Annotated in this window: 103 protein-coding genes (2 of these 103 only partly in view); 74 read left to right on the plus strand and 29 right to left on the minus strand. The window is 44.1% G+C overall.

Features of this window, described 5'->3' with window-relative positions; genetic code table 11:
• The 7 genes from ACRD67_RS07910 to ACRD67_RS07940 all read left to right on the plus strand — a co-directional run.
• On the plus strand, window positions 1-578 hold the 3' portion of the coding sequence (locus ACRD67_RS07910) for an EamA family transporter (protein WP_430966564.1). The gene continues 340 nt to the left of window position 1, outside the view; the window shows 578 of its 918 coding nt (coding positions 341-918); its start codon lies off the left edge, out of view; it ends in the stop codon at window positions 576-578.
• An 88-nt stretch (window positions 579-666) separates the two neighbouring features.
• A complete protein-coding gene (locus ACRD67_RS07915; protein WP_430966566.1) occupies window positions 667-1,587 on the plus strand; it encodes a sugar phosphate isomerase/epimerase family protein in 921 nt (306 codons plus the stop codon).
• 138 nt (window positions 1,588-1,725) lie between these two features.
• The gene (locus ACRD67_RS07920) at window positions 1,726-2,040 is read left to right on the plus strand and encodes a DUF6660 family protein (protein ID WP_430966568.1); all 315 of its coding nucleotides are present in this window, start codon (window positions 1,726-1,728) and stop codon (window positions 2,038-2,040) included.
• 120 nt (window positions 2,041-2,160) lie between these two features.
• Entirely contained in the window at window positions 2,161-6,543 is a 4,383-nt protein-coding gene (locus tag ACRD67_RS07925) for a CusA/CzcA family heavy metal efflux RND transporter (protein ID WP_430966569.1), read from the plus strand.
• Between the two features lie 3 nt (window positions 6,544-6,546).
• Window positions 6,547-7,734 (plus strand): efflux RND transporter periplasmic adaptor subunit, encoded by a 1,188-nt coding sequence (locus ACRD67_RS07930; RefSeq protein ID WP_430966571.1) that lies wholly within the window; start codon window positions 6,547-6,549, stop codon window positions 7,732-7,734.
• 10 nt (window positions 7,735-7,744) lie between these two features.
• Window positions 7,745-8,158, plus strand: a complete 414-nt coding sequence (locus ACRD67_RS07935; protein ID WP_430967154.1) for a Fur family transcriptional regulator — start codon at window positions 7,745-7,747, stop codon at window positions 8,156-8,158.
• Window positions 8,159-8,200: 42 nt separating this feature from the next.
• Window positions 8,201-10,159, plus strand: coding sequence for a heavy metal translocating P-type ATPase (locus ACRD67_RS07940; RefSeq protein WP_430966573.1), 1,959 nt, complete (start codon window positions 8,201-8,203; stop codon window positions 10,157-10,159).
• 27 nt (window positions 10,160-10,186) lie between these two features.
• Here ACRD67_RS07940 and ACRD67_RS07945 read toward each other — a convergent pair whose 3' ends face one another.
• The 3 genes from ACRD67_RS07945 to ACRD67_RS07955 all read right to left on the minus strand — a co-directional run bounded on the left by ACRD67_RS07945 (window position 10,187) and on the right by ACRD67_RS07955 (window position 13,251).
• Entirely contained in the window at window positions 10,187-10,666 is a 480-nt protein-coding gene (locus tag ACRD67_RS07945) for a PEGA domain-containing protein (RefSeq protein WP_430966574.1), read from the minus strand.
• A complete protein-coding gene (locus tag ACRD67_RS07950) occupies window positions 10,667-11,059 on the minus strand; it encodes a hypothetical protein (RefSeq protein ID WP_430966576.1) in 393 nt (130 codons plus the stop codon).
• 389 nt (window positions 11,060-11,448) lie between these two features.
• Entirely contained in the window at window positions 11,449-13,251 is a 1,803-nt protein-coding gene (locus ACRD67_RS07955) for a DPP IV N-terminal domain-containing protein (protein WP_430966578.1), read from the minus strand.
• 984 nt (window positions 13,252-14,235) lie between these two features.
• Here ACRD67_RS07955 and ACRD67_RS07960 point away from each other — a divergent pair.
• The 9 genes from ACRD67_RS07960 to ACRD67_RS08000 all read left to right on the plus strand — a co-directional run bounded on the left by ACRD67_RS07960 (window position 14,236) and on the right by ACRD67_RS08000 (window position 28,868).
• Entirely contained in the window at window positions 14,236-14,991 is a 756-nt protein-coding gene (locus ACRD67_RS07960) for a LytTR family DNA-binding domain-containing protein (protein WP_430966580.1), read from the plus strand.
• A gap of 151 nt (window positions 14,992-15,142) precedes the next feature.
• Window positions 15,143-15,607, plus strand: coding sequence for a (2Fe-2S)-binding protein (locus ACRD67_RS07965; RefSeq protein ID WP_430966582.1), 465 nt, complete (start codon window positions 15,143-15,145; stop codon window positions 15,605-15,607).
• Between the two features lie 5 nt (window positions 15,608-15,612).
• Window positions 15,613-17,103 carry a CRTAC1 family protein gene (locus ACRD67_RS07970; RefSeq protein ID WP_430966584.1) on the plus strand — a complete coding sequence of 497 codons (1,491 nt, stop codon included), beginning with the start codon at window positions 15,613-15,615 and terminating at the stop codon, window positions 17,101-17,103.
• Complete coding sequence (locus ACRD67_RS07975) at window positions 17,100-19,298, plus strand: xanthine dehydrogenase family protein molybdopterin-binding subunit (protein ID WP_430966586.1); 2,199 nt, start codon at window positions 17,100-17,102, stop codon at window positions 19,296-19,298. Before ACRD67_RS07970 ends, ACRD67_RS07975 begins: the two co-directional genes overlap by 4 nt.
• A 673-nt stretch (window positions 19,299-19,971) precedes the next feature.
• The gene (locus ACRD67_RS07980; RefSeq protein ID WP_430966588.1) at window positions 19,972-21,000 is read left to right on the plus strand and encodes a rod shape-determining protein; all 1,029 of its coding nucleotides are present in this window, start codon (window positions 19,972-19,974) and stop codon (window positions 20,998-21,000) included.
• A 166-nt stretch (window positions 21,001-21,166) separates the two neighbouring features.
• A complete protein-coding gene (locus ACRD67_RS07985; protein ID WP_430966590.1) occupies window positions 21,167-22,912 on the plus strand; it encodes a S41 family peptidase in 1,746 nt (581 codons plus the stop codon).
• Between the two features lie 111 nt (window positions 22,913-23,023).
• A complete protein-coding gene (locus ACRD67_RS07990) occupies window positions 23,024-26,128 on the plus strand; it encodes a tetratricopeptide repeat protein (protein ID WP_430966592.1) in 3,105 nt (1,034 codons plus the stop codon).
• A gap of 229 nt (window positions 26,129-26,357) precedes the next feature.
• The gene (locus tag ACRD67_RS07995) at window positions 26,358-28,487 is read left to right on the plus strand and encodes a sterol desaturase family protein (protein ID WP_430966594.1); all 2,130 of its coding nucleotides are present in this window, start codon (window positions 26,358-26,360) and stop codon (window positions 28,485-28,487) included.
• Window positions 28,488-28,526: 39 nt separating this feature from the next.
• Entirely contained in the window at window positions 28,527-28,868 is a 342-nt protein-coding gene (locus ACRD67_RS08000) for a hypothetical protein (RefSeq protein WP_430966595.1), read from the plus strand.
• A gap of 217 nt (window positions 28,869-29,085) precedes the next feature.
• Here the strand turns inward: ACRD67_RS08000 and ACRD67_RS08005 are convergent, their stop codons facing one another.
• From ACRD67_RS08005 to ACRD67_RS08020, 4 genes are all read right to left on the minus strand, one after another.
• Window positions 29,086-30,057 (minus strand): ankyrin repeat domain-containing protein, encoded by a 972-nt coding sequence (locus ACRD67_RS08005; protein ID WP_430966597.1) that lies wholly within the window; start codon window positions 30,055-30,057, stop codon window positions 29,086-29,088.
• A 291-nt stretch (window positions 30,058-30,348) separates the two neighbouring features.
• A complete protein-coding gene (locus ACRD67_RS08010) occupies window positions 30,349-30,732 on the minus strand; it encodes a VOC family protein (protein WP_430966599.1) in 384 nt (127 codons plus the stop codon).
• A gap of 2 nt (window positions 30,733-30,734) precedes the next feature.
• Window positions 30,735-31,220 carry a nuclear transport factor 2 family protein gene (locus tag ACRD67_RS08015; protein WP_430966600.1) on the minus strand — a complete coding sequence of 162 codons (486 nt, stop codon included), beginning with the start codon at window positions 31,218-31,220 and terminating at the stop codon, window positions 30,735-30,737.
• A gap of 1 nt (window position 31,221) precedes the next feature.
• Window positions 31,222-32,091, minus strand: a complete 870-nt coding sequence (locus ACRD67_RS08020) for a helix-turn-helix domain-containing protein (protein ID WP_430966602.1) — start codon at window positions 32,089-32,091, stop codon at window positions 31,222-31,224.
• Between the two features lie 345 nt (window positions 32,092-32,436).
• On the opposite strand from ACRD67_RS08020, the gene ACRD67_RS08025 reads away from it, so the two are divergent.
• Genes ACRD67_RS08025 through ACRD67_RS08035 form a run of 3 tightly spaced genes read left to right on the plus strand, consistent with a single transcriptional unit; the run spans window position 32,437 to window position 36,321 of the window.
• Window positions 32,437-33,759 carry a tyrosinase family protein gene (locus ACRD67_RS08025; protein ID WP_430966603.1) on the plus strand — a complete coding sequence of 441 codons (1,323 nt, stop codon included), beginning with the start codon at window positions 32,437-32,439 and terminating at the stop codon, window positions 33,757-33,759.
• Window positions 33,760-33,779: 20 nt separating this feature from the next.
• A complete protein-coding gene (locus tag ACRD67_RS08030; RefSeq protein WP_430966604.1) occupies window positions 33,780-34,760 on the plus strand; it encodes a HEAT repeat domain-containing protein in 981 nt (326 codons plus the stop codon).
• Window positions 34,735-36,321, plus strand: coding sequence for an SCO family protein (locus ACRD67_RS08035; protein WP_430966606.1), 1,587 nt, complete (start codon window positions 34,735-34,737; stop codon window positions 36,319-36,321). Before ACRD67_RS08030 ends, ACRD67_RS08035 begins: the two co-directional genes overlap by 26 nt.
• A gap of 55 nt (window positions 36,322-36,376) precedes the next feature.
• Here the strand turns inward: ACRD67_RS08035 and ACRD67_RS08040 are convergent, their stop codons facing one another.
• Both ACRD67_RS08040 and ACRD67_RS08045 read right to left on the minus strand, forming a co-directional pair.
• A complete protein-coding gene (locus ACRD67_RS08040; RefSeq protein WP_430966608.1) occupies window positions 36,377-37,876 on the minus strand; it encodes a hypothetical protein in 1,500 nt (499 codons plus the stop codon).
• Window positions 37,877-38,026: 150 nt separating this feature from the next.
• Window positions 38,027-38,398, minus strand: a complete 372-nt coding sequence (locus tag ACRD67_RS08045; protein WP_430966610.1) for a winged helix-turn-helix transcriptional regulator — start codon at window positions 38,396-38,398, stop codon at window positions 38,027-38,029.
• 231 nt (window positions 38,399-38,629) lie between these two features.
• Here ACRD67_RS08045 and ACRD67_RS08050 point away from each other — a divergent pair, with 231 nt between their 5' ends.
• Window positions 38,630-39,571: an NADP-dependent oxidoreductase gene (locus ACRD67_RS08050; RefSeq protein ID WP_430967155.1), complete on the plus strand. Its 942-nt coding sequence runs from the start codon at window positions 38,630-38,632 to the stop codon at window positions 39,569-39,571.
• Between the two features lie 20 nt (window positions 39,572-39,591).
• The gene (locus ACRD67_RS08055; protein WP_430966612.1) at window positions 39,592-39,888 is read left to right on the plus strand and encodes a putative quinol monooxygenase; all 297 of its coding nucleotides are present in this window, start codon (window positions 39,592-39,594) and stop codon (window positions 39,886-39,888) included.
• A 60-nt stretch (window positions 39,889-39,948) separates the two neighbouring features.
• Here the strand turns inward: ACRD67_RS08055 and ACRD67_RS08060 are convergent, their stop codons facing one another.
• Window positions 39,949-40,323 carry a DUF2784 domain-containing protein gene (locus ACRD67_RS08060; protein ID WP_430966614.1) on the minus strand — a complete coding sequence of 125 codons (375 nt, stop codon included), beginning with the start codon at window positions 40,321-40,323 and terminating at the stop codon, window positions 39,949-39,951.
• A gap of 261 nt (window positions 40,324-40,584) precedes the next feature.
• On the opposite strand from ACRD67_RS08060, the gene ACRD67_RS08065 reads away from it, so the two are divergent.
• Window positions 40,585-41,793, plus strand: a complete 1,209-nt coding sequence (locus tag ACRD67_RS08065) for a patatin-like phospholipase family protein (protein WP_430966616.1) — start codon at window positions 40,585-40,587, stop codon at window positions 41,791-41,793.
• Window positions 41,794-41,929: 136 nt separating this feature from the next.
• Complete coding sequence (gene rsgA, locus ACRD67_RS08070) at window positions 41,930-42,994, plus strand: ribosome small subunit-dependent GTPase A (protein ID WP_430966617.1); 1,065 nt, start codon at window positions 41,930-41,932, stop codon at window positions 42,992-42,994.
• Between the two features lie 39 nt (window positions 42,995-43,033).
• Here the strand turns inward: rsgA and ACRD67_RS08075 are convergent, their stop codons facing one another.
• Window positions 43,034-43,420, minus strand: a complete 387-nt coding sequence (locus tag ACRD67_RS08075; protein WP_430966618.1) for a hypothetical protein — start codon at window positions 43,418-43,420, stop codon at window positions 43,034-43,036.
• Between the two features lie 450 nt (window positions 43,421-43,870).
• On the opposite strand from ACRD67_RS08075, the gene ACRD67_RS08080 reads away from it, so the two are divergent.
• Window positions 43,871-44,419 carry a hypothetical protein gene (locus ACRD67_RS08080; RefSeq protein WP_430966619.1) on the plus strand — a complete coding sequence of 183 codons (549 nt, stop codon included), beginning with the start codon at window positions 43,871-43,873 and terminating at the stop codon, window positions 44,417-44,419.
• 36 nt (window positions 44,420-44,455) lie between these two features.
• Here the strand turns inward: ACRD67_RS08080 and ACRD67_RS08085 are convergent, their stop codons facing one another.
• On the minus strand, window positions 44,456-44,893 hold the full coding sequence (locus ACRD67_RS08085) for a hypothetical protein (protein ID WP_430966620.1): 438 nt from the start codon (window positions 44,891-44,893) through the stop codon (window positions 44,456-44,458).
• A 321-nt stretch (window positions 44,894-45,214) separates the two neighbouring features.
• On the minus strand, window positions 45,215-46,057 hold the full coding sequence (locus ACRD67_RS08090; RefSeq protein ID WP_430966621.1) for a hypothetical protein: 843 nt from the start codon (window positions 46,055-46,057) through the stop codon (window positions 45,215-45,217).
• A 1,306-nt stretch (window positions 46,058-47,363) separates the two neighbouring features.
• Here ACRD67_RS08090 and ACRD67_RS08095 point away from each other — a divergent pair.
• The 7 genes from ACRD67_RS08095 (at window position 47,364) to ACRD67_RS08125 (ending at window position 51,165) form a co-directional block, all read left to right on the plus strand.
• Window positions 47,364-47,843 (plus strand): DUF695 domain-containing protein, encoded by a 480-nt coding sequence (locus tag ACRD67_RS08095; RefSeq protein ID WP_430966622.1) that lies wholly within the window; start codon window positions 47,364-47,366, stop codon window positions 47,841-47,843.
• A gap of 221 nt (window positions 47,844-48,064) precedes the next feature.
• Window positions 48,065-48,661, plus strand: coding sequence for a hypothetical protein (locus ACRD67_RS08100; RefSeq protein WP_430966623.1), 597 nt, complete (start codon window positions 48,065-48,067; stop codon window positions 48,659-48,661).
• Window positions 48,662-48,728: 67 nt separating this feature from the next.
• Complete coding sequence (locus ACRD67_RS08105) at window positions 48,729-49,094, plus strand: hypothetical protein (protein ID WP_430966624.1); 366 nt, start codon at window positions 48,729-48,731, stop codon at window positions 49,092-49,094.
• Between the two features lie 100 nt (window positions 49,095-49,194).
• Window positions 49,195-49,572, plus strand: a complete 378-nt coding sequence (locus ACRD67_RS08110) for a hypothetical protein (RefSeq protein ID WP_430966625.1) — start codon at window positions 49,195-49,197, stop codon at window positions 49,570-49,572.
• 93 nt (window positions 49,573-49,665) lie between these two features.
• Complete coding sequence (locus tag ACRD67_RS08115; RefSeq protein WP_430966626.1) at window positions 49,666-50,193, plus strand: hypothetical protein; 528 nt, start codon at window positions 49,666-49,668, stop codon at window positions 50,191-50,193.
• 73 nt (window positions 50,194-50,266) lie between these two features.
• Complete coding sequence (locus ACRD67_RS08120) at window positions 50,267-50,668, plus strand: hypothetical protein (protein WP_430966627.1); 402 nt, start codon at window positions 50,267-50,269, stop codon at window positions 50,666-50,668.
• 53 nt (window positions 50,669-50,721) lie between these two features.
• On the plus strand, window positions 50,722-51,165 hold the full coding sequence (locus ACRD67_RS08125) for an SRPBCC family protein (RefSeq protein WP_430966628.1): 444 nt from the start codon (window positions 50,722-50,724) through the stop codon (window positions 51,163-51,165).
• Window positions 51,166-51,199: 34 nt separating this feature from the next.
• On the opposite strand, the gene ACRD67_RS08130 is transcribed toward ACRD67_RS08125, so the two are convergent.
• Complete coding sequence (locus ACRD67_RS08130) at window positions 51,200-51,940, minus strand: HAD family hydrolase (protein WP_430966629.1); 741 nt, start codon at window positions 51,938-51,940, stop codon at window positions 51,200-51,202.
• A gap of 141 nt (window positions 51,941-52,081) precedes the next feature.
• Here ACRD67_RS08130 and rpiA point away from each other — a divergent pair, with 141 nt between their 5' ends.
• The 7 genes from rpiA to ACRD67_RS08165 all read left to right on the plus strand — a co-directional run bounded on the left by rpiA (window position 52,082) and on the right by ACRD67_RS08165 (window position 57,551).
• The gene (rpiA, locus tag ACRD67_RS08135) at window positions 52,082-52,762 is read left to right on the plus strand and encodes a ribose-5-phosphate isomerase RpiA (RefSeq protein WP_430966630.1); all 681 of its coding nucleotides are present in this window, start codon (window positions 52,082-52,084) and stop codon (window positions 52,760-52,762) included.
• A 149-nt stretch (window positions 52,763-52,911) separates the two neighbouring features.
• Window positions 52,912-53,409, plus strand: a complete 498-nt coding sequence (locus ACRD67_RS08140; RefSeq protein WP_430966631.1) for a hypothetical protein — start codon at window positions 52,912-52,914, stop codon at window positions 53,407-53,409.
• 125 nt (window positions 53,410-53,534) lie between these two features.
• Complete coding sequence (locus ACRD67_RS08145) at window positions 53,535-53,909, plus strand: hypothetical protein (RefSeq protein ID WP_430966632.1); 375 nt, start codon at window positions 53,535-53,537, stop codon at window positions 53,907-53,909.
• A gap of 15 nt (window positions 53,910-53,924) precedes the next feature.
• Window positions 53,925-54,476, plus strand: coding sequence for a hypothetical protein (locus tag ACRD67_RS08150; protein ID WP_430966633.1), 552 nt, complete (start codon window positions 53,925-53,927; stop codon window positions 54,474-54,476).
• A 1,135-nt stretch (window positions 54,477-55,611) separates the two neighbouring features.
• A complete protein-coding gene (locus tag ACRD67_RS08155; protein WP_430966634.1) occupies window positions 55,612-56,502 on the plus strand; it encodes an ankyrin repeat domain-containing protein in 891 nt (296 codons plus the stop codon).
• A gap of 28 nt (window positions 56,503-56,530) precedes the next feature.
• Window positions 56,531-57,052, plus strand: a complete 522-nt coding sequence (locus ACRD67_RS08160) for a GNAT family N-acetyltransferase (RefSeq protein ID WP_430966635.1) — start codon at window positions 56,531-56,533, stop codon at window positions 57,050-57,052.
• Window positions 57,053-57,140: 88 nt separating this feature from the next.
• On the plus strand, window positions 57,141-57,551 hold the full coding sequence (locus ACRD67_RS08165; protein ID WP_430966636.1) for a hypothetical protein: 411 nt from the start codon (window positions 57,141-57,143) through the stop codon (window positions 57,549-57,551).
• A gap of 32 nt (window positions 57,552-57,583) precedes the next feature.
• On the opposite strand, the gene ACRD67_RS08170 is transcribed toward ACRD67_RS08165, so the two are convergent.
• The 4 genes from ACRD67_RS08170 to speB form a co-directional block, all read right to left on the minus strand.
• Window positions 57,584-59,023, minus strand: a complete 1,440-nt coding sequence (locus ACRD67_RS08170) for a serine hydrolase domain-containing protein (RefSeq protein ID WP_430966637.1) — start codon at window positions 59,021-59,023, stop codon at window positions 57,584-57,586.
• 47 nt (window positions 59,024-59,070) lie between these two features.
• Window positions 59,071-60,669 (minus strand): ankyrin repeat domain-containing protein, encoded by a 1,599-nt coding sequence (locus ACRD67_RS08175; protein WP_430966638.1) that lies wholly within the window; start codon window positions 60,667-60,669, stop codon window positions 59,071-59,073.
• A gap of 3 nt (window positions 60,670-60,672) precedes the next feature.
• Window positions 60,673-61,035 (minus strand): BlaI/MecI/CopY family transcriptional regulator, encoded by a 363-nt coding sequence (locus ACRD67_RS08180; RefSeq protein WP_430966639.1) that lies wholly within the window; start codon window positions 61,033-61,035, stop codon window positions 60,673-60,675.
• A gap of 271 nt (window positions 61,036-61,306) precedes the next feature.
• Window positions 61,307-62,080, minus strand: a complete 774-nt coding sequence (gene speB, locus ACRD67_RS08185; protein WP_430966640.1) for an agmatinase — start codon at window positions 62,078-62,080, stop codon at window positions 61,307-61,309.
• A 701-nt stretch (window positions 62,081-62,781) separates the two neighbouring features.
• Here speB and ACRD67_RS08190 point away from each other — a divergent pair.
• A complete protein-coding gene (locus tag ACRD67_RS08190; RefSeq protein ID WP_430966641.1) occupies window positions 62,782-63,342 on the plus strand; it encodes a hypothetical protein in 561 nt (186 codons plus the stop codon).
• 547 nt (window positions 63,343-63,889) lie between these two features.
• Here ACRD67_RS08190 and ACRD67_RS08195 read toward each other — a convergent pair.
• On the minus strand, window positions 63,890-65,047 hold the full coding sequence (locus ACRD67_RS08195) for a pyridoxal phosphate-dependent aminotransferase (RefSeq protein WP_430966642.1): 1,158 nt from the start codon (window positions 65,045-65,047) through the stop codon (window positions 63,890-63,892).
• Window positions 65,048-65,119: 72 nt separating this feature from the next.
• Complete coding sequence (locus ACRD67_RS08200) at window positions 65,120-66,151, minus strand: helix-turn-helix domain-containing protein (RefSeq protein ID WP_430966643.1); 1,032 nt, start codon at window positions 66,149-66,151, stop codon at window positions 65,120-65,122.
• A 267-nt stretch (window positions 66,152-66,418) separates the two neighbouring features.
• Between ACRD67_RS08200 and ACRD67_RS08205 the strand changes: the two genes are divergently transcribed.
• From ACRD67_RS08205 to ACRD67_RS08235, 7 genes are all read left to right on the plus strand, one after another.
• The gene (locus tag ACRD67_RS08205; RefSeq protein ID WP_430966644.1) at window positions 66,419-67,471 is read left to right on the plus strand and encodes a helix-turn-helix transcriptional regulator; all 1,053 of its coding nucleotides are present in this window, start codon (window positions 66,419-66,421) and stop codon (window positions 67,469-67,471) included.
• Between the two features lie 104 nt (window positions 67,472-67,575).
• Window positions 67,576-67,941, plus strand: a complete 366-nt coding sequence (locus ACRD67_RS08210; RefSeq protein ID WP_430966645.1) for a hypothetical protein — start codon at window positions 67,576-67,578, stop codon at window positions 67,939-67,941.
• 19 nt (window positions 67,942-67,960) lie between these two features.
• Entirely contained in the window at window positions 67,961-68,314 is a 354-nt protein-coding gene (locus ACRD67_RS08215; RefSeq protein WP_430966646.1) for a hypothetical protein, read from the plus strand.
• Between the two features lie 249 nt (window positions 68,315-68,563).
• A complete protein-coding gene (locus ACRD67_RS08220) occupies window positions 68,564-68,917 on the plus strand; it encodes a hypothetical protein (protein ID WP_430966647.1) in 354 nt (117 codons plus the stop codon).
• A 36-nt stretch (window positions 68,918-68,953) separates the two neighbouring features.
• Window positions 68,954-69,418 carry a YHS domain-containing (seleno)protein gene (locus ACRD67_RS08225; protein WP_430966648.1) on the plus strand — a complete coding sequence of 155 codons (465 nt, stop codon included), beginning with the start codon at window positions 68,954-68,956 and terminating at the stop codon, window positions 69,416-69,418.
• A 92-nt stretch (window positions 69,419-69,510) separates the two neighbouring features.
• Window positions 69,511-70,641: an FAD-dependent monooxygenase gene (locus tag ACRD67_RS08230; protein WP_430966649.1), complete on the plus strand. Its 1,131-nt coding sequence runs from the start codon at window positions 69,511-69,513 to the stop codon at window positions 70,639-70,641.
• A 51-nt stretch (window positions 70,642-70,692) separates the two neighbouring features.
• Entirely contained in the window at window positions 70,693-70,875 is a 183-nt protein-coding gene (locus ACRD67_RS08235; protein ID WP_430966650.1) for a hypothetical protein, read from the plus strand.
• 68 nt (window positions 70,876-70,943) lie between these two features.
• On the opposite strand, the gene ACRD67_RS08240 is transcribed toward ACRD67_RS08235, so the two are convergent.
• A complete protein-coding gene (locus ACRD67_RS08240) occupies window positions 70,944-73,136 on the minus strand; it encodes an amino acid permease (RefSeq protein WP_430966651.1) in 2,193 nt (730 codons plus the stop codon).
• Window positions 73,137-73,387: 251 nt separating this feature from the next.
• Between ACRD67_RS08240 and ACRD67_RS08245 the strand changes: the two genes are divergently transcribed.
• The 5 genes from ACRD67_RS08245 to ACRD67_RS08265 all read left to right on the plus strand — a co-directional run bounded on the left by ACRD67_RS08245 (window position 73,388) and on the right by ACRD67_RS08265 (window position 77,772).
• On the plus strand, window positions 73,388-73,849 hold the full coding sequence (locus ACRD67_RS08245) for a cold-shock protein (RefSeq protein ID WP_430966652.1): 462 nt from the start codon (window positions 73,388-73,390) through the stop codon (window positions 73,847-73,849).
• Window positions 73,850-74,163: 314 nt separating this feature from the next.
• Window positions 74,164-75,354 carry a hypothetical protein gene (locus ACRD67_RS08250; RefSeq protein ID WP_430966653.1) on the plus strand — a complete coding sequence of 397 codons (1,191 nt, stop codon included), beginning with the start codon at window positions 74,164-74,166 and terminating at the stop codon, window positions 75,352-75,354.
• A 131-nt stretch (window positions 75,355-75,485) separates the two neighbouring features.
• Window positions 75,486-76,589 carry a bestrophin family protein gene (locus ACRD67_RS08255; RefSeq protein ID WP_430966654.1) on the plus strand — a complete coding sequence of 368 codons (1,104 nt, stop codon included), beginning with the start codon at window positions 75,486-75,488 and terminating at the stop codon, window positions 76,587-76,589.
• Window positions 76,590-76,697: 108 nt separating this feature from the next.
• Entirely contained in the window at window positions 76,698-77,168 is a 471-nt protein-coding gene (locus ACRD67_RS08260) for a GNAT family N-acetyltransferase (RefSeq protein ID WP_430966655.1), read from the plus strand.
• Window positions 77,169-77,412: 244 nt separating this feature from the next.
• A complete protein-coding gene (locus ACRD67_RS08265) occupies window positions 77,413-77,772 on the plus strand; it encodes a hypothetical protein (RefSeq protein WP_430966656.1) in 360 nt (119 codons plus the stop codon).
• 726 nt (window positions 77,773-78,498) lie between these two features.
• Here the strand turns inward: ACRD67_RS08265 and ACRD67_RS08270 are convergent.
• From ACRD67_RS08270 to ACRD67_RS08290, 5 genes are all read right to left on the minus strand, one after another.
• Entirely contained in the window at window positions 78,499-79,806 is a 1,308-nt protein-coding gene (locus ACRD67_RS08270; protein WP_430966657.1) for a dicarboxylate/amino acid:cation symporter, read from the minus strand.
• Between the two features lie 170 nt (window positions 79,807-79,976).
• A complete protein-coding gene (locus ACRD67_RS08275; protein WP_430966658.1) occupies window positions 79,977-80,615 on the minus strand; it encodes a class I SAM-dependent methyltransferase in 639 nt (212 codons plus the stop codon).
• Between the two features lie 150 nt (window positions 80,616-80,765).
• Window positions 80,766-81,545 carry a sterol desaturase family protein gene (locus ACRD67_RS08280; protein ID WP_430966659.1) on the minus strand — a complete coding sequence of 260 codons (780 nt, stop codon included), beginning with the start codon at window positions 81,543-81,545 and terminating at the stop codon, window positions 80,766-80,768.
• Window positions 81,546-81,622: 77 nt separating this feature from the next.
• Window positions 81,623-82,186: a Crp/Fnr family transcriptional regulator gene (locus tag ACRD67_RS08285; protein ID WP_430966660.1), complete on the minus strand. Its 564-nt coding sequence runs from the start codon at window positions 82,184-82,186 to the stop codon at window positions 81,623-81,625.
• A gap of 192 nt (window positions 82,187-82,378) precedes the next feature.
• The gene (locus ACRD67_RS08290; protein ID WP_430966661.1) at window positions 82,379-83,971 is read right to left on the minus strand and encodes a carboxypeptidase-like regulatory domain-containing protein; all 1,593 of its coding nucleotides are present in this window, start codon (window positions 83,969-83,971) and stop codon (window positions 82,379-82,381) included.
• A gap of 211 nt (window positions 83,972-84,182) precedes the next feature.
• Here ACRD67_RS08290 and ACRD67_RS08295 point away from each other — a divergent pair, with 211 nt between their 5' ends.
• From ACRD67_RS08295 to ACRD67_RS08325, 7 genes are all read left to right on the plus strand, one after another.
• The gene (locus ACRD67_RS08295; RefSeq protein ID WP_430966662.1) at window positions 84,183-85,283 is read left to right on the plus strand and encodes a hypothetical protein; all 1,101 of its coding nucleotides are present in this window, start codon (window positions 84,183-84,185) and stop codon (window positions 85,281-85,283) included.
• A gap of 16 nt (window positions 85,284-85,299) precedes the next feature.
• Entirely contained in the window at window positions 85,300-86,367 is a 1,068-nt protein-coding gene (locus ACRD67_RS08300; RefSeq protein ID WP_430966663.1) for a DUF2911 domain-containing protein, read from the plus strand.
• Window positions 86,368-86,785: 418 nt separating this feature from the next.
• Window positions 86,786-87,658 (plus strand): hypothetical protein, encoded by an 873-nt coding sequence (locus ACRD67_RS08305; RefSeq protein WP_430966664.1) that lies wholly within the window; start codon window positions 86,786-86,788, stop codon window positions 87,656-87,658.
• A gap of 489 nt (window positions 87,659-88,147) precedes the next feature.
• On the plus strand, window positions 88,148-88,987 hold the full coding sequence (locus ACRD67_RS08310) for a M57 family metalloprotease (RefSeq protein ID WP_430966665.1): 840 nt from the start codon (window positions 88,148-88,150) through the stop codon (window positions 88,985-88,987).
• A gap of 100 nt (window positions 88,988-89,087) precedes the next feature.
• Window positions 89,088-91,733, plus strand: a complete 2,646-nt coding sequence (locus ACRD67_RS08315; RefSeq protein WP_430966666.1) for a S8 family serine peptidase — start codon at window positions 89,088-89,090, stop codon at window positions 91,731-91,733.
• 739 nt (window positions 91,734-92,472) lie between these two features.
• Complete coding sequence (locus tag ACRD67_RS08320) at window positions 92,473-93,105, plus strand: LysE family translocator (protein ID WP_430966667.1); 633 nt, start codon at window positions 92,473-92,475, stop codon at window positions 93,103-93,105.
• A 105-nt stretch (window positions 93,106-93,210) separates the two neighbouring features.
• Window positions 93,211-94,107 (plus strand): GNAT family N-acetyltransferase, encoded by an 897-nt coding sequence (locus ACRD67_RS08325; protein WP_430966668.1) that lies wholly within the window; start codon window positions 93,211-93,213, stop codon window positions 94,105-94,107.
• A 259-nt stretch (window positions 94,108-94,366) separates the two neighbouring features.
• Here the strand turns inward: ACRD67_RS08325 and ACRD67_RS08330 are convergent, their stop codons facing one another.
• Complete coding sequence (locus ACRD67_RS08330) at window positions 94,367-95,494, minus strand: DUF8173 domain-containing protein (RefSeq protein WP_430966669.1); 1,128 nt, start codon at window positions 95,492-95,494, stop codon at window positions 94,367-94,369.
• A gap of 351 nt (window positions 95,495-95,845) precedes the next feature.
• Between ACRD67_RS08330 and ACRD67_RS08335 the strand changes: the two genes are divergently transcribed.
• The 8 genes from ACRD67_RS08335 to ACRD67_RS08370 all read left to right on the plus strand — a co-directional run bounded on the left by ACRD67_RS08335 (window position 95,846) and on the right by ACRD67_RS08370 (window position 104,673).
• On the plus strand, window positions 95,846-96,478 hold the full coding sequence (locus tag ACRD67_RS08335; RefSeq protein ID WP_430966670.1) for a DUF4386 domain-containing protein: 633 nt from the start codon (window positions 95,846-95,848) through the stop codon (window positions 96,476-96,478).
• An 85-nt stretch (window positions 96,479-96,563) separates the two neighbouring features.
• Window positions 96,564-97,460 carry a hypothetical protein gene (locus ACRD67_RS08340; RefSeq protein ID WP_430966671.1) on the plus strand — a complete coding sequence of 299 codons (897 nt, stop codon included), beginning with the start codon at window positions 96,564-96,566 and terminating at the stop codon, window positions 97,458-97,460.
• Window positions 97,461-97,649: 189 nt separating this feature from the next.
• Entirely contained in the window at window positions 97,650-98,555 is a 906-nt protein-coding gene (locus ACRD67_RS08345; protein ID WP_430966672.1) for a CPBP family intramembrane glutamic endopeptidase, read from the plus strand.
• A gap of 918 nt (window positions 98,556-99,473) precedes the next feature.
• Window positions 99,474-100,010 (plus strand): hypothetical protein, encoded by a 537-nt coding sequence (locus ACRD67_RS08350; protein WP_430966673.1) that lies wholly within the window; start codon window positions 99,474-99,476, stop codon window positions 100,008-100,010.
• A 243-nt stretch (window positions 100,011-100,253) separates the two neighbouring features.
• Window positions 100,254-101,021 (plus strand): hypothetical protein, encoded by a 768-nt coding sequence (locus ACRD67_RS08355; protein ID WP_430966674.1) that lies wholly within the window; start codon window positions 100,254-100,256, stop codon window positions 101,019-101,021.
• Between the two features lie 444 nt (window positions 101,022-101,465).
• Window positions 101,466-101,909 carry a hypothetical protein gene (locus ACRD67_RS08360; protein WP_430966675.1) on the plus strand — a complete coding sequence of 148 codons (444 nt, stop codon included), beginning with the start codon at window positions 101,466-101,468 and terminating at the stop codon, window positions 101,907-101,909.
• Window positions 101,910-102,072: 163 nt separating this feature from the next.
• Window positions 102,073-104,082, plus strand: coding sequence for a serine hydrolase (locus ACRD67_RS08365; protein WP_430966676.1), 2,010 nt, complete (start codon window positions 102,073-102,075; stop codon window positions 104,080-104,082).
• A 213-nt stretch (window positions 104,083-104,295) separates the two neighbouring features.
• Window positions 104,296-104,673: a DoxX family protein gene (locus tag ACRD67_RS08370; RefSeq protein ID WP_430966677.1), complete on the plus strand. Its 378-nt coding sequence runs from the start codon at window positions 104,296-104,298 to the stop codon at window positions 104,671-104,673.
• A 40-nt stretch (window positions 104,674-104,713) separates the two neighbouring features.
• Here the strand turns inward: ACRD67_RS08370 and ACRD67_RS08375 are convergent, their stop codons facing one another.
• Window positions 104,714-107,080, minus strand: a complete 2,367-nt coding sequence (locus ACRD67_RS08375; RefSeq protein WP_430966678.1) for a TonB-dependent receptor — start codon at window positions 107,078-107,080, stop codon at window positions 104,714-104,716.
• 216 nt (window positions 107,081-107,296) lie between these two features.
• Here ACRD67_RS08375 and ACRD67_RS08380 point away from each other — a divergent pair, with 216 nt between their 5' ends.
• From ACRD67_RS08380 to ACRD67_RS08415, 8 genes are all read left to right on the plus strand, one after another.
• A complete protein-coding gene (locus tag ACRD67_RS08380; RefSeq protein ID WP_430966679.1) occupies window positions 107,297-108,307 on the plus strand; it encodes a sensor histidine kinase in 1,011 nt (336 codons plus the stop codon).
• Window positions 108,304-109,017 carry a LytR/AlgR family response regulator transcription factor gene (locus ACRD67_RS08385; protein WP_430966680.1) on the plus strand — a complete coding sequence of 238 codons (714 nt, stop codon included), beginning with the start codon at window positions 108,304-108,306 and terminating at the stop codon, window positions 109,015-109,017. The genes ACRD67_RS08380 and ACRD67_RS08385 overlap by 4 nt, the downstream gene beginning before the upstream one ends.
• A gap of 365 nt (window positions 109,018-109,382) precedes the next feature.
• Window positions 109,383-110,111, plus strand: coding sequence for an ankyrin repeat domain-containing protein (locus ACRD67_RS08390; protein ID WP_430966681.1), 729 nt, complete (start codon window positions 109,383-109,385; stop codon window positions 110,109-110,111).
• A 213-nt stretch (window positions 110,112-110,324) separates the two neighbouring features.
• Complete coding sequence (locus ACRD67_RS08395) at window positions 110,325-111,665, plus strand: metallophosphoesterase family protein (protein ID WP_430966682.1); 1,341 nt, start codon at window positions 110,325-110,327, stop codon at window positions 111,663-111,665.
• A 250-nt stretch (window positions 111,666-111,915) separates the two neighbouring features.
• A complete protein-coding gene (locus tag ACRD67_RS08400; protein ID WP_430966683.1) occupies window positions 111,916-112,686 on the plus strand; it encodes a helix-turn-helix domain-containing protein in 771 nt (256 codons plus the stop codon).
• A gap of 62 nt (window positions 112,687-112,748) precedes the next feature.
• Entirely contained in the window at window positions 112,749-113,174 is a 426-nt protein-coding gene (locus ACRD67_RS08405) for an SRPBCC family protein (RefSeq protein ID WP_430966684.1), read from the plus strand.
• 5 nt (window positions 113,175-113,179) lie between these two features.
• Window positions 113,180-113,917, plus strand: coding sequence for a hypothetical protein (locus ACRD67_RS08410; protein WP_430966685.1), 738 nt, complete (start codon window positions 113,180-113,182; stop codon window positions 113,915-113,917).
• Window positions 113,918-114,080: 163 nt separating this feature from the next.
• Window positions 114,081-114,566 carry a hypothetical protein gene (locus tag ACRD67_RS08415; protein WP_430966686.1) on the plus strand — a complete coding sequence of 162 codons (486 nt, stop codon included), beginning with the start codon at window positions 114,081-114,083 and terminating at the stop codon, window positions 114,564-114,566.
• A 56-nt stretch (window positions 114,567-114,622) separates the two neighbouring features.
• Here the strand turns inward: ACRD67_RS08415 and ACRD67_RS08420 are convergent, their stop codons facing one another.
• A protein-coding gene (locus ACRD67_RS08420; protein WP_430966687.1) for an alpha/beta hydrolase family protein crosses the window boundary here: on the minus strand, window positions 114,623-115,343 show its 3' portion. Its footprint extends 155 nt past the window's final position; only the last 721 of its 876 coding nucleotides appear in the window; the start codon falls outside the window, past its right edge; its stop codon occupies window positions 114,623-114,625.

Raw genomic sequence — 115,343 nt, forward strand, 5'->3', positions numbered from 1 at the left:
TGATGTGGTTGCTACAGGGAAAGAAAATACAGCCCATGTCGCTCGTAGGTGTGGCCCTGGGCATCTTGGGAATGTACTTATTGATTACCCAGAAAACGGTCATGGCCCAGGAAAACTCGATTTGGGGCATTGCCATGATCTTTGCGGCCATGTTAGCTTGGGCCTATGGCAGTCTTTTTGTTGGTAAGGCCGATTTTCCCGAGAATTATTTTGTAAACACCGGATACCAGATGTTCACCGGGGGCCTCATGCTATGCCTCATGAGCAGGGCCTTTGGGGAGCCATGGAGTGATCCTTTGGCCTGGAGCGGACAAACACAATGGGCCATGGTGCTGTTGGTTATTTTTGGAAGCATTGTTGCCTTTACCTCCTTCAATTACCTGCTTAAAACGGTCTCACCGGAGAAGGTAGCCACCAATACCTACGTGAATCCCATAGTGGCCATGTTCCTGGGCTGGTATTTTTTGGATGAACCGATTAGCTTACAATCCATAATCGCTGCGGTAATTTTGCTTACGGGGGTGTATTTTATCAACAGTAAGAAAAAGGGCGCACTCTTAACGCGTTTCCGCAGATAGCAGATTGGGAAACCAACCCATCGGGGTTATAGGAAATATAAGTTACCTTTATACCTTACATTCGTTAAACGATAATGCCCTTTGCCCAATGAAAGCATCCAAAACACTTGACAGAAGACGTTTTATTCAACAATCCGGTTTACTGATGTCGGCAGCATTAGTGCCGTTTTATGGTTTTCCTATGACACGCTCCAAAAAACACAAAAAATATAAAATGGGCCTTCAGCTCTTTACGATACGGGATGCCATGGAGAAAGACCCTGTCGGCAGCCTCAAGAAAGTAAGGGCCCTGGGATATGAGGACCTGGAGATTTATGGTTATAATGGGGAAGAGGGCAGTTATTATGGCTTTAAGACGGCCGATTTCAAAAAAATACTGGAAGATCAGGAGCTAACGACCTCTAGTGGGCATTACGGTCTGCCCGCATTTTTTGACCGACCGGAAGCGGACCTTATGAGATACGTGGACCAATGCATTGAAGGCGCCCATGCCCTGGATCAGGACTATATCACCTGGCCTTGGTTGGATCCCAAGTTCAGGAATATTGAGAGCTTCAAACAACTCACAGGAAAATTGAATACTATCGGGGAACGGGTGAAGAAAGCCGGTTTGGGTTTTGCCTATCACAACCACGGGTTTGAATTTGAAGACCACAACGGGCAAATTGGCTACGACATTATTCTTAAGGAAACCGACCCTAATCTGGTAAAACTGCAGTTGGATTGGTATTGGGTGATGCATTCTTCCAAACTACGGCCGGCAGAATGGATTGTCAAAGACCCGGAACGTTTTGTAATGTGGCACATTAAGGACATGGACAAAGTAACCCGTGATTATTCCGAATTGGGCAATGGTTCCATAGATTACACGACCATTTTGCCAGAAGCTGAGCTTAGTGGTTTGGAGTACTACTACCTGGAACAAGGTGGCAATTTTGCCAAAGATTCTATGCAGAGCATAGCGGATAGCGCTGCCTATTTTAAACAGCACCTACAGAAGTATTTGTAAGCGCGTTCTTTCCCGTTGGTATTTTGATCGGTTGCAGATTTAGGACAAAAGGGCCGTTCTTGGTACCGGTACATCCCCTAGGTGAGACTTTGGTGCTTTGCAACGGGATTGCATGTAATTCTTTTTTATCTTTGTCTTGTGAAGTACATCGCCGTCATATTATCCATCTATTTTTTGGCACTCGGTATTGTACCCTGCAATGATGGGGATGAAAGCGGTAATGATACGGAACTTACCACGATTATTGGTTTCAATGGGGACCATGACCACCATGACCATGGGGATCTATGCTCGCCCTTTTGTCAATGCCATTGCTGCCACACCCATAGTGTTACCTTGGACATCGTGGTTTTTGAACCCATTCAACCCATCATTTTACAGGAACGTTTTGCCTACTTTGACAGTGTGGGCAAGGACATTCAGCTTTCCCTTTTGCATCCCCCTCAAGCATAATACATTTTTTATAAGGATACCTATGTCCTTTTTTGACCTGCATTAGGTCCAAGCTCATCCCTATGATTCCCACTTTAGGTCGGAATTGTGTTGGAAAGTTTAACCCTATTAACACGTTTTATGCTTAATACAATAATCAGGTATTCCATAACCCATAAACTGGTTATAGGTCTACTCACTTTTGCCCTAATACTAGTCGGGGTCTATTCCCTAAAACAGCTTCCTGTTGATGCGGTCCCAGACATCACGAACAATCAGGTACAGGTCATTACTACCTCGCCCACGCTGGCTGCCCAGGAGGTAGAACGGCTTATTACCTTTCCAGTGGAGATTACTATGGCCACCATTCCAAAGATTGAGGAAATCCGCTCCTTTTCGCGTTTCGGATTGTCCGTGGTGACCATTGTTTTTGAAGAAAAAGTAGATGTATACTGGGCACGGCAACAGGTCAACGAACGCTTGGCCGAGGCACAGTCCAAAATCCCCCAAGGTGTCGGCAAACCTGGGATAGCCCCGTTGACCACGGGTCTGGGGGAAATCTATCAATATGTAATCACCACAGAAGAAGGTTACGAGAAGGAATACGATGCCACGGAACTGCGTACCATACAGGATTGGGTGATTCGCAGACAGTTGTTGGGAACCCCTGGCGTGGCCGATGTCAGCAGTTTTGGAGGCTATCTTAAACAATATGAGATTGCCATTAGACCGGAACGGCTCAATGCCATGAACATTTCCATTTCAGAAATCTTCGATGCCCTGGAGGCCAACAACCAAAATACCGGTGGTGCCTATATCGAGAAAAACAACAAGGCACTGTTTATCCGTAGCGAAGGGCTGGTGGGTAGTTTGGACGATATCAGGAATATCCTTGTCCGTCAGAACCCCAATGGCATCCCTGTGCTGGTCAGTGATGTGGCCAAGGTACAGATAGGCAGTGCGGTGCGCTACGGTGCTACTACCCGTAATGGCCAGGGCGAGGTGGTCAGTGCCATAGTGATGATGCTCAAAGGAGCCAATTCCGCCGAGGTCATCAAGGATGTCAAGGAAAAAATAGCTGTTATTGGCAAAACCCTGCCCGAAGGGGTGGTAATAGAGCCTTTTTTGGATCGCACCAAACTGGTGAACAATGCCATCGGAACGGTAACCACTAATCTTGTTGAGGGAGCGCTGATCGTTATCTTCATCTTGTTGTTGCTTTTAGGGAATTGGCGTGCCGGACTCATAACGGCCTCCGTAATACCTCTGGCGCTACTGTTTGCCTTTAGTATGATGCACCTATTCGGTGTTTCCGCCAATTTGATGAGCCTCGGGGCGATCGACTTTGGTTTGATCGTGGATGGTGCCGTCATTATCGTGGAAGCCACCTTATTTCATTTAGGGGCCTTAACACTGGGTCGAAGGCTCAGTCAGGAGGAAATGAATGTGGAAGTCTTTAATGCAGCCAGTAAAATAAGAAATTCGGCCGCTTTCGGGGAAATTATTATCCTTATCGTATACCTCCCTATCCTGGCCCTGGTAGGCACGGAGGGAAAGATGTTCGGTCCAATGGCCCAAACCGTAAGTTTTGCCATCCTTGGGGCGTTTCTCCTGTCCCTGACCTATGTGCCCATGATGTCGGCCCTGGTCCTGAGCAAGAATACGGAACATAAGAAGAACATTTCGGATAGGATTATGACCTTCTTTCACCGATGTTACGATCCGCTCATCCATTGGGCCATGGGTACAAAGATTGCAATTTTAGCCGCAACTTTGGCACTCTTCGGGCTTGCCTATCTTGTATTTTCCAACTTGGGGGGCGAGTTTATCCCCACTCTGGAAGAAGGCGACTTTGCGGTGGAAACCCGGGTAATGACCGGAAGTTCCCTGAACAACACCATAAAAGCCACGACCAAGGCCGAGGCTATCATACTGGCCCAGTTTCCCGAAGTGCAGCAGGTGGTATCCAAAATAGGTTCAGGGGAAATCCCCACAGATCCCATGCCCCCCGAGGCGGCCGATCTGATGATTATACTCAAAGACCGGTCCGACTGGGTGTCGGCCTCCAATAGGGAGGAATTGGCCAATAAAATGGCAGAAGCCCTGGAGGTGATCCCCGGGGTGACCTTTGGGTTTCAACAGCCCATACAAATGCGGTTCAATGAGTTGATGACCGGCGTTCGCCAGGATGTCGCCATCAAGATCTATGGGGAAGACCTGGAACAACTTTCGGCCTATGCGAAGCAAATAGGTTCCATAGCCGGCACCGTTGATGGCGCAGCCGATGTATATGTGGAGGAAGTTACAGGCGTTCCACAAATTGTCATTGCCTATGATCGCAACCAGTTGGCGATATATGGCCTGGACATAAAATCGGTAAACAAAACAATTCAGGCGGCCTTTGCAGGGGCTTCCACAGGTTTGGTCTATGAAGGTGAAAAGCAATTTGATTTGGTAGTACGTTTGGAGGGCGGTAGCCGGACCAATCTTTCGGATGTCCAGAACATGACCGTAAATGGCAGTGGCGGACGGGAAATTCCCTTGCAACAGCTGGCAGAGGTATCCATAAAGGATGGACCCTACCAAATACAGCGCGATAACACCCGTAGACGCATTATCGTCGCGTTTAACGTCCGAAATCGGGATGTTGAAAGCGTGGTCGATGAAATACGTGGAAAGATCGAGACAACCGTGGATTTGGACCCCGGATATACCATTAGCTACGGAGGGCAGTTCGAAAACCTGGTCAAGGCGCGCAAGCGATTGGCCGTTGCCGTTCCCTTGGCCCTGCTGCTCATATTCGTCCTCTTGTATTTCACTTTTGGCTCGCTTAAACAAGGAGTGTTGATATTTACGGCCATTCCGCTTTCCGCTATTGGCGGCGTATTTGCACTGTGGCTTCGAGACCTGCCTTTTAGTATTTCGGCCGGGGTTGGTTTTATCGCCCTCTTTGGTGTGTCCGTATTGAATGGAATTGTTTTGATAGCCGAGTTTAACCGATTAAAAAACAGCGGAGTAAACTCTGTTCTAGAGCGCATTTATCAAGGCACGCGTACGCGTTTGCGGCCGGTTATTATGACCGCTTCCGTGGCTTCCCTGGGATTCTTGCCCATGGCCCTTTCCCAGACTTCGGGCGCGGAAGTGCAACGGCCCCTGGCCACTGTGGTCATTGGGGGACTTATGACAGCCACCTTCCTTACCTTGGTGGTATTGCCCATACTGTATTATTATTTTGAACAAGGAACAAAAATGAAAGTGAACAAAACCCTTGCCTTTATCGGCATAACGCTTTTAACGGGCATTTCCGGGGTGAATGCGCAAACTGCCCCACCTAAGGAATACAAGAGCTTAGAGGAGGTCATGGCGGTTGCCCTGGAGCACAATCCCGATCTTAAAGTAGCACAATTGCAGACCGAACGGTTGCAGGCCCTAAAGGGAGCCAGTATTGATGTGCCAAAGACCAATTTTGGATTGGAATACGGGCAGACCAATAGTGATTTTGACAACGATTCCCGTTTTAATGTGAGTCAGACCTTCGCCTTTCCCACGGTCTATGCCCAACAGAACCAGTTGGCAAAGGCCAGGATCAAAAGTGGGCAATTGCAGGAGGTCGTGGTACGGAACGAACTGTTTGCTCTAGTGAAATCTGCCTATTACCAACTTTGGTATTTAAAGGACAAGGAGAAATTACTTCAGCGGCAGGACAGCATTTATGAGCGCTTTGCCTATGCCGCCAATCTCAGATTCAAAACTGGGGAAAGCAATGCGTTGGAACTGGCCACTGCCAATGCAGAACTGGCCGATCTTCAGATTTTGATTCGGGAGAACATCGCCGAGATGCAAGCGGCACGGCTGCAGCTGCAAAATTTGATGAATGTGGATTTTCCAATTGCTATTTCGGTAGGAAGTTTGGAGACCATATCCCAAGTTCTTCCCAAGGAAATTAAGGATTCCACCGCTTTGGAAAGTAATCCACTGGTCGGTTTCTACGAACAGCAATTGGAGGTTGCCAGGCGTGAAAAGTCGGTTGCCGTGTCCAAGACCCTGCCCGATATTACCCTGGGCTATTTCAACCAGTCATTTAACGGTCCAGGGCAGACCATGTCTGGCGAAAACGTAGTTTTTGATTCGGGAGATAGATTTACCGGCGTCCTTTTGGGCCTGGCCATTCCGTTATGGGCAAAACCACATTCCGCCAGGATTAAAGCGGCCAAAATCCATAGTATGGAAAGTGAGGCGAGCTTGCAGGCCATTGAGAATAGGACCTTGACCCGTTTAAAGACCTTAGAAGGGGAACTGGAAAAAAGTAAAGCCAATTTGTTCGCTTACGAAATCAACGGACTTCCCCAGGCACAGGCGCTCTTGAATCAAGCACAAAGAGGCTTTTCCGCTGGTGCCATTGGGTACATAGAATATGTACAGGGCCTCAACAGAGCTTTGGGCATACAGCTGAACTATTTAGCCTTTATCAATGCATACAACCAAAAATTCATCGAAATCCAGAATCTAATCGCAATCCAATAAGCAATGAAAACGAAGATATATATTATCGGCATCCTTTCACTAGTGCTATTAGCAACTTCCTGTAAACAGGGAGCGTCCGAATCCAAAATGGAGGAGCACCAAGAGAATGAAAACCTAGTAGAACTGACCGAGGCACAGCTTGCGCAGACCGAAATCAAGGTCGGCAAGGCCGAAAAGCGAATCATTGGAAGGGAGCTTAACGTCAATGGAATGATAGACGTACCTCCCCAGGGCAATATTTCCATAACCGTGCCCTATGGCGGTTTTTTAAAGTATACCAATATGCTGCCTGGGTCCCGGCTTACCAAGGGCCAATTGATAGCCCGGGTAGAAAACCCGGATTTTATCGAATTTCAAAGGGAATACGTGGAGGCACTGGCACGGAACGAGTATCTGAAGGCCGATTTTGAGCGTCAGGAGACGCTGAGCAACGAAAACGTAAGCAGTACCAAGGTCTTTCAACGTTCCAAGCAGGAATATTTGACGAACAAGGCCAATATTCAGGCCTTAGAAAGTAAATTGAGGCTGGTGGGCCTAGATCCAAACGCAGTACGGGCTGGCAACTTTTCCGCCGTGGTCAATATCTACTCGCCCATTAACGGAGTAGTGCGTGAGGTCTATGTCAACACCGGGAAATATTTTGGTCCGCAGGATGTGCTGATGGATATCACCAATGCCGAAGACCTGCACGTGGAACTCAAGGTCTACGAGGATGATATACCCCTGATCAAAATTGGACAGCGCATTCGTTTTCGTTTAGCCAATGCACCTGAGGTATGGATGGAAGCCGAAGTGTTTTTGATCGGCCACAATGTGAGGGATGACCGCTCCATCACCATTCATGGGCACCTCAAGGAAAAAAACGAGGATTTGCTTCCCGGCATCTTTATAAATGCAAAAGTTGAAGTGGCCACGCAAGAGGTTTATGCCGTTCCCGAGGAAGCGGTAGTGCGGTTTAACGGAAATCATTATATCTTTAAGACTCTGGGGCAGCGCATGGAAGCAGGCATGAAGATGCACGATTTTGAAATGACCCCCATTACCTTGGGAACCGAGGAAGACGGTTTTGTGGGAATCGCCTTGGAGGGCGATACCGAGCAACTGGCCACTATGGATTTGGTAATCGACGACGCCTTTGTGCTTTTGGCCAAGGCAAAAAACAGTGAAGAAGAGGGTGGCCATGGCCATTGATTTAGGTGTTATGAACGAAATAGAAAAAGTACTGGAAGAAAGAAAGATACGCCCTACCGCTATGCGGTTGCTTATTTACAAGTTTATGGCGCAAAAGGAAGTGGCCATGGCGCTGACCGATATTGAAAATGCCTTTACCCAAGCGGATAGGACCACCTTGTACCGTACCCTTAAAACTTTTGAACAATATGGGGTTGTGCACCAAATAGATGATGGTACCGGGGTGGCCAAATACGCACTGTGCGAACCCGGCTGCAATTGTGAGATCGCACAGGACCTTCACTTGCACTTTCATTGCAACCATTGCCATGAGACCTCATGTTTAACGACACATAAGATACCGCAGATCAATCTGCCCGAAGGATATCTCGCAGAGGATGTAAATTTGGTAGTAACGGGAATATGCGAGAAATGTAGCGGATAAAATGCACTTCTGTTGCACGCCTTTTATCAGGATATTGGACCCATGAAAAAGAGGCAGCGTAATTTAAGGGATATCGTTCCAAAACATGGTTCTGGTGGGCATACGGACAACAACGGCCATGACCATGGCGATGCCCCGTCCAATTTTAAGACCTATTTGCCCGCCGGTTTCAGTTTTGTACTGCTGATCGTGGGAATCGCGATGGACTATGCGGATAGCGCTCCCTTTTTTGAGAACTGGGTGCGTGTGGCTTGGTATACCGTTGCGTATATTCCTGTGGGATGGCCCGTTATCAAAGCGGGCTGGAAAAGCATTACAAGGGGCCAGTTCTTTACCGAATTCCTCCTGATGTCCCTGGCCACCTTGGGTGCCTTTGCCATAGGTGAGTATCCCGAAGGTGTTGCCGTAATGCTCTTTTATACCGTAGGCGAACTGTTTCAGCATGCCGCGGTGACCCGTGCCCGTGGCAATATCAAATCCCTGTTGGACGTACGTCCCAATACGGCTCTCGTACAACGTGGAAACGATTTTGTCTCCGTACACCCGGAAGATGTCGCCGTAGGCGAAAAAGTACAGGTGCGGGTAGGGGAGAAGGTTCCGTTGGATGGCATCCTACTTTCGGAAAAAGCTTCGCTGAATACTGCTGCTATTACTGGAGAGAGCAAACCCGACACCATTGCCCAAGGAGATGCAGTTTTCGCAGGGAGCATAAATCTTGAAAAAGTAATTGAGGTAGAGGCATTTAAATCTTTCAAGGACAGCTCCATAGCTAAAATTCTTGATATGGTCCAGAACGCCACCGCGCGCAAGTCAAAAACCGAACTGTTTATACGGAAATTTGCCCGCATTTACACGCCCATTGTGGTGTTTTTGGCCGTTGGACTCACTTTCTTGCCCTATTTTTTTGTGGACGATTATGTGTTTAGGGATTGGCTCTACCGGGCGTTGATATTTCTGGTCATCTCCTGTCCCTGCGCCCTGGTGATTTCCATTCCCCTGGGGTATTTTGGGGGCTTGGGTGCAGCATCCCGAAACGGCATTCTGTTCAAGGGCGCCGCTTTCCTGGATACCATGACCAAGGTAAATACGGTGGTGATGGACAAGACGGGTACGGTTACCAAAGGGGTGTTCAAGATTAAGGAAATACGGGCGTTTAATATGGATGAAACTAGGATGATATCCTATGTGCTGGCTATGGAGGCACAATCTACCCATCCTATAGCCCAAGCCATCATGGAGTACAACCTGCAGGCCGATGCACTTGATGCTTTTGAGGTGACTGAGCTTGCAGGCAAGGGCCTAAAGGGCAAGGTAGCCGGTGAAACGGTCCTGGTGGGCAACAAGGCGCTGATGTCTTCCCATCAAATTACAGTGCCCCAGGAGACCGATGACATTGTGGAATCGATCGTCTTGGTGGCCATAGGAGGAACATTGGCTGGCTATATCACTATTGCCGATGAACTCAAGGAAGATGCGCATAAGACCATAGCACAGCTTAGGCAATTGGGAATTTCTGAAATCATCATACTTTCCGGGGATAAGGATACCATTACCCAGGAGGTAGTTAAACGCTTGGGTGTGGACTGGGCAAAAGGCGGTCTATTGCCAGGGGACAAGCTCCAGGAGGTAGAGACCTTAAAAGCAGTATCCGGTACCAAAGTGGCCTTCATTGGCGATGGTATCAACGATGCACCGGTGCTTGCTGCCAGCCATGTGGGTTTGGCCATGGGCGGTCTGGGCAGTGATGTGGCCATAGAGACCGCGGATGTGGTCATACAGACCGATCAACCTTCTAGAATTGTCCGGGCGATTAAAATTGGGCGTTCTACCCGACGTATCGTATGGCAGAACATCACCTTGGCCTTTGGCGTAAAACTGCTGGTGTTGGTCTTAGGTGCCGGCGGACTGGCCACCATGTGGGAAGCCGTTTTCGCCGATGTAGGCGTCGCCTTATTGGCCATTTTAAATGCGGTACGATTACAGCGGATGCATTGGGATTAGTCGGCCGAACTTTGTTTTGTGCTTACCTTATTTCATTTTTATAAGTTGTCCGACTTTTTCCCAACCCGGGTCTATGTCCATATTTACCATTAGATAAACATCTTTTTTTTCAGTCCTAAAAGCCGTTCCTCCGTGTGTCAGGTTTGCAGTAAGTTCTTCGGGTGTTAGTTTGTACATTGCCCCAGTAATGGGGTCGATTATTAACCCAATAATCCCACCAATTAATATATTTCCCAGGTACCACGCATTGAACTCTTTTGAAATAAGTGTTTCGTAGGGTTGATAACCGTCAAGTTTTATTAGAACTTGATATTCTTGATTTCTTTTCAAACTTCTTTCTACAGGTGTTTTTCCGACCTCCACTTCGTTGATGTAAACTGTTGCCGAACTTGGTATAGAGGCTACTTTGATTGTTTGTCTTGAGCCTGAAATAATTGTTGCACAACCCATAAACAGTAGCATAGGAAAAGTTATGAGGACTTTAAAAATATTTTTCATCTGTTTCATTTAATCTAGGGTTAATTTATATTGTGATAAAGTTGAAACATCTCCAACGTATTTGTATAGCTCTATTTTTAACCGATAACAACTGCTCCATAAATCCGGTGTTTTTTTATCAATGACCTTTGCAATATTTGCTCCGTTTTTTCTTGCCTCATTTCTTACTCTAGTCATTAGACTATTAAAACTGCAATCTGTTGAAAAGCCCGAATCTTGAAACCTTAGGTCTCCAACCTTGATAATATTATTTGGCAATTCATGGTGGACATCTAGAAGAGCAACTTTTTCTTCAACGGACAATTTTAGTTGAGGGTTAATAAGATTAGATGAAATTTTTGGTCCACAATTTGTCAATCCAACTGCCATTATCACAAACAGAATTTGAGTCATTTGTTTCATTTTTGTTTTTAGTTTGTAATGATTAATATCCAAGATTGAGTTAGTGCCATTATGTGCTCTCAAAAACGAAACTCGTGATTAAAGACTTAAAACGAAAAACCAACGTAATACTCGGGAATATTCGGTGATAGGCGGGAAAAATGAAATAATATGGTAGTACTATCTAGCACTGCCTATCTTGGATTAAAAATGGGAAGTTCCTTTTTTCAGTTGAACTTAGCGAACTTACCTACAGGAAATACCGGAATTGGTGCAATTTTAGTTTTTGGTCAAGTTCCTAAAACTTGGTGCATGCTTGTTCACTCCTTAAGGTGTTTTTTAGTGTAGGTAGGACGTGTAACATACACCTTGCTGTTCAGCATACGTGAAGGACAATAACCACCATGACATTAGAAGGTATACACCCAAATATCCTTGCTACCTTTTTGCACACTGAAGATAATGCTCTTGCCATCTACCGTCCATTTGGGCGAGGTCTCCCGATAACGGTCATTGGTCAACCGTTGCGCGGGCCCACCATCCCTGTGCATGATATAGATATCCGTGGTTTTCTCCGCATTGTTGTCCGATAAAAAAACGATCTGTTCACCATCCGGGGAGTAATTGGCGTCCCATCCGTTAACCAGCTCGTGCGCAATAGGCTCCTGACTGCCCCCGGCAACAGGCATCCTATAGATCTTGTTTTGTCCGCCCAGATTGCTGTGGAACAGAAAGTGCGCTCCATTGACCGATACATCGGTAGGTATCCCATCGGCCGGGGATTCAAAAAGCGGTTGCCGCTCACCAGTGGGCAAATTGAGCTTCCAGATGTCATAGGCATAATTGGCCACACTATCATAGGCGTAAATGATTTCTTTGTCGTACGCAGTCCAAATAAAATGGCGTACCCCTCCAAAATCGGTTACTTGCAAAGAATCGGTCCCGTCCAGGGAAGCGGTGATAATGTTATTGGTCACTATGGATCCGCCCGGACTCTGAACTAGGCCCAATCGCTTTGTGGTATGGGAAAACTGGGGACGGGTCTGTCCTTGGTAACCGGCCAAAAAGGGGCTGGTTTCCCCCGTACCCAGATGTAAGAGCATAATATTGGATTCGCTTCCCGCACCCTTGGTCACGTAAGCTATATAATTCCCTTCCGGATCTATCGCTGGGAATTCCTCGGCCTGGGCCGAGTCGGTCAATCTTCTAATATTGCCCGAAGCGATGGTTATCTGGTACAGATGGGGTTCTTCCAGATTGGCGGAATAAGCCAATTTGGTACGGTCCGGCGACCATAAGGGCCAACCCTCCTTTAATTTTTCACCGATATGTAGGTGTCTTAGGCTGTCCGACCCAAAATGGTACACATAAAGGTCGTTGAGGCCATCGCGCTTGGAAATAAAGACCACTTCCTCCCCATCTGGGGAAAAGACGGGTCCGTAATCTTCTACGATGTGGTCCGATACCCTTTTTAGACCCGTGCCTGGGAAGTTGGCCACCCATACCTCCGTCATTTCCGTGCCCCAAGTGGAATAGAAAAGGACCCCATCGCCCTTGGGCGACCAATGGGGGTACCATTCGTGACCGGCATGCTGTGTTATATTGATCAGCTCCTTCCCGTCTACGGAAATCGCAAACAGATCCTCTATTGGCCCACCCCGCTTATTATAGCCCACGTAGCGTCCATCAGGAGAAAAACCAAAATGCACCTCTCGGCCCGGTTCGTGCGTGAGTCTTGTAAATTTGGCGGTTTTCAGTTCATAGAGGTAGATATCTTCGGAACTGCCGTCATTTCCATTCAGGACAATACGCTTCCCGTCGGGCGACCATCCGGGCTTGTACAGAGCCGCCCCTTCCAACTGCACCAAGGTCCTTTGCTTTGAAGCAAGCTCATGAATGGTGATATAGGTCCTGGACTTAGCGGTAACGGTATAAGCCAGCATTTTGCCATTTGGGGACCAGGTCGGTCGGCTTTCCCGACCTTCCGATTTTGTAATTTGCAGGGGGGGCTCGTCCTCCTCGATGGACTTCAAGTAAATATCACAGTTGCCTTTTTGGCAAAAGCTAAAGGCAATACGATCTCCGTTGGGGGAAAAGGCCAGCTGTTCCTCTTCGCCCTCCATGTCGGTTAAACGCAATACCTCTCCTGCCCGGTAGGGACCGTTGCAGGCCAGCAAGATGACCATAAGCATGGGAAAGAGTGGTTTTTTCATCGGGTCAGATTACTTGGTATAGCAAGACATCTTGGTTATCAAGTACAAAAAAGCAGAAATTTTACCAGGCCGCTACGCTGTTCCGGAATCAATTTGTACGGATACATCCAAAGGGACGATTTGAATGAAGAATTACGGATGTAGAATTGGGAGTATACAGTTCAAAAGGCCCTCACCTCGGTCCTTTTCCAGGGGGGAGTGGAGACATCTCGGCATAAGTATGGGGATAAAAACCCTTTCTCACTGGGGCATAATGCTCTTTTGCTACCCTTCCGACCCCAACGCTCGCTATGCTCGGTCGGGGCCACCTTCCCTTAACAAAGGGAAGGAGCTACTGGGAACCACGAATGATGAATTCCGAATACGGAACTTAGTATTTAACACTTACAACTATCACCTGCCCGCTGCCTGAAGTTTGAGATTCTTCGCCTCGCGATGCTCCCTGCCCTCCGTAGGAGACTTCGGAAGGTGGGCGTTCTGAATCACAATACGCATTGATTTGTCATTCCGAGCCTGCGAGGAATCTTTAGTATCAGTCTACACGGGAAGAGGGAACGGGCAATAGCGAAGAGAACATAACCCATGGTCTAACACTTGGCATTAAACACCGAGTGCTACCATCCATTGTGCATAATGCAATTCATCATTCATAACTCATAATTCACACTGTCAACTGTTTCACGTTTCTCGTTTACTGCTAATTGATAATTGATTATTGTTCATTGACCACTGCCCACTGCTTACTGTTTCATGTTTCTCGGTTATTGTTCATTGATTATTGTCAACTGTCCACTGCTAACTGCCAACTGTTTACCAATAACCCCGCTTCGCTCTTCCCTAATCCCTCATTGTTAATTGGTCATTGTTAATTGTTCACTGCTGATACCTCCATCAACCCATATTGTAAATAAACGAATGCATCACTTTGATTAACTTTACGGGAAAATACAAAGAGGACCAACACATTTTTGCTACCCTTACAGGATGAAGACCAGAAATTTTATCGCCCTAACCCTGTCCATGGCCATGCTATTGGCTCTACTCATCTATTGGAGGGAATACCAGACTCGAGATCAGGTAGCGCTCTTCCACGTACTAGCGTGGCAGATTGGGATCTGGGCCCCATGGATTCTCGGCTTTAAGTTAATGGAACGTATCATTGCGAAGACCCGAAAGCTTCAATTTGGAATAGTCATCGTATTGGGTTCGGCCGTGGTCTGGGTAGTTTTGCATTATGGATGGTTTTTTTTTCTGAGCTCTACGATTAGCCCGTATCTGAACCTGCCCGGCTCCAGGTTTGGGGTATACCGCTACTTCTTTATTTTCTGGACCCTGATAGACATTGGTCTTATGTGGTTCGTTATAGATAAACTATGGAAGCTTGAACTTGAGGAAACGGCTCCACCGGTACTATTTGAACTTACAAGGGGGAACAACAAATATTTTTGCAGTCCTGCACAAATCCACTTGTTGGCGGCCGAAAACTACTATACCAGGTTATTTACCAGTGAGGGCGTTTTTGTAATGCGAAAACCCTTAAAATATTTCCATGATCTGCTTCCCACGAACGCCTTTAGGAAAATCCATAGATCTACGATCATAAATGTAAACCAGGTATCCGAACTCGCCAAGGGTAATGACCAGGGCTTGGAGGTAATTATGAAGGATGGCACAAGGCGGCGGGTCAGTAGAAGTTATGTTAAGGAAATCACCCAATTTTTTAAGGATAGGACCTATTAGCGCCGTTCGCTATCAAAATCCCGACCGTTTACTGCAACAGCTGTTTTCCACTTGCCTTATTGGCTAAGTTTGATAGTGGATTCCAAGGTTGTACATATCCTGAAAAATGTGCCTGAACCTTGCCGAACCACATTAAAATTTGAACACAGCTATGCCGTCCTACACCTTAAGGATCAATAATGTCAAGAAAACCGTTTCTACGGACCCGGATACCCCTTTGCTGTGGGTTTTACGCGACCTCCTTGACCTGACAGGGACAAAATTTGGTTGCGGAAAGGGCCTCTGCGGCGCTTGTACGGTGCAGTATAAGGGAAATCCCGTACGGTCCTGTACCTTGGCCATCAGTTCGGCCCTGGAGGGTGATATCCTCACTATTGAAGGACTCTCACCTAAGGAGGACCACCCTGTGCAACGCGCTTGGGTGGAACTTGACGTACCGCAATGTGGCTATTGCCAATCTGGTCAGATCATGGAAGCTGCGGCCTTGCTCTCCAAAAACGAAAACCTCACAGATAATGATATCAACGCTGCCATGGAAGGGCATATTTGCCGTTGTGGGACCTATTCACGTATACGCAAGGCAATTCACTTGGCAGCAGGCAAATTAGAGAAATAATGCGCATGTTGTTACTTCTTGCATTGGTCTGTACCGCTCTGAAATCCCACGGGCAGGATCCACAATTTAATCGAGCCCTATCTTTTACAGACCTTCAGGGTTCCAGAGGGGTTTCCGTGGCCGATCTTGATGGCAATGGACGCCAGGATATTGTTGTGGCCAACCAGGTAGATTCCCTAAAACTCTTGGGAAATACAATCTATTTCAATTACGACGACGGGTTTCGAAAATTGGCGATCGCTGATGGTAATGTGCATGCTTGGAGCGAATCCGTGCATACAGTAGATGTGGACAACGACCATGACCTTGATCTCTTTTTTACCACCCAATTCGGAACGCCCAATCTGTTGTATTTGAACGATGGCGCTGGAAAATTTTCCCAAGTGAAGGCTGGAGATTTGGCTACGGACCTGACCAATTCGCCCGGCGCCTGCTGGTGCGATTATGATTTGGATGGCGATATGGACGTCTTTGTGGTCAACAGGGATGGCGCGGACGACCAACTTTATATAAACAAGGGCAAGGGGATTTTTACCAAGGCAGGCAACGGCCCCTGGAAGGGGAATGAAGGCGATGGTCGATCTTGTGCCTGGGGCGATCTCAATGGGGATGGGAAGCCGGATCTTTATGTGGCGAATTTTGTAATCAATAAAAATGGGCAAGTACAGGGAAAACATCGGAACTACCTGTATATGAATTCCGTGGATGGAACCTTTGTAGAACGGCGGACGGGGGTTCTTGTGGAAGAGACGAATGCTTCCTACGGTGTTTCCTTTGTGGATTATGATTACGACCGCGATTTGGATATTTACGTGACCAATGTGTCGGTCGCCGACGAGAATGCTTTTTATGAAAACTTAGGCACCGGCACCTTCGAGAAGTTGACAAGCAGTGGAATCGCCTATGAAATCCATAGACCCTCCAAGGGACAGACTTGGGGCGACTTTAACAATGATGGTTGGTTGGATCTTTACGTTGCCAACGGAACCGAGAGCTATCCGGAGATTCAGAACTTTTTCTTTTTGGGAACGGCCGACTATGCGTTCAAACGGATTTATAATACCCTTCCCGCCATTGACGGCCATATATCCGCAGGTACCGCCTCAGGGGATTTTGACAATGACGGATCGTTGGATTTGTTTGTCTGCAATTGGGGTGGGGAGGCCGAGCCCAATGATTGCTATATGAACCTGAACCAAGGCAACCAATGGATCAAACTTCACTTACGGGGAAAGGTGTCAAACAGCTATGGCATAGGCAGTTGGATAAAGCTTACCCTGGATGATGGCAGGGTGCAGACACGATATTTTGCCAGGGAAACAGGTTATGGCAGCGAAAATGCCCCCGAGATTCATTTTGGCATAGGTCCTTCGGCCAAAATCAAGACCCTAGAGATCGAATGGCCTTCAGGCCAAAAACAATCGACCACGGAGGTAGTGCCAAACACGGTGTATGAGGCTATTGAAGGAAAAGAATTTAAACGCATTGGGATATGAAAAGTACAGTAGACAGAAGAACGTTTATAAAACTTACCACCGCAGCCAGCGGAGCTCTGCTTGTTGGGGTATACCTACAATCCTGTGAATCGGATAAACCACCGGCCATGGTGCATACCTTCTCGCCCTTGATAAAGATCGATACCGATGGGTGGGTAACCCTTATTGCAAAAAATCCCGAAATCGGTCAAGGCGTCAAAACGTCGCTTCCCATGATTTTGGCGGAAGAACTTGGGGCGGCCTGGAACAAAGTGAAGGTAGTGCAGGCCGATTATGATGAAATCTACGAGGAACAATGGGCGGGTGGCAGTTATGCCATCATCCTCAATTGGGACCTGATGCGAACTGCAGGTGCCAAGGTGCGGCAGGTGCTCATCCAGGCCGCATCAAAAAAGATGAACAAAGCGGTATCGGAACTTTCCACGGCCAATGGCGAGGTACGGCATCTGAAATCAGGGGATGCATTGCCTTTTGAAGCACTTCTGACCGAAACAACGCAGATACCCTTGCCGGAAGAGGTGGAATTTAAACCCCTTGATGCTTTTGAAATTGTGGGGAAACATGTTCCCCAGGTAGATTTGGATACCCTGGTAAACGGGGGAATGCGCTATAGTATAGATATAAAACTACCCGAAATGGTCTATGCCACCGTCCTTAAAAACCCCGTACATAATGGTGGTACTGGCACTTGGGACGATACAGCGACTAGAGCGGTAAACGGGGTAATCGATATCGTAGAATTGAATAACAAAGCCTATGGCGGAAGGCTCATCGGGCCCAACAGTCCCAATTTTGTAAACGGTATTGCGGTGGTGGCCAATACCACCTGGGCGGCCTTTAAAGGCGCGGAGAAACTCAAGGTGGTCTGGGACAATGATGGTGCCCAAAGGGAAAGTTCGGACGGCCTAATGGAACGCTTTCGCGCCCAATTGGACCATACCACTGTTGAGCGGAAGGATGGTGATATTATCCAAGCGCAACGAAAGGCGGCTTCCAATTATGAAGCGGTCTATGAAGTGCCTTTTTTAGCGCATATACCCATGGAGCCCATGAACTGTACGGTAGACTTTAGGGAAGACCTGTGTGAAGTGTGGGCCCCGACCCAAAACCCCGAGGCGCTACAGCAGGGGCTGATCAAGTTGTTCGGTCTACAGCCCGAGCAGATCAAAATACACCTCCCGCGGATAGGGGGCGGCTTTGGTAGAAGGTACTATGTGGACTATGCCATGGATACTGCCATCCTATCCAAAAAAATGGGGCGGCCCGTGAAGCTTACCTGGACTAGGGAAGAAGACATCAAACACGACTGGTACCGTCCGGCAAGTGTGCATAAAATGACAGCGTCCATGGACGGGAACGGTAAGGTATCCGGATGGCGGCACATTTTGGCCAACGCATCTCGAAAAACATCATTGGGGAGGGACGGAAGACCAGCCGGAACAGAAATTGACGAATATGAGTTCCCAGCGGGGTTCATCGCTAACCTACAGCTGGAATATGGACATGTAATAAGTGATGTACCTCTTGGACAATGGCGGGCCGTAGGCCATTCCGCTACCGCATTTGCGGTGCATAGTTTCCTGGATGAGTTGGCCTTTCTGAACAAAAGGGATCCCATAGACTATTTTCTGGAATTCCTTGGCCCAGCGAGAATGGTTCCAGTAGTAGACGAATATGCCTTTGACGCGGGCCGATTAATCGCCGTTGTGGAAAAGGTGAGACAGCTCAGTAATTGGGACTCATCCTTGCCAAAAGGTCAGGGTAGGGGCTTTGCAGCCCGTAAGGGTGCAGGATCCTTCATTGCCGAGGTGATAACCGTATCCACGGATAAAAATGGGAAAGTAAAGATCTTGGGGGTGGACGCCGTAGTCGATTGTGGTGTGGTAATTAATCCTTCCGGTGCCCGGGCACAGGTGGAAGGAGCCATCTTGGATGGGCTCAGCGCGGCGCTCTACGGGGAAATAACGGTGAAGGACGGGGCCACGGTACAATCCAATTTTCACGATTACCGATGGATGCGAATGGGCGAAATGCCCGAAATGCGTATTGAATTTATCGAAAACGATCTGCCCCCTCGAGGCCTGGGCGAACCTCCCTTGCCGCCAGCGGCACCCGCGCTGGCCAATGCCATCTTTGCGGCTACGGGCCAACGTATACGAAAGTTGCCGATAAAGAATGTAGAGCTCGGGACTTAGAAGTCAGAAGTCAGATGTCAGAGGTCAGAAGTCAGATGTCAGAGGTCAGAAGTCAGATGTCAGAGGTCAGATGTCAGAGGTCAGAAAAAAGAATGGATCACGGTTCAAAGTTCAAGATTCTGCGCTTCGTGTTGCTTCAGTACCTTCCCTTAGCCAAGGGCCCCATGCTTTTATACTGTTTCACATAGCATGATTTGAGTTGGAAGGGGGCCGGTATTGAAGCTCCCCTCCTTGAGCAAGGAGGGGAATGAATCACGCCTCTGGCGTGAGAAAGGGGAGGTCTTTTCTACCCTTCCGCCCCCGACGCTCGCGTTGCTTCGGTCGGTGCCACCTTCCCTTAACAAAGGGAAGGAGCTGTTTGGAACCACGAATGATGAACTAAGAATTTTGAACACTCAACTTAACAATTGACACTCGACTCTAACAGCTGACCATTGCTGCTTTTTACAGTCAACCGATAACTCCTTAACCCATAACTTAACACTGCCAACTGCAAACCGTTTCAGGCTTCTCATCCATTGCTAATTGTTCATTGTTTATTGTTCACTGCCCACTTATCCCCATACACGACCATTTATTACACCGACTTTCTTTTCCAATCATTTAATCGTGAACTTGGGCCCACTATTGCGCCACAGGCGCAGGTGCAAAACCAAGAACCAAACCGAATAAAATGGGTTTTTTTGATTTTTTGATCGAGGAGATCGCAATCGACCTAGGGACGGCGAATACCCTTATCATGCACATGGACAAAGTGGTTGTGGACAGTCCCTCGATCGTGGCTAGGGACCAGTTAACGGGCAAAATCATTGCCATAGGCAAGGAGGCCAATACCATGTTGGGGAAGACCCACGAAAACATTAAAACCATACGACCCTTGAAAGATGGGGTAATCGCGGACTTTGATGCTTCCGAAAAGATGATCAGCATACTCATCAGAAATATTCCTGCCCTTAAGAAAAGGTGGTTTCTCCCCGCGTTGCGTATGGTCATCTGCATTCCATCGGGCATTACAGGGGTGGAGATGCGGGCGGTCAAGGAATCCGCGGAACGCGTCAACGGTAAGGAAGTGTATCTGATCCATGAGCCTATGGCAGCGGCCATTGGTATCGGTTTGGAGGTTATGCTGCCCAAGGGGCATATGATCGTGGACATAGGCGGGGGCACAACGGAAATTGCGGTTATCGCCCTGGGCGGCATTGTCTGTGACAAATCCATTAAAATTGCCGGGGATGTTTTTTCCAACGACATTATTTATTATATGCGCAGGCAACATAACCTGTACATTGGGGAGCGTACCGCAGAAAAAATCAAAATAGACGTTGGTTCGGCAATCAAAGATCTGCAGGAGTCCCCCGATAAAAAATCGGTCCATGGCAGGGACCTATTGACCGGCAAGCCAAAACAGGTACAGGTTTGCCACAAGGAAATAGCGGAGGCCCTGGAAAAATCCATCAGTAGGGTAGAAGATGCGATTATGGAAATCCTTTCCCGGACTCCTCCCGAATTGGCTGGGGATATTTATAACACGGGCATTTACATGGCGGGCGGTGGTTCCATGCTTCGGGGTCTGGACAAAAGGGTGTCCCGCAAAACAGATCTGCCCGTCTTTATCGATGAAGACCCGCTGAGGGCGGTGATTCGCGGAACAGGTATGGCACTTAAGTATAGGGAACGCTATAAAAATGTATTGATCCGGTAACCGAAACTCGGCCCAATAGCTGCAAAACGTATTTTCCCAACATCCAACTTCAGTTTGGTGATTAAACAACAGTATGTTTGGATAATCAGGATAAAATCCTGGAACAAATCTTCCAATAGTGTAACAAAACCAGGTATGCTTCATCTTCATAGTATACCTTTTTAAAATGGCCTCTTTTTTTAAACAACTGTTCAGCCCCCCGATTTGGTTGCTATGGTCCTGTTTGATAGGTTCCAATGTAAGCATGGGTCAGGCTACAAGCACGAAATTGGAGGTGGATAATGCGTATACACTTTACACCGAGGGGAAGCTTAGGGAAGCCCTGCCATTGCTGCTTCAACTTTCGGACAAAAGTCCCTATAACGATGATTTTCACTATCTCGTTGGGGATGTCCAATACCGACTGGGAAACTTTGAGGCGGCCATAGAGGCCTTCCAGAGAAATGTTGCGCTGGAGGGTTCCACGAACGGACTAAGTTATACCTATCTGGCCTTGAGTAAGGCACACGTACAGCAGGGAAACAAAAAAGAGGCATTGGACTATTTGCTAAAGGCCTTTACCTTAAATATTGAACTGCAGGGCCGTATTATCAAAGATCCGCTTTTTGATTTCTTTCGAAATGACTCGAGATATGTAAAAACCATTACAGGCAGGACCTTGCCTAAACAACATACAAGAAACGAGGCTTGGGAGGCCGATCTGGATTATCTGAAATTGCTGATTGAGGATACCCATATAGCACCTTTTGCCCATGTTGACAGGAACAATTGGGAAACTGTTATTGCAAGGACTCGAAAGCTCATACCGTTACTGGAGGATTACGAAATTGTCTGCGAGTTTCAACGTATTGCCGCTATGGTCAACGACGGTCATACTGTGGTATATAACCCACGACTTCCTTCCCATGAAAAACTGGCTTTTCACCATTTACCCCTGATGCTCTATTATTTTGGCACGGAGCTCTATGTAAGGTCGGCTTCGGAAAAATATAAGGACCTGGTGGGCAAGCGCGTTCTAAAAATAGGGGATAGGGACATCAGGGATATTGAAGATGATCTGTGGCGCTACCACCACGGCAATGACAACCGGATGCAGTTTTATTGGCAAACACCCTGGTATTTGGTACTTCCCGAAATTTTGAAGTACTACGGTGCCACTAACTCATTGAGGAACGTTGAATTTACCCTCGGAGACGACCAAGGCGCTGAGGAAACCGTTGTGTTGCAGACCGACCAACTGCTGACAAAGCGCTATCAAAAAAGTACTGCGCCCCAATCTTGGGTGAATATGAGGGACAATGCCGGGAGAGATGTCCCGTATTATCTCCAAAATCCAGATAGCCTTTTTTGGCACACCCAGCTCCGGGACAACAACCTATTGTACCTGCAGATTAACAAAATCCGCAACAAAAAAGACCTTACCCTTGAAAGGTATATGGAACAGGTCATGGGTCAATTGGAAGAAAAGAATGCAAGGGCTTTGATCATTGATTTGCGATTAAACAATGGAGGGAATACCCGTTTGATGAAGCCTCTAATCAAATCGATTATTAAAAATGAACGTATAAACCAAAGAGGCAGCTTATTTGTCATTACCGGCCGCAATACCTTTTCGGCCGCCATGAACCTGTCCTCAGCACTCGAAAAGTGGACGAATGCCATATTTGTAGGGGAGCCCACAGGGTCTAGCCCCAACTTTGTTGGTGAGGAAAAAAACATTCGGTTACCCTATAGTCGACTTAACATCAGTATCTCCAATACGGCTTGGATAGGTGGGTTAAACTCGCTCGACACCCGAAAATGGATAGCGCCGGAACTGGGCGCGCCCTTGACCATCTGGGATTACCAACATAATATAGATCCCTGCCTGAGGGCGATTTTCGACTATCTTGCAGACCAGGATAGGGATTAGAAAATACCCAAACCTTTTCGCACTTGCAAATGGGTTAGCTTCCTTGACCATGATGTTTTATTGTTGATAATGCCTTAAATTAGCTAGGCTTTCAACAAACACCGGTATATTGTGAGGAGAAACCTATTCTTGGTGGGTGCAATAGTTTCCCTTTTCCTATCCGAAGGGCTTTGCCAGACAAAACAAATAGATAGTCTGGCCCTAGTGGTACGTTCGGCAACAGGTGAGGAACAATTAATTGCTACCAACCGTCTGGCGGAACTATATCTGGATAGGGATGCTTCCAAAACGCTTGAATTGATTGAAAACAACATCAATTCCCCAGTAATGGAACAGTTTCCCGAACCCCAGGCCACAGCGCATTATGTAAAGGGTCAGGCACTTATTATCAAAGGCAACTATGAAGCCGCTATTCAGGCTTTGGGCCATTCCATTACCATCGCCAAACGGTTGAACTATAGCTTGCTATTGGCAAAAAATCACATTGCCAAGGCCAGGGTCTATTCAAGAAAAGGACAGCATACCGAAGCGAAACAGGAATTCAAAGCGGGTTTGGAAATTCTGGAAGAACAGGGGGACGGGACCACCTTGGCCAATGCCTATTTGGAATTGGGAAAGCACGAGACGGTATTGGATAATTACGATGCCTCCATGAACCATTACAATCAGAGCCTCAGGATCTATGAAAAAGGGAACGACAAAAAGGGTATTTCGGATATTTATTACCGAATGGGCGTGCTCTATGACGATTTGAACAATGAGGAGAAGGCCCTGGAGTATTTTACAAAAGGCCGGGCGATCAAAGAGACCATCCAGGATATACGGGGACTATCAAATTCCAATTTATCCCTAGGGGTACTGCACGAGGAGAAAGGTAACTTTGAAACCGCATTGGCGTACTATCGCCAAAGTTTGGAAGGATATGAAAGTATAGGGGACAAATCCAGCATTGCCAGAATCTACAACAATATGGGTGTGGCCTATGTAGATTGGGCCAAGTACGACAGTGCCTTGATCTACCACAAAAAGTCCCTGAACATAAATTTAGACCTTAAGTCGCCCATAGGCATCATCAGGTCCTATTCCAATTTGGGGGAGACCTATCAATTTCAACAAAAATACGATGAAGCCATAAGCCATTACCTAAAGGCCAAATCCTATTGCGAACCCACCCCACAGCAATGGTCCTTGGAGTTCATCTTTGATAAATTGGGAGAAATATATCTGAGCACCAATACCTTGGACAGTGCATCAAACTATTTGGATAAGGCCTTGGAGATACGGCTTGCAAAGGACAAGTACTTTGGTCTACGCAGTACGTACAAAAATTTATCGAGCCTTGAGGAAAAACAGGGCAACTACAAAAAATCCCTTGCGTATTTTAAACGTTTTAAGATTGTTCAGGACAGTTTTCTCCAGACGCGAAAAAATAGGGAACTGGCCGAAGTCCAGGCGAAATATGATACCGAGAAACAGGAAAAGGAAATTGTAAACCTGCAACAGGAAAATGAGAATAGAACCCTTTGGCGAAATATCTTTGCGGTGGGTATACTTGTTGTCCTGGCCTTTGCCTTGCTTCTTTTTCAATTTTTAATGTACCGCAACAAAAAGAACAAGGAACTACTGATTGCAGAAGAGACCCAACGCTTGGAGCTGGAGAAATTGGATCGGTTAAAATCGCGCTTCTTTAACAACATTTCCCATGAGTTCAGAACACCGCTTACCTTAATTTTAGGGCCGCTCAACAGTATTCGAAAGCATGTGGACAGTTCATTGCAACCTACGGTAGACATTATAGAGCGCAATGGCAATCGGCTGCTAAAACTTATCAATCAACTGTTGGATCTCTCTAAGATCGAATCCGGGAAGATAACGGTGAAAACCGCGCTGATAGACGTAGTGCCGCTGTTAAAAGGTTGGGTAACGTCCTTCAATTCCTTTGCGGAAACCAAGCAAATAAAGCTGCATTTTACTTCAGAAAAAGCATCCCACTTTTTGTACGTAGATCAGGAAAAAATAGAGAAGGTTATCCTTAACCTCCTGTCCAATGCCTTTAAGTATACCTCTCCCGGGGGACAAATTTCCGTGGAAGTTCGTGAAAAAAACAAAGAAAAAAGCGAATATCTGGCCATTTCGGTCTCGGATACGGGCACCGGGATTCCCGAACAGGAACTGGAACACATTTTTGACAGATTTTACCAAGCCTCCAACGCGGATGCAGAGGACGTTACAGGTACTGGAATTGGATTGGCCTTGATAAAGGAACTGGTGGAGTTGCACAAAGGTTCTGTGAAGGTTAAAAGCGAGGTGGGAAAGGGCAGTACGTTCCAGGTATTGTTGCCATTGGGAAAAGCACATTTAAAGGAGGAGGAGATTGTTAGTATAAGCCAGGTCAAGGAAACCGTCACTAGCATAGAGGTAGCGGAAACCATTTCAGAACCCGCGATGGTGAGCAAGGTGGACCAGGAACTTCCCGTGGTTTTGATGATCGAGGACAATCAGGACCTAAGAAGTTATATTCGGGATATATTGAGCGAATCGTACATGGTACTGGAAGCTGTAAATGGCGAAGAAGGGGTGGCCATGGCCATTGAACATACCCCGGATATTGTCTTGAGCGATTTGATGATGCCCAAAATGGATGGACTTCAAGTATGTAAACTATTAAAGGAAGATATGCGCACCAGCCACATTCCTGTTATTTTACTTACCGCCAAATCGTCCAAAGAGGATAGGATAGAGGGATTAAAAAGTCTCGCAGACGATTATCTCACTAAGCCTTTTGATACCGAAGAGCTCCTTATTCGGCTAAAAAACCTGATTAAACTTCGCGAAAAGATACAGACCCATTTTGGTACCGGGGATATCTTGATGCCCAAGAAGATTCGGATGAACTCCATGGACACCGTTTTTATGGAGAAGGTAACCGAACAATTGGAAGCGGAAATCTCCAATTCCTTATTTGGAGTAGTGGAACTCGCCTATTCCGTAGGCCTTAGTCGATCGCAGTTGTTCCGAAAAATTAAGGCGATCACCAATTTTACCCCCAACGAGTTCATCCGATCTTTTAGACTTCACCGGGCTATGGATATGCTAAAGCAACAAGGTGCCACGGTTACCGAAGTAGCCTATGAGACCGGATTTCAAAACCCTTCGTATTTCTCAAAATGCTTTCAGGAGCAATTTGGCATGGCACCAAGTACGGTTTCCAAATGATATCAGTACCCGGATCTACGCCTCCGTTTTTGTAAAAAATCGCCCCATCACATTTTAACACCTTGCAACATCTCTTATAAAGGGTGCAACATTTCTTTCCTATTTTCCTATGAATTGAAAATCAATGATTTATACGCAACATCTTTTAAAGTGTATACCACATTACGGGTTGTGGCATGGAGGGTGGTCGGCCTAGGTTTGCGGTATAAATTTTTTAAAAACAAATGTTATGCCAACACCATTGGAAATTTTATTGGACCCCGTATCATTAGCCGTATTAGCGATCTATATGATACTTATGATTTGGGAAGCTCTGTTTCCCGCAAGACAGTTACCTAAAATCAAATTTTGGAAAGTTCGAGGATTAACGGCCTTTGCGTTTTTCTTTTATTTATCATCCTACCTACCTCTTTTTACCGATCCGTATTTAGAACCTTATAGGCTTTTTGACCTAACGGGTCTGGGTGCTTTAGGAGGAGGTCTGCTAGGTGTGCTGTTGTATGAATTTGGCGTTTACGTCTGGCATAGGGCCTTGCATACGTCCAATTTTCTTTGGCGCACTTTTCATCAGATGCACCACAGCGCGGAGCGCTTGGATACCTACGGGGCCTTCTATTTTAGTCCTATGGACATGATCGGATGGACCGTCCTTGGCAGTGTGTGTTTTGCCCTTTTGGTAGGGCTATCGCCACAGGCCATTACCGTAACCCTCTTGGTCACCAACTTTTTGGGGATGTTCCAGCACGCAAACATTAAAACGCCACGCTGGCTGGGCTATATCGTTCAAAGGCCGGAAAGCCATACCGTACATCATGCCAAAGGCATCCACAAACACAATTATTCCGACCTGCCGGTATTCGACATCTTGTTCGGAACCTTCCAAAACCCAAAGGACTATGAACACCCAACGGGGTTTTATTATGGGGCATCGGCCAAGGTTTTGCAGATGTTGTCCTTTAAAGACCTGAATAGGGAAAGGGAAGAAAAAAAACGGAAACACCTTGAAAAAAATAGGGTTTCAAAGGTACTTGGGCTTCTCGTATTGGTCTGTTTCGCTCTGGGATGTAGCAAAGATGATGGTATAGAGGTGGTCCCGGATTCTGTACAGGAAAACCCGGAACCGGAGTCCCAACCGGAGACCCCTACCTCATCTATTGACGAGGTAACCCCCTTACGGGGACCTAAAGGAACCCTGGTCACTATCACAGGAGCCAATTTTGGTACCGACCTTGAAAACGTGAAGGTTACTTTTAACCGCAAAGCGGCCTCAATACTGAAGTTGGAAGATACGCTGATCGAGGTTGAAGTTCCAGCAGGGGCCCTAAGTGGCAATATTCAGGTGAATACGGCCAATTCTGCGCTGCTGGCTGCGGTATTCACATATGAATTCACTACGGAAGTATCCACCCTGGCGGGCGAGGACAAGGGTTTAGCGGACGGAACCCTTACCGAGGCCAAATTTGCCAGCCCGATGGATGTGGTGATGGACTCCCAGGGCAATATGTATATAGCGGATTCGGAAAATCATAGGATCAGGCGGGTCACTCCTCAGGGCGTCGTTAGCACTTTCGCTGGGGGAACACAGGGATATAACGATGGCCCGGCGTTAACGGCCCAGTTTGATCATCCTATGGGCCTTGCCATAGACCTACAGGGCAATTTATATGTGGCCGACAACTGGAATCATAAGATTCGAAAAATAACACCGGATGGATCGGTGGGCACCATAGCTGGAATAGGGCCGGGCCTTGAGGACGGACTTACGGATAAGGCCTTGTTCAAGTTTCCCAGGGACATTGTCGTAGACGCACAGGGAACCATATATGTAGCCGATACCGGGAATCACCGTATCCGAAAGATTGTAGATACACCCGGCGATTTTCTGGTATCTACCCTAGCAGGCAGCTCAAAAGGCCATGCCGACGGTGTGGGGACCGCTGCCAAGTTCTTTAGACCCACAGGGATTGTCATGTTCGATTCCGGCCGGTTGCTGGTGGCGGATACGGAAAACCACAGGATACGGATATTGACATTGGACGGCGCCACCGGAACCTTGACGGGCAGTGATCCGGGCTTTGCGGACGGAACGCAGGAAGAGGCAAAATTTTTGTTCCCAAGTTATCTGGTCTCAGATGGAGCGGGCAGCTTTTATATCTCGGATACCTTTAATCACAAGGTCCGAAAACTAGCGCCAGACGGGACAGTGAGCACGGTGGCGGGCAATACATTTGGCCTAGTGGACGGAAAAGCGGAAAACGCCAAGTTCCATACCCCCCTGGGGCTTACCGTAGATGCCGAGGGTGCCATCTATGTTATTGACAATGGCAACCATAGAATCCGAAAGATAGAGGATAATTGATAAACAACAATGCAATGTGTATACCAATATCATTTAAGAATGACACGAAAAACGGCGAAAAAAACAAGACGTTCAACCTATGCCAAGCTTGTAAAAAAAAGAGAAAGCTATCTGGTGCATGGCCTGTTTCTGGGCATGATCCTTATCGCAGATACCCTGACCTATGTGCATTTGGAACTGCTCCTTGATGGGTATGGAACGTACAGGCGTGAACCCAAAGGTTCAGGTTTGTCCGAAGAAATGCTACTGGCAGAAAGGCTTATTTTATACGGATGGTATTTTTGGCACCTAGTAAATGCTGCGATCTTGGTGTACCTGGTGTTCAGAATCCGTAAAGAAAGAAGCTTACGCTTAAAAAAAGTTTCAAAACAGGACGTTTGATAGGAAAGAAAAGGGCTATAATCCTATTAGGTAGTTCCTTAGGGCATGTTCAGCTGATGTTGAATGTGCCCTAGCTTTTGATTCCATTATCCAATTGAACGTGAAAGGAGATGTGGTGAAATTACGATTCAGGAAAGCTGGGATTACCGAAAAAACAATAAACTACACTAGTTACTGATAGGATGGTCAGCAATACAAGCTGTTGCCCCTGCTGCATTTATTCGCCAGGTGTTGGATTATCACTCTTTTTATTTTCACCGCCCGATGGACGGATTGTTCTTTTATAACCGGCTAAAAGCGCCAAGGCTATGGCTAGCAATACCAAACCTATTTTGGTGGCATCACTCGGCTCATAATTGTTCAGCTCGGCCCTAGGGCGAAGGGAACGCACAAAGATAAAGAAGAGCACCAATACGCCCACCACTCTCCACCATACGATGGTATAACCGGTATAGACGGGTTTGGGTGGCGGGGCCAAAGTCCCTGCATCTTCCTTTCGATCTATAGTGGCCAAGTGTGTTTCCAGTTCTTGGGGAACGCTTGCACCTGCACCGGTCAGGATGTCTATGATCTCTAAACACCTTTTCCTTTTTTCGGCAAAATCTTGCCCAATCATGCTTTTCCCTTGATATTCTTCCAGTGTCCTGTAGGCAATTTGAAGCGCCGTTTCCCCCTTTTGGTTCTTTTGTTCCAACGAAGCTTGGTTTTCTATCAAAAAGGCTACCATGGCGGCCCTTTCCAACCGTACGGCCCACATAAGGGCTGTCCAGCCTGATGCTTCGTCCGACTGGTCTACATGGGCGCCCGCGTTGAGGAGCGCTTGTACAACCTCCTTGTTGTTTTTAACTGCTGCCCTCATCAGTGGGAAGTATTCATTGGTTTCCTTGGGATCCACCCCTTCCCTGAGAAGGTAATGCACCAAGGAAGAATTATCCTCTCGGATGGCCGTGTTCAGCGCCTTTAGCCCCAAAGGTCCTTTCCAATCCTTGACCTGTTCCTTGGCCTCTTGTAACTGTTTCGGATTGCCCGCCATAATCAGATAGGATAGGAAGGAAGTGCCATCTTCAAAAATATGCTCGTAGGTACCGTCCATTTCAAGCCATTCCTCGATGAGGTCCGACAATGCCTTTTGATCATTGACGGCATGGTCCAATCTTTTTTGAAATTTAGATTGCAGTTTCGTGTCCATGGACAGTTGATAATGATTTTCTAAGATAAGTAATGTTTTTTTAGTGGATTCGAATACAGCAAGGGACTACCCACACATGCCCTGAGCGTAACCAAAAAACTATTTTTTCCTTCGGTGATCAGTTAGCAAAAGCTAGTTTACTGTTGGCAGAACTCAGAATTCATAATTAATTCTTACCACCAACCATCAGCCATCAACCATATACCCATAACTCACCACAGGGAACTGCCCACTGTAAACTGTTTCAGGTTTCTCGTTTACTGCTTATTGATAATTGTTCACCACCACTGCCTACTGTTCACTGTCAAAGTACTGCATCGCACAGAGGATATTGCCTTCGGTATCCCTGAATTTGATCAACCAGCCAACCTTTGGAATTTCGGTCTTGGGCAGTAATATCTGGCCCCCGTTATCCTGAACTAGTTTAGCTACCGCATCCACATCTTTCACGCTAAAACTGCATTCAAAACCGATTACTTTTTCCTCAGTAAGCTGGTACTTACGGTCCTGTAGGGCACCTATAAGCTGCTTATTGCCCTCGGCGCCTGTGTTTATCTGTGAAAAGTCCGAAGGACCATAGGCGTTAAAGCTCCAGTTGAACACCTTCCCATAAAATGACCTGGCCCGTTCCATATCCTCGGTGAAAATTGCAAAATGACGCAGTTGATTGTCCATGTTTACTTGCCTCTTTGTTTTTTTGTTGAACTGTGGCCCACAAGAAACCTCCAGATGCCTTCTTCTTTTTGTAGTAATACCGTCATGGCTCCGTTGATTTGAAAATTGAAGCCCGATTGCATTTCCATGGCTTGCTCATACTCTGCAAAGAGCATGGCCGAGGTTCCATTGAGTATATCGACCCTTGTTTTCAGAACTTTTAGATCTGTGGTTTTCAAGGATTGTATCAATCCGTCCAGGGAAGCCACCAGGGTTTCCTTGTCCGCATATTGGATCTGTCCGTCTTCCGTCCAGTAAAACTGTGGGTCATTGGAGTAGAACGTTTTTAGCTCGTCCGTGGAAAGTGCGTTCATAGCGGTGACAAATTCCCCGAAACGCGTCGCTATTTCCTCCTTCACTTCGGCTTCATTGAAGGAAGTTCTTGGGCTCGATGTACATGCTCCCAGAACAAAAACGAGTAGGGAGGCTTTTAGTAATACCTTTTGCATATTAGATTTCAATGGTTTTTTTTATTTGATTTGGATCCCACGAAGTGGTGATCTCTGTTCGCAGCAGGTGAAGATTTCCCCGTCCGCAGGCGACAATTTTCAACTCCTTTTCAAAGGCCTTTATTTTACCGGGTGCTACTCCTAGCAATTCTTTGTACGATCGGTTCATATGGGAACTGTCCCAGAATCCGGTGTCCAAGGCTGTCTGGCCAATAGGTCTACCCTTTAGTACCAGGTTAAGCGAGTCCACTACCTTCATCCAAAGGACGAAATTCTGGATCGGTTGCCCTATTTGCTCTTTAAATAGGTGCCGCAACCTACTTTCTGATAAACAAATGTGGTCCGCAATGGCCTTGACCTTAAATTGCTTGTCCGGAGCATTGCCAATGTAGGCTATGGCACGCTTTATCCGATCATCCAAGGCTTTGGGTGGCGGCGAATCCAATAGGGTCTGTAATATAAATTGGCAACCCTTCAACAGGGTTTCACAGTCACTTTTGACCAGAAGTTCCTTAAAAAATTTGGTGCTCAGGCACGATAGTTTCGGGTGGTGCAATCCTGCGATTCCGGAACGGGATAAATAGCGATTTCCCAGTTCCTTGGCATAGTGACTATCCCTATCCAGATAGATGAACAGTTGTATGCTTCCACAGCTATCCAATTGGTGTAGGTGACCATCCCTGATAATGGCGGCAGGATACGCGGTCCAGTCAGACGTGGCGTCCTTTAGTTTAAAACACCGGTCGATATCAAAGACCAACTGCAGCGTATTGTGCAGGTGCGGATCGGTCCGAAAAGAAGTGCCCCAAAAAAGGGAGAACCCGTTCCAAACATAAAGCGCGGAGGTGTCTCCTTCATTTCCTTTGTGCATATGGCGGTCCTATAGGTTTGGACAAGTTACAAGAATACTTGATAGCGGAATTGTAAAATCTGGCTGAATTACACATTTCCAAGAACCCGAAGGGAAGTGATAAGCCGATTTATGGCCCGAAGACCTGTGGAAGCATAAAAACCATAAAACTTTTAAGGTTTTTCTATAACCGGATTTCAACAATAAACCGTAAGTTTAGTACAATTCCCCCTCAACAGATCGATTGTCCCTCTTTAGCTGACATTTCCGTCAATATAAAGTAGGTCGCTTTTATACCTGTTTTAACCAGTGTGTTATAAAACAGGGTTCTCCGTTATGCTGCAATACTAGTAAACAAACGATATTATGAGCGTAAAGATTCTAATCAATAACAATGACGATCCCAAGGCGGATTATATTACGTGGTGTCCAACGCCTTGTAAAATTACCTCCGATGAACCCAATGCCGTGGAGGTGGTGCTGAACAACAAAAATCCGAATCAAGGTGGTCAGGTCGTGTTTTTCCAAAACCAAATGACCCAACCGGCTGGGTCGCTGCAGTTTATCGTACCGCCCAATGGAAGCGTTGATTTTCATATTGCCGGTAAATTTGACGATCAAACGGGAGTAGGTTTTCCCAGTGTGGAAGACAAGGATACCATTATCGGCATTACAGAGGCAGGTACCGGAAATCTGCTCGGCGAAAAAGCCTTGATGGTCAGGGTGCGTAAAAATGCCAATACCTTGACCATAGGCGAACGGGATAGGTTTTTGGATGCGATTGTCGACTTAAATCAGGCCGGGGCCTATGTTGAACTTCAAAACATGCACCTTAGCAGCAACAGCCGGGAAATTCATGGACGGAGTTGTTTTTTACCCTGGCACCGTTCATTTTTGCTAGATTTGGAGCGAAAACTACAAGAGATAGAGCCGTCCGTTACCCTGCCGTATTGGAAGTTTGATGAACCCGCTCCCAACGTGTTTAGACGCGACTTTATGGGAGTGCCGGGAGATGCAGCAGGTACGGTCGATTTTTCGGGAGCCAACCCCATGGTAAACTGGCGGGTAGAGATTTTGGGCGTTGGGAGCAACCGGCGTATTATGCGGTCCTATTCCGGAGGAATCAATCCCGCCCTTAGTCGCGCCGCACATGTTCAGAACGATGAAGGCCAGACCTTGAACCTGGGTGATATTTTTTCTGTTTTTTCAAGGCGCGCCACTTTTTTGGACCCTGGGGGAATAGAAGGTGACCCCCACGGTAGTGCGCACGTAAGTTTTGGGGGTGAAATTAGCAGTATAGGTACAGCTCCGGCCGACCCATTATTTTTTATGTTACATTGCAATGTAGATCGTCTGTGGGCCAAATGGCAATGGGTCAACGAGCTGTTTGAACCCATAAACCCGGACGCCTACCCAAATCAAGGCGCCGGGGATCCTACGAACAATTCGGAAATCGGGATAGGAAATTTTACCGGCGATACCATGTGGCCATGGAACGGTGTTTCGGGGAACCCGCGACCAAATCATGCTCCGGGCGGCGGATTGCCCACATCACCGCTGACCAATGTTCCTGGGCCACAACCAAAAGTGGAACATATGATCGATTACCAGGGACAGCATTCAAGGGACAACAACCTTCATTTTTCCTATGAGGATGTTCCCTATACATTTGATAATACCATCGTATAAACCAATAGAGCAACAAAGACATGGCAGCGTATAAAAAAACACTAAAAGAGAATCTCGAGAAAGCAAAACAGGCTACCCAAAAGGCCATTGCTATCTTCTTTGATCCCGGAAAAAGTAAAGCCGACCGGCTTGGCGCCTTTGGGATATGCGGTACTTTTAATGCAGCAGCGGATATAAAAAGGGCATTGACCGTCTTTAGGGACCCAAACGAAGATCCTGCGATACGGGCATCGGCCCTTCAGGGATTGATCAATTATGCCACGGGAAACGAAGAATTTATAGATGAACTTATCGGTTTACTCAATACGGAGACGGCCGCCACGGAGCTAAAGGAAGCAACCTTATCGGTCTTGCATGCCAATACCTTTAGTTCCTCCCTCCTGACGACCAAAAGGCCGGATTACATGAACGCGCTGAAAAATCTAGTGGAATCCGATGCAGCCAAGAAGTTGCAGTTAAGGGCCACGGAATATTTGGCCATTGAAAAGGACGAGTATATTCAACGAAAATTACTCAGCGGATTGGAGAACCCCGAGGAGTCCTTTGTAAAACCCGAAATCGCCATCCAATTGCTTTCCTATGACCTGCATGCCGACCATTATCCGACTTTGCGCAAAATAGCGGAAGCATCCCCCAATAAAAAGGCCAGAAAGGAGGCGCTTCGCAACTTGGCGGCCGATCAGGAATCGGCCTCCTTGCTGGAGAAGATTCTAAACGACAAGGACGAAGATGAAGAAATACGGCACGTCTCCGCAGTGGGACTGCAATCCATGGAACCCGATGTACTGCAGAACAGCTTAAAGGGAATTTTAACGGACAATACGGAAAACCCCATACTTCAGGCCGCTTTGTTGAATACATTGAACTATTCGGATAACACCGAACTTATAGATGAAGATGAGGATTTCCAGGAAAAACTGGAGCACATTACACAGGAGACCCGTTCCAGGAATCTAAAAAAGACGTACAAGTCCTATGTCGCTAAAAAATCCAAAAAATAAGCTTTCACCTTCTTTGGATGGTGCACTGCACGAACAGGCTATTGCGGCATTGATCGATGACGTAAAAGCAGGACGTCAAAAGCGGGATCTTGTGGTGAACCTACTCTCCAGGAACCATGAGGTATACAAGGGTAGGGGAACCAATCAGGTGAACCGAATCAGGGGATATGCCCTGGCGGCTTTTGAGGATGTGGGCCTTCCGGAGGAAGCGCTGGTGTATGTTTGTGAGGAACTGGACAATGGCCATTCTCCCTATGTAATTGCCGCCTCGGCCAAGGCTATACGCGGTTTGGCGCAACCTGCCTCCGGTGTGGGCCTGTTTTTGACAAAGGCCCTGCGAAACGTGGGACACAAAGACGAGGCGTTGTCTTTTTCTTCCTATTATCCAGAGTGGCCCTTAAAGGATTTTACCACGGCCACCCAGGAAATTCTAAAATCCCTGGCGTGGTTGGGTGCCTATGCCAAGGAGGCCATCCCATTTTTGCAGCGCTATATCAAGGGCGAGATTATCTCCATTAACTTTGGCATCCAAAAGCAGGCCCGTGAAACTTTGACCACCATAGAGGCCGATACCAAGGCGTTGCCCAAAAGCTGCTGCGACTTTCCAAAGCGTCCGTCCAAGCATGTAGACAATAAGGATTTGGCCTGCGTAAAGGAGCTTATGCTCCAGGACCAGGACGGGAATAGTATTCCGTTCGGCGATTATTTTAATGGATCGTTCTCGGTCCTGGCCTTTTTCTATACCCGCTGCGACAATCCCAATAAATGCTCCATGACCGTAACGCGACTGGGGCAGCTACAACGCATGTTGGCAGATACAGGTTTAAGCTCGATCAAGATTGCCGCCATCACCTACGACCCGGTTTTTGACACCCCTAAACGAATCAAGGAATACAGTGCCAATAGGGGACTGGTCCATAATGCAGGGTGCAAAGTGTTTAGAACGCTGCGCGAGGAAGATCAGGAACTGTTGCAACGCCATCTGACCCTCCAGGTCAACTACATGGGATCCATTGTGAACCAGCACAGCATTGAGCTGTTCATTCTAAATAAAAAGGGCATCAAGATACGGGAGTATTCAAAAATGGAATTCGACAATACGGTTATTCTGAAAGATCTGAAGCGTAAAAGCCGAAGTTTGATCGGACCAACTGGTCTTGCCATTTCGGGCAATAATACACTTTTTCCCCTGCTCTTTCTTTTTTTTCCCAAGTGTCCGCTCTGTTGGGCCACCTACATCAGTGCCCTGGGACTTACCGGTATTTCTTGGTTGCAGTACAGTCCAAACATGATATGGGCACTTTTTCTGTTTGCCGGGATCAATCTGATATTTATGTATACCCATACAAGAAAATCAGGGAGTTATGTACCGCTTATACTGGCGTGCGCCGGATATGTTGGACTCTTTTTAGCGTTTTGGTTGGATACCCTTCCAATTTTCAAATTTGGTTTCGCCGGCCTGGTCCTATTGTCCTCCCTTTTGACCGTCCGGGCCATGGGTAGCTCCTTTCCATCACTCCGCTGGGGACAAATTATCGGAACAGCGGAAAAATATAAATAATACCGGCGGTATGTGATTTAGGCATAACCAATCCCTGAATATGGCATTGCTCCACTTACTTACTTTCCAGCATCATAAGTTGTTTGCTGTTTCCAGAATTGTTGTACATCACAAATTTTCCGTCTACATAGTTCCCCCGGTAGGGTATATATTTAGGTTTCCCCTTATTGTCCTGAATTTTTTCTCGCGTCAGGTTTCCTTCCTTGTCATACACAAAATCGTACAAAGCGGTCGACTCGAGCCAACCCTTGGATACTTTTAACCGGCCATCTTGTTTTGTGGCTAAATCTTTACCAGAATTTAACAGTACATGTAATTTGTCATCTTGTATAAATGCACTGTATGAGGGTCTGTTTGATCTTTTAAAGATGCTTCTTCCCCATATTAAGTTCCCGTTGGGGCTAAATTTTGTGATTAGGATGTCATTGTAATGATAGACTATATGGTAAGTACCTACTGTGTTGAATCCATTTTGAACATAGGTCTGGGTAATAAAAAACTCTTCGGCCACTAAAAAGGTATTCCCCTCTTCATCCATCAGAACATGATCTAAATCAAAGCTGGTAAGTTCCCTATTTTTTTTGTCTTTTGCACTATTCTGGCCGTATATGTCCTCGTAGACTTGTATGGGCAACTTGGATTTCTTTTTATCTAAAACGGTAAGGTCTTTCGAGCTTACTTTGAATTGGCTTACTCCCTTAATACCGTAGGCATTTTTTTCTGAGTAGTATCCTATTAGGTTTAGAATGTTCCCGTTGATCTGCATACTCAGGTTTTGAATGTATTCGTTTTCATGCAACTCGATTTGCTGGGTATTTACAGCATCTTCTTCCGTAATCTTACTTAAAACAAAGGAATAATTGGCCTTATCTTCTTTTTTTTCCCGTTTTCCCTTAAAGTACGCCTTACCGATACTATAAGCGTTACCTTGATTATCTACCTTCATATCGGACGACCTGAAGAACTTTTCAGGGTTGGAATAATAGTTTTTTGAATATTTTAATTTTAATGTTTTCGCATCAAAAACATGAATAAGGTAGGAATTCGAGGTTTTCTTAATGTTGTCGGTCGCGACGGCAATAAAATTTTTATCCGGGGAAATTGCAAAATTTGTTTGCCTCTTATTCTGTCCAGAAAACAACGAACCGTTTTTTGCTACCGATGTTTTAAATAATTCTACTTTTTCATGTGTATGGGTGTCAATATGGTATATGTGACAATTTACTATACGTTCTATTTTTGATGGGCTATGTACGGTGAAGATCATCACTTTATTGTCGTAAAAAAGTTCCCCTTCAAAAACCTCTTTCCTCTCCAATGTGGTATTTAATATCTTTTTTCCCTGAACCTTATCATCAAAAGTTTCGAAAACCAAATTGGCTTTAGAACTTCTTGCAATAATGGTGTGGTTATCTTCACTTGTATTCACACTAAGCACCGTTGCAGCACTAAATTGATCTTTATATTTTTGACTTTCCTTAACATTGAAATAGGAGCTTTGGGCATTTGCATTCAGAACGAATAAAAAAAGAACGAGCATTCCGGTTAGTTTCATTTACTTGGTTTTAGTTTGCTCAGTAAATATAGTAGAAACCACTCAATCACCTAAAAAATAAAATAATATTCCAAACGTTCGGATTTATGGTAGACAGGTCCTTCCCACCTGGTGGCAGTGAAGGAAGGGCATATATCTTTTGTACCACTGTTACGCTTTAAGAAACTCCCCTTTGTCTTGTGCAACGTTCATGCCCCATTCCGCGATGGAGGTCAGAACGGGGGCCAAACTTTCACCAAAGGGAGTAAGGGCGTATTCTACTTTTAGCGGTGGTTTTTTGGCGTATACCTTTCGGGAAATCAATCCATCTTTTTCCAACTGTTTTAGTTGTAGACTTAGGGTACGCTCCGTAATGGTCGATATCAGTTTTCGCAGTTCGTTATATCTTTTTTTACCATCGATTAAATAGACCAAGATCACGCTCTTCCATTTCCCGCCAATGAGTTCCATGGCGATACTTGTGGTGCAGGAAAATAGTTTGTCGTTATACCTGATGAGTCTTTTCTTGTATTTTACGTCCATGGCGTTATTTTTTATCGAACAAAAATAACACACTATAACAATGTATACAACTATACTTTTCATAGTAAAATTTTTAATATGTAAACATTTGTATATCAATAATATAGTATATTTATTTTCTTTTTTATTCATACTATCAAATTTGACCGTTATTGCATGGTGATGAAAATCGGCTTACTTTCGTCACTATACTTTTGATAGTACATTACCAACGATAAAACAAAGACGATGATGAAAGCAATCCTATTGGAAAAAACAGGTCCCATTGATAATCTGACCCACAAGGAAATTGAAAGGCCGGTAGCCAAGGACCATGAGGTACTGGTGCAGGTAAAGGCCATTGGGATCAATCCCGTGGATTACAAGGTACGGGCCAATGAAACCGTGCTCACTAGGATATATGGGGCGCTGGGTCCGGTTATTCTGGGTTGGGATATAGCAGGAACGGTGGTGGCAAAAGGAGACATGGTTGCCCAATTTGAGCTTGGTGACCAGGTTTTTGGCATGGTCAACTTTCCAGGAAGTGGAAATGCTTATGCCGAATTTGTGACGGCTCCAGAGGACCATCTGGCAAAAATACCGGCCAACACCTCCTTTGCGGAAGCAGCAGCAACCACCTTGGCGGCGTTGACCGCCCTACAGGTGTTGCAACACAGGGTAAAAAAAGGCAATCGGGTCCTTATACATGCAGGTTCGGGGGGTGTGGGGCATTTTGCCGTACAGATCGCCAAATGGCTGGGTGCCTATGTAGTGGCTACCAGTTCTGCCAAAAACAGGGACTTTGTCCTGGCCATGGGTGCCGATGAGCATATTGACTATCGGGCGCAGGCCTTTGAAGAGGTGCTGACCGACATCGATTTTGTGTTCGACATGTTCAATGGGGACATGCTATACAATTCCCTTACTGTGACGAAAGAAGGCGGATCCGTTGTCACGATATCTACACTCCAATTTTCTGAGGAAATACTGGCTTTGGCAAAAGCACGTAAGGTAAAGGTTTCCCATTTTATGGTACGGTCAAACGGCAAGGACATGAACACGCTTAAAACACTATTGGAAAGCGGGCACTTAAAGCCCCATATTTCGGCAAGCTTTGCTTTCGATGACATGGCCAAGGCCCATGAACAATTGGAAAGTGGCCGGACTGTGGGAAAAGTAGTGGTAACGGTATAATAATCTAAAACAGCAGTAAGATGAAAAACGAGCAATTGACCATAGTGGCCCAAATTTGGGCCAAAGAAGAAAAACGGGATCTGGTAAAGGCAGAACTGATAAAACTTATAGCACCTACTAGGGCAGAGGAGGGGTGCATCAACTACGATTTGCACCAGGACAACGAAAATCCCAACCTCTTTTTGTTCTTTGAAAACTGGGAGAGCCGCGAACTGTGGCAACAACATATGAACAATGCACACCTAGCGGAGTATATGAAAGCCACTGACGGGGCCGTGGCCGAGTTTACACTGAACGAGATGACCCCAATCGGCTAAATCCTGATATACTTTTATCAAGACAGCCATAGCCCAAGTGCCTCGGACAAACCCTATGGGTTATTTTCGCATACGCAGGTTTACCCAGAGGGAACACAGCAGGGCAAGAACGGCCAACCCTAGGGTAAGGGCGTTTACCAATCCGGTCTCCGGCAACCAGCCCGTTATTTTTTCTACCAGGAAGGCAATATAGCTATGGGGCATACCCTGTTCGCCCAATTGCCGGAGGACTTCATAATGCCAATCCGTTAGGAAACAATAGCCCCAGCCTTTCCACAGTCCCAGCAATCCCCAGGAACCAAAGGTTGCCAGCAGGGTGATCAGGTTCAGCTTCCGTGTTTTGGGGTACAGCCATCCGAACAGATTAAAAAGGATCAGTACCGTATGGAATACGTAAAAAAAGGCATTCGCCAAATGGAGGAGCACCTCGTTCATATCGCTCTTGCTTGTTTGGGTAAAAGATAGCCAAATTAGTGGTGTGATTTGACCTCAACTGGAGTGTCTGCTTTTGGACACTAGGGAGGAAAAACGAAAACCTTAGTTTTAATAAGGTTTTACTGTACCTCATTTCCGATCAAATACGGTACCTTTTACTTCACTAAACGCCGGACTTCCTGCCTTTTTATCGCTTCCCCCAAAGGCATATTGAAGTACCAGCAATACGGTTTGTTTTAATGTCTCAATAAAATTCTTGCGATGTACAATATTTTATCACTCGATGGGGGAGGAAGTTGGGCCATCCTGCAGATGCAGACGCTCAGGGATCGGTATGGCAATGTTGCCGGGCACGAAATACTTAAAAAATACGATCTGGTCATCGCCAACTCCGGTGGTAGTATCGTCTTGGCGGCTTTGGCCGAAAATTGGACCTTGGACGAGGCGCTTTCCCTCTTTAAGGATAAAGACAACCGGGAACGTATTTTCAGTAAGAACAGTTTTAGGGATCGCTTTTTTCCGGTAGACTATCTGCGCTTGTTCGGATTGGGTATTGGCCCCAAGTACAGTTCTACCAGGAAAAAGAACGCGTTTGAAGGCTTGTTTCGGGAAGTACATAAAAGGCAGATGTCCGAGCTGCCCGCTTTTATTGGCAGGGAATCCCTAAAAATCGTGGTTTGCACCTATGACGCGCTCAACAATCGGGCAAAATTCTTTAAATCCTACAGCTCCGATCCCAGTGATTTTGACTCCGTAAAACTGACCCAGGCCATTCACGGTTCATCGAACGCACCGGTACAGTATTTTGATTTTCCGGCACGGTTCAAGGCCAGGGAGAACGAGGTCTTTTACGAATTATGGGACGGGGCCCTGGGCGGTTTCAACAATCCGGTCCTGGCCGGAATCATTGAGGCGTACAAAACGGGGGTACCCCTGGGAGACATTAGGATCGTTTCGGTAGGTACGGGGAACAAGCTTATGTCGATCGAGGACAAAAAAACCTTTTGGAGGTGGAAGCAGATCGCCATAAAGAACCGAAGGAAAAAATGGAACCTTAACAAACTGATGCCACAGGCCAAGTTTTTCAAGGAAACCGTTCTAAATCAGGCCAAGACCATCTTGTACCAGCCACCGGACACGGCAAATTACATTGCCATGATGTTTTTAAGCGCTACGACCACTAAGTCCGTAGATGACAATTTCATTAGGTTGTCGCCCCTGATCCATAGCGACTCCAATACGCCTCCAGAGGTGATTCCACTTTTGTACAAGTTGTATGCCCTTGATATGGATCTGGCCAAAGATGAGGAGATCCATGCCCTTTTGGAGTGCTTTGAAAAATGGAAGGAGGGGAAAATCGCCAACCAGCCCATAGAGTTCAAAATCAAACGGAACAACGATGTAGTGTTCATCAAAGGGGACAAGACCTACCGGACGGCCATGGACAAATGGAAGGGTTGGGGGGTCTAGGTTGCCGCCTTGCTTTTCCTTTGTCTATTGGATATGGACCTTGGGATACCATCACGCCAAGAAAGCTCGTAAAAAATACAGGGTTTTAGGTCCCACATAGTATCTTTGCCATCCATTTTGTTATCGACAAAGCACCATGACCTATCAGGATTTAGGATATACCACAGCGCTAGAGCAGCACAGAAATGCACAAAATTTGGACGCCTTTGAAGTGGGCCGTGTGGTACTTGAACATAGGGAGCGGTATGTGGTAAAAACCCCTGAAAACGAGTTTGATGCCGAACTTATTGGCAATTTGCGCTTTACCGCGGCTAGCAGAGCCGACTTCCCAGCTGTGGGGGATTGGGTGGCCTTTTCCGAATATGACGAGGGCAAGGCCCTTATTCATGCCGTATATCCTCGGACTTCGCTTATAGAAAGACAGGCCGTGGGCAAGACCGGACAACTGCAGATCATTGCCACCAATATTGATTATGGCCTGATCGTGCAGGCCGTAGATCGCGACTTTAACCTGAACCGATTGGAAAGGTACCTGACCATTTGCAATGCCTCCAAGGTGGATCCGATTATTGTACTGAGCAAGACCGACCTGATAAACACGTCCGAATTGGAATCTATCAAAACCAAAATCAATGCTCGGGTCAAGGGGATACCGATACTAGCGGTAAGCAACCAACAATCTGGATATGATGCTTTGGAACATGCTATTGTTCCCGGAAAAACCTATTGTCTACTGGGTTCTTCGGGTGTTGGAAAATCTACCTTGCTCAACGCGCTTTCCGGCGGAGAGCGGATGAAAACAAGCGAAATAAGCGCCAGCGTAAACAAGGGAAAACATACCACCAGCCATAGGGAGCTGATCGTCCTGGACCAGGGAGGTGTTTTGATCGATAATCCGGGCATGCGCGAAGTGGGCATTACCGATGCGCCAAGCGGTCTGGAAATAACCTTTGACGGTATTCTCCAATACGCCCAAAACTGTAAATTCAAGAATTGCACCCACAGCAATGAGGCAGGTTGTGCCGTTTTGGAGGCAGTTGAAAGTGGGGAGATAGATGCCGATTCCTATACCAATTTTCTAAAAATGGAAAGGGAAAAGTCTTTTTTTGAATCGGACGTACAGGAGCGCAAAAAGAAGGACAAGGCATTGGGAAAACTGATCAAGCAGGCCGTAAAGAAAAGAAGGGACAATAAGTATTAAAGTGGGGACGGCGTACCAATACGCTTTTTAAATCGTCATTTATTGTAACTGCGAGCGCTTCTGGGATATAAAGGCTTCGATAAGGGCGAATTCCTCTTCGGAGACCCCATCATTGTTTTTTGCACGCCTGCCCAAGCCTTCCAAGTTTTCCTCCGAAAGCTGATCGTGCCATTGTTCCCTCCCATCAAGGTCAAAAATAGCAATGGCCTTGGGTTTATGTGATGCCAGGGTACTTTGATGACAGCGGCCGCAGGGTTGGATCAATGCCAGACGGGTACCTTCAGAGGCTTGCGAAAATGTGGGGGTTGCTTCGGTAAGGGGTTCCACGTTTTCTATGGGCGGCTCAATGGATTGTTCCACGGCAGGTTTGTTATGCCGTTCATTACAGGTAAACGCCAAGGTTACCAAAGCAGCGAGGCTCCACACAAACAGTATTTTTTGGACCTGAAACATAACCCCTTCTTCCCCTATAAGGTACGATTTTATTTCCTAAGGGTATGGAAATAAATGCAATGAAAAAGAAAAGCTGTTCTCGATATAGGGTTGCCCAAAAACCGTTATTTCGGGTAAAACCACTAATTAGGCCGCTTCCTGCGACATCCGTTCCCTGAACTCCTAAGGGCACCACCAAAGGGCATATTCCACTGGAAAACATCGGAAAAGAAATAAAGACCAATTTTTCTCCAAACGCTTGTTGGGCGCTCCAGGTTTAGTTGTTTATCCCTAACCTCCGCAGAAAAACAGTCGTGCTTTCCCTTAAAATAACGTCCGCGTTGGATCGCGACGCTACAAATTTGGTTATCTTGGAGCACCTACCCGATAATAGGGAGCGCCAGTTAACTTTTGAAATCATCGATCATAAAAACAATCCGCAAAATGACAACACCTCTAAACGAACACATCGTGAAACGTATCATCTTACTCGTACTCATAATCGCCTTTCAGACCAATCTGCAAGCGCAAAAGGACACCCTTGCCGTAAAGACCATAGAGGGCATTACCGATAAAATGCTGGAGCTGATATCCGGCGATGTTGGGGAAGCCAGGGACTGGGAAGAATACCGCAGCCTGTTTCTGCCCACAGCCCAAAAAATGTTCAAACAAACCAATAAACAGGGCAAGAGTAGGGTACTGGCCATGAATCTGGAACAATTTATACGCAATGTGGGACCCTTGTACAAGCGCGATGGCTTTGAGGAATACGCCATAGGCCTAACGGTAAACGAATTCAACGGCATGGCCAATGTGTTCCAGAGTTATTACAGCAAAAACCTAAAGGGCACCTATGAGAAACGGGGCATCAATAGCTATCAGCTCGTGCACTCCAACGGCCGCTGGTGGATTGCCAGCACCATGTTCACCCATGAAGCGGAAGACACGCCCTTGCCGGACAAGTACCTGTCTAAAAAGTCAGGCCAGGAATAAACGAGCATTGATCGATCTATCATCCTTCGGAGCCACTTAGAAGTAGTTAAAGAACAGCTCTACGGCATTTCCCAGGATAAAACTGCCCAAAGCCGCGAAAAAGGAGATACGCCCCAGTTGAAAGGCGTTGGAAAAGGCCAACCACAGCGCCACCAGCGCACAAATCACAAAGAGTACCATGGCATAGAACGGGACTTGGCTGGTGAACAATCCGATCAGGTTAAAAAAGGGGTCCAGCAAGGCCGTAAAAGCGAACAGGGCCAGGACAAAATTGGTTTTGGGGTGTCCGCGGAACAGGTATATTCCGGCAATCAAAAGCTCAACGCTGATGGCCATGGGTCCAAATTGGTTGTAATACGCTTTTTTGAAATAGCCGTCCAAGGTATCCGGGAACGCAATCTTGGAAAACAGGATGGCGCCCAGCACAATGGCGATCAGGACAAACAGGGTGGCAATAATCTTTCGGGTTTTCATTGGTTATAGGAATGTGTTTCTGAAAAGTAATTATTTTAATCCCTTTCACAAAATGGAATTGAGTATTCCAAAGTTCAGGTACAAGCGCAAGTTCAAGGTTTGGGATGTTGCGCTGCATTCTGAATGACAGTACGCATTGATTTGTCATTCCGAGCCTGCGAGGAATCTCCACTATCATTACCCACTGCCTACTGCACATTTCCGGCTATCAACCATCAACTAAGAACTCCTCCGAAGCCTTGGCGAAGGCGTGCCAACCATCCACTCCTCCGAAGCGTTTACGCGAAGGAGGGAATTGTTTGCAACTAATTCTGAGTTAAACTAGAACAGGTATTTTTTCTTTAGTTTTTTCAGCTTTAGTTTAACGTTACAGTTGTTATTTTCTAAGTCCGAATAGTAGGTATCCAAAAAATGGGGCATATTATCCCAACTGGAAAAACGTGGATAGTCTTTGTTTGCGTCAAAAGATTTGGAGACTTTTAATCGCCCTACAACCTCAAATTTAGTTTGGGATTTTTTGTGTAGCGATGCATGATACCAAAAAATCTGTGCTACAGGTTTAAATGCCTTGGTTATCTGTTGTTCCATAGAAAAATGCACATTAGCATTTTCAAAGTCTGTTGCGGAAGGTTTGTTTTTCGATTTAATATCAGTAAGTACTATCAAATTCAGTCCGAACTCCGTATTTTTTTCACTTTCCAGGACAAAGGCCCCACAGTAGTCCTTATCGGATAGTTGAAAAATCAAACAGTCTCCTTTTTCATATATCGCATCTCGATACCTTTTCTTTACGCGTTTTCTGACGCTCTTTTTCTCTGTTTGAATTTTAGCAAGAAACGCTGCCAATACTTTTTCTCGCTTGGTCAAATCACTTTGACCGGCATCCAGTTCCTTCCATAGGGCAATGTCTTTACCCGATTCTACGATGTTTTTTACACGGTCAAGTATTTTGGGATCCAAGGCTTTGCACTCCCATTGCGCTTTTGCAATGGTAATCCAAAAATTATTCTGCTCTTCGTATGAATTGACCAAATCCTTGTTGTCCGCAATTAACCGTTCCGTTATTTCGGTAACTTCAAGTCCTTGATTGTAAAATTCAAAAAAAGCATAGTTAATGTCTACGTAAACATCATTTGAAGAAATTCCGGTTCCCCAAGTTCCCATAGGTGTTTCTAAATGTTGGTTTAACGATAGATGCTGATTATTGTTTATGCATCCATTATACGGTATGTGCAAATTAAAGCATTTTACCTAATAAATGTTTTTTATACAATCCCACTTGAGTTAACGCTTTTTTCCTTGACCTGTTCACACACCCGCTCTTAATCGCCAAACTGTCAACTAACAACTCCTCCGAAGCGTTTACGCGAAGGAGGAAAAATATCCCCTTAAATGGGTATTTCCTGGATGAAGATCTACGCTTATTTTACAGGCTTGAACTAAAACAACCAAACCAATGGCGGACAAGGTGTTCAGTTATTCGGCAGGGTACTTGGGACAATCCAAAATAGGGTGTGGTATTTTCTTCTCAAAGCTGTTGATCATCTAGGAATAAACAAGAGCATCGGGGGAGCGCTCAGCTTTTTTCCACTTTGCGGAGAGGTCCACGCCCTTTCTTAGCCAATATATGGATTACGTTGCTATACCCTTGCCGTAGACCCTCTACCGAACAAACGCAAATCTATGAAAGGATTGCAAAAACCCTTTCTCTCTGGGGCCAAGGCCTGCCGGTTTACCAGTAGGTAGGTCAAATACCTTTTTCTATACCATTTCATTGCGACTTGGAAACATACCGACTATGTAGTATTTCCCAACTGTTTTTCTGTTTATCAAGTACAAATCGTATATCGGGCTGGTATCCGTCTGTTCCACCACAACCAATGGTAAATTCCGCCTTTTTAAACCTTAGTCCTTTATAAAAATGCACTTTTCTGGTAGTTGTTATGTGTACTGTACCAAAATTTATGTCGACGGTGTCCGGGGCCGCAACTCTATGTACAACTCGAAGCACGCCAATGGTCTTTTTCTTTTTGAGTGATAGATCGATCAGTTCTTTGGTCGAAAGAAATATATATCCATCGGATACATTTTTGTCCTTTATTCGCCTCCCATATTCATTTAATTCCACATAAGTCCATCCACTTGAAAGCAATATATCCACTCTGCTGTTCAGCTTCCACATAAATACTATCCATTGTTGTCGGTTTGATCGAGTCGTTTTGTGCTTTGGCTATCGAACTAGTTAAACTTAGAAACAGGAATGTTGTAAGAAACCTCATTGGGTGGATTTTGGTTTCCTAAAATTAAACCGATTCACAAACCCAGGAAAGGCATAATGAGTCAAGCGTGCTTTTGGATGAGCAAAGTAGGTTTTTAAACAATATGGAAGAACTGTACACCATCATTGACTATATTTTCCGATATTAGGAAATAATTATAACCAATTGTTGGTACGCATTAAAAGACCAAAATGTTTAAAAATCTATTTTCAAAAAAGGAACCCAAGAAGTATGGACCGGTTGAACCGATCTATCCCGATGAATTATTTGAAGTCAGTGAAATTTCGGATGAAAATGGCTTCTTCGGATTTTCTAATATCAATAAGGCATACGACAATTATCCGAACAAAAAATACTTCCCTTGGTGGGTTCAGGTAACTCTTGAACTTCAAGAAGTTGACGATAGAAAAATGCCACTTCAAGCAGAATCAATTCTTTTGGATGAACTGGAAGACTCCATTGAAAAGTTTATTTTAAAGAAGCACAAGACCCATTTCATAGGTCGAGTAACACAAAATGGATTTAGAGATTTAATATTTTATATTGACCTGCCTCGGTTTAATCAGGAAGAGACCAGCACCTTTTTTGATGCGATTCAGGAAAAACGCAGGGTTAACTTCAACATGGAAAAAGACCTCACTTGGGATAATGTATCTGGTCTGATACAGTGAACGTGTACTATCACCGGCTTGCTCGCTATGCTATATAAAAACGATTACATGTATGTAGAAGGGATATATGATTATTGATCATATACATATGTTACTACAACTTGAAAGAGCCAATGAAACATAGTATTCTCTTGATCCTGGTTTCTATTTTACTGAGTTGTAACTCGAAAAAGGACAACGCAAGCTCTAAAATTCGGAACGTCAATCCGAAGAAGGAAACATTGAAAAAACTCAATGGAAAAGAGATTGTGTCCGAACTGGAAAGACTGGACTTTTTTGAGCTAACTGACGTGTCTGAACTTGACGAAACAAAAACTAACTTTGAAAAATCATATACAGATCTGAATTTCTTCGAAGGTAAATTGAGAGGAGAAACGCTAGATTTTATGGATAACCGATATTACTGGGTGGATTGTGAAGAACTTTTCGAAATTGGCGGATTAACAGAATACTTGGGCCAAGTCCAAAGGACTTTTAAAAAACTCGGATTGGAATTGGAGTTTAGCAATGAAAAAAGTGAACAAGAACAGAACGGTTGGAAACATACCATTGAGCTAAACGGAAATAAATATATTGCATTCGAGGGACAATTTTCAGGTTTGGATTGGGGAATTGCTTATGTAAACTTTATAGAGATGCTTAATTCGGAATTGAGAATACAGGGCTCTAATGAGCAGTTCTATCCTATAAGCTGTGGTAATGATGGAGCCTTTGTCTTGTTGACTGTGGAACTATTTGACTTTGTAAGCAGATATTACCCGAATGATAATGATCATCCGAAGACTATGGGTGCTTGGAAAAGTATAAATGGGTTATAAAAACAACGCACATCGATTGCTGCAATTCAACCAAATCCAATTCACTAATCCGATAATTTAATAACCAATGAGTACATCCTTTATTATTTCAGCCTTAATTGCATCCTTCCTTGGGCTTGTTTATTGGAAGGTCAATACAAAGCGCGATTTTAAGGATGTCATTGAACCGTTGCTAAACAAAAAAGGGTTTACCTATGTCAGTTCAAAATACCCTGGCGTGTTTAGGGTGGGGCCTTTCAAAAAAATTGAGGTAACCATTGGTAAGCCTCAAATCAACAATGGTGCCGTGCGGTATGAAAAAACTTTTTATCGAATAGTCGACTTGAAAACAAAAAATAATAAATCCAGGCAGACCTGGGCCAAAATTGAAACTAGCTGGTTCAAGGAAACCAAGGTTGAATTTAATCCGAAGCTGTCCGAAATCAAAAAATAGTATTTCTAACAAACCCCATAACTTAGCAGGCAATTCACCTAGGATAAAAATTCTTCCTACATTTAAATTATAGCCAGGATCGTTGGTTGCAAGCTAAAAAATGACAAACACCGAACAAAATATCGAAACGCCGTTTAATGAAGATTTTTGTGCACGATTGGAATACCGAATTTGTCACGAATTGGAAAAATCGGACGACCCAAATTTAAAAGGGTTTTGGTGTGATGGAATTTCTTGGTTTCCAGATATACAATCGACTAAAAAACACCTTAATGACAAACGGAAAATCGAAACCAAAGCATGGATTGGAAAAGCGGGACAGGACGTTTATCAAGCAACAATTCATTTCGGAAAAAAGGCATTAAGCAATTATGCTAAAGGAAAAGAATTGTCCGAATGTATTCCTGGTTTGGAATCTCAAGCTGAATGGATTGAAATTGATGTTGGGAATAAAACAATAGAAATAAAACTGGATTAAAAGCCAGTAAATAACAATAGCTATGACGTTCTTTTTTTGCGGTCTTTTCCGAAAGGCAGGAATCATGGCTGAGACCTATGTGACCAGAAAAGCATGAATAAAACAATAACAAAAAAACGCATCACCTACGCCATTTATGGATTGCTATTCGTGTTTTTTGTTGGCATATGGGTATGGGAAATAAGTAAATTCAACGAGGTACTTTCCAATATGTGGGAATGGGATAAAAAATACTATTTTCCGAACATGCTCTATTCATTTAAGATTACGAACATGTTTAGTGCATCTATGCTTGCACTATCTTTTGGTATAGGTCTATTCTTTAAAAATAGGGTTGGATGGGTACTTATTACAGGGTGGTTCTATTTTGTTTGCGTTAATTTGATTAGAAATGAGATTGGTGAAAAAATAGAGGATACGGCAATGTTCTTTCAACTGCTAGTACTCTCCGTCATACCGGTTCTTTTTATCATTCTTATGAACACATTTGATGGAATTTGGGAATATCACAAAATTCAAAAAAACAACAGAATAAGGCTGAATTTAATCAGTATTGGAGTTGGATTGGTATTGGTAGGCTTGTTGCTCATCAAAAAGAAGATGCTACCACAATGGCTATAACGTTCCTTTTTAGCGGGCTTTGCTGGCAGGCAGGAATCATAGCCGAGATATCCGTTAGCAAAATAAATAAACAATGAAAAGATTTGCCATAACTTTTAGTATCATTCTCTATGCGGTGGCAGTCCCTTTTTTGGAAATCAACGGGACGCACGTGTTCAATCCGGATTGGACGCCACATGTACGAATTCATGAGGTGTGGCAGCTGATGACCAATACGGGCATTGGTGTTTTGTGCCTGTGGCTGGTCTGGTTCAAAAAAGAGACCCGTATAAGCACGCTTTTGAGCATGCTGGTTACTGGAGGATTCTTATTGGCCTATATGCTTCAGGACAGTTATGGGGGCTCTATGAAGTATTTGGATGGAAGCGAAAAGACCCTATTGGGAATTAATATTGGGGTCTTGGGATTTGGAATGGCGTTTACGCTCCTGGTATTGGCCCAGGTACTGGGAAGGACAAAAAAAACCAGCACATAAGGAACCAACTTGTAGGCAGGAATCACAACCGGACGGGTATAATCCAGAAATACATGAACAAACCCACCACTTGGAATTTTAAACATTCCATTCATACACGGGCTTCAAGAAAAACGACCTGGGAATTTTTGTCGGATATGTCCAATCAGGTCAGGATGGAACCGGGCATTGAAAATATTGAACTGGACGGTGCATTTGCCACGGGCACCAAGGGGCGGACCATAACCAAGACATCCATACAAGAATGGGAACTGACCGATGTTGTTGAAGGCAAACGGTTTACGATTACGGGCCATACAGAGAATGAGGATATGTCGCTTAGCTTTTCCTGGGAATTTAGGGATAAGGGTGCGGGAACGCGTTTAACGCAACACATAAAGGCCACCGGGCCTCAAATAGCGAACTACATGGAAACCTTTAAAGGTATGGAAGGCCATGTGCCCAAACGGATGGCCGTATTGAAGGAAGAGCTGGACGGGCTTGCAAGGGAAACTTAAAACGCCCATAAGGAATTAAAAGGGCATTTAGGTCCTAGAGAATTTTTTTCTGGCCCTCGATAAAGCCATATACCCTTGGAATTAGATCGCCCAGGCTGTCAACAATATATGCTGACGGTAGCAGGTTACAATTATGGACCGATTCCCTGGTAACACTATTGGTTACGGCAAAAACATGCATCCCCGCATGGAGACCGGCTTTTATGCCATTCACGGAATCTTCGATCACCAGACACGCTTCCGGCCTTAAACCTAGGATGGTTCTCACTTTTTCATAAATTTCTGGATGGGGCTTTCCTTTGCTGACGTCATCACGGGTAAGGATCAGGTCAAATTTCTCATAAACCCCCATAATGGAGGTAATTCTTTTGGCCTCAGGCAAATGGGACATTGTAGCCAGAACAACACGGAAATTATCCGCGTGCACCTTGTGGAAAAGTCCAAGGGTAAATGGACAAAAGTGTTTGGATAAACGCTCGGTATCCTCGAGAATAGCACGGTATATCTCCAACCGCTTCTCGATAAGTCGTTCCTGGATCACTTGTAAATTGCTTGTTTTCAAATGGTTGCCGAGCTCTGTTACAAAGTGTTGGGTCAAACCATGTACCACTTCCTTTCTTGATAGCCCTACGAACTGTCCAAAACTGTCCAACACTATTTGCTCACCGATGTCGCCTTGGGTCAACTGATTGATGGCTTGGGCATAGGAAGTCGCTTTCAGTACTTCGGTTTGGATCAGCGTTCCGTCAAGGTCAAAAATTATGGCTTTTATCATTCTAAATCATATCGCTCCATAAAGTTAAGGGATTTGAAAAGAGCCCATTGAAAAAAGCGAACCTTATTTTGTGACCAAATGATTACCCCTAACTAAAGCGGATTGGATATCTTTAAACGGGAAACAGCTATTTAAATGGGAATGGACCGCATAGAAAATGAAAAAAAACGGGTTGCCCAGGAATCGCTCACGTATGTTAAAAACGGAATGGTTGTGGGGCTTGGTTCTGGTTCTACCGCTGAACATATGATTCGGAAACTGGGGAAGAAAATTGCCACAGGCCTTACGATAACAGGAGTGGCATCATCCGAAAAAACAGCAAATTTGGCAAGGGATTTTGGTATACCCCTGACCGGCTTGGACCAGGTAACAATGTTGGACATAAACATAGACGGCGCGGATGAATTTGACCCTAATTTACAACTGATAAAAGGGGGAGGTGGGGCCTTGTTAAAAGAAAAGATCTTGGCCCATAATTCCAAGTTGAACATCATTATTGCCGATTCGAGCAAAAAAGTCGATAAATTGGGGAAGTTCAAATTGCCCATAGAAGTTATTCCCTTTGCCCATGGCAGTATTATGGCCCAATTGCATGCGCAGGCACTGAAACCTGTCCTAAGATCGGTCAATGGAATTACCTATAGGACGGACGAAAACAATTTTATTATAGACATCGATGTGCTTGCCTATGAGGACCTGGGCAAGTTAAACACAGCGCTCTTAAAAACCCCGGGCGTTGTTGAAACAGGGCTTTTTCTGGAGTCTACGGATATATTGATCGTTGGGAACGGAGAAGAAACAACCACGCTAAACAAGCGTTGATGCACTGAAGTAGTCTCAAAAAGGGAATAGAAAAATAACAAGTCAAGAAAAGGGTGATCGGGAGAAGCAATTTCACAACTGAAAATTAGAAGGATTAAAACAAATGGGTTCATTAATAAAAGTGATTGTTTAACAAATTATATCAAAAAATGTATCGAGTTTTAATTGTATTCATAATGATTTTGGTGATTTCCTGTAAGCCGGAAAAAACAGATTTGAACTACAAAATTGCCTACAAAAATGATAGGGAAGGCAACACGCTGATGGGCAGCAAGGAAGCGTTGATCAAACATATACGAGGTGGAGCCGAGATAAAAATCGGATGGGGATTTAAGGGAAAAACGCATAGTATAGAACATTTATCAGAACCTATCTGGATCGCCGTATTGGATGAAACAGAGGTCATAGCGCATTTGGATGCCCAAGTCTTGTCAAAAACAGACTGGGACAAGCTAACTGCTACGTATGCAGATAGTACATTGCTAGACCTGGAATGGCGGGTTGTACTGACCACAAAGGGAGAGTTTGATGCGATATGGTACGATAGGAACAAAGGAACGGTAACCGAGCGAAGACCCCAAAAGCATACCATAACCTGGTTTGTTAAAAGTGGTGTGGACAATAGTGAGCCCTTATTTTCGAATTGATGACAAGGCGAAAAACCTTTAATGACTAAAAATCAGAACGGCACTGCAAGCGGTCCATACATTTTAATAGGACTTTAGCAAAGTTTGAGAAACGATTATTACCAATCCAATAGGCATAATTACGGATGTCCCAAAAAGGAAAAAAAATCGATGAATGGCGAATACGCTATGCGGCTTTTAGAAAGGCGGAAAGACGAAAAACCATTTTAGCGACATGTATTGTAGTAATTGGTTTTGTGATTGCCTATTATTGGTGGACCGATGACCTAAAGTTTTTTGGAAGAAAAACGGCATATGTAAGCGGTGTGGTGACCAATGAGCGAATGGTTCATTGGGGCAGGGGCAACTATTATCAGGAGGCTACTTGCGATTATATGGTGGAAGGGAAAAAATATACAACGGATTTTGAAATCTGGAAGAACAGGCTTTTGGTGCGTGTCGGGGATTCGGTGGTGCTGAAAATTGCCCTAAGCAATCCAAAGATCTCGAGGCTACATTAAAAAAAAATTATACCAATGACCAAAAGAGATTTTTTTAGGATAATTATTAGACTATTTGCACTGTATCTTCTATTACTACTGGTATTTGACTACCTACCTCTCAACATAAGCTATTTTACGTATGAATTGTCTTTTTGGCCCTTTCTCATCTTAGGTGGTTCGGCCATTTTTATGCTATTGATGTTTCTGTTGCTGCTTAAAAAAACGGACCTCATAATTGATGTGCTAAAATTGGATAAGAGTTTTGATGATGACCGAATCGATTTTGGAAACTTGGGGAGCCTTGAAATCGTCAAGATAGCCTTGTTGTTCATCAGTGGGTTTTTAATACTGGATCATCTACCCGAATTCCTGCATTATTGCTACCTAGGTTTTAAACAGGAAATTTCGGCCACAGGGCTAAGTCCCTTTGAGGCACCAGGACTTGCCGAATTTTGGGATTATTTTAGGTGGTTCATATCAGGCGTAAATCTCATAGTTGGATACCTTATCCTTGCCAATTTGGGGCGACTGGCCAGATTGCTGATCAGGTTTACTAAAAACAGGAATAAAATGGATTTGGACTGACGTACGACAACCTATGGGCACAAGACAAAAAATAATCCTTACAGTTCCTGCATTTATCACGTGGACGTATATGCTTATGTTGTTTTTCCCAACCAATTTTCATTGGCTTGCACCAAGTATGAAAGCTTACCATGTGCAAAACATTATGGTATTTTTGCTGGGTCTCATACCTGTTATTTACCTTCTCAAAAGAATCTGGTCATACAAGCAGTTGAAACGGTCCATTAAATGGAATTGGACATGGGCTATGGTCTTAACGAGCTGGGTATCTGTTCCAATTTATGTATGGGCAATGGACAGCCTCTATATAATTAAGGAAAGCAGATAGGTACAGGAAGAATCTGCTAAAAAGTAAAATCCAACAATCAAAGACCGTTTTAAACTGGCTATAGTAATTATGAATACCCAATGATGTTAAAATACTAATTAGTTATGAAGCCTATGGATATTATCCAGAAGAGAATGTTCTTTCTTATTGTTTTGTTATTCATAGCATTCGTCTACTTGTTTGATCTTCAATATGGCATAAACAAAACGGTTGGTTGGGCTTGGGATATTTCGAACTGGGTTTTCTGGACCAATAATATTCAGTGGCTACTCTTTCTATTGGGCTACGGTCTATTGGCCCTGATCAAGGCCATTACGAACAAGGTGTATTCCATTGCTCACTTAAGCGTCATTGTCCTGACAATTGTTCTTTTGAAGGTTGGCCATGTTGAACCCCGAGTTGTTTGGTTGTTAAACTTGATATCGATAGCCATTTTCCTTTTAAACTTTGTTTGGGCATTAAAGCATCGGAACTATAACAAAAATCAATGAAATCTGACCCGTCCAGAGATGTTCGGACAATTGCTCTTTCGGGAATGCTGTCATTTGGCAAAAGATTGGACATCGATTCAATCAGCCCAATGAGCGCCAATGACGGGAAAGACATCCCTAAGAAGTATTTGAACCATTGACTCCTATGGAAAATCCGGCACAACCATGGATCCGATTCATCGAGACCTGAGATGTATGACCGTTACTAAAATTGTTAGACTGGAACACTGAAAAAAGGACACTCCCGTCTTTGACTTTATTTTCCGATATTTAGGAAGAGCAATAGTGTTCCCGGCAACCCATAATTTCTCAAAAAATGATAAAACTCCTGAAAAAATGGTTCGGACTGGAATCCAAGGACAGCGTTTCCATGCCGGCGAGCAAGAAAGCGGGCACCAGACCGCCAAGACCAACACCAAAGCCGCAGTACAACAAAGAGCTTTCCGGTCCTTTGATCAGCGCGGTTCAGAATGTCAACGTTAAGGACGTAAAACAGCTTTTGGCCAACGGAGCGGATCCGAACACCTGTGCGGGCGACCAGAAAGTGCCTGTGATAACCGTGGGCGTATTGGAAGGGGATTCGGAAAACATGGCAGAAATTGTGCGTACCTTAATTGAACATGGTGCGGATCCTGATGCTAGCTGGACCGATCTTTATCAAAAACAGACCACCGCCCTTATGATAGCGGCTGAGTCGAATTACCCTACTATTACCCAAACTTTGCTGCATTGTGGAGCCAACCCCAACCTACGGGACGGGCAAGGGAGGACAGCGTTGGAGCGCTGCTCTGGTGAGAGAATCCATTCGATGCTTTCCAGGGCCACGGTAGCGGGTAAACTTAGCTTGCCCGAGGCCATTGCCCATGCCAAGACATTCGTTGATGTTGAGCGCGACCGAATATCCCAACACTATGAACTCGCCATTACTATAGAAAAGAGTTGCGCCAACTGTGCCTTTCTGGACCGTATTGACTATAGCTGTAGGGATTTTGCGGCCATGGAAGATATAGGGCCCCAAATAGACCTGTCCAATGAGGACATAGCACAGATGTACTGTGGTAATTGGGAAGATGAAATGCTGGTTTCCTTACTGCAACGTGGTATTACCGCCCCAGGGATCAATTATCACCGTAGGCACCCGACTCTTCTGGATTCAGACGCCAAACAGATGGCATGGAAAAAATTTATAGGGCAGGACACCGTTTAATGAACCTCATTGTATAACAGTAAAAACAATGGTCGATCTGCAACCGCATCTGGAAGGTGACCTCGTCCTCCTTAGGCCTTTACGGGCAGAGGACTATCAGGCGTTGTTCGCCGTGGCTTCGGACGTATCCATTTGGGAACAACACCCTACAAAAGATAGATATACACCTGCAGGCTTCTTACCCTTCTTTGAAGAATCGCTAAATGCTTCCGGGGCCATGGTCATAGTGGATGCCACTTCTGGCGAGATTATTGGGAGCAGTCGCTTCAAAATGATAGACGAAGCGGAAAAAATCGTGGAAATCGGCTGGACCTTCCTGGCTAAGAAATATTGGGGCGGACGCTACAACAGGGCAATCAAGAAGCTTATGGTGAATCATATTTTGGAAAAGGGCGGCACGGTAGTGCTCTACGTGGATAAAACCAATATACGTTCGCAACGGGCGGTACTTAAAATAGGGGGTAGGCCAATGTTGGATACGGACTTTAAATATCATCATGCCATGCCATCCAATTTGACCTATATTGTGACCGAAATAATAAGGGATTAAGGTTTAAATACCTAGGGTACCTCCGGAGTGGTTTACTGCCCTTGGACGCAACCTTGGCGCAATCGCACATCTTAAAAAAAAACAAGCGATGAAATCCAAGTTTTTCCCAGTACTGCTAATCGGACTGCTCTTGTTGACCCTAGGCTGTAACAGCGACGATGGTACGAACCCAAATAACATAAACGGTACGTACGACGGTATTTTTACGGTCCAATACAAGAATGGGGAGGCCCACTCCAATCCCGTTACCGTCAACTTTGCCAGTGGGAAATTTTCAAGCAGCTCCGGGCCTGGAAGGTTTCCAGCAGGGGGGAGCGGCACGTTTACGGTGCAAAAATCGGTGGTATTGTTCAGTGATGAAAACTTTTGGACAGCCGAATTTGATTGGGGCCTAATTCTAAATGGAACCTATGACTATTCGATCAGAGGAGATGAGTTGGTTTTATCCAGGGACAGCAATGATGTTGGGCTGTACCGATATGAGCTGAGACGGAATTAAGGTGGATCTTTTTGATAATATACAAACACGCCTTATTTTTCCGGTGTATCGCCCTTCAAACCCTGTAACTTCCCTTCAAATCTTAAAAACGGCTGGTCGGATGTTGGGGGTTCGTTTCTAGGGCTTCTATACCGCATCGTAAACCCGGACACCTTATGCTGTGCTAGGACGATCTTCGTATATAACAGACCACGGGGGTGGGCAAGCGCATAGATATTGTCACTTTGCATGTAAATCAAAGGGTAGGTTTGCTTTTCGGGACTGTCGGGATGCAACACCAGGCGGTCCGTCTTCCCATTCAGGATAAGCAGCCCCTCAGCTATAATTTCTTCCCCTTCGGAATTAAAGGTCGTAATGGTTATTTCTGACATACCCCTGGGTTGTGGTAGCGGTTTTGCTTCCCCAAGGAAAGGTAGTGCTATCATGTGTGCCGTTTCCTCAATACTTCCAGGGCTGTAGGTGTTGGCCATAATGGCGATGACCAAGCCGTCGTCGAGAAAAATGCTTAAAATACTTCTGGCACCGCCCATAGCACCGGCATGTTCAAAGACAGGGCGGCCGTCCATGTCCCAACTGCGCCGCCATCCGATTCCAACACCGGTTTCACTGCCCGACTTCAATTGCTGACTTTTGAACATCAGGGCTACGGTGTTTGAACGTATAAAACCATTCAAATAGGCATTGCCCATTTTAACAAGGTCGATCGGCGTGGACACCATACCACCGCCGCCCCATTTGTAGCTGGGATCTTCAGGATGTTCAATTTTCTCTGGGATTCCGTCCTTTAGCCCGTACAATTCCGTCATGGTCTGTGGTGGTTGGGCCCTTAAATCAGGACCGGTATGGCGCATTTCCAAGGGTTGCAAAACGGATTTCTTTAGGTAATCCAAAAAGGGCGTTCCCCCTGCCCCTTCCACTACCGCGGACAATAGGGTATAGGCGTGTGTTGAATATTTGTATTCCGTGCCGGGTTCGGAAAGAAGGTCGTGGTGCGAAAATACCCTGAGCGATGCTTCAACGGAGTTGTAGAACTTTTTTTGAATGTTGTCCCCTGAGGAATAATGGGGCATACCGGAAAGGTGCCCTGCAAGCAATCTAGCGGTAATCGGATAGCGTTTTTGGTCATATTCCGGAATGTACTTTTGAATTGGGGCATCAAGATCCACGCGCCCCTCCTGAACCAATCGGGCCAGGGCGGTTACGGTCATCATTTTGGAAACCGAGGCGGCACGAAACTGCGTTTTGGTCGTCACCGGCCTTTTGTTTTCGAGGTCGGCGTACCCAAATCCTTCCGCATATACCATTTTTCCGTGCTGCATTATGGCTATGGAGATTCCGGGGGGCATCCATTTTTTACCGATAAGTGCTTCGCCCATGGACCGGACCAATGCTTCCCGATCCTGATCGGTTTGTTGACCAAATCCCAAGAAAAGGACCGATGACATTGCCAATAGGAGCAACCCTTTTTTCATAGGTTTACTTTTTAAGTGTTGGGAATTTAGCTATCCAAGCTGGGGTACTAGTTCTCGCTTTCGTATTTTTTCAATAAAGCTATCATGCGCTTGTTGTTCGCCATACGGGCGTGGTACATGGGATATTCATCCCCAGGGGACGAGAGGTAGGGATCGGCATTGTTTTCCAACAACAGTTTGGCAATGTCATAGTGCCCGTTTCTTGTGGCACAGATAAGGGGTGTGCCATCACCACTGACCCGTGCGTTAACATCGGCATTTTTGGAGATTAGATAAGTTACGATTTCCAAATGTCCGCCCCTGGAGGCCACCAATAGCGCTGTACCATCACCGCTCACTTTTCTGTTTACGTCAGCTCCCTTTTCCATTAAATAGATGACAAAATCAAGATGGCCATTGGCAGAAGCCGCTATCAAGGGCGATTCATCCGCACTATCGTGATATGCTACATCGGCCTTTGCGCCGACCAAGAGTTTTCCAATCTCCAGATTTCCCTTTCTGGCGGCTGCCACCAAAGGCGTGCGCGGTTCCCCATCACCCCTGTACCGACAATCGGGGTCCACCGTTTTTAGCAGTTCTTTGACCCGACTTACATTTTGGCTTTTTACCGCTCTCAGCAGTTGCTGGCAATCGCCGTCAACAACAGCCGTGTTTTCCCCATCTACCATTTGGATGATGGATTCCTCACCGTCATTTAGGGAAATGTCGTCCATGGGCATGTTCATGGATAATAGCAAGGCAAACAGGACCGGTACGATAAAGGCATATTTCCAGTTGTTGTGCGGATTTGATTTTTTTGTGCTCATCTTTAAAATTCTTTTTTTGATTAATGATTGATTGTAATTTGTGGTAATTGCCAGAGGTTTTTGTAAGGTGGCGATCTTTAGAAGATTCATCTGATAGCTTTCTTTTGGAACCGATGTTTTTGCTACCAAAAGGGCATCCGTTTGGTACTCTATGTTTTTTTCTATTTCCTTTCTGAAAAGCCAGATCAGCGGATTGAACCAAAGCAGCACTATGGCCATTTCAGAGAGCAGCAAGTCGATCGTATGCCCCTTTTGAACATGGATCTTTTCGTGGGCAATGATCTGCTCATAGGTATCGTAATCATATTTTTCCGGGTCGATAAAAATGTAGTTGAAAAAGGAACAAGGTTCCTTGATCAGGGAGGTGTTTACGATGGTACAATCGGTATCCCTTATCTTTTCCGTACTTTTTTTGATTTTGATGAATAAACTGACCATTTGGGTAATTAGGTTCAACGATAAGACAAGGACACCAAAATAATAGATCAACGAAAGCCAATAGAGCACCCCTTTTTCATGATATGCAGCATTTGGTTCCTGGGACCTAGGGGCAGCTTGCACGGTGGAAGAATTGGACTCGGTATTATGGCTTTTGGGAAGAAATTCCTGATGGGAGGTGTTGGACGAACTATGCTCCAATTGGGCTATTTTCTTCGAAATGAATCCTTGGTCCCGAACAAGTTTCGGCAAGGATACGAAGGGAAGCACAAACATTAGCACCAGGCACCCCAAGAGGTAGACACGGTTTGCGCCAAAAAAACTTTCTTTTTCCAATACGATTTTATAGAAAACCAACAGGATGATGATGACGAACGAAGCCTTTAACAATAGTGTCAGCATGATCTACGGTTTTTGGGATTCGATTATTCGCTTCAATTCCTCGATTTCGGCATTTGTCAGCTTTTCCTTTTTGGCAAAATGGGCGATCATCTTGGGAAATGAATTGCCAAAGTATTTCTTTTTTATATTCACCAGGTGCTCATCGCGATACGCTTCAAAATCAATAGCTGGACTGTATTGATGGGTGTTTCCCAGCATCTCCGATTTTAGAAATCCTTTCTTGACCAGTATTTTGACAATCGTTGCCACGGTATTGTAATGCGGTTTGGGTGCCGGGAGTTCTTCAATAATGTCGCGGATAAAAACAGTCTTTAGCCGCCAAACAATCTGCATAATCTGTTCTTCCCTGTTAGCAAGTTTATTCATAATTTCTGGATTGAACATCAAAACTACTAAATATTTAGTAGATATACTAATTTATTAGTAGGTATTCTCTTTTAGAGCTCTCCGGGCTGTGTTGAATAGGTCTTGGCCCCAAGTTTGGAGCTTAATTCTAAACGGACTATTCCAAAAACGGAAAGGAACTGATCTTACTTTGGAAGGGCTATGATGCTAGACCGTTTGAGTACGAACTGAGACGGAATTGAAAGGATTGCAAATCCAATGCGATAATATATGTTGTCCCAATAGTTGTTCTTTACATCATTTTCACCATAATCTCCTTTAGCATTTTGGCGGCCAGAAAAGCGGTCATGTTTTGGAAATCCCTGTTGGGGTTATATTCTACAATATCTGCGCCTATAACAACGGCATCAATACCCTGAATTAATGCTATAACCTGTCTTGAGGAGAGTCCGCCCGGTTCGTGATGGGAAACTCCGGGTGCAAAAGCGGGGTCAAATGCATCCATATCCAGGGAGATGTACAAGGGATTTTCAAATACAGGGATTTGGGATAGATCCAAAGCCTTCATTTGGTGGATTTCCACCCCAAATTTTTCCGCTTGTTCCGTTTGATGGGTATTTAATGTTCTGATGCCGACTTGCACGAGTCGCGTTGCCAGTTTGTTTTCCATGATCCTGGCAAAGGGGCAGGCATGGGAGTATTTATCGCCTTCATAATGATCGTATAAATCGGAATGGGCATCGATATGCAGTATATCCATCTTCGGATATTTTTCCCCCAATGCCTTGAGAATGGGAAAAGTGATGGAGTGGTCCCCGCCCAAGGTGAAAATTTTGTTGTCCGACTTAAGGTTTTCCCTGGTTATGTCTTCAATATCAAAATATTCGGAAACCTCAAAGTCGCCCTCATCCTCAAAAGCATGGGCCATGGATATGCCGTTTTCGGCAAACAGATTCATGGAACCACTGTGGAGAGCTTCCCTAATGAGTGGTGGTGCCAATTTTGGCCCTTTCTCGTAGGACGATTTTTCATCATATGGTATCCCCTGTAGTAGTATTTTTTTCATTTGTTTTTGAGTAGCGTCAACGAAGGAACATCGTTATTGACCAAGTACTGTCCCTACCAAATTAAGGCTTTTTCATCAACAGAAGAACAAGGGATTCATAACCAATGACTCGACACTACCACTACAACGCACCGCGCTTTACGCCAAGCGCCAAGCGCATCGCAACCCCTAATTCATCATTCAACAACTCATAATTCATTACCCGCAACCCAAAACTCAGCATTTGGTACCAAGAACTGTCCGCTGTTTACGGTCAAAGATTCCTCGCAGGCTCGGAATGACAAATCAATGTGTGTTGTCATTCAGAGCGGAGCGAAGAATCTCTAGTTGTATTTCCTGACCAAATAGCGGATCGATAACTGTTTATTGCCTACTGTCATCACACACCACAGCCTGTGCCTCCGCTAAAGCTACGGCGACATGTGGATGGAGTAGGCGCACCCACTACAATGCACCGCGCTAAACGCCAAGCGCCGAGCACATCACAATTCCCATTTCATCATTCCTAATTCAATAACCCATAACTCCCGACTGCGAAACGCCTCCTGCCAACTCTCACCTAGCAAAAACTCCCCACCTGTCACCATATGCGCCCACTTGTTACATGGGTTTTTCTTCCCTCTCATTTTATGCGCAGTTTTATGAACTAATTAGGGTGCGCCTGCCTGCCGCAAGGCATGGCCCCATTAAAATCACATGTTATGAACAAGTACCAAAGTACTGTGCTATGCTTCTTTTTGTTGTTCGCTGCTGTTTTTTGTACAGCTCAGGAAATCGGTTTGCATACCAATAAGGGAACACCCGTGCCTATTGAAGACAGAGCAAACGAACTGAAAATTGGCTTGGTTAAACTATTGGCCGGTCCCATTTTGGATTTGGAATATGAACGCATCGCCAATACCTATACTTCCTACGGCGGGAACATTGTTTTTAATGTTGGAGAGAATTATTTTGAATATGATTTTTCCCTAAGCCCATTTTATCGGATCTACTTTACGGAGCGGAAACAATATGGGACCAAGGGCCTTTTTATACAGGGATTTATGGGATATTATACGGGGGAAGACTACTACTATTACCATAATAGCCATCTGAAGAAGTACCACAGTTTTGGCGCAGGAGTTGGACTTGGGTGGAAGTGGGTTAACAAGCAAGGTTTTGTACTCCAGTTTTTGGTAGGAGGGGCCAGGACCATTGCAGGGGGTCGCCGGGCTCCTGAAGGGCTGTTTCAAGGGGACCTCTCCGTGGGGTATCGGTTTTGACCATCCCATGCCCGCCAATGGGACCAACCACAGCCCTTTACCTAAAGCTGGCCGAAGATTAGTGAAAAAGCGAAGAGGGATTAGCGAATAGCGAAAAGGGATTAGCGAAAAGGGTCCAATTCCGAACGCGAAACCCTTAATTCATCATTCATAACCCGTAACCCTTAACCCAAAACTCAGCATTTGATACCGAGAACTGTCCGCTGTTTACGGTCAAAGATTCCTCGCAGGCTCGGAATGACAAATCAATGTGTGTTGCCATTCAGAGCGGAGCGAAGAATCTCTAGTTGTATTTCCTGACCAAATAGCGGATCGATAAATGTTTATTGCCTACTGTATCATGCACCACAGCCTGTGCCTCCGCTAAAGCTTGTGCCTCCGCTAAAGCTACGGCGACATGCGGATGGCGACATGCGGATGGCGTAGGCGCACCCACTACAACGTACTGTGCTATACGTTAAGCGCCAAGCACAGTACAATTCCTAATTCCCAATTCATCATTCATAATTCTACGACCCAAAATCCATGGACCAATAAGCATCAGCAATCACAACCAGGCCTTCCCCTGCATTTTTTCCAGTAGGAAGTCCAGCTCCTCCTGGGTACCCATAGTAACCCTGGCCCAGTTCTTTTTTGTAGGCCATCCGCCGGCAAGCAAAATCTTGTGGGACCACATCAACTTTTTATACGCGGCAAAATCGGTTACATCGAAGTATACGAAATTTGCAGCGCTGGGTATATAGGGCAGACCAAGCTGGTCCAGCGCTTTGTAAAAATCGGTACGCGCCTGCTGGTTCAGTTCCCGCGATCGGGAAACAAAAGCTTTGTCCTTCAATGCAGCACAAGCAGCCGCCACGCTCAGGCCATTGGGCATATTCCCGGGAAATCCCATCGTAAATTTGGCCTCCAATTCCTTGATCAATTCCTTGGGCCCCAGCATAAAACCTATGCGCAGCCCGGCCATCCCATAGATCTTGGAAAAGGTACGGGTCACCAGAACGTTGGCACCATCTTTCAGCAGTGGCGCCATGGTATGCTGCCGCCAGGCATCGCGATAGTGAATGTAGGCCTCATCGATCAATACGGTGGTTTGCTTGGGCACCTCTTTGCAAAATGCTTTCAATTCGTCCGTATCGACCACCGTCCCGGTGGGGTTGTTAGGGTTACAGACGGTCACCAAGCTGGTTTTGTCTTTTATGGCTTCCCGCATAGCGGGCAGATCGATCTTAAAGGCCGAGTCCACCTCCACCGGAACCACGTCCGCTCCCAGTTTTCGGGCAAAGGAACCCACCACGTCAAAACTGGGACTGGGCACCACAAGGTGTTCCTTTTTACTACCAAAGTGGGTAGCGACCGATATGAGCGGGTCAAAGGAACCGTGCCCGAGCATTACGTTTTCGGGTTCCAGACCCTCCTGTTCTGCGATCAGATTTTTTAGTGCAAGGTAATCGTACTTATGAAAGGTCGCGTAACGGTTACTTCTAGGGATAAGCTGTGCTATCCGTTTTTTTGTGGCATCACTGGGTCCGTTAGGATTTTCATTGTAGAGCAGGCGCGTTACACCGGCTTCCGACGCCGGATCAAACCTTTTCCTTTCCTTGGTGACGGCACCAAAGGCATTAAAGCCGGTAATGCTTAGTCCGCCCATCCCGATCGATGCTGCAGCTGATTGCTTCAACCACTGTCTTCTGTTTATCGTACCCATATCTTTTTTGGGTAAATAACTCAAAAAGACAGGTCCAAGGCTATTGGATTCATGAATCCTGAAAGGAAAACACTAAATAAGCTGCCGATTGAATTTTTCGCGGTACTCGGAAGGGGTTTGATCAGTGTCCGCTTTGAACGCCACATTAAAGGTAGAGAGGTTGTTAAATCCGGAGTCTAGGGCAATGCTTATGATCTTGTTTTTTTTGTCGGTCGATTTCAACAAGGTTTTGGCCTCTTCGACCCTGTAACTATTGATATAATTCGCAAAATTCTTGTCCGAAAACCGATTGATGGTCTCCGAAACCTGTCTGGGTGAAACACCTACTGCTTTAGCAAGGGTCTGCAGACTTAGGTCGGCTTGCAAATACAGCTTCTGGTCGCGAAGCAGCTGTTCAATTTTATCAAAATATCGTTTTCCTTCTTCATAGGACAACTTGGAATTGCCATATTTCCCCAAAATGTTCAACCCCTCGATCTTTCTTTTATTGACCGATAGGTAGGCCAATAGCACTACCAACAGGGAGTAGGCTATGGGACCTGCGGTATATATGGGGAGGATGTCCATGAATATCAAGGTATAAACGACCCATATCGTGGCCAGTACCAGGGTGAGTCTTAAATACCATAACCTTACTTTCTTTCCCAACATATGCATTTTTTTATGGTGCAGGTATAGGCTAAGCCCAACATAGGTGAACGATTGGAGGAGAATAAAAACATAGCTGTACGTCCAGAAAACACTGTCCGGGGCATTGGGCAATACAGTGCAGCCCAGTACATAGACCAGCGTAGGCAGAAAGTGGATTAGATCGGCCTTTCCAAGAGTTTTGCTCACATTGGCCAGATGATGGCCATAGAGGTAGAGTAGAGGTCCCGCAGCCAGATTGGCGGCCAATCCCAGGTTTTTCACAAACAGGGGCAGCTCCACATAATTGTAAAAAATGGACTTGGTGATCCGCAGGGCCATAACGATCAAAAGCAGTCCCAGTATCCGATTTTGGATTTTTGCATTTTTCAAGAAAAGAATCCCAAAGAAGAAACTGAGCCCCAGCCCCAAGCTGGTGATAATGGAGGTGAATAGGATGTTGACCGTTGATTCCAATGCTGAAAATTTTAATGCGTTCCCGTATTAGGCCATACTAAGTTAGTAATTATGGGCATTTTTATACGACGGACTAAGGAAGAACGTCTTGGAAAACCCCGTCTCAATGAGAATCCAAAGGAAAAAGTGCAAGAAAAAGCGTTTAATGGATACGTAAGAGGGGTAGATTTTTGGTAACCTTTGCTGCAATTTTCAGGATGTGCCGACAATTTTGGGAAAACAACATGTACAGATGCGTTAATCAGGTGGGCGATACCACGGACCGACATGGAAAACACGACCGTTAAAAAGTTTAATGCCGAGGTGGATAAGGTTTATTTCATAGACCGGTATACCTTGGTGCATATTCTTAAGGGTTCCGGTGCCATACAAGTCGATTTCAAGTTCTATTCGGACTGGGATGATAAGATCATTTATTTGGAAAAAGGGCAGTACATTAAATTCCTGTCCGAGGATTTTTTGGTCCGCTTTATCACCTTTCCCGATGAAATCCTGTTCAAGTCCAAGGATGTGAGGATCCTGTTTAAACATCTGGTCTCCTTGGGTTATATAAACTATAGTGAATGCGAGGATTGCCAATCTTTTTTGGAAAAGACCGTCTTTAATGTCAATATGGATAAATTGATCGACACCTCGGTAGATCAATGGTACTGGCAGAATCCTTTCAGCGCCAATAAGGAAGAATACGAAATTATCTTTGACGTTAAGGAGGTGATTGATGATGAGTTTTCCAACCATGTCAATATTGGGCAGTTAAAGGAACACCTTATCCATTTGCATCAACATAACATCCAGGCCCTGCTAAAGGACAAGTTGGGGATATCCGTTCAAAAAATGGTTGCGGGCAAACAATTGGTGGAAAGCCAGAAAGAACTGGCCTTTACGGACAAGAGCATCCAGGAAATTGCTTATGAAAAGGGGTTTAAGGACCCTGCTTACTTCAATAGGGTCTTCAAAAACAAACTGGGTCAGACTCCTAAGGACTTCCGGAACAACTTTGATTATGGGAACAGGGATTCCTTTACCCAGAACCTCATTGAGCTTGTGCAGCTTTTTCATAAGGAAGAGCACGCCCTGGCTTTTTATGCCGATAAGATGAACATCTCCGTGAAGGCCCTCTCCAAAAAGGTCAAGGACAGGATGAACGTTACCTTAGGCCAGATGATTCGCGCCCAACTGGTGGATTCGGCCAAGACCATGCTGGGCCAGGGAGAGATTGTCAAGGAAGTGGCCTATTCCCTGGGGTTTGAAGAACCCGGCAACTTCTCCAAGTTCTTTGCGCAGCAGACTGGTGCAGCCCCCTCTACCTATAGAAGATAAAAAGTACAATTTTTTGCGTTTTTTTCATACGTAAAATCCCTCCGATCATTTTCAAATTTGCACTGTGAATGGCGATGACATGCCATGACATTAAAATTTGACAAATGAACCTTAAAACCCTGGTAGAAGATTTAGACGTACTCGTGTCCCAAGGCGCCATGGTAGATGGCGTGAAGCAATTCTTTGCCGATGATGCGGTTACCCTGGATTATAAAGGGGTACGGACCAGGAACAAAAAACAGGCCCTGGAAAAGATGCAGGCTATTGCAGATGCGGTGACCAAGGTAAATGGCATAACCCATCACAACACACTGTTGGATGGCAACGAATCTGCCTCGGAATTCACGTTCGATTTTAAGCTAAGCGGCAATAGTACCATTTATTGGCATGAGATCATACGTCGTACCTGGAACGAAAAGGGCCAGGTAATCAAGGAAGAATATTTTAACTCACATAAAACGAAAATTTAACCTTTTAAAACTTGTAATCATGAAATTTGTAACAAAAAGAATACATGCATTTTTGGACTATCCCGTTGCTGTTGCCTTAATGATCCTTCCCTTTTTATTGGGCTTGGGAGATTCAAATCCCTTGGCTTTGCAGCTCTCGGTGGCCACAGGTATTGCGGCCTTTGTTTTGACCTTATTGACAGACCATCATTTGGGAGCACTACGTGTGATTCCCTATAAAATTCATTTGTTGGTTGATTTGTTGGTAGCCGTGGTTTTTATCATTGTACCCTTTGCCTTTGCATTTCAGGGGATCGATGCGTATTACTACTGGCTAAACGGTGCTGCCGTACTTACCGTGGTGAGTTTGCACAAACCGGAATTGGCGGTGTAGGACCTGCTAAAATAAGAACGGCTTTACCAAAAAGGTGTGGATTTCCACACCTTTTTTTATTTGCAGAACCGCCAAGGACGAAAAATGGGACAAGGAGTTTAAACCCAATGGGAACCAAACCCGACAGCCAATTCACTGATTCAAAAAGTACAATTCTTTGCGCTTTTTTCATACGTAGGAACCCCCCTGTTGTGCTGAAATTTGTACTGTAATTAAAAACAATTAAAGTAAAACTTAAAAATTAAAAAAATGAACATTAAAGCAATAGTTACAGAGATGGACGGCGTAGTTTCAAAAGGAGCTATCGTAGATGCGGTCCAACAGTTTTTTGCAGAGGATGCCACTACATCCGACTACAACGGATTAGCAACGACCAACAAACAGCAGATGGTGGAAAAGATGGAAGGGTTTGCCGGAGCAATTGCCCAGGTAAACGGCATTACCCATCACAATACTATAGTGGATGGCAACGAATCCGCCTCGGAATTCACCTTTGATTTCAACATGGCGGACGGTAGTAAGATCTACTGGCACGAAGTCATCCGTAGGACCTGGAACGAGGAAGGAAAAGTGTCGCATGAAGAATATTTCAATGCACAATAATTAATTAAACGCGTATAAACAAAAACAATAGGAAAAATGAAAAATGTATTCAAAACAACAGTAATTGCACTTGCTATAATGGTAAGTACAATAGGTCTTGCACAAGATAAAAAGGCCAACAACATTGATGATAGCAAAATAGGCCTACAGGGGTACAGCCCGGTATCCTATTTGGATTTGGGCTTGGCCCAAAGGGGATCTAAGCAGTTTAAATCTACCCACAACAAAATTGCTTATTACTTTACCTCGGCGGAGCAGAAAAAAACCTTTGACAGCAATCCTGGAAAATATATGCCGCAATACGGTGGTTTTTGTGCCTTTGGGGTTTATGCAGGAGCAAAGTTCAGGGTAGATCCCACCAAATTCGTGGTGAGCAATGGAAAATACTATCTGTTCCTAAACGATGTTGAAGTGGATGCAAAACAACTGTGGATTGCCGAAAAGGAGTCCAAGCTTTTGCCTACTGCCAACAAGAACTGGAAAGGTTTGCAGACAAAATAGTGGTTCGTTTGTGATTGCTTTTTTTTAGATGCTGAGCATGCCGTCCATTGGGTCGGCATGCTTTGTGCTTTATCAACGCTGAAATAAAAATAATGTACAGCATTATCGGTGGCGGAATAGGGGGACTTACGACAGCTTTGGCCTTTGAGAAAATGGGAGTGGAATACCAGCTCTTTGAAAAGGCCGAAAGATTGCGACCCATAGGCTCCGGTATTCTGCTCACCCCAAACGCTTTGAAAGTCTTTGAATGGTTGGGAATACTCGATGATATAGTGCGCAGCGGCAGCCCCATGAAACGGATAACCCTTACGAAACCGGATCTTTCACCCTTGTTCGATTACCAACAGGACGATGTAAAGGAAAAATATGGACATTACTCCCTTTCTATCCACAGATGGGAGCTTCAACGAATACTGCTGCAGGGACTCTCAAATGAAAAAATACATCTGGGAAAATCCTTGTCCGGATTTGAGCAAGAAGACGATGGGGTAAGGATGTTATTTGAGGATGGAACGGCCACCATGACCAGTTTCTTGATCGGGGCCGATGGTATCCACTCCAGAATACGACAACGCCTTTTCCCGACAAGCGGGACAAGGTATTCGGGACAGACGTGTTGGCGCGGCATCTGCACGCTGGATCAAAATATATCGGAAGAATACCGCTACAGGGGAATAGAGATGTGGGGCGAACAGCTAAGGTTTGGAATTTCCCAAATTGAAACGGACAAATTTTACTGGTTTGCGGTCATTTTGAGTCCGCCTGATGAAAAGGACAAGGGAAGGGTAAAGGACCGATTATCTACAAGCTTCAAAAACTTCCATCCCATTGTGAAAACGTTGATCCGGGCCACGGATGAGCAGGACATCATAAGGAGTGATATTTATGAGGTTTTGACCATGACCAAATGGTACCATGAAAACATTTGCCTTCTTGGCGATGCAGCCCATGCCACAACACCAAACATGGGCCAAGGAGGGGCGCAAGCCATTGAGGACGCCTATTTTTTGACAAGGGCCATTAAAAATGGAGGACCTGGGAGTGCCTTTGCAAGGTTTCAAAAACTACGAGCAAAAAAAGTTGCAAGAATAGTTAAAAGATCGTGGATCATGGGCAAGGCGGGACATTGGAAACATTTTACCGGACTCAGAAATTTACTATTGAAAACAGCCCCACGGGCCCTATTAAAATCGGAATGGCGATCAATTTATAGCTTGGAATAAGCGCACCGTCAAGGACTATTAAAACAGATAAAATTAATATCAATCTCTATTATGAAAACTATTTTAATTGATTATCAAAGCAATGAACGGATAGGGGAGTTACAACTAAAGACCCAACCCAGGGACAGGGAATGGGTCGAGATCAATAACAAACTCTATTATATCCACCGGATCGTACATACCGAAAACGATGTCCTAAAGCTTATCGTTATGGCGGAAGATTCGCCCAGCTGAGATTTGGCCTAGGTGTGTAACATCGCTTTTATTTGAGGACACCTTCAAAAAAGAATGGGAGCTGGCCATCACGCCAAAATACTCTCATGCCCTGAATCCTTGACAAAAAGGCAGGAACTTTGGGTTTTTACGGACATTTCCTTTACAAATCCAAAGGGGAGGCCCTCGTCCATTCCAAAGATGTTCAAATCGGCAGAAGGGGCTTTGTTTACGACCGAACCGAAATCGCCAATATGGACTTCGGTCAGGGTTTGCGGCAATCGGGCGAGATTGATCAAAGAACTCAAAAATTGCTTGGCATTGTCCTCTTCCTCGGGGTCCTTGATGACCGTAATCAATCTAATCCGTGCGCCCCAATTCATTTTAAGCTTGTAGGCCACCAGAATGGAAAGATCCAAATTTCCTATATCCCAGCCCAGATCCCATTTGCTCTGCCGGTCGCTCACCCAAACATTGATCGTATTGCGCTGGCCCAATAAGGCGGTGGGATGCGACAAATACAAGAGGACACCCACTTCCAGCCTGATGGATTCCTTCATCACGGGACGTAACTCGGTTTCATAATCATCGTGATCCTGTAAATTCAAAAAGACGATGTTGGGTCTAAAAAAGGCCCCTTGGAGTGCCTGGCTGCTATAGTTTATGCCATTGGCAAATTGATCCGTATGAATCACGGAAGAGGAGGAAAAGGCGCCCTTTTCCCTGAAGGAAGCGGAAATGTCCTCCAATTCCTTGGCCAGGGTACTGGTTTCCGAAAAGGGTTCAACGCCCAATAACTTTATGGAGCCTTTGGGCTTTGCAATGTTCCGCAAGAATTCAAAAGTTCCCTTGAGGCCATTGACGTCACGAACGGGCACCATAAGATTGGCCTTCCAGGCGCGTTGTTGCATTTTTTTCATGCCCCAGGTATGCTTGGCCGCCCATTCGGCAAAGGAAACGAACAGGCCCGAACGCACATCCTCAAAGGGGGTCTCCAGGTTTTGTCGCGATAGGTACCAGTACACCATTAAAACGATCATGATAGAGATCAGACTAACGGCGGGGTTTATAATGAACATGGCAAAGACCGAGGAAACCAGTCCGAACCAGGGTACCCATCTATGGATCTTAAACACTGGTCGATAGCTGATCAATCCCAGGTTCTGCTCAATGATGACCACAATGTTGATCATGGCGTAGGTAATCAAAAAGAAGAGCGTCACCAAAGGAGCCACCGCATTTATATTTCGCAATAGGAGCGTTATAAAAATCAGGATTCCGGTGACCATCATGGCATTTCTTGGCTGCCCATTGCTGCTTTGACCCGCTAAAAAATTGGAATAGGGCAAAACCTTATGTTCGCCCATAGCAAATAGAATGCGGGATGAACCCACAATGGAAGCCAGGGCCGAAGAGAAGGTGGCACCGAGTATTCCGGCAATGATCAAAGGCCCTATATAGGCTTTTTCAACCATGATATAGTAATTGTTCAACAATTCTGTTTCCGAGGCACTTCTAGCAATCCAAAAGGCAAGGAACATATAGATGATAAAACTGACACCGATGGCCCAAAGTGTCCCCGTGGGAATACTGCGTTTGGGATGTTTCAATTCGCCAGACATGTTGGCGCCGGCCATGATACCGGTCGCAGCGGGAAAGAAGACCGCAAAAACAATCCAGAAATTGCTGCCACTGAACCCATTTTCAATGGAACCTTTAAACGATCCCCAACTTAAAGCATCATTTGTAGGGATTTCCATAGACCCCCCATAAGCGGCCACGATAATGGAAATGAGCGATAACACAATGATGCCCATGATGATATATTGGGTCTTAATGGCAAGATTTGCGCTTATATAGGCAATGGTAAAAAGCAGTGTGAAAACCGTAATATCTACCAAGAACGCATTATGATCGGGAAAGATTCCCAGCCAACCTTCCCGAAAACCAAAAATATACATGGTAACGGCCAAACCTTGTGAAATATATCTGGGAATGCCCAAGCTACCGCCAACTTCCAGACCCAACGCCTGGGAAACAATGGCATAGGCACCTCCGGCACCGATGCGGATATTTGTGGTAATGGCAGACATGGACAGGGCGGTACACAGGGTGATCAAGAAGGAAATCAGAATGATCAGCCAAGCACCCAAAAGTCCGGCATTGCCCACGACCCACCCCAAACGCAGGTACATGATTACCCCCAAAATGGTAAGGAGGGTAGGGGTAAAAACACCTCCGAAGGTTCCAAACTTTCTTGTTGTAGTGGGTTGGTTATCCATGAAAACAAACAGGCTGGTTTTGTGTAGGTAATGTACTAATTATATGGCTATCATCGGTTTTAATTTTTGCATAAACTACGTATTTGGACGGCTATGGGCGACAGGGGTAACCTTGGAGGGAGAGTAAGAAAAAGGATGGACCACAGGACATTAAATTAGAATGTTAGCCCTAACTTTTGCATTAATTTAATGTAAAGAGATATCTTTGGGGAATTATTGCAAGTATTGACCTAAACATTTTAACTGAACGAATGGCAAAATCACAACAAACATTTAATAAGAGTGAAAAAGAAAAAAAGCGTTTAAAAAAACGTGAGGAGAAGCGAAAGAAAATGGAGGCCCGCAAGGCTGCGGCAAAGGAGAGTGGAAAAAAGGGAATTGAATTCGCTTATGTAGATCATGATGGGAACTTAACGGATACGCCACCAGATCCCTCAAAAAAAATTAAAGTAGAGGCAGAGAGCATAGAAATAAGCATTCCAAAAACATTGGAGAGCGACAAAGAGGAAATTGACCCCGTCAGAAATGGAAAAGTTTCGTTTTTTGATTCTTCCAAAGGATTTGGGTTCATAATCGATGCGGAAAATCAGGAGAAATACTTTACGCATGTTAGTGGTTTAATTGATGAAATCGCCGAAAATGACAAGGTTTCCTTTGAACTGGAAAAGGGAATGAAAGGCATGAATGCCGTTAAAGTTACCTTGCTAAAATAAGCCCGATCCCTTTACCATACAGCCCAAAAAGGGGGGCAAGCGATTATTAGGTACCTATATAACCCAATAGGCTACATAATTTACACCTACTATCATTTTCTTGGACCACCCAGCTTTGGTTATAAGCTAGGAAACGTATAGGCATACCACTTAATTTTTTTTTGGAAAGTCCTGAAACTTTCAAAGGGCTTTTCGGTTTTTAAAACCCCATGTGTTTTGGACTGGATTTGGTATAAAAATCGTTCAATTTTAGACTGAGCTTTGTAACGTTGGTTTTTTTTTTAGGTCTTTATCAAAAAGACAATCCACCGATCATGAAAAAAAGAACGCTGTACCTGGTCCAAACCTTCTTTTTAGTACTCAGTTCCCTTGGTTTTTCACAAGAAACCGTTGATGCGTATTATGAGGTGATAAAGAGGGAAGGGGAGCACCCCTTACAGTTTGTTCAACAACAACTGGACACCCATGACTTGATACTATTTGATGATGCGCTGCACAACGCCGTGGAGCCTTTTGAATTTTACAAGGACCTCTTGCGTGCGGAGGAGAACCAAATAGCCTATGTTTTTCTAGAAGTTTTCGGTATCAATCACCAACCGCAGATTGATGCGTATTTGGAAAGCGCTGATAAGGATGATGGCCTGTTGTTAAAAGTATTTCAGGATGATTTTAGCGGATATGGATGGAAATATGAGACCTATTATGAACTGCTCTCCACCATTTGGGATATTAATCGCTCCAGCGATAAAAAAATAAAGGTAAGAGCTGTAGATCAGCCCATTTATTGGGAGGGGATCCATAATCGCAAGCAATACGATATCTTCTTAAAATCCCTTGTGGGCAGGGATTACTTCATGTACAAAACGATTTTGGATATGATGGCCTCCTTTAAAGAAGGAAGAAAAGGCATTTTTTTGACCAATACCCGTCACGCCTATAAGCATATAAGGAATAAAGAAGGTGCGCTCTATTGGAATACCGGGACTTTTTTTAACCAATGGCATCCGGATAAGACCTATTCCGTAAGGATCCACAATGCTACCCTTTCCATTGAACGAAAAAAGGAGGCCGACAAAAATGCCACTTCAGATGGCCTGGGGAGCTATAAATATAAATGGATCCAAATGCAAAATGGAATTTGGGACCATGCTTTTGCCGAGAACAATAACCAGCCCATTGCTTTTTCGCTGAAGGACAATGTTTTTGGCAGGGCGGCATATGTAGGGAACCATATGCTAAATGTAAAGGCAGAGCAGACCATGTACGATGCGTACGACGCCCTGATTTTCTTAAAGCCCCTGGACCAGCTGCACTTTTCCGCGAAAATTGATTTTATCTACACGGACGCCTTCAAAACGGAATTGGAGCGACGTCTTCGCATTTTACAGGAGGGCCAAATGGCCGAGTTTTTGGCAAAGAAGGAGGTGGGCTCCCTGGCCGAATATATAGCACAGATCTCCGTGGCCCAACCCAGGACAAAGAACGATCTGATCCAATTGGATTAGCGCGGATCCATAAAGAGCATGTTGGAAAATTCCCCAAGGGGGGAGCATACCACTTAAATGCGTTCCAGTTTTAGTATTCTTACTTAATTTTCCTATTTTGTATGAAAACTGAACACACACCATTTTGGCCTATGTACACAAAACGAATATTCCCGATCAAAGGGGTTATCAAATGGACCCGAAGACACATTTTTATTTTTCTCTTATTGGCCGCCGTACCCGTTTTGCTGTTTGACTTACTTCGGTGGAAATGGCTACATGTGCCATGGCTTCCCCTGGGAGTATTGGGTACGGCTGTGGCTTTTATCGTCAGTTTTAAGAACAATGCCTCCTACGACCGACTCTGGGAAGCCAGGAAAATATGGGGCGGGATCGTAAATGCTTCCCGTTCGTGGACCATCATGGTCAAGGATTTTGTTACCAACACACATTCAAAAGATACCAGGAGCGCGGAGGAACTGGAGGCTATCAAAAGGGAACTGGTGCACCGTCATGTTGCCTGGTTGACCGCTCTGCGCTACCAATTACGGCAGGACAAGCCCTGGGAAACGCATTTAAAAAATCAAAAATCCAATAGAGAGTTCCGGGCCAGCCAATACACCGTTTATGAAGATACGGTACCCATTGCTGAAGCGATTGGCCCTTATATTTCACAACAGGAGGTCGACGAGATTTTTGCCAAGGGAAATCAGGCTTCCCAGTTGTTGGGGATTCAATCAAAGCGATTGAGCGAGCTTATGAACGACGGACTTATCGAAGATTTTCGCCATATGGAAATGATGGCCATGCTCACCGAGTTCTACACCCTACAGGGAAAAAGCGAGCGAATCAAAAACTTTCCGTATCCCCGGCAGTTCGCCACCTTGAACTATGTTTTTGTCTGGATATTCATTTTGTTGGTCCCCTTTGGCATTATGGAAGGATTTGAAGTCATCGGCGATCGAATTATCGAAGATTTAACCGCGAACCCGGCCTATTTTGAGGTAACCCAAAACCTGCAGCTTTTTATTGGCAAGCACTTTGTATGGTTCTCCATTCCGTTCAGCGCCATGATCGCCTGGGTCTTTCATACCATGGAAGCCATAGGGGAGAACACCGAAAACCCCTTCGAGGGCGGGCCCAATGACGTGCCCATAACCGATATGAGCCGCGGCATTGAAATCGATATCCGGCAATTGATAGACGATACGGATATTCCAAGCGCCTATACCTGGAAAAATGACATCGTGATGTAGGGTAAAATCCATGCAGGCCGCTTTAATCTTTAATAGCAAATGTAGTTCCGGTTAGAGGAACATATTAAGATTATAGGTCCTATACGGCCACTGGGAAAAGAGGAATTGATGGTGACATTCAAAAAAGCAACATCCGATCAAGAATTTGAAATCGGAAAAGGCCTGTTTAGGGCATATGCTGAAGAACTGGGAATCGATCTGACGTTTCAGAATTTTGAGGATGAACTTCAAGATATAGCAAGGCAATATAGCGAGCCCGAAGGCAGCTTGGTAATCGCTTATTCGAACAAGAAACAACCGATCGGATGTTTTGGGATACGAAAACTGGATGAAGGAATCTGCGAGTTAAAAAGGATGTACATACATCCTGAGTTTCGCGGGCAGGGCATAGGAAATTTACTGATGAAAGAATCGATAAGGGCAGGAAACAAATTGGGATATACGAAGATACGTTTGGACACCTTGTCTACAATGCGACCCGCCATCGGATTATACAAAAGCTATGGCTTCTATGAGATTGAACCCTACCGATATAACCCAATGGAAGGAGCAATGTATTTTGAAAGAGCATTGACCTGAGGTAATCAGCACGGAAAAAAAAAGTGCTTATGCGGGTTTTCTGAAAAGAAGCCTCAATTGGGCCGAGATTTTATCGGACTAAATAGATTTCCATAGGATGATCATTCAAACCATCACATTGAAATCCCAATAACCAAGGGAAAAAATACTGCGTATTTCTAAAACAATTATTTCCCCTTGCAAGCAATTTGACGCAACCATCACGTACTTTGAAAATCCTAGTAGAAACGAACAGCTAAGAATCATGAAAAAAGTAATTTTGCTAGTATCGATGATCGTCTTGTTCTCGTCTTGCTCGGATGACGATACCAATACCGAAGTAATTGCAGAGAATGTGGTTATCTCCAATACCGAAAGTTTCACTTACAATTTAGGCGGTTTCGGAGATGAGGAAGGCGCTAGCATCCGTACGCAGGCGGGCCATTTTGAAGTCAGCGAGTTGGAACGGGATTTTAATAGCGGACAGGTCATCTATACCTACCAACCCCTTGCGGGATATGTGGGAACCGACTTCGTTGAAATTTCTGCAGCACGCGGTTCTGACGGTGCAAGTGCGAATACGGAAATTACCCTAGTGAAAATTACCTTTAACATAAGGGAGTAAACAGCTAGACCAATAGGGTAGGGGACCAAACCTCCAGCTTCCCCACCAACACCTCCTTTGTATATACAGATACGTCTCGATTTACCCACTTATCCCCATATACGCCCAGCGCTTACATTGTTTTTGAGTTTTCCATTCCAATGGGATACCTTGAATCCAACCAAGGCGATATAAAAAGGTCATGTTGAAAAGATTAAAACCCAAACAGGTATTTTACATCAGTCTGATCATATCTTCCTTCTTTTTACTCATCTGTTTTAGCCATTACTTCGTAGGATCAAAGTTTTCTAAAAATTTGATGGGTATTATAGCAGAATCATTATTTATCCCCATGACGCTAGTTGTGCTGCCTGTCGCTTTTTTCGTTTCATTAAAACACTTGACTCAGGACAAGTGGTCCCCAAAAACCTATTCCTTTTATGCTTTTGTTATTTTGTTGGTCAACCTGGTTCTGGTCTGGGGAGCTATTGTCTATACCTATATGTGATACAATAGACCGACTCCATCCGGTATTTGTCTTCTGTCTTGGCATAAGTTAGCCGTGGCCCTTCCCCTAATTTGGGGGATAATGGGAACAAAGGGAGCGTAAGCGTTGTATTCTTCCAATGTCAAAGCACCAAAACCGGCCGATTCCAAAGGGATTTCGTGTCCCTCTTGGTATGGCATCCTTCAAAAGACCAACGCCAGGGCCTATGGGTCAGGTGTTAGATCAGCCTCGACATAGTTTTAGTTTGTACTGGCCGTATTTCCATACCAGGTATTGAAAATGGCGGTAGCCGTTAAATCCCCTGTTACATTGACGGCTGTTCTAAGCATTCCCAAAATCCGGTCTATTCCAATAATAACGACAAGGCCCTCTACCGGTATGCCGCTACTTTTTAGTACCGAGGCCAGAACAATAACGCCTCCGCCCGGGATGGCGGGTGTGCCAATGGAAGCCGCTACAACGGTAACGGTGATGAGTAACACCTCAAAAACCGCCAATTCCATTCCATAGGCCTGTGCCATAAAAAGTACGGTCACGCACTGGAATAGGGCCGTTCCATCCATGTTTATGGTTGCGCCAATAGGGATTACAAAATCACTGACCTTAGAGGAAACCCCCAGCTTTTCGTCCGCAATTTTCATGGAAAGCGGCATTACGGCGGCCGAACTGGCCGTAGAAAATGCCAGTAGCTGTGCATCCTTTATTCGCAGTAAGAAGGTGAACGGATTCTCCCTCTTGAACAAGAAATAGAGCAATAGGTAAAATCCCATTAAGATCATAAGTCCCACAACCACGACCAAGATATAATATCCGAGCCCGGTAAGAATGGCAAATCCTGTCTTGGACAGCAGTGCGGCCATCAATCCAAATACGGCGTACGGAACCAGTCTCATGGCCCAACCGACCACGATCATACAGATCTTTTGCATGGCCTCCACAAACCGCATCACTGGAGTTGCGAACCGGTCTTCCAGTTGTGTGATGGCCACTCCAATAATGATGGTAAAGATGACAATGCTCAACATTTCTCCCCGTAAGATGGCTTCCAGCGGATTGACCGGAATAAGATTGGAGATGGATTCCGGGAGATTTAGGACCATAGCGCCCGATTCCTGAACCGCTTGTGGAACGTCGTTTTCCGAGAATCCACCGAGCGCGCTTACATATTTGCCAGGACGGAACAAGAACGCCATGACAACGCCAATGAAAATCGCCACCACGGTGGTAAAAACAAAATACAACAGGAGCCAAAGACCAAAAGATTTAAGGTTCCCCGAAACATTGCTCGCCAATCCGGTAATAATGGAGGCAAATATTAAGGGGATCATCACCATTTGGACAAGCTTCATGAATATTTCTCCCGGTAAGTTTAACCAACTGCCAAGCGTGGTGCTCATTTCATGGGATACCAGGCCAAAGGCCGGGTTGATCAGTATACCGACCCCCACACCAAAAAGGATTCCAAGGGTCACCTTTAACCATAAACGGCCTTTTACCAAATGGCTTAAATAGACAGAGAGGTCATTAAGTGGTTTTATGCTGATCAAAATCCAGTTTTAAATAATGGTAAATAAGCGTTTACGGCCAATGACGAAACATGCGCCACCTGCACAATAAAATTAGTCAATTAAGCCATTGATTTAACCACTTGAATTTTTTCATTGAAGCGATCCTTGGAAGAACTGATGAAAAAACAGAAAGAGTGCCATGACCTCTATTATTTTATGGCCCTTCCCCTAATTTGGGGGATAATGGGAACAAAGGGAGAGTACGAGCTGTACTCTTCCAAGGTCAAAGCACTAAAACCGGCCGATTCCAATAGGGATTTCGTGTCCCTGTTGGTATGGCATCCTTCAAAAAACCAATGCCAGGGCTTATGCATCAGGTTTTGAATTAGTCCCAACACTGTGTTCTCCCTTGCTTTGACATGTTCAATAAATACAAAAACACCTGAAGGCTTTAGGATGCGCCTTATTTGTTCCATGCATTTGACAGGATCGGACACCGTACACATAACCAGGGTGCACACCACAAAATCGACCGAATCGTCGGGTAGGTCAATGGATTCGCCCACAAGGGTTTTTATTTCAAGCGCTATCCCATATTTTCTTGCGCTTGCTCTTAAGTTTTTGTGCATATGGATATTGGGTTCTATAGCAATCAAGCTCGTTCCCTTCTTAAGGTACCGCATGTTGGCCCCGGCCCCGGGACCTATTTCCACCACGGTTTCCGGATGATCCTTAAAAAGGCTTCTTTTTGATTTTCCAAAAAGATAGTTCATGTAACCGGAAAGCATCTTGAACATCCAAGCGTTAATAGGCCCTAGAATACGGTTATTTTTAAATTCGTTGCTCATAGAATTTTGTTTTTAGTGGTTATGACGTAAGCATTTAATGATCGATGAATTTGTAATAATAAAGGATCAGACCTGCTGCGTAAGTTCTTCTTTGTTGGAGCACCATTTTATTAGGACTGCTCCAACCGAACCAAATGATTTTTATTTTTTTCATTTGTTTTCCTTTGAGGTTACATCCTTAAAGCGCAACATGTCCCATATCCTATTGGAGGCACCCAGGTAATATCCCGTTTCGTGCTCGTATGATCTGGGGTTTTTAAAAGTCCCGAACAGCATATCTATGACCGGCAGATCGGTATAGTTGTATCTATGTATGCCCCTGGCGTGATGGATGGTGTGACTCTCAGGACGCTGAATGATATAGCCTATCCATCTGGCCGTATTGATATTGGCGTGTTGAAAAATGCCAAAAAAGGTGAGCGATAGTATAATAATAGTGATCGCTTGGGGAGTTAACCCCATGACCAGGGCAAAACTGACCGACCCCACCAATGACAGTCCGATCATATCGTTTGGACTTAGCATAAAAGCACTCGGAACATCCAGCCTTTCGGAACTATGATGCATCTGGTGGGACACCCTAAATAAAAAGTCGGATTTGTGCATGCTTATATGCCAGCCATATTGCACCAGTTCAAATAAGAATATGCCCAAGATAACCTGCGCAGAAATGCTCAAACCACTTAGGTCCATTAATTGATAGGACGCAAAAAAGTCGTCCCAGAGCAAAGGGATGTAGGTGGTGAGCAGCATGTAGGCAATAAAGAATGTTAGGCCCTTGGTTTTCCAGAACCTCATTTTGGGCAATTTTCTGGCCGGGAATAGGGATTCCCAGAGAAACAAGCTTCCAAAAATGGCATAAACGATTAAGGAAATGGGGTCCAGTAAAATTTCTAAGGGAGTGGGCAATTGTGAAATAAAATGTTCCATGATTTTTAGTTTAAATAATTTCACCGCAAAAATATATGCGGCAAAAAGCCTAAACTAAAAATTGGGCTTGACCTATGTTAGGAATTCATTTTCTTCCTTATTCTACTGAGGCTTTCGGGGTGTATCCCTAGGTATTTTGCAACTTTATTAACGGGTATAAAGGAAATATAATCGGAATGTGTCCGGAACATTTCTTCATATCTTTCCTCTGCGGTCTTGGTCAAAAGATCCTTTTCCCTGTTGGATTTTCTTATATACCCCTGTTCGGTAGCAATCCTTCCAAATTTGTTTGCTTCAAGGGAATGGTCATATGCGGGCAACAGGTCTTTGCGTTTTATGACCTCCATTTCTGAATCCATCAAAGCAGTTGTTTGAACATCTGTGGGAAGCTGGTCCAAAAAGGAAGTGTAGCCACAGAACAGCTCGCCTTCAAAGAAAAAGTCTATTATCTTTTCGGTCATATAACTTTTGATCGCCATTTCAACCACACCCTTGTTCATAAAGTATAGGGAATCTTCAAGCTGTCCGTATACCGTTAAACGCGTTCCTTTCGTAACTTTTATGGTTTCCACGGAAAAGGGTAGGTCATCGTAAGCAAACGAAGTATTTAAAATAGCGTTATAGAAGTCTATAAATAACATTTTGTACAGCCCTTGAAAAACCGCTATTAAAGTACTGCTTTTTTTCTTTGTTGTAGACTATAGAAAGATTGATGAAAATCGCATTGAGCGTTTCTAAAATGGCCCGTTCCAACCCAACGCACGATGTTATTTTTAACCTGTTCCAAACACAGTGGCTCCTACGGAACCTTAAAGTTTCCCGTTACAGCCGCATTATTCCGGTACCTTCTGCAAAGGTGTATTGATCCAATAGTCGGCCGCACCCTCTGGCTGTGAAACAGGTTGATCTTCAAAAATGGGTCTGTTTTTGTCCATATAGGTCGGACTGGCGCTCCCAGTAGTTTTTCCGATAGTTAATTTTTGAACAAAAAACTCCCGAAACTGTTGGATCTCGCGATGCTTGTCCTCATTGACCAACTGCTCCCGCACTTCATCCAACACACCGCCAATGGCTGTTCTGAAAGCACTTGGTAACCTATTGGGGTCATTGTTATGTGCGGAGACCTCTTTTACCATAGTATTGAAGGTCTTGGCACCCACCTTGGGAAACAGGCGAACGGCTTTGGGATAAACGACTACCTCGTTGAATGCTATTTTATTTCCTTTAAAACTAAAATCATAGTTGGCCAGGTCACCAGCCGTATTGGGATCAATGTTCTCGTTGAACCGCACTTCAAAACACTCGCAACTGAACACCAAAACTACAGCATCCACCACAAAACCGGGAGGTTCGATCAACTGAAAGTCGTTGTGGAAGGAAATGTAATTTAAGTACATTTTTTCATCTTCCCTTTTATATTCGGTGACCACTTCAAAAAGCAATCTGTTTTTTTCACTGGAAGGGTCTTTAGCGCCTTGACCAGATGTTTCATAGACGGCATATTGCATTTTATGAATGGCGAAGTCCCGTTTTGAAATATACAGACGACCCGCTACTTGATAACCTGGTACTGATTTTGACATGCGTATGGTGTAAAGCACTTCTTCCTCGGTATAGGTATCACGCTCCTTTCGCAAGGCATGATTTTTGATCAGATTCTTTTCGAACTTATTTACAAAATCAAAGGCGTTGATGTTGTAATTGCGGATGGCGTCATGGATTCTCAAAATCGTAAACTCATTACCCCCATAGTCCGACAGGTGTGCATTGCTGATATACTTTTTGGATGCCGTATGGTCCCCGTATTTGTTATCCGCTACCGTATCGCGCTCAAAATCTGTGTTCTGGTTTTTGTAGTAGAGGCTCACGTTGGTTTCAAGGTCGTCCACGGTGTCAAAACCGGAATCGAAAACCTCCAAGATAGCTTCGTTCAGATTCAGGTAGGCACCGTCCACAAATTGGTAATCCCGATAATATCCGATGGCAGAGAAGGGGGTAACCGGATAATTCTCCCCGATCGCCTTAATGGCATTGCGAACGATTCTTCGGGCGGATAACTTCCTGCGGTTTTTCCGTTTCTCCTCCAATAACACCTCCTCCAATTGAATGATCCTGGGTGTTAACAGTATGAGGTTCAATGGGCTTTGGAACAACTGTGCCAAGGAGACCTGTCTGCTTTCATAGCCCATGCTGGAGATGATCAGCGAATCGCCCTCTGCCTCAAACCTTTTCGGGATCCTAAATCCCCCATCCTGATTGGAGATGACCCCGATGGCCTTCCCTTTGATCCGGATGGTGGCAAACACCACGGGTTCCTCCGTTTGGGCATCCAGGAGCCTGCCATGGACAAACGCGTCCTGGGCCCAAGCTGGTGTGAGCGTCAGGAAGATTCCAAGGGCGAAAAAGTAGCGGGCAAAGTAAGGCAAAGGGTCATGTTTTAATCACTTATAAGATACAAAGCCTAGGGTATATGAAACAAGTGGGCAACCCCTTTCCCTCTAAAAAAAGTAGGAGGTTCATGGTTTCTTGAAAGGCGGGCGAATGCGAGCCCTGAACCCAAATGCACCAACTTGCACCAATTTGTTTTCCCTACCAAGCAATAATGCAAGATCTTTTCGGGAGAAAAACACATTCATCATGAAAAAAACAATCCTTACAATGGCATTGCTATGCCTTGCTTCCTGGGGCAGTGCCCAGGACATTATTCCCTTGGATACCCTAAATTGGGACATACAGGCAAAATCCTATGTGCTGGAGACCTATAAGGGCCAAGAGGCCGTTTACCTGCAGGGCGGCTCCCTTAGCCTAAAGGATGGAACCTTTTTGAACGGCACCATTGAGTACGATATCTATCTAAAGGAGGTGCAGTCCTTTCCTGGGGTTTATTTTCGGGTAAACGGTGCCAATGCGGAACAGTTTTATGTGCGGCCCCACCAGTCGGGCAACCCCGATGCCAATCAGGCCATACCGCTCATCAAGGGCATTACGGCATGGCAACTCTATTTTGGGGAACGGTATTCTTTCCCCTACGAATATCATTATGACGATTGGACGCATGTAAAAGTCGTCGTTAACGGCGATAGGGCCCAGGTGTTTCTGGACCATTCGGAAACGCCCCATCTTTCTTGGCAACTCTTCCATGAGGCCAAAGCAGGCGGTATCTCCATCACCGGGGGAAATGCCCAGGGCATGCACCTGGCCAATATCAAGATCGATAAAAACAACTACGAGCTAAAGGACTTTCAACCGATGGACAGAAAGCCCATTGAGGGGCTGGTCCCGGAATGGCAACTGTCCGACAAGTTCGATGAAAAACTGCTGGATGACCCCTCCAAGGTCGATGGCCTGATCAAAGGACGTAAGTGGGGAGCAACCATTGCAGTAGAAGAAGGCACGGCGGCCAATATTTCACGGGCAGTACAGCGCTATGACGATACCGAGGGCAATACCGTTTTTGCAAAGATCGAGGTTACTGCGGCCAAAAGTGGGTTTAAACGCTTTGAATTTGGCTATAGCGATAGGGTAGTGGTGATCCTCAACGGCACTCCCATGTACAGCGGCAACAATAGATGGCGTTCCCGGGACTACCGCTATTTGGGTACGGTAGGGCTCTTTGATGCCGTGTACCTAAACCTGAAAAAAGGAAAGAACACCCTCTTGTTGGCCGTTTCGGAGGATTTTGGGGGTTGGTTGGTGACCGGGAAGTTTACGGCCCCGGAAGGTTTAAAAATTAAGTAGATATAAAATGATGAAGATGAAATTTAGGATAGTAAGTACCGTATTGTTTTTAATGGGCTGCCTTATGGGCACTGCCCAGGATATGTTGGTGGCCACCAAGGTGAGTCCCAGGGCCAGTGTGGAGCAGCGTATAGGCACTACCGATGTTACCGTGGTGTACCACAGTCCGGCTGCCAAGCAGCGGAAGATCTTTGGGGGCATCGTGCCCTATGATTTTGTGGTGGATGGGGTAGAGTACCCCTGGCGGGCCGGTTCCAACGAGAACACCACGATAACGTTTACCCATGATGTCAAGATCCAGGGCAAGCCCCTGGCCAAGGGCACCTACGGCCTCCATATTTTCGTAAAGGAAAGGGAGTGGACCTATATCTTCTCCAAGAACTCGGAAAGCTGGGGCAGTTTTAGCTATGACAAAACCGACGATGCGCTCCGCGTTACCGCCATCCCGGAAGAGAACGCTTATCAGGAGTGGCTTAGCTATGCATTTGTAACCCGGGAACCCGAACGGGCCGTATTGGAACTGCAATGGTCCACAGTAAAGTGCGGCATTGAGATCACGGTGGACGTCAACGCCCATGTGCTGACGGACCTCAAGGCCAAGGAAGAAAAAACGGTGGACGATTACATTAAGATAGCCCAGCTCACCAGGGCCCAGGACCCGGGCAATGCGGCCCAGGCCCTGCAATATGTGGAACAATCCCTAAAGTTGGGCGAAGGCTTCCGGAACCTGATGCTAAAGGCCGACCTGCTGGCCCAGATGGGCTATAAAAAGGAGAGCAAAAGCCATAGGGAGCAGGCCATACAACTTGGCAAGGGCTTCCCCTACTATTATTACTACCCCTTGAGCTTTATGCTGTTGGAGGATGATGCCCAAAAAACCTTTGACCTATTGTCCGAAATGCTCCAAAAGGAGCCGGATAATTGGATCGCCAACCTGGCCATGGGCGAGTATTACATTAAGCACAAGAACCAGGAAAGGGCCACCCATCATTTTGGCAAGGCCTATGAATTTGCCGGGGAACGCTCCAAACCCTATACGCGTTATATGTACCTCTCCAACAAACTGATTTTGGAACGGATGTAGTAGGAAGTTATCCACCGTAGCTCGTTAGAGCGGAGATGGGGGCTGAATTTGTACATATACATTACAAGCTTGCCCTTCGCAACCCTATGGATAGACGGAGCCTGTCCTCCAAAGCTATTTTTAGCGTAGGAGGGAAGGTGGGGGGGTGGTTTTCTATTGCACTTACTAGAGACTTTAAAGAATACCCATCAGTGGGTATTGATTTAGTTTATGGGGACATGTACCTTGTCAAGGTTTGTAAATACCCATTGCACGGACATGTTTACCTTATTTGAAACGCTTGTCCGACGAGGATTTTTAACAAAGAAGGACAGGAGGGGAATGTAACTCCTGCCGCCCGTTAGGAGTGTATAATCAAGATATAGGGCAATGGGTGTCAACGGGTAAAATAGTCAATGCGTAGAAGATATCTAAAAAAATGGAATTGAATGACATTTATAACCAGTTCAGCGGTTTTTGGAATAGAATCTTGCCTGTCCTAGTATTTCATTTGATTGGAATTTTTCTGCTACAACGAATTGGTAAAATAAACTTTAACATTAGAAGTGGAATAGAAGATTATATAAAAACCGATTCTTACTTAAAAAACAAAGAATTACTCGAAGAATTTAAACTTTGGTCTAAAATACCCTTCCTAATATTAATTTCGCTAATAATATATCTAGTTGTTTTTGATGATATCGCTAGAAATGTCCGTAGGATAGTTCCTAATCCGATTGACTTATCTTGGAGCAGTCAAGACCTTTTTTCTAAAGCCTACAATAGGAACCTAGCTCGGGTTGCTTTGTATACCGATAGCACAATGAATGATGTAAGTTATTCGGAAATCAACAATATCAACATATACATCAATCAACAAACCCAAATTTTGAAAAGCGAATATCCAGATTTATATTCTTCCAGAGTTGGGTGGATAGAAAAGAAAGCGAATAAATACAATGCATACTTTCACTATGGTTTTTTTTACCTTTTATTGCTTCCATTGATTTTTACAATGCATAAAGGAAGGAGAAAAATTAAGGCGATAAGTTTTTATCTTAGATTTACAATATTGTTTTTTATTACTCTGGTCTTATTGATATTCTTTAGGGTTAATTGGGAAGACAACAAAGAGAAAGAGATTGCCGCAAGAATCGGATTTATTGCAGATGTATCAGAACACAGCAGGTTTATCAATCCAAAGAGTCATCAATTTCAACTCGATAATTTAAGTGATAAAATATCTGAACACTACAAAACAAGGGACTATCATGTGTTTTGGCTAAAAAGATTATTTAATTCTAAACCTTGATGCCATAGGGTCGATACACTATATTTGACCAAATTATGTTGGACAAAGTTATATTAACTTTCCATGGAAAAGCCGAGTATTCTACCCCGGTGTCGCGAGCTCTCCACAGGCCGGTAGGCCGTCCCGCTCGTGACCTAATCCTTCATTGAATCAACATAATTTCACCTTCGCACCCAAAACATCCTTCATTTAAGTCCCAACCGCCTACATACGCTGAAGCTCGTACCACCGCCAAAGCTTGTGTCTTCACTAAAGTTTCGACGACATGAGGAAAGCGAAAATGTACCACCTATCCCCTCACAAGCCCACTTATTACATAGGTTTTTCTTTCCTGACAATTAATCCAGAGTTTTATGGTAATTAAACCGGGCTTGGGCTGCTTGCTCCTATTCTTAACAAATATTGTGCTAATGATTACATGAATATTCCGTTAACCTAGATCAACTGAAAATGAAAAGAGCTCACTTACAAAGATCAATTACCATAGTTATGGTAGTGGCGGTCCTTTCTTGTGCAAAGGATGAAGTGTCTAGCGAAGGTCATATTCCAGAAGCCTCGGAAGAAGTACTCGACAAAATCCGCAATTTGGGTTACAGCACTGAGAATGTAAAAATCATTAATACCCAAGAAAATGGGATTGGGTATGTAGTCGAGGGGGATTTTATCTTGCACGAAAGGGATTTAAACCTTGATCCAGAAGAGGGTGTGACCCTGAGAATTGCGGAAGTTGAACAGTATCGAACCACTCTGATACCAAACTTCCGTAGAAGGTCCCGTCGAGGAAATAGCCATACTACCCTTGATGTTGCGGTTGATGATGCCTTACCTGTCGCTTATTATAATGCGACAAGGAGAGTCGCAACCAGATACAACAGCCTTGGGCTAAGCTTTAGGTTAAATGTATTCCTTTTGAGTCAACGTCAACGGAGAACGGTGGAGATTACCGTTCGAGAGGGTAGTGCATTCGCTGCAGCAGGCCCTCCTTTTGAAAGAACAGTGGGTAGAAGAACCACTATTGTGCCGTATAATGAGGTACTGGTAAACCCAACAGCAATTAACTCAAACAACCAGAACCATCTAACAACCATCATAGCACATGAGATAGGCCATTGTATTGGATTTCGGCACACGGATTTTATGAATAGATCATTTAGCGATTGTCGAATTACCGGCAATGAAGGCCAAGGTGCAGCCGGTGCCATTCCCATTCCAGGAACCCCTACGGACCCAGAGGCACGATCCTGGATGTTGGCGTGCATAGGGGCTAACGAAAATAGACCTTTCACAAACAATGATGTGGTTGCCCTTAGGTTCCTTCACAGTTTATAGATAATCCTATAGCAATGTGAGGTTGTCCATTTTTTGAGCGACCCCTAGTTTTGATATTCGACCCAATCGGCATTCTTTTAGATTCAAAACTGTGGGTGTAATGTTTATAAACAAAATCGTTTCAAGGTTTTTGGTTGGGAACGGTCTCTTACTGTTGTTGTTCCTTTTATCTCCCATTAGTTCAATAGGGCAGTCGACTTCTAATGAGCCTAAAATTTCATTAAGCACACAGATTGAACTTCAGAAACCAAATAAAATCTTAAGCGTTAGGATACTTACCACGAACAAACCCTTGCTAAGCAGTTGGTGTTCGTTTAATGCGTTTCAACATAAAATGATTATGGAGATTTCCCAAAACGAGGCGGTGTACGAAGCAAACGTTTTGAGTTCAAAAGTACTGGAACTTGTCAAATTACCCTTTGTGATTTATGTGGACAGGTCCACTATGCCCAAACAAGTGGAAACCCCTCTTTTGGGGCATGACCTATCCCTAAACAAGGTTTCGTTGCTCCACTCAAATTATCCCAATTATCTTGGAGATGGCATAGTTATTTCGATAAAGGAAGGATTGTTGGATGTTGACGATGTTGATTTTAAAGGTAGGGTGCTTTATGATTACTTTCCTAGTAACCCTATTTTTTCAAGACACGCTACGGAAATGGCCACAATAGCGGCTGGTGCGGGCAACACCTCTCCTGATTTTAGAGGTGTTGCTTGGGGGACGATGTTATTACCTTCGATATCGGATGAATTAACACCAGACGATGAAGAATTTCTTAAGCGAAATCGTGTTTCTGTACAAAACCACTCATATGGCGTCGGTGTTGAGAACTATTATGGGATTGAGGCCTATCTTTACGATCTACAGACTTATAAGGATAAAAACCTAATTCATGTCTTTTCCTCTGGCAACAAGGGCAAGATGACGTCGGTCATCGGAAACTACCAAAAAATACAAGGCTTTTCCAATATAACAGGTCAGTTCAAAACGTCCAAAAATACCATTTGCGTGGGTGCCTCCAATGCTCTTGGAGAAATCTGGGAATTCAGTTCAAAAGGCCCCACCAATGACGGACGGATAAAACCGGAGGTGGTAGCCTATGGTGCCAACGGAAGTTCCGAATCTGCCGCACTTGTTACAGGTTTGGCGGCAGTGCTACAGCAAGCTCACTTGGAACTATATGGTAAAATGCCCAATACTTCGTTGATTAAGGCTGCCGTTGTAAATAGTGCGGATAGCGACACCTATGAATTGACCCATAGATCAGGGTTTGGAAATGTCGATGCAGTAGGGTCCTTGGATGCTATACTTGGTAGATCATTCTTCGAAGACATTATTAGTTCCGGAACTGTGAAAGAGCATAGAATAGTAGTACCTGCAACAACAAAAAAAATTAATATTACCCTAGCATGGAATGATCCTCCCACCAACATGGGGAGCTCTTCAATGCTGGTGAACGATCTAGATCTGGCACTTGAACATAAAGAAGGAGGAAAAATATGGCACCCATGGGTATTGAGTACTTATCCCCATTTGGATTCATTGAATTTACGGCCTACAAGAAAGAGAGACAATCTAAATAATGTTGAAAAGATTTCCGTTAACCGGCCTATGGCCGGCGAATACATTATTCACATAAACCCATTTCTGCTAATGAATAGTGAAGATCAAGAGTATAGTGTGGTGTACGAGTATGAAACGGAAGACGAGTGGATATTTCCCCCCGAACACGAAAAATTGGAATCAGGCGCAGATTACTATCTGCGCTGGGATTTAAAGGATTCTGTCCAGACCTTTGGGGTTCTCCAGTGGTTAGATTTTGGAGATCCAAAAAAAAAATGGGTGAACATTGCAAACAAGGTTGATCCGAACTTAGGGTACTTTTTGTGGCAAACCCCTGAAAAAAGTGCAACAGGAAAACTTAGACTAATTGGTGGAAAAGTAGACATTGAATCCCCAGTTTTTATGGTCTCAGGTTTCCAAGACTTCAATTTGGAATATCATTGTAATACCAGGTCATTGATTTCTTGGCATTCGGAGCCGGGTGCAAAAGGCTATAAGGTATATGCCGTAGATAAGAAATATATGGAGGTTATAGGCACTACAGCGGATACCGTATTTAATATTGCTCATGAAGAGAACCACCGATTGGTTGTGGCTGTAGCTCCAATAATCAATGGCGAGGAAACGAAAAGAACAAGGAGCAAGAACATTTCCAAGGACCACGGTTGTTACATTAACGACTTCTTTCTAGAAAAGCCGTTTTCAGATAAATCCGAATTCACCCTAATTCTTAATAGCCATATGGGAGTGGATTCTGTATCGTTGGAAAGACTGAATGGGGGGAGCTTTGAACCAATTTCGAAGTTAAGCGATATAGACAGGCACGAATATAGCTTTACGGATCCAACCCCCAATGATGGAACCAATACCTATAGGGCAAAGGTAGTAAGTCAGGATGGCACCGAATACTATAGTAAGCTGTTGGATTTTTTATTCTTAGGCAAAAATATGATGATACTATCACCTGTCCCTGCTTGTCAGGGCGAAAAAATTCAACTCTATAGCACAAGCGAAGATTGCTTATTGATAGAAGTGTTCTCTTTATCAGGTAAATTACTTGTACGTACCTATCAAAATGGTTTGATTAGACAGATAGACACCTCAAGATTATATCCAGGGCTATACATTGTCAGTATTTCTGGGAGTGACTTTAAGATTACAAAAAAAATTGTTGTCATTTGAAGGATAATTACCCTACATGCCAATACCAAGTTTTACTATATTTACTTTAGGCAAACAACAGAAGGCACTGCCACCCACTCAGTCTATGGCACATGAGGTGTGATGGTGACTACATATGGCGCTAAGGCACATGACACATGTAAAGCCCATTGTACCTAATTTTGGGAATTCACAAACTGATGATTTCAGACCTAATGTTCTTTAATCTTGAATTCTAACTAATTTATGAAAGCAAAATATTTAGTTTACCTGGTAATAATTAGCTTCATTCTTAGAATCGGAATGAACTTAGTAATGCCATTACTACTCCTTAATTTAAAGATAGAACCAATAACTTTAGGATTAATTGGCGGAATTATTAACGTGTTAATTTTTCTGTCTGTTGCGGGTTTGCTAATTAAGATTTTTAGATATCATAACAAAGTTGATTTTTTGAACAAATAATTTACCATTCAATCAAATTCCAAGAAAGGTGGATGTGAAAAGCCAGCCGTCAGAACAAGGCTCATCACCAGCCATAATTGGACCATTACGGATGGCGGTCCCGCAAGAAGGAAGTAATCAATTTTCCAACGATCATGTATTGCAAGCAGGGGAGGCCTTACATTTTTCTATAGGGGTCGTCTAAACCGGCAAATCTAAAAGTATTAAATTTAGCCAAAAATAGAACGGTCATATGGGGTTTGCTGTGTAACCATTGGTTACGCAACTGCTTGAAAAATAATACTCAAAATTATACATGATTCCATTTAACGATTTATTACTGTTTGGATTGGCTGCATTAATTATGGTTCTTTCTCCTGGACCGAATATGATTTATCTGATTTCAAGGTCGTTATCACAAGGAAAAAAAGCTGGAATTATCTCCCTTTTAGGGGTAATGTGTGGTTTTTTATTTCATATCCTAATGGTTTCTTTTGGACTTACGGCAATATTTTTTGCAATCCCTTATGCCTTTGTAGTAGTGAAATTTCTTGGAGTGGCGTATTTATTGTATTTGGCGTATACTACCGTTACATCAAAAAACAAAATTTTTGATGCTGACCAAAATCTAAAATCGGACAAACCTCTTAAACTTTTTAATATTGGGCTTTTAACAAATATTCTGAATCCAAAAATGGCGGTGTTTTACCTTTCATTTTTCCCCCAATTTATAAAACCCGAATATGGTTCCATTTTGGGACAAAGTTTTCAACTCGGAATAATACAAATAACAATAAGTTTTTCGGTCAACTTTTTGATCGTTATATCTGCTGCCAAGATGGCGAGTTGGTTTTCAAAAAAACCTATTTGGTTGAGAATTCAAAAATGGTTTATGGCTTCGGTATTAACGGGACTTGCTGTGAAAATGGCATTGACTAAAACAAAATAAACCGTTGCACAACACAGTGTATCAAACCTAACTATAAGTACTGACCAGCGAAGTCTATATTTATTTACGAAGACCACCAAATTTTTGGAAAAGATGGGTTACCAAATGAAAAATGTACTACTGCACAACATCCCTTATAGTTTTATCAGCGACTTTAAGCACAACAAAGACCTAAGAACAAGTTTTAATGAGTTAACGGAGGTTACCTTTGGTTTTACCCTTGAAGAATGGTACTTGGACGGTTACTGGGGAGCGCAATATATTCCGTATGCCTTGTTACATGGGAATAAGGTGATATCCAATGTTTCAGTGACCATAATCGAATTTTTAGTTGGGGAAGAAAAAAAGGTAGGCATTCAAATCGGTACCGTGATGACCGATAAAGCCTACCGAAACCGAGGTCTTAGCAAGTTTCTTATGGAGCAGGTACTGGAAGAATGGAAAAAAAGGCAGGGCTTTATCTATCTCTTTGCCAATGACCGTGTGCTGGACTTCTATCCTAAATTTAATTTTGAGAAAGTAGCTGAATACAGCTATTCAAAAACAGTCCATTCAAATAGCGACAGCGCATCGGTGAAGAAACTTAATATGGATGATGCCAAAGACAAAGCGTTTCTTGTAGAAACTATGAAGATGGCACCCCCAATAGCGAAGATATCCATGCGCGATAATGTGCCTTTACTAATGTTTTATTGTTTGTGGATCAAAAAAAGCAATATTTACTATATAGATGAACTGGAAGCCATAGTTATTGCCGACTTTGATGGCGATACCCTGTATTTAAACGATGTGTTTTCCAGGGGGTATGTTCATTTAAACGATGTAGTTCGGGTCATGTCGGGCAACGATGTGAAGCGGGTGGTATTGGGGTTTACACCCTTGGACGAAACGGATTATGATAAAAGCTTGATAAAGGAAGAAGACACGCTGTTTATCCTAAAGGACAAGGTTGATGATTTCAAAGACCAGCATTGGATGTTCCCAGTTTTATCCCATGCCTGAACCGAAATCCTTAATGTTCAATAGTCTCTTAAAACGAACCTTTCTGAAGTCGCAATGCCCGGAATCATCCGCAATGGTTTGTGAACGAACCAGGTCAACGCCATATTCGTGTGTCACAACGCTCACCATTGAGAAGCCTATTCTATAAGGTGATGTCAAAATCGTTATGTGACTTTGCCCTATTGAGCTCTTTCTTCAAAATATTTTTGAATCGTGTTGCGCTTATATAATGATCGTCTAACAATGGGCCATCATGATCTTAATTTTTAACCCGTTGTTTTTTAGCATGAAGTACCTTTAAAGTCAGTGCGCCATACGTAATTGATAGTATAACTACAGAAAGCAATATCCCGGCAAAGGGAATGATGGTGAGCAAACGCAATAGGACAGCGCACAATAATGCCAAGAATGTAACACTCCAAAAGCCCCAACGCTTTTCCTTCTTATGTTTGTAATAATACACCAGCATCAAAGCAGCGATTAAATGACCAAACAGAAGACTAAAAATGAATACGGTGGTCATGAAGAGGCCTAGAGGGATACCAATGATCATTAGCAAAGCAAGGATAATCAGTAATGGAATACCTATGAGATAAATCAATCCAAAGCCAAAGCTCTTTAACAAGTTGTGTTCCAAACCTTCAACAGCATTTGAAAATGCGTTTTTAAAGAGCGCGTGCAACACTAGAATAACTAGAAATGCAGATAGGATGTAGTACATCCATAATGCAAAGGACGCTGTCCCAAAGCTAGTTAAGGACAATTGGGATTTATCTTCACCAAAATCTTCATTGAATTGCGCTTCCGTATTGACCAGGGCGTCTTTAAAATCCAATTCTCCCTCGCTATTCCAGTACTGAACTTCCTGGTAAAATTTAGCATTTGACCCGATGGTAATGGCTTCCCCTATTATTTTTGAGGTTTCTTTTACGGTTCCATCAATGAGAACATCGGCTCCTTTAACCTCAAGTTTTCCCATTACGTCGCCATATATTTCAATATTTCCGGCAAAACAATCAAGGTTCCCGTGTATTACGGCGTTTTTGGTAAGAATGACTTCTCCACCAAAAACAACCAAGTCATCACCTATTTCTGAGTCAATGGTTACCCTTCCTACCGCTACGCGCACATCATCCGCTACATAGCTGTTGAGAAGTAATTCGCCTCCAGCGGCCGTTAAGTCTCCATTAATACTGTCATTCACCATAAGATTTCCTCCAGCTATGACCAAGTCCCCCTGTATAGCGGCATTTACCCTGATGGTTTCTCCTGCACGATACGTATCATCTTGTTGTGCCTTATCGATTAAGATAGCACCTTCATTCCCTGCTTGGCCAAAAGAAACCATTGAACAGAGTGCAATAAGCAAAATAGTTATAGTTTTCATTAGTGTTATGTTTTTAGTCTAACACGGAAGCTACTATCTATCAGCTATTTAAAAAATGATTTAAATCATCAAACACTTTTTTGGGATGGGTCAGCGAAATTGAATATACCTTTTGCAAGATATACGGGAACCATACTGACCTTCCAAACCCGTTTCACAATGTAGCCTTCCCATGGGACTTTAAAAATCCCCATCAATAATCCATCTACCCTGGATAAGGTCATTGACTATATATCACTATATTAGTTCATAACGATATCCAATTGCTTCATGGCATGATATCAAAACCGGAAATGAAAGGAAAAGTAACAGATATTTATTGATGGCGTACCTGAACAGAAAGGATGACATATGAAAAATTATATCCTCAATCTATCAACGAGCAAAGCGGCAATGGTTGTAGGAGTTGCGTTTATAATTTCGGTTGTCATCGTAACCATAGTCGATGATTTTCTCTTGGCCAATTTTGTGGTGCCTGGGGATACGGAAGCATTGGCCCATGATATTGAGGCGAACAGGAGGGTGTTTTATTTTGCTGTTGTTGGCTATCTACTCGTACTTGCGCTCGACGCTACCATTGGTCTCGCGCTTTATGTAGTGCTTAAGCCCGCGGACAAGATGCTTGCTTCGCTTACCTCTGTTCTCAGGCTACTATACGCTTTTACTTTGATAATTGGATTGTTTGCGTTAGTATTTCAAAGTATCGATGTTTACGGCTATGCATCCCTAAAACTTGTTGGATATCTATTTTTTGCCTTACATATCCTTGTACTTGGTTATTCGGTTTTCAAGTCGGGATATATCCCGAAAAGTCTTGGCGTATTATTGATATTTGCCTCGTTTACCTACATTGTTTTTTTCGTAGATACTAATCTACCTAAAACCATTATGCTGAGTACTATGTTGATCATGGCCATTGGCGAACTTGCACTGAGTATCTGGTTGATTGTAAAACGAAATGGACTACCTGAGCCTAATGGATAAAAAGAAAACATTATATAAACGCATTTAAAAACGGAAGGCTATACTAGACCGTTGTGTGTAATTTTGAACCACCCATAAATACAGCATGAAACTATCAAAGAAGAATTATATCAAAGCGAGGGACTTTATACTGACCAATGCGAGAATGATAGAAAGACGCTTGTTTCAATTTCATTTTGAAAATGATGGTCCCGAAGGGGTTTTTCATGCAGTTTATGCCTACCGAAATGCTGATGGCGGTTTTGGTCATGGGATGGAACCGGATACCGCATCCCCTGAAAGTCAACCGCTTTTTAGCATCATGGCGCTTGAAACATTGGACGAAGTTGGCTATCTCACAAAAGACATCATTTTAGATGATTTTATGCCTTATTTTGAAAGCATAACGACCGATAAAGGCGGTATCCCATGGATGTTACGTCCCAAAAACGATTATCCTTGTGAAGCGCATTTTAAAAGCGTTAAAGAATGGGCTGCTTTGAGCACCACTGCCCCTTTGTTGGGAATGCTGGAGAAATACAGGATTGAGATTCCGTGGATGCAAAAAGCAGAGCAGTTTGTGTGGGGAGAAATTGAACGAATTAAAGAGAAGCATGTGTTTTGCTATCTGTGTGTGCCAAGGAAGCTACAATTTTTGCAGTACACTAAAAGTAAAGACAAGGCAGGAAAAGCGCTCAACGATCTAAAAAAATGGATATTGGCCGACGGCGTACTCTGCAAGGATAAATCGGATGAGGGCTGGGGACTGTATGAAAAACCGCATAGTCTGAGTTATGCACCTTCACCTGAGAGTATCTTATATCCAATATTTACCAAAGAAATGATCAGTGCCGACCTAAATGAGTTGATCGATCGTCAAAAGAACGATGGGGGATGGCACACTTGGTATGGACTTAGCCCTGGGATGAAATTGGAATGGGCCGGAATACAGACCCTGTGGACCTTGAAAACGCTGAGGAATTACGATAGCATCGAAAAGTAAATAAAAACTACGCACAGCAATGGCTATATTTCATCATGCCGTGGCGTGAAGAAATTTTAGCCAAGACCGTTGTAACGCATTAAATAGGGTTTTGAAGTCAAAACCAATCTTCATATTACCATTATATTTTTCAAATGCGATGTAACCCGATACAGAAAAGAAACGTCTCAAGTAGTATAACCCATCCCAATGAAATTTATAAAATCTGTTATTTGGAACAGTAATGAAAAAAGAATAAGGGCCTTCTTTCGAATTCTCTCACTGATTTTTCTTGCCGGTATTTTTGCCGCCATGATTTCTTGGATCTCGAATGATTTTAACGAGTTGTTGGAAAAATCCATTATGAATTTCCTGATTATGCTAGCCATACTACTATCCATATATCTGGTTGGAAAGTATATCGATAGGCGAAATTGGGCCGATTTCGGTATTTCTGTGATTCCCTTGAAACAATTCATCTATGGCTCCTTGTTCGGCTCTTTTTTGGAGGTTACTATCTTTTTGATCCAATATTTTCTTGGTTGGTTAACTATTGATGAAATAAAATTTAACAAATTCTCTTCCTTTCCTTTTTTAGTCGTCCTTATGGGCCAAGTTTTTAGGTATTTATGCGGTAGTGTTTTTGAAGAAGCCTTTAGTCGTGGCTATTTGTTATTGAACATAGCCGAAGGACTTAAGGGGAAAATTAATAACACCCAAGCCGTAATTATAGCCTACATACTGACTTCCTCAATTTTCGGACTGTTGCACCTGGCCAATGAAAATGCATCATGGCTATCTTCGCTGAACTTGATCCTGATTGGATTCCTTTTGGGTTGGACGGTGATAAAAACTGGAAAATTACATTTTGCTATAGGGCTACATGCATTTTGGAACATATTTCAAAACAATATATTTGGATTTGCCAATAGCGGTAAAAAATCGATAGTATCAATTTACACATTTGAAAATTCAGGAAGTACTTTGTGGACTGGTGGGGAATTTGGTATTGAAGGAGGTTTACTATGTACAATTACCGTTTTACTTGCTCTGATACTACTGTCCTATCCTGAAATTGTGGGGAATAGAAGGCTAGATCAGAAAGTCTTAAAATAATGGATTATTCCATGAAGCAACCTATGGATTCGAAATATCTTTACTAAGTTTGGCCACTTGAAGAACATCACTTAAATTAAAAACGTTTTATACCACCGTGTATAATTAATTGCTGTGGAATTTCCTCAGGGTCCACCTGCCAGTCGGGCAGGTCAGAATTGCTAACGCCATTGCTTAACCGAAAATCACTAACTTAAAACCCGTAACCGATGGTTATACGAGATTGTTGTAGCACATTATGAACGCTAAATCGAAAATACTAGCATTTCTTCTTTTAAATCTTACATGGTCATTTGTCTATTCACAAGACGATACGGCTTCCGACCGAATACGTAAAATTAAAAAAGAGCGACTTCAAAGTTCATATGAAACATGGAATGATTGCTATATAAACGGACTGTTGGACACTCGAGACATTGAAGATTCCATACATGGATTTTCCATTGTTGTCCCTAGGGGACATCATCTGAAAATTTATAAGAAAGACCATTTTAGGATTATGAGGTTCTATCCTGACATAGAAAAGAGTAAGTCTGACATTGTCATGGAGATTTGGTTTAATACGAAAAAACCAATCGATGCAGAAGCTTCATTCGATCAAGCAATCGGGTTCTGCCTGGATAACAAATTTGGGTTGCGAATAGGAACTCAAGAAATTGCGGAGACTCTTTCATATTGGATAGAATCTTATAATAAGGAAGCCACTGACGGTAGGTTTTGGGAAGTGTCCTTCCATATCCAAAACCCAAAGTCAAGAAATACCATTATAATTAAACAAAAATCAAATAAAAAAAGACGTTATTCCCAAGACTTTTGCTTGTATGGATCTATGATAAAGCAATTAAAATGGTTATAAGGTGTTGCAACAACAATCATAAAAGGCAGGCTGGTTCATCACGCCAAAGGGGTGACAAAATCATGGCTGAGACCATTGACACACAAATGAATAGAAGTCTATTAGTAATAGTAATCATTTCCCTAATATCATGTGGGCGTGATAAAAAACAAGCAAATGCATCAACGGCGGAAAAAGAAATAGAGCCTTTCGAATTGACCGTGACCAATTTTGATTATTCTTTGGCCTATGGGATAGCTTATAGAATAACCCACAAAGATTTACGGATTATTTTTAAGGGTGAGTTAGAAGGCGAAAAGGATACCACACTATATGAATCACGGCTTAAAAAATCAGCGCCATTAAAGAATGTGGGCAAGATTGAATTTGATAAATTGAACGACAGATATTTAAATCCTTGTATCGCGGATGGTTCACAAATTAATGTTCGTTTTCAAAAAGGTGAAAATATAAAGTCAGTTCATTTGAGTAATTATTATCAAGAAGACATCGGCAAGGTAATTTACCTTATAAATCAACTTGTGCCCAGCAAGTATCAAATCCATTATGATAAAAAAGAACTACACGAAGACCTTAAAAAATGTCAGTTAATGGAATAAAAAACAGATGTGTTAGCAACAGTTAGAAGCGGGAGGCAGGTCCTTGACACCAAAGGCGTGACGAAATCAAAGCTGAACAGGCGCCTATAATTTGAACCACCCATAAATACAGCATGAAACTATCAAAGAAGAATTATATCAAAGCGAGGGACTTTATACTGACCAATGCGAGAATGATAGAAAGACGCTTGTTTCAATTTCATTTTGAAAATGATGGTCCCGAAGGGGTTTTTCATGCAGTTTATGCCTACCGAAATGCTGATGGCGGTTTTGGTCATGGGATGGAACCGGATACAGCATCCCCTGAAAGTCAACCGCTTTTTAGCATCATGGCGCTTGAAACATTGGACGAAGTTGGCTTATCTCACAAAAGACATCATTTTAGATGATTTTATGCCTTATTTTGAAAGCATAACCACTGATAAAGGTGGTATCCCATGGATGTTTCGCCCGAAAAGCGATTATCCTTGTGAAGCACATTTTAAAACCGTTAAGGAATGGGCCGCTTTGAGCACAACTGCGCCTTTGTTGGGAATGCTAGAGAAATACAGGATTGAGATTCCTTGGATGCAAAAAGCAGAGCAGTTTGTGTGGGGAGAAATTGAACGAATTAAAGAAAAGCACGTTTTTTGCCATCTGTGTGTGCCAAGGCGATTACAGTTTTTGCAGTACACCAAAAGCAAGGATAAGGCGGGAAAAGCGCTCAACGATCTAAAGAAATGGATATTGGCCGACGGCGTACTCTGCAAGGATAAATCGGATGAGGGCTGGGGGCTATACGGAAAACCGCATAGCTTGAGTTATGCCCCATCACCTGAGAGTATCCTATATCCAATATTTTCTAAAGAAATGATCAGTGCCGACCTAAATGAGTTGATCAATCGTCAAAAGAGCGATGGCGGATGGCACACTTGGTATGGACTTAGTGAAGGAATGAAATTGGAATGGGCTGGCATACAGACCTTATGGACGTTGAAAACGCTGAAAAATCATTATAAGATCGAAAAGTAAATAAAAACTACACACAGCAATGGCTATATTTCATCACCGCAGGGGCGTGACGTAACCGTAACCGAGACTGTTGTAACGCATTTTAAAATGAGAATCAAATCGGGTTTGGAGGACAGAAATAAAAGGAAATGACACCACGTTGGACATATATTCGAGCTTTTTCGATAAGTACAACAATGGCGGAAATCAAGTTTGGGTTTCAAATGAAGTCAAAACGGAATTCACTGAGTATTTTTCTGTCAGAAAATCTATGTATCTTTACCAAGTGTAGTCTGCGGCTGAAAATCCTACGGAGTTCCAAGGCCACAACAAATCATAGCCTAGACCGTTAGCAATAGTACTAAAACGAAAGACAACTATTTGATTACAAAATAAATTTAGAAGTAACCATTTTAAGTTGTAAAGACTATAAAGACAGTATCTTAATTAAAAAATGAAAGTAACATGAAAAAGCAAACAATTTATTTATTGTTATTCACATTGGTCACTTTTACAATCTCTTGTTCAAATGATGACGATACTGATGTTACTCCTGAAAATTTAAACAATGTAACTGATTGTGAAATAGCAATTGAACCAAATCTTTTAATCTCAATATGTGTAGATGGAGCTGATTTTGCCTTACCAGATGAAGTTATAAAATTTGTATCAACCTTTTATTCCAAAAATGACACTCCTTCCAATGCTCAATTTTTATGGACCGTAGAATCTGGCAGTATGGAAATCATAGATGTGGAAAATACCGTCGATGGGCTGATCGCAAAGTCAATTGCCACAATTAAATTCAATTCTGACTACTCAGGGAATGGGGTCATCAGTGCCAATGCTGAAAATGATAGGGGAAGTGGATATGCCCAACATAGTGTTGAATTGGCATCTACGCAATAATATAGCACAACACCCTATTTAATTTATTGCTAGTTCTAGCCTATGTAGCCGATTTTCACCTAACAAACCATATAAAAACCATTAGCGGCAAGCACCAAACTAGAGAGAGTGTAACAATCCTTTAGCAATCGAATCTTTAAAGCGTAACCTAAACGCTTTAAAGATGATGACAACGAAATACCTACCCCTTTATTTACTCTTATGGCTGTTATTATTGAGCAATGCGTTGAAAGCCAACAACGGCTCGATCGCCTATATTTACCCCATTTCAAATATAACCATAGACGGTAATCTCGATGACTGGCCCACAGAAATTCATCGCAACGCGATGCAACATATCCATTATGGAAACGGCATCGAGGGGCCGGAGGATGCTTTGGCATTCTGGCGGGGAGGTTACCATGCGCAATCGGGTCATTTGTACATTGCTGTAACCATGGTGGACAATGATTACGTAAAAACCCCTGACAATAGCCACTTCGCTAGCCATGATTTTCAAGTCTTGTATCTTGACCCGAGACATAGCCCTGAAGGGTCAGGAGTAATTGCCTATGAAATAGACGAACACCACCGAAAAATAGTGGAACAGGAAGGGCTTCACTTTTATCCGCAGGTTAAAAATGCCAACTTTGAACAAGTTCAATTGGCTATCGCAAAGAAAAATAATCTAATTACGTACGAATGGAAAATTCAGGTCTCAGGTACGTTAAGCGCCGGTAGAGTAATCGGGTTCGACTATGCAGTCTTTGATAAAGACACTGATGAAGAACATGTCATGATCACTTGGGGCCCAACTGAAGGAAATAAGTTCATGAACTCTAATTTGATTGGTGATCTGGTACTGTCGGAAGCCAATGATGCTAGCGGGATGGTGCAGGGAGCATTGAAATGGGAAGGCGAAGCCGGAGACCAATGGCCAGGAACGGTTAAGTTTAGTAATACGGAAAGACCTGACGTATTTTTTGATGTGAGCGTCGATTCATTGGGTCAGTATGACTTAAAGTTACCCGCTGGCTCCTATGCAATGACCATACCCCCCAGTTGGCAAATGAACAAATGGTTTGATATCGATTTAGTAAAGCATAGTGGTCGTGTTTCCGATATTACAGTATCCAAAAACCAAGCACTGCTAGTAGATACCATTACGATCGCCCTGGTTCCCAAACCAAAACTGATTCCTGGGAAGGGGATATTGCACTCGCCATTTACTTCTACATCCATTAAGGAATTGGACCAATTTGTAGACAGGTACAGGGAGCATTATAATATCCCTGCCGTATCGCTTGCCATAGTCAAGGATGGTGCCCTGGTGTATCACCGTAGTTATGGCGTAGAGAACAATATAACCAAAAAACCGCTTAGGGATGAGGCCGTTTTTGAAGCAGCTTCCATTACCAAATTGATATTTGCCTACCTGATGAATCTCCTGGTTCAGCGTACGGAATTTGACCTTGACAAACCATTATATGAAACCTTAGCATTTCCTGAATTGGAAGAATATCCTGAATATGCGCTAATGACTGGTAGACATGTACTGACACATGTGAGCGGGCTGCCGAACTGGGGAACCAGAATAATCAACAAACCGGGAACTACTTATGGATATTCCGGTGAAGGTTTTGAATACCTAAAAAGGGTACTTGCAGGAGGTAGCTCTAATGAATGGCCACAAATCATTCAATCCCATCTGGAAAAAGAAGTCCTAAAGCCTCTAGGGATGACCAACACCTATTTTATGTGCAACGACAAACTCCCAAATCTTAAAGTAGCTGGCCACTTTGATGGAATTCCGAATATGTTTGATTGTCCCGATGGCCCTGGTATGGCATTTAGTATGCATACAGAGGCAAAGGATTTTATACCCTTTGCTCTCGCATTGTTAAATCGAGAAGGATTGACAGAAGAACAGGCCGAAAAAATGTTTCGTTTCCATACTTTGGAAGGCCAAGAGAACTGGATGAATGGTTATAAGTCTGGATACGGGCTAGGCGTTGCATTACGCGACTCTCCTTTTGGATTGGTATTTGGACACGGGGGAAATAATGGGGATTTTCGTTGTATGTTTGAGATGTACGATGATTTAAGAACAGGGTATATCGTATTTACAAACGCCAATACTGCTGGCCCACTGCTATTCGATCTAAAGAATTTTTTGGTCGAGGGTAGCAAGTAATCCGCATAGAAAAATCCTTTTTCCGGTCTTTTTGATATCACGAACAGGTAGCAATTAAGTCATTAAAAAAGAAAAAACCTGCCGACAATAGGGTATACGCAATTAAAAACTGATGGACAACAGTGACCCTTAGGGCACATTCTCTCAACCATGGAACGAACATTATTTTATACCTTATGGGCTAATTAAGGATCAACTTTAAAAACTAAAACCATGAAAAAGAAAATCCTATTCGTTTTAAGTGTATTATTTGGCTTAATGTTCATCAATTCTGGATTGAATAAATTCCTAAACTTCATGCCCATGCCTGAAGATATGCCTGAGAGCTTAGCACGACTAATAGCGGCATTGACAGAAATTGGTTGGTTACTACCCTTGGTTGGTGGAGTTGAGGTTGTAGCAGGATTGCTTTTTATAATCCCTAAATACCGTGCGCTAGGAGCCGTTATGATGTTTCCAATTATGGTTGGAATAATGTTGACCCATACCATCACAGATACCTCAGGTTTGCCGGTAGCTGCTGCACTTTTTGCAATTAACCTTTGGGTAATTTATGAAAATAGGGAGAAATATATGCCGATGGTTCAGTAAATACGATATGGGAAGAAACGCTATAGAAGTTCTCCAATTTTCACCTTCTCCTTCCTCCGGAATACTGCATGGCTTCACCTTTACCGAACCCATAGCTGAAACCAAAGGATACAAAACGGGCACGAAAGCTTCGGTTGAACACTTCAAAATCGTTCTGTACGATTTGGTTTTCCCGAATTCGGGATGCAAAGGCATCCCGGACACTTAAGTTGAGTACTGCCTTACCTTTAAGTATCTTCTTTCTCAGCCCCAAATCCAAAAAGACCACATCATTTATCTCACCTTGTACAGTTTGGTAAGCTGAGCGGTAGTTTCCGGTAGTCTCAAAATCAATGTCCCAAGGTATTTTAATTTTGGTCAGCAGTTTTGATGACCACCGATTGGCGCTGAAATCGAAAACGGTATCTTCAAAACTACCCTGACGGGAAAAGGTGTTGTAATTGAAATCAACGTTAAAGGTCAGCCAATTGGCCGGACTGTACTTCGTATTGAATTCTACCCCCCAAGCATTATTTGTTCCAATATTTTCTGGTCGGGTGATGTTCACATTATCTTCAAAAAACGAAATTCGTTCAATGATATCAGTGGTATATCGGTGATAGACACCCAGGTTTAACGGTGTCTTGCCCACAAAGAAAATACCTGTGACCTCATAAGAATCGGTAAACTCAGGAAGTAGATTAGGATTGCCCTGTCTGATGTTGAAATTGTTTCGGATGTTAAAGAATGGATTCAAGTCCCAAAGTCTTGGACGGTAAATTCTCCGCGAATAACCTGCCTGCATGGAAACCTTTTCAGAAAATTTGTACGATGTGTGGGCACTGGGAAAAAGATTGGTATAGTTTTGATCATTTGCCTCATTCGTATTTACCAATAAAGTCCCAACCTCGGTATTTTCCAATCGCATGCCCGCTTTCAAACCCCATTTTTCACCTTCGTAGGCTGCAGTTCCATAAACACCCAATACGTTCTGGTCAAATTCAAAGATGTTGGTTAGCCCTGGGTCCGTGACAAACTCCCCATTTTCAAGATTTTGCACCTCAAAATCATTGCTCACATCATTGAGAATGTACTGTGCCCCGGTTTCAACGGAAAATTCATCCGAAAAAGGTTTGGTATAATCCAGTTTGAAGGTAAAAACAGATTCTTTGAAATCGGTGCGGGTGTTCTGTTCGGCATCACGATCTTCCCCTGAAATTGTGGTATCCAAGAATTCAGAGCTTTGGTCCTTTCCGAAGAAATTGCCCAGTGCACTGAACAGTAGGTCATGGTCTTCATCATCTTCAAAATCTTTTTTATACTGCAATTCGTATTGGAATTTAGGGTTTCGAGCTTCGGTAACCTCGGTGCGTTCCCAGGCTGAAGTTTCGTTTCCCGTCCCGTCCAAGGCAGCAAAATTGGTGGTCGATGGCTGGTCTTCAATCTCCAAAGCAAAATTCCCCGAAAGCGTAAGTACGCTCGTCGGACTAAAATAATAGTCCGTTCCCAGAATGAAGTTATAAAATTCTTCGTTCCTGAATTCTTCGCCTTCGGATAGAATCGTATTGCCTGTGGTCAGATCGGTATTTCGTACGGTAATCTCATTGGGCAATTCGCGATAGCCCGCTCCCAGCTGGGCAAACAGGTTGAATTTTTCGGTCCTTCGGTTAAGACTTACCCCTATGCTGTGGTTATTGGGGGCACCGGTATTCACCGAAATGGAACCATTGAGCCCTTTTTGCTCCTCCTTCTTTATGACAATGTTGATGATGCCCGAAGTGCCCTCTGCATCATACTTTGCGGAAGGATTGGTAATTACCTCGACCCTGTCGATCATATCAGCGGTAATAGTGCCAAGTGCATTGTTCTCATCACTGGTCAATATGGACGGTTTTCCATTGATCAAGACTTGTACCCCTTGGCTGCCCCTAAGACTGATTTGCCCCTCGATATTCACGTTGACCGACGGAACATTGTTCAATACCTCAAGGGCACTGGCACCTGTAGTACTCAAATCCTTGCCTACATTGAATACCCGCTTGTCTAGTTTGAAGACGGTCTGTGAAATTTCACCTTCCACCACTACCTCTTCAAGTTGCTGGGCATCTTCCGAAATTTCAATGGTGCCCAAATCGATTTTTGGGCGTTCCGTAGTCGGTGCTTGCAAAACCTTCTTTTTAAAACCGATAAAACTGATTTCGATATAATAGTTGCTTGCATTGGTTTCCAACGAAAAAGTGCCATCCTCCAAAGTGGTGGTTCCATCAATGGCTTGTTTGGTCTCATTGTCGGCGACCAAGACGGTTGCGTAGGCTATGGGTTGGCCGGAAGATTTTTCCACCACCTTACCTGTAAATGTGGTGCGCTTCTGTTGTGCATAGCCTAGGGTCCCAAAAAGAAATAGAAACAGTAGTAACACGTATTTCATAACCAATCCCATATTCCTTTAATTTTAATCCAAATCTCCGATAAAAGGAAGGGAATTGAAATTATTTCCCGTGAACGACATAGCTTTCACTCCAATCAACAAGGATTTCTACCACCACACTGGGAATTGTCGTTTAAGGCCCAAAAGCGGTCGTTGACGACATTTATTTTCTTTTGCTACCTTGTGGGGGTACCTTTAGCGCAGTATACCTTAACCATGTCAATATCTAAAAGAGAACTTGCCTTTCAAGTGGTGCTTCTTATCCTGGTATTCCTGTTCTATTCATTTGACAGGGAGAATCCGGGATTTCGTGCGCATCAATTGGCCTTCTTCAGTACCTATGTCATTGCGTCGGCCATTATAGGGTATTGGCTGATGCCAAGTTTTCTGTACAGAAGGAAATATTGGCAATTTTTTGGCTTTGTATTCTTGGTCGTTGCCGTGGTCATTTTATTGGAAGAACTGTTGCTTGAGCAAATTTTCTTTGCGGGCACCAGAAGGGCCAAGTCATTTCCGGGTGTAATTTTCTCCCTCTTGGGGGTGCTTCCCGTGATTACCATTCTTTCGGGGTTCAAGTTTGGATGGGATGCCCTGCAAAAACAAGAACAGATAGAAGTCTTGAAAAGTACGGTTAAAGAAAGTGAGCTTCAATTTTTGAGGTCACAGATCAATCCACACTTTTTGTTCAACAATCTCAATAATCTGTATTCATACGCGCTTGATAGCTCGCCCAAAACCCCCGAAATTATTTTAGAGCTCAGCGGACTGTTGCGGTATATGCTCTATGAGTGCAAAGAAAAGTTTGTGCCACTTCAAAAAGAAATTGAGCAATTGCATAACTTTATAAAGTTGAGCAAATTACAAATTGAAAATAGGGGCAAGGTTCATTTTGATGCGCATGATATTGAAGCAGGATACAAGATCGCCCCGCTGATATTGATCGTCTTTATAGAAAATGCTTTTAAGCACAGCCAAGCAGGACAGACCGAGAATATCAAGATCGACATTAAGCTTCACATGAAGAACGATACATTGCATTTTGATTGTGCCAATAACTATGAACCTACTCAGGGGCTTGACACGGTGGACGCTGGAATCGGGCTCAAAAACGTACAAAAGCGTTTGCAACTCCTTTATCCAAACAGACACCATCTCCAAATACAGGAAGATGAGAACAGTTACAAGGTCAACTTATCGATAGCATTACGTAAAATGAACGGCTCATGAACTGTATCATTGTTGAAGACCAGCCTCCCGCCCAGCGTATCCTCAAGAAATATATTGAAGATACGGGTTCTTTAGAACTAAAAGGCATTTTTTCTGATGCATTACAGGCCATGGAATACCTTAAGACCGAATCCGTCGACCTGCTTTTTCTTGACATCCACTTACCTGTACTTTCTGGGATCGATTTTTTAAAAACTATGCCTAATCCGCCCAGTGTCATCCTAACTACGGCCTTCTCGGATTACGCTTTGGAAAGTTATGAATTCAACGTCGTCGATTATTTGTTAAAACCTTTTTCCTTTCAGCGGTTTGTTAAGGCTATCGCCAAGGTATCGGAAAGAAAAAAAAATGGGCCGCAAGATAAACATGGGGGAGATTCGGTGCCATCAAAAAAGGAAATCTACATCAAGTCCGGTTATGAGCATATTAAAATCAACCTTGACGATATACAGCACATAACGGCAGATTCCGATTATACCGAAATCGTGACCGAGGACAAAAAACACCTATCGCAGGAGCCACTCCGCTTCTGGTCGGAGACGTTGCCAAGCAAGCAGTTTCATCGCATCCATAAGTCGCATATCCTCAATGAAAAGCGCATTGAAAAAATTGTGGGCAACCAAGTTTACCTTTTCGGAGGCACCAAACTGCCCATTGGCAGGGCCTATAAAGAGGAATTTATGCGGGTCATTTTAGATAAAAAGGCCTGAAAAAACGAAGGAAAGAAGATGTTAAGCAAGGAGTTTTTGGCCTTTTTAAGAGATAGCTTTCCGGGTTTCGCCCTTCCACACTGAAGTCACGGAACACCAAATAGGAACCTGCCCTCCGTAGTGCAATGTAGGGGGAGAGGGTTGTGAATTTCACTACCAAAGACATACCGTGTCCCATAAAAAAGATCAGGAACAGAAAGCCCAGGGAAGAAATCTTGCTTTTTTCTTTATCGGTCCCATAAACCGGCCTTCTTTGGGGACACCAAATAATGATTGAAAAAATGGTAGATTTATATTGTTCGCAGGATGGGTATGTGATCATGGATTGTATGTGCCACTAGTGTTCAACGATAAAAAAGCAAAAAATGGAACCTTCAAAAATACTAGAACTGATTGGTCGCGGAAGAACGGATTACATTGTTGAATTAATGAAAATACCGAAGTGGATGGAGATGCTCAAAAAAGGGGAGGTAAAACCGCTTCAATGGCTGGTCTACTATAATGATGTAACCGGATTGAGAGCGGTAGTCGAGAATGGGGGAACTTTGGAGAGTATAAATATTGATGACGAACTGGGAAATGCTGCATTTTTTGGACATTGGAAAGTTTGCGATTTTCTAATCAATCAAGGAGCGAATGTGAATTGCCAGGTCGACAAAACAAATGAAACCCCGCTTCATAATTCATTGGCCAAAGCGGGTAGACCCTATTATTTTTATGTGGTTAGATTATTGGTTGAAAAAGGGGCAAACCTTAATGCAAAGACCATTCCAGGCATGCAAACAGGGGCGTTCATGCGGGATGTGCGTACAAAAGGGGAAACACCACTTCACAGAGCTGCTGCTTATGCCGACGAACAAACCATTTCCTTCTTGATTGAGAACGGAGCTGATAAACAGGCAAAAGATGCCAATGGAGATTCGCCTTTAAGTTGGGCAAGTCAACATCTTAGGCCAGGAAAGATCTTAGCTTTGTTGACCTATGGCAAATACCGGGTATCCGAAGGGCATAAGAGGATAAATATTAGCGACCATGGACACGGTTGGGGAAACGCAATGGACTGGAATTTGATTGGGGATTATTTGCCTGAATAGAAAATTAAAATACCGAGCACAACAAAACCCTTTATAAAAGCAGGAGTCCGGTTCTTTAATACCAACGTTTAACAGAATAACAACGCAACAGTATCCTTGCCCTTATTATTTGTAAGAAAATACATATTTCTTCATATTTATCCGTATATTTAGGTACTTCCCCCACCATTCCAATAGTGGAACAACATCTTTACACCTAAATCCTAAATTCAAATGTCACAGCCATTCCAACAAGCACTTCAGGAGAAGCAACAACTAGTGTACGATGCCCTGCAAAGCGGAGCACAAATAGAGCTCCACATTTGGAGCATGCTCAAGGCCTCAGAAGACCAGCTCATTCAGCTGATGAATACCCCCACGCCACCGGGTCCGGATGCCAAAGGGGATATTGAATTTGGCTGGGCCCTGTACTTCCTCAACAACAGCGATCTCATTTCCGAATCGCTCCGCGAAAAACTGAGGAAAGCCGGGATGCCCACATCAGATATCAATGACAAGGAATGGTCCCGTTGGTGGGAGATCTGGCAAGGGAAAGGGGTGCTGCTCGGTGATGGCTCGCTGGTCTCCACAGCTACCTGCGCCGTAATGGATCCAGGATGGTCCTTGGCGCTGATCGGCTATCTTCTGGTAGCGTTAAATATAAATCCGCCTCGGCCTTTGGCGCACAATCCGGCTACCTTGAACATAGATCCGGATAGCCAACCTTCATTAAAAATAGCCTTGTTCGGCGATTGGGGCAGCGGAAAGTACAAGGACGGGAATTTACCACATAGCCCCTCACAGCTGGTCATGCAACAGATTACCAAGGCCAAACCGGATATTATGATCCATCTGGGCGATGTGTATTACGCGGGCCTGGGCTATGAGGAGCAATGGAATTTATTGGATTGCTGGGAGTCCGCTGCCTTGGGGAACTTTACCCTGAATTCCAATCACGAGATGTACGACGGGGCCAAGGGCCTGTACCATACCGCCCTTGCCTCCCCAATTTTTGAAAAGCAGCAGGGTACTACCTATTTTTCCATCACTTATGGCGATTGGGTGGTATTGGGGCTGGACTCGGCCTACAACGCCACCAGCATGTACATGGATGGTGCGATCAATGATCCCTATCAGCCCGGCCCGGACGGATTTATCGCCAAGCAGTCCAAAGACAAGAAGGTAATTGTACTTACCCATCACAACCCCATGGACGTACAGGGAAGACAGACCAATACCCTGTGGACCGATGTGGTTACCCATTCCTTAAACGGAAAACATCCGGAGGTCTGGTACTGGGGGCATATCCACAACGCGGTGGTCTATTCCGATTCTGCGCCAAGCGGTGCCACAAAGGCCCGATGCCTGGGGCATGGCGGCATACCCTTTGGCCATGCACAATGGTTGGTAAATGCGCCTCATGTGGACTATTACGCCAACACGCCCCTGGAAAAGCCTGTGCCCCGTAACGAACTACGGGTCAAAAACGGCTTTGCCATCCTGGAGATAAAGGATGGGGAGCTTACGGAAACCTGGTACGATCAGGATGGCAAGGTGGCTTGGTCTACTGCTTAACTGCCGTAATACATGGTTAATATCCTTTACTGGTCCGACATGGATTCCTGAATCAACTGGGGAAGAATTTTAAACAGATATTTTACATTATATTGGAGCTATTGATACAGTACAGATAAAGGATATATGTCCTTTAGCCAATTGTTGTGAAATATAAAGAATGATACTCGAGCACAAAAGAATGGACCTATTTGGGAAGCTGTTATTTGAAACAATTGTTCTCAAGCCCCCATTTAAAAAACCGAATCCCATGCCTGATGAAGCCTGTTTTCTTTATGTAATGGAGGGTACCTATGATTCTACCTCAGAAAATGAACAGCTTAGGATTAATGCCAAAGAGGCGGTATTGATGAAATGTGGAAATTATTGGTCGGACATGGTTCCAACTCCAGATACTAATAAATACCAAGCCGTGGCGGTGCATTTTTTTCCTGAGGTGTTATTGAAAATCTATGAAAATAAATTACCTGAGTTTCTTAAAAAGCAGGATGCTGCAGGAGTAATTGGTATGGCTAAGCTCCATCAAGATCAACTCATTGCCAAATACATTGATTCCTTGTTATTTTATTTTGAAAACCCAGAGGTTGTTGACGAAGAAATTCTGGTTTTGAAGCTGAAAGAAATTATATTATTGCTCAGTAAAACGAAAAATGCGCCTGAGATTAAAACAATATTGTCCAACCTTTTTCAGCCCAACTCCTATACACTGAGGGATATTGTTGATGCGCACGTATATTCATCAGTTACCATTGCAAAATTGGCGAGTCTTGCAGCAATGAGCCGCTCTACATTTAAGCGTGAATTCCAAAAAGCATACGGACAATCACCAGCTACCTACTTTCGCAATAAAAAAATTGAAATGGCACTTGAATTATTGGCTAAAACCGACTTGAGAGCAACTGAAATAGCTTACGAGTGCGGTTTTTCGAGTGTAGCTCATTTTTCAAGAATCTTCAAACAAAAAAAGGGTCTTCCCCCAACAATCTACAAGCTGAACCATTTTGGCAAATCATTGAACTAGCTGGGCAAATAACTATTTTCTAAGTTTAGCACATTTGTCTTCATCATTAAAACTTAAAACTCATGAAGACAATCGAAGAAAAAATCTCAAAAAATTTAGATGTTACCCCTGATAAAGCATGGGAAGTAATCGGTGCAATTGGAGGAGTGGACAGATGGTTTAGTTCGCTAATTAAAACTTGTAGCGTAGCAAATGGTAAACGTTTTTGTCAAACAATAGATGGTACCGATCTGGTTGAGGACATTTTGGAGGTAAACCATGAAACCAAAACCTTTCGTTTTGCCATCCCGCAACAAACCATGTTACCCGTTGAAGATATCGTAGAAACAATGACCGTTCGAAATGACGGTAATGGAAAGAGCATCGTGGATTGGTCTGCTTCCTTTAAAGCGACACCCGAAAACGGTGAAATAGCAAAAGAAGCATTCAAAAACCTTTGGAACACGGGCTTACAGGAAATGGAAACATATATCAATCAAAATCTATAATAACCATGAAATCATTGGTAATGGGTGTAATGGTAGCACTACTAACCTCATGTTCAACAAATGAAGAAAAAGTAGAATCCAATACAAAGCAAAAGATGAATAATCAAGAAATAATTAACGTGGCACTATTCTACCTGAAAGATGGACAAGAAAATAAATTTGAAAAACTAAGATCAAGGGGCAATGTATTGCTAGAAAAATATGGAGCCCGGATTGAAAGGGTAATAAAACCTACAACAGTAGCACAAGGAGATCTGGAACTTCCTGATGAAATCCATTTTGCCGTATATCCAAACATGGAAGCATTGGAAGCGTTTAACAAGGACCCAGAATTTCTAGCACTTAAAGCAGAGGTCGTAGCTCCGTCCGTAGAAAAAATGTATGGTTTTGTCACTAATAAAACAGCCTTTGAATTTACACGGGAAATAGGGGACAATAACAAAACGTATGGTGTGGCTTTGGTCTATTTTAAAGCAGGTAAAAAGTACGAAGACCAGTTTGCTGAATATCACGATGAGGCATGTGCTATAATTCCTGAATTTGGCACCCACTTTGAAAGATTCCTCTTCCCTATTGAAACGAAAGGAGAACTGGCACAACCCAGTGAGATCCATCGTTTTTATTTCGATTCAAAAGAAGGTATGCAACAAATGGTAACCGATGAACGGATGCTGAAATTATTTCCCAAACGAGATGAATCACTGAGCAAGCTGATCTTTATTCTTGGAGAAGCTATTCAGTAATGTCACTACGTTTCACAATAGTGTATAAAAGCAATAGTGGTGGAGAGGTTCTGGAAACTCTTTAGCAATTCAGTAACTTAGTAATGGTTTAAAAGTATAGTGCTTTTATACCAACCGTTAGCTCCAACTGAATTGCTGCGCCTAATTAGAACTAAGAGACCAGATGGAACTTTTAAAGGAATATTTTACACCATGGATAATATCCAATAGTATTGCCCTTTTATTTCTAGTGGCATCCATTCGAAAACCTAAATTAGCACGCTTCTTATTTGTGCTGTTATTTTCCTGGGCGTGTTGGATCAACTACACCACATCCCATGGCAGTCCAGGAGTTTATTTGGAGTATGCCACTTTTACGCCTTTCCACCTATACAAAGCGTTCATAAAAGGTTGGTTCAAGGAAAATGTTACCTTGATGGTCACGGCTATTTCCTTTGGACAGGCGTTGATAGCCTTAGGTATGATGCTCAGTGGTAGGTGGGTACGTCTTGCTTGTATGGGTGCCATCATCTTTTTTCTGGCCATTTCACCACTCGGTGTTGGCTCTGGATTCCCCGCACCACTTATTTCGATTGTAACGGTTTATTTTATCCTGAAAAAAGATGATTTAAATTACCTATGGAGTAAAAAAGGACACGCTAAATTTTAACGGCAATGGGAGCAAACAAGGGATTACATATTTTTTAATGGGCGGACGTGGAGACATTAGTTGGTCAAATGACGCTTTACAAAAGCGATCACGTCCTCTTCGTATTGTTTAAGCGCTTCCTCACTCGCGCCTTGATAGGCCGTAAAGGCAATCTTATCGCCCCGCTTTACCGTCACTTTTTCCAACGGCCCCTCAAATAACAAATGCCCGGCGTTTTCATAAAAGATAAATTGGATCGGGTGCCCTTTTTCCTTTTGGGCGTTTAGCCAGGTTTCCAAGGATATGGGGGAGGAGGGATAGGTCCTTGTCCATACATAATCGGTGTCCGATTTTCCGGCCCAGGTGTCCAGCTTGCCAAAGGGGACGATGGTGGGAATACGGAGGTCGCCAAGCTCATATCCGGTAGCTGCCGGAGCTTCAGAGATTATGCCCCTTATGGGATACTCCGCTAGTTTGCTCCCAGCGTATAATATGGTGCGCCCCCCATTGGAGCCACCATAAAAAAAGATATTTCGATCGTCCCATCGATCATTGCTGGCCGCATAGGCCACCGCGCCCTTAAAAACGTTCCAGATAAGGTTCTGCTTCCCGTTGTTGGTCACCCTGCGGGTCACAAACTCCCAATCCAACCCGTTCATCTCGTAGGCATCAAAGGAAAGGGTGGCAAAGCCGTTGCGGCGGAACATTTCCACCCGGGCACGATCATCGTCGCGATAACCCGCACCGCCATGCGCGTAGACTACAATGGGCGCCTTCTTTCCTTTGGGTGTCCAGATC

The sequence above is a fragment of the Eudoraea algarum genome (assembly GCF_050589645.1).
In the GTDB taxonomy this organism is placed as follows: domain Bacteria; phylum Bacteroidota; class Bacteroidia; order Flavobacteriales; family Flavobacteriaceae; genus JBNGOQ01.

Excerpts from the sequence above, each read along its gene's own strand:
- ACRD67_RS07955 (WP_430966578.1), bottom strand. The coding sequence starts at position 13,251 with ATGAAAAAACCACTCTTTCCCATGCTTATGGTCATCTTGCTGGCCTGC.
- ACRD67_RS08025 (WP_430966603.1), top strand. The coding sequence starts at position 32,437 with ATGAGCGTAAAGATTCTAATCAATAACAATGACGATCCCAAGGCGGAT.
- ACRD67_RS07980 (WP_430966588.1), top strand. The coding sequence starts at position 19,972 with ATGGGTTTTTTTGATTTTTTGATCGAGGAGATCGCAATCGACCTAGGG.
- rsgA (WP_430966617.1), top strand. The coding sequence starts at position 41,930 with ATGACCTATCAGGATTTAGGATATACCACAGCGCTAGAGCAGCACAGA.
- ACRD67_RS08410 (WP_430966685.1), top strand. The coding sequence starts at position 113,180 with ATGAAATCATTGGTAATGGGTGTAATGGTAGCACTACTAACCTCATGT.
- ACRD67_RS07965 (WP_430966582.1), top strand. The coding sequence starts at position 15,143 with ATGCCGTCCTACACCTTAAGGATCAATAATGTCAAGAAAACCGTTTCT.
- ACRD67_RS07945 (WP_430966574.1), bottom strand. The coding sequence starts at position 10,666 with ATGAAACAGATGAAAAATATTTTTAAAGTCCTCATAACTTTTCCTATG.
- ACRD67_RS08385 (WP_430966680.1), top strand. The coding sequence starts at position 108,304 with ATGAACTGTATCATTGTTGAAGACCAGCCTCCCGCCCAGCGTATCCTC.
- ACRD67_RS08160 (WP_430966635.1), top strand. The coding sequence starts at position 56,531 with ATGGTCGATCTGCAACCGCATCTGGAAGGTGACCTCGTCCTCCTTAGG.
- ACRD67_RS07985 (WP_430966590.1), top strand. The coding sequence starts at position 21,167 with ATGGCCTCTTTTTTTAAACAACTGTTCAGCCCCCCGATTTGGTTGCTA.
- ACRD67_RS08360 (WP_430966675.1), top strand. The coding sequence starts at position 101,466 with ATGAAAAAGCAAACAATTTATTTATTGTTATTCACATTGGTCACTTTT.
- ACRD67_RS08055 (WP_430966612.1), top strand. The coding sequence starts at position 39,592 with ATGAAAAACGAGCAATTGACCATAGTGGCCCAAATTTGGGCCAAAGAA.
- ACRD67_RS08370 (WP_430966677.1), top strand. The coding sequence starts at position 104,296 with ATGAAAAAGAAAATCCTATTCGTTTTAAGTGTATTATTTGGCTTAATG.
- ACRD67_RS07930 (WP_430966571.1), top strand. The coding sequence starts at position 6,547 with ATGAAAACGAAGATATATATTATCGGCATCCTTTCACTAGTGCTATTA.
- ACRD67_RS08150 (WP_430966633.1), top strand. The coding sequence starts at position 53,925 with ATGACCAAAAGAGATTTTTTTAGGATAATTATTAGACTATTTGCACTG.
- ACRD67_RS08125 (WP_430966628.1), top strand. The coding sequence starts at position 50,722 with ATGAACAAACCCACCACTTGGAATTTTAAACATTCCATTCATACACGG.
- ACRD67_RS08050 (WP_430967155.1), top strand. The coding sequence starts at position 38,630 with ATGAAAGCAATCCTATTGGAAAAAACAGGTCCCATTGATAATCTGACC.
- ACRD67_RS08080 (WP_430966619.1), top strand. The coding sequence starts at position 43,871 with ATGACAACACCTCTAAACGAACACATCGTGAAACGTATCATCTTACTC.
- ACRD67_RS08085 (WP_430966620.1), bottom strand. The coding sequence starts at position 44,893 with ATGAAAACCCGAAAGATTATTGCCACCCTGTTTGTCCTGATCGCCATT.
- ACRD67_RS08110 (WP_430966625.1), top strand. The coding sequence starts at position 49,195 with ATGACAAACACCGAACAAAATATCGAAACGCCGTTTAATGAAGATTTT.
- ACRD67_RS07950 (WP_430966576.1), bottom strand. The coding sequence starts at position 11,059 with ATGAAACAAATGACTCAAATTCTGTTTGTGATAATGGCAGTTGGATTG.
- speB (WP_430966640.1), bottom strand. The coding sequence starts at position 62,080 with ATGAAAAAAATACTACTACAGGGGATACCATATGATGAAAAATCGTCC.
- ACRD67_RS08350 (WP_430966673.1), top strand. The coding sequence starts at position 99,474 with ATGGCTGAGACCATTGACACACAAATGAATAGAAGTCTATTAGTAATA.
- rpiA (WP_430966630.1), top strand. The coding sequence starts at position 52,082 with ATGGACCGCATAGAAAATGAAAAAAAACGGGTTGCCCAGGAATCGCTC.
- ACRD67_RS08120 (WP_430966627.1), top strand. The coding sequence starts at position 50,267 with ATGAAAAGATTTGCCATAACTTTTAGTATCATTCTCTATGCGGTGGCA.
- ACRD67_RS08195 (WP_430966642.1), bottom strand. The coding sequence starts at position 65,047 with ATGGGTACGATAAACAGAAGACAGTGGTTGAAGCAATCAGCTGCAGCA.
- ACRD67_RS08235 (WP_430966650.1), top strand. The coding sequence starts at position 70,693 with ATGAAAACTATTTTAATTGATTATCAAAGCAATGAACGGATAGGGGAG.
- ACRD67_RS08240 (WP_430966651.1), bottom strand. The coding sequence starts at position 73,136 with ATGGATAACCAACCCACTACAACAAGAAAGTTTGGAACCTTCGGAGGT.
- ACRD67_RS08170 (WP_430966637.1), bottom strand. The coding sequence starts at position 59,023 with ATGAAAAAAGGGTTGCTCCTATTGGCAATGTCATCGGTCCTTTTCTTG.
- ACRD67_RS08325 (WP_430966668.1), top strand. The coding sequence starts at position 93,211 with ATGAAAAATGTACTACTGCACAACATCCCTTATAGTTTTATCAGCGAC.
- ACRD67_RS08015 (WP_430966600.1), bottom strand. The coding sequence starts at position 31,220 with ATGCAAAAGGTATTACTAAAAGCCTCCCTACTCGTTTTTGTTCTGGGA.
- ACRD67_RS08090 (WP_430966621.1), bottom strand. The coding sequence starts at position 46,057 with ATGGGAACTTGGGGAACCGGAATTTCTTCAAATGATGTTTACGTAGAC.
- ACRD67_RS08400 (WP_430966683.1), top strand. The coding sequence starts at position 111,916 with ATGCCTGATGAAGCCTGTTTTCTTTATGTAATGGAGGGTACCTATGAT.
- ACRD67_RS08095 (WP_430966622.1), top strand. The coding sequence starts at position 47,364 with ATGTTTAAAAATCTATTTTCAAAAAAGGAACCCAAGAAGTATGGACCG.
- ACRD67_RS08215 (WP_430966646.1), top strand. The coding sequence starts at position 67,961 with ATGAAATTTGTAACAAAAAGAATACATGCATTTTTGGACTATCCCGTT.
- ACRD67_RS08300 (WP_430966663.1), top strand. The coding sequence starts at position 85,300 with ATGAAATTTAGGATAGTAAGTACCGTATTGTTTTTAATGGGCTGCCTT.
- ACRD67_RS08115 (WP_430966626.1), top strand. The coding sequence starts at position 49,666 with ATGAATAAAACAATAACAAAAAAACGCATCACCTACGCCATTTATGGA.
- ACRD67_RS07915 (WP_430966566.1), top strand. The coding sequence starts at position 667 with ATGAAAGCATCCAAAACACTTGACAGAAGACGTTTTATTCAACAATCC.
- ACRD67_RS08005 (WP_430966597.1), bottom strand. The coding sequence starts at position 30,057 with ATGGACACGAAACTGCAATCTAAATTTCAAAAAAGATTGGACCATGCC.
- ACRD67_RS08265 (WP_430966656.1), top strand. The coding sequence starts at position 77,413 with ATGAAAAAAGTAATTTTGCTAGTATCGATGATCGTCTTGTTCTCGTCT.
- ACRD67_RS08205 (WP_430966644.1), top strand. The coding sequence starts at position 66,419 with ATGGAAAACACGACCGTTAAAAAGTTTAATGCCGAGGTGGATAAGGTT.
- ACRD67_RS08305 (WP_430966664.1), top strand. The coding sequence starts at position 86,786 with ATGGAATTGAATGACATTTATAACCAGTTCAGCGGTTTTTGGAATAGA.
- ACRD67_RS08145 (WP_430966632.1), top strand. The coding sequence starts at position 53,535 with ATGTCCCAAAAAGGAAAAAAAATCGATGAATGGCGAATACGCTATGCG.
- ACRD67_RS08030 (WP_430966604.1), top strand. The coding sequence starts at position 33,780 with ATGGCAGCGTATAAAAAAACACTAAAAGAGAATCTCGAGAAAGCAAAA.
- ACRD67_RS08155 (WP_430966634.1), top strand. The coding sequence starts at position 55,612 with ATGATAAAACTCCTGAAAAAATGGTTCGGACTGGAATCCAAGGACAGC.
- ACRD67_RS08380 (WP_430966679.1), top strand. The coding sequence starts at position 107,297 with ATGTCAATATCTAAAAGAGAACTTGCCTTTCAAGTGGTGCTTCTTATC.
- ACRD67_RS08250 (WP_430966653.1), top strand. The coding sequence starts at position 74,164 with ATGAAAAAAAGAACGCTGTACCTGGTCCAAACCTTCTTTTTAGTACTC.
- ACRD67_RS08260 (WP_430966655.1), top strand. The coding sequence starts at position 76,698 with ATGGTGACATTCAAAAAAGCAACATCCGATCAAGAATTTGAAATCGGA.
- ACRD67_RS08180 (WP_430966639.1), bottom strand. The coding sequence starts at position 61,035 with ATGAATAAACTTGCTAACAGGGAAGAACAGATTATGCAGATTGTTTGG.
- ACRD67_RS07925 (WP_430966569.1), top strand. The coding sequence starts at position 2,161 with ATGCTTAATACAATAATCAGGTATTCCATAACCCATAAACTGGTTATA.
- ACRD67_RS08010 (WP_430966599.1), bottom strand. The coding sequence starts at position 30,732 with ATGGACAATCAACTGCGTCATTTTGCAATTTTCACCGAGGATATGGAA.
- ACRD67_RS08335 (WP_430966670.1), top strand. The coding sequence starts at position 95,846 with ATGAAAAATTATATCCTCAATCTATCAACGAGCAAAGCGGCAATGGTT.
- ACRD67_RS08395 (WP_430966682.1), top strand. The coding sequence starts at position 110,325 with ATGTCACAGCCATTCCAACAAGCACTTCAGGAGAAGCAACAACTAGTG.
- ACRD67_RS07995 (WP_430966594.1), top strand. The coding sequence starts at position 26,358 with ATGCCAACACCATTGGAAATTTTATTGGACCCCGTATCATTAGCCGTA.
- ACRD67_RS08255 (WP_430966654.1), top strand. The coding sequence starts at position 75,486 with ATGTACACAAAACGAATATTCCCGATCAAAGGGGTTATCAAATGGACC.
- ACRD67_RS08390 (WP_430966681.1), top strand. The coding sequence starts at position 109,383 with ATGGAACCTTCAAAAATACTAGAACTGATTGGTCGCGGAAGAACGGAT.
- ACRD67_RS08130 (WP_430966629.1), bottom strand. The coding sequence starts at position 51,940 with ATGATAAAAGCCATAATTTTTGACCTTGACGGAACGCTGATCCAAACC.
- ACRD67_RS08285 (WP_430966660.1), bottom strand. The coding sequence starts at position 82,186 with ATGTTATTTATAGACTTCTATAACGCTATTTTAAATACTTCGTTTGCT.
- ACRD67_RS08275 (WP_430966658.1), bottom strand. The coding sequence starts at position 80,615 with ATGAGCAACGAATTTAAAAATAACCGTATTCTAGGGCCTATTAACGCT.
- ACRD67_RS08320 (WP_430966667.1), top strand. The coding sequence starts at position 92,473 with ATGATTCCATTTAACGATTTATTACTGTTTGGATTGGCTGCATTAATT.
- ACRD67_RS08375 (WP_430966678.1), bottom strand. The coding sequence starts at position 107,080 with ATGAAATACGTGTTACTACTGTTTCTATTTCTTTTTGGGACCCTAGGC.
- ACRD67_RS08000 (WP_430966595.1), top strand. The coding sequence starts at position 28,527 with ATGACACGAAAAACGGCGAAAAAAACAAGACGTTCAACCTATGCCAAG.
- ACRD67_RS08230 (WP_430966649.1), top strand. The coding sequence starts at position 69,511 with ATGTACAGCATTATCGGTGGCGGAATAGGGGGACTTACGACAGCTTTG.
- ACRD67_RS08210 (WP_430966645.1), top strand. The coding sequence starts at position 67,576 with ATGAACCTTAAAACCCTGGTAGAAGATTTAGACGTACTCGTGTCCCAA.
- ACRD67_RS08175 (WP_430966638.1), bottom strand. The coding sequence starts at position 60,669 with ATGCTGACACTATTGTTAAAGGCTTCGTTCGTCATCATCATCCTGTTG.
- ACRD67_RS08405 (WP_430966684.1), top strand. The coding sequence starts at position 112,749 with ATGAAGACAATCGAAGAAAAAATCTCAAAAAATTTAGATGTTACCCCT.
- ACRD67_RS08165 (WP_430966636.1), top strand. The coding sequence starts at position 57,141 with ATGAAATCCAAGTTTTTCCCAGTACTGCTAATCGGACTGCTCTTGTTG.
- ACRD67_RS08225 (WP_430966648.1), top strand. The coding sequence starts at position 68,954 with ATGAAAAATGTATTCAAAACAACAGTAATTGCACTTGCTATAATGGTA.
- ACRD67_RS08105 (WP_430966624.1), top strand. The coding sequence starts at position 48,729 with ATGAGTACATCCTTTATTATTTCAGCCTTAATTGCATCCTTCCTTGGG.
- ACRD67_RS08310 (WP_430966665.1), top strand. The coding sequence starts at position 88,148 with ATGGTAGTGGCGGTCCTTTCTTGTGCAAAGGATGAAGTGTCTAGCGAA.
- ACRD67_RS08035 (WP_430966606.1), top strand. The coding sequence starts at position 34,735 with ATGTCGCTAAAAAATCCAAAAAATAAGCTTTCACCTTCTTTGGATGGT.
- ACRD67_RS08330 (WP_430966669.1), bottom strand. The coding sequence starts at position 95,494 with ATGAAAACTATAACTATTTTGCTTATTGCACTCTGTTCAATGGTTTCT.
- ACRD67_RS08315 (WP_430966666.1), top strand. The coding sequence starts at position 89,088 with ATGTTTATAAACAAAATCGTTTCAAGGTTTTTGGTTGGGAACGGTCTC.
- ACRD67_RS08355 (WP_430966674.1), top strand. The coding sequence starts at position 100,254 with ATGCCTACCGAAATGCTGATGGCGGTTTTGGTCATGGGATGGAACCGG.
- ACRD67_RS08340 (WP_430966671.1), top strand. The coding sequence starts at position 96,564 with ATGAAACTATCAAAGAAGAATTATATCAAAGCGAGGGACTTTATACTG.
- ACRD67_RS08065 (WP_430966616.1), top strand. The coding sequence starts at position 40,585 with ATGTACAATATTTTATCACTCGATGGGGGAGGAAGTTGGGCCATCCTG.
- ACRD67_RS08415 (WP_430966686.1), top strand. The coding sequence starts at position 114,081 with ATGGAACTTTTAAAGGAATATTTTACACCATGGATAATATCCAATAGT.
- ACRD67_RS08060 (WP_430966614.1), bottom strand. The coding sequence starts at position 40,323 with ATGAACGAGGTGCTCCTCCATTTGGCGAATGCCTTTTTTTACGTATTC.
- ACRD67_RS08245 (WP_430966652.1), top strand. The coding sequence starts at position 73,388 with ATGGCAAAATCACAACAAACATTTAATAAGAGTGAAAAAGAAAAAAAG.
- ACRD67_RS08020 (WP_430966602.1), bottom strand. The coding sequence starts at position 32,091 with ATGCACAAAGGAAATGAAGGAGACACCTCCGCGCTTTATGTTTGGAAC.
- ACRD67_RS08190 (WP_430966641.1), top strand. The coding sequence starts at position 62,782 with ATGAACAAGTACCAAAGTACTGTGCTATGCTTCTTTTTGTTGTTCGCT.
- ACRD67_RS07960 (WP_430966580.1), top strand. The coding sequence starts at position 14,236 with ATGAAGACCAGAAATTTTATCGCCCTAACCCTGTCCATGGCCATGCTA.
- ACRD67_RS07975 (WP_430966586.1), top strand. The coding sequence starts at position 17,100 with ATGAAAAGTACAGTAGACAGAAGAACGTTTATAAAACTTACCACCGCA.
- ACRD67_RS08365 (WP_430966676.1), top strand. The coding sequence starts at position 102,073 with ATGATGACAACGAAATACCTACCCCTTTATTTACTCTTATGGCTGTTA.
- ACRD67_RS07935 (WP_430967154.1), top strand. The coding sequence starts at position 7,745 with ATGAACGAAATAGAAAAAGTACTGGAAGAAAGAAAGATACGCCCTACC.
- ACRD67_RS08280 (WP_430966659.1), bottom strand. The coding sequence starts at position 81,545 with ATGGAACATTTTATTTCACAATTGCCCACTCCCTTAGAAATTTTACTG.
- ACRD67_RS08220 (WP_430966647.1), top strand. The coding sequence starts at position 68,564 with ATGAACATTAAAGCAATAGTTACAGAGATGGACGGCGTAGTTTCAAAA.
- ACRD67_RS07970 (WP_430966584.1), top strand. The coding sequence starts at position 15,613 with ATGTTGTTACTTCTTGCATTGGTCTGTACCGCTCTGAAATCCCACGGG.
- ACRD67_RS08045 (WP_430966610.1), bottom strand. The coding sequence starts at position 38,398 with ATGGACGTAAAATACAAGAAAAGACTCATCAGGTATAACGACAAACTA.
- ACRD67_RS08345 (WP_430966672.1), top strand. The coding sequence starts at position 97,650 with ATGAAATTTATAAAATCTGTTATTTGGAACAGTAATGAAAAAAGAATA.
- ACRD67_RS08040 (WP_430966608.1), bottom strand. The coding sequence starts at position 37,876 with ATGAAACTAACCGGAATGCTCGTTCTTTTTTTATTCGTTCTGAATGCA.
- ACRD67_RS08140 (WP_430966631.1), top strand. The coding sequence starts at position 52,912 with ATGTATCGAGTTTTAATTGTATTCATAATGATTTTGGTGATTTCCTGT.
- ACRD67_RS08295 (WP_430966662.1), top strand. The coding sequence starts at position 84,183 with ATGAAAAAAACAATCCTTACAATGGCATTGCTATGCCTTGCTTCCTGG.
- ACRD67_RS07940 (WP_430966573.1), top strand. The coding sequence starts at position 8,201 with ATGAAAAAGAGGCAGCGTAATTTAAGGGATATCGTTCCAAAACATGGT.